The organism is Vibrio sp. V31_P5A7T61 (genome assembly GCF_009904895.1).
Taxonomy (GTDB): domain Bacteria; phylum Pseudomonadota; class Gammaproteobacteria; order Enterobacterales; family Vibrionaceae; genus Vibrio; species Vibrio metschnikovii.
In genome coordinates, this window is record NZ_WXWI01000033.1 from 1 (window position 1) to 115,343 (window position 115,343).

Sequence of the window (115,343 nt, forward strand, 5' to 3'; positions counted from 1 at the left end):
AAACAATTTAATAATTGAAGTCGGTCGCATTGATCAAAAATAGAAAGTGACAAAATAGTTACAATCTATCTCACTAATTTCTTCTTCTAAATTAAGTTATTTTTGGCAATAAAAACCCTTAACCATTGATCAATGGTTAAGGGTTTTGGTTAGCATTTAAAATCGTTAGGTGAGAAGATCCAACAAATCTTGCTCAGAAAATATTTCGATTCCCAGCTCTTGAGCCTTAACTAATTTAGATCCTGCCGCCTCGCCCGCAAACAGCATATCGGTATTTTTTGATACACTACCAGTCACTTTGGCCCCTAAGCTTTGTAAAGCCGCTTTAGCTTCACTGCGTGATAATTGAACCAGAGAGCCCGTCAATACCACTGTTTTTCCAGCCAGTGGCTGTGGCTTTGCAACATCTTGAGGTTCAATATCAGGCCACGTTACGCCTAAGTCTCTTAACTCTTGTACAACACGTTGGTTCTTTTCCTGACTAAAGAAAGCATGCACATGACTCGCCACAATCATTCCTACATCTTGAACTTCAATCAACTGCTCAACAGAGGCTTGGCTAATTGCTTCCAAAGTACAAAAATGTTGAGCCAGATTCATCGCTGTTGCTTCGCCAACTTCACGGATACCTAGGGCATATAAGAATCGGGCTAAGGTCGTATGCTTAGCGTTAATCAGTGCCTGAGTGATATTTTGAGCCGATTTAGGGCCCATTCTATCTAATACGGTTAACTCACCCGCTCGGAGTTTAAATAAGTCGGCTGGCGTTTCGACCATTTCTCGCTCTACGAGCTGCTCAATGACTTTATCGCCTAAACCGTCTACATCCATTGCTTTACGTGATACAAAGTGCTTTAACGCTTCTTTGCGTTGCGCTTGACACACTAAGCCGCCAGTACAGCGAGCAACCGCTTCGCCCTCGACGCGTTCCACATCAGATTGACAAACTGGACAGTGACTCGGGAAAATTATCGGTTGAGCCTCTTGAGGACGACGTTCCAACACCACGGAAACAATTTGTGGGATAACATCACCAGCACGGCGAATAATTACCGTATCGCCAACCATTACGCCTAATCGCTCGATCTCATCCGCGTTATGTAACGTCGCATTGCTGACCGTCACACCACCAACAAATATCGGTTCTAACTTAGCAACAGGCGTAATGGCTCCGGTTCTTCCTACTTGAAATTCAACCTCATTTAAACGAGTCATTTCCTCTTGAGCAGGGAACTTATAAGCAATCGCCCAGCGAGGAGCACGAGCGACAAATCCTAATTTCTCTTGCAGTGCAATATCATCAACTTTAATCACCACACCATCAATTTCGTAAGGCAAGTTAGCTCGTCTTGCCATAATCGTTTGATAGTAATCTTTAACTTGCGCCGCGTTTTCTACCTGCTGCGTCTCAGGGCTAACCGGAAGCCCCCAGCTTTTTAACTGTAAAAAACGTTCATAATGACTGGTCGATAACTCAGCACCTTCGACCACTCCGACACTGTAAGCATAAAACGCTAAAGGACGCTTAGCCGTAATACGAGAGTCGAGTTGACGCAAACTCCCAGCCGCCGCATTACGTGGGTTAACAAACACCTTTTGACCTTTTTTCAGTGCTTGAGCGTTCATCCGCTCAAAACCCTCTTTGGGCATAAACACTTCACCTCGAACTTCAATCCGTGAAGGCCATCCGGTTCCAGAGAGTTTGAGAGGGATCGATTTGATGGTACGTACATTTTCAGTGATATTCTCACCTGTCGTACCATCGCCACGAGTCGCAGCTTGAGTTAATCGACCATCCACATACAATAGACTAACTGCTAACCCATCCAATTTAGGCTCACAACAAAAACGAGCATGCTGAGTGGCAGCAACTCGCTCACCGATACGACGAAAGAAGCTATCCAACTCACTATCAGCAAAGGCATTCTCTAACGATAACATCGGTCTTTCATGAGTAACGGCTTCGAAACTCGATAACGGCGCTCCGCCAACACGTTGACTAGGCGAGTCTTCACTTACCCATTGTGGATATTGCGCTTCAATTTCTAATAACTCCTGCATCAACCGATCGTATTCAGCATCTGGAATGGTTGGGGCGTCTTCCACGTAATAACGTATCGCATGTTCATTCAGGATCTGCCGTAACTCTTGTAATCTTTGCTCTACGTGTTGCATTGGTATTCTCTCGGATCATGAAAAAAGGCTCCGGTCGGAGCCTTGTGAGGTGTTAATTACTGCTGTTTAAGTTTGAACTGTTGAATTTGCTTACGATACTCAGCTAGCCGATTGGGTGTCATCAGGTTACGTGCATCATCCAAAACATTGGCGCCCATATCATCGGCAATTTGTTGAGCCGTTTTAAGCATCAACTTGAAATTCTGCTCAGCGTCACCGTAACAAGGTAAGGTCATAAAGAAAGAGATGCCTTTGGTGGTAAATTCCGCTGGATCATCATGTTTTAATGTTCCCGGCTGTAACATATTAGCCACGCTAAATAACACTTTACCCGTTCCTGATAAATCAGCATGACGATGGTAGATATCCAGCTCACCATACAACAACCCATTTTGCTGAAAGCTGTCAAATAACTTACTACCAACAAAAGGCTCAGCACCTGCACAGTGTACATTAAGCACAATCACCTGCATTTCAGGCTCTTCTTCAGGTGCTTCAGTTTGAGCCGGAGTAATAGATTCAGGTTGCGGTTCAACCATCGACGTTTCGATACGACTTTCTTCTGAAATAGCGTCAGCCTTTAATTTAACGCTCGGTTCTGGCGCTGCTGTATCGAGATCATGTTTAGGAACGATTTGTTGTGTTGCATCGCCACTGTCTTGCAAATCATAATCAGCAATTAAAGGGTCAATATCATGACCAGTTAAACCAAAATCAGGCTCTCGACGATCAGGGCGAGTCACTTCGTCAGTTGACGCCAACTTCGCCTCTTTTGCGACCTTCTTATCTTGATGTTCAACATTGATACGCCCGAGCGGCTTATCGCCGAACTTCGACTTACCTTCTTTTTTACTGGTCCAAAGACCATGAAACAATAAAGCGGCTATCGCTAGCCCGCCAACAATAATGAGTACGAATCGCAATTCCTGCATCTTAAACTCTCAGTGTTTCGGTGTTGATGTTCCGAGCTCTAACGCCTATGTTGAACGTCTGCCAAGGTGGGGTGTATCAAACTATAAGGTTACTTTACCAAAAGTTACCCCTGATTTAGAACAACTTAATGTTAGAAGTTACGTCTACAGGCGCATTTTTATTATTGTAAGCTTCAGTTACACTCTAAATTCTGTTTTTTTGCGTTCATTTCGGAAGAGACCATGCCCACACGCTCTGGATTAGATTATTTTTTTGATGGTGTTCATCTGGCTTTTTCACCAGGCATCCGTCGTTTTACTTTACTTCCTTTGATGATCAACGTGCTGCTGATTGGAACGGCTTTGTATTATCTTTTCACCCATCTTAACGATTGGATAACCCAGTGGCTTGACGCTCTACCTAGTTTTTTATCTTGGCTATATTATCTGCTTTGGCCATTGCTCACTATCACCATCCTCGGTACCTTTTCCTATTTTTTCAGCACGCTAGCTAATTTTATTGCTTCGCCTTTTCATGGCCTATTGGCCGAAAAAGTCGAGCAAAAAATAACCGGAAAAATCGAAAGCGATCTCAGCTTATTCTCTGTACTCAAGGATACGCCACGCATTCTTCTTCGTGAGGGACAAAAGCTTTTTTACGTTATTCCCCGAGCACTAGGATTATTTCTACTGTTACTCATCCCCGGCTTGGGGCAAACACTAGGGCCCATCGTCTGGTTTTTATTCACCGCTTGGATACTCGCCATCCAATATTGTGATTATTCCTTTGATAACCATAAAGTTGACTTTAAAGTGATGCGAAACCAGTTAAAACAAAAACCAGGTAAAACTTACGGCTTTGGCATGATAGTCGCGCTGTTAACCACGATTCCTGTGGTTAATCTTTTTATTATGCCAATTGCAGTATGCGGAGCCACCGCCATGTGGGTTGGTGAGTTTAAATATTCCCACACCAATCACTCGGCATCTGCCAGCAAGACGATGTCCGCTAAGTAGCTCAGCTATCTAGGTAATGAATCACATCAGTCTATAAGCGAAGAGAATAAAGCCATCTAATAAATCGCTAATAAGTTATAACTTTTTAATCCTTTTACTTTTCTATCGAATCTCTATTCTTGACCAGTATCAACCAATTTGTAGCAACGCATCAACGATTGATCTATGCGTAATAAAGGGACAGCACAATGAGTAAAATTTACGAAGACAACTCTCTGACTATCGGTAACACTCCTCTGGTTCGCCTAAACAAAGTCAGTAACGGCCGTGTGTTAGCCAAAATAGAAGCACGTAACCCAAGCTTCAGTGTTAAATGTCGTATTGGCGCTAACATGATTTGGGAAGCAGAAAAGCAAGGCAAGCTAAAAGAAGGGATTGAGCTAGTCGAACCAACCAGTGGCAATACTGGCGTTGCTTTGGCCTTTGTGGCTGCAGCCCGTGGTTATAAACTGACCTTAACTATGCCAGAGTCGATGAGTCTTGAGCGTCGTAAACTACTCAAAGCGCTTGGTGCTAACCTTGAATTGACTGAAGCAGCAAAAGGCATGAAAGGCGCTATTGCCAAAGCAGAAGAAATCGTCGCCAGCAACCCAAGTAAATACTTACTGCTTCAGCAATTCGATAACCCAGCCAACCCTGCTATTCACGAAAAAACCACAGGCCCTGAGATCTGGGAAGCCACCGATAGCCAAATTGATGTCTTCGTTGCTGGGGTGGGCACTGGTGGTACTCTCACCGGAACAAGCCGTTATATTAAGGGTGAAAAAGGTAAAGCGATCATTTCTGTTGCCGTAGAACCAGCAGAATCGCCAGTGATCAGCCAAGCTTTGGCAGGAGAAGAAATAAAACCTGCGCCACACAAAATCCAGGGTATTGGAGCAGGTTTTATTCCAGGCAATCTAGATTTAGAACTGATTGACCGTGTAGAAACCGTGACGTCTGATGAAGCCATCGATATGGCTCGCCGCTTAATGGAAGAAGAAGGGATTTTAGCCGGAATATCTTCAGGTGCTGCGGTTGTCGCCGCTAATCGCCTCGCTGAACTTCCTGAATTTGCTGGAAAAACCATTGTCACTGTGCTGCCAAGCTCAGGTGAACGTTACCTAAGTACAGCGCTCTTTGCCGGTATTTTTACTGAGAAAGAAAACCAACAGTAATAGGTGATTAAATCAAATTTTCGTTTAAAAAAGCCCCATGCAGGGGCTTTTTTGTTGATCCTTGCCCCACCTTTGGTAATATCGGGATGTTTTATTTCTAGCTTCAAAATAAAGAAGCAGGCAAGATTAAAGTCAAGGCTGATTTTTGGTAAAACTCTACCTCAGCCATTGATTGTTTTAAACTGAAATAAGCGCTACCACGAAAATCCCGTTACTCCGCTAGCAGAAATGGGCAGTTAAGGTTAAGCTTATCTAAGTGAACAACTTACAAAAACTACATTAATTGGGGTATAACACATGTACGAGAAGCAAGTAGAAATCACTGCAGAAAACGGTCTTCATACTCGTCCAGCTGCACAGTTTGTTAAAGAAGCAAAAGCGTTCGATGCAGATATTACTGTCACTTCAAACGGTAAAAGCGCCAGTGCTAAAAGCTTATTTAAACTACAAACCCTTGGCCTAGTTAAAGGCACAGTGGTCTCTATCTCGGCTGAAGGCCCTCAAGCGAAAGAAGCCGTTGACCATCTAGTTGCCCTAATGGACCAACTTCACTAATCGACGCTCTCTATTTTAGATAAAGGTCATTTTGTTTAAACGACAAAGTGGCCTTATTTGAAATATGACCAACAATAAGCTAAATGTTATTGTTGGCACATCGTCCATATTCTCCCGTTTACAGTTGACCAATTTAAGGTAAGGCTATGATTTCAGGCATCCTAGCATCTCCAGGTATTGCTATCGGTAAAGCACTACTACTTCAAGAAGATGAAATAGTCCTAAACACAAACACCATCTCAGACGCAGATGTAGCAGCAGAAATTGAGCGTTTTTACGACGCACGCGCAAAATCATCCGCGCAGCTCACTGTCATTAAACAAAAAGCGCTTGAGACCTTTGGTGAAGAGAAAGAGGCCATCTTCGAAGGCCATATCATGCTACTGGAAGATGAAGAGCTAGAAGATGAAATTTTAGCCCTCATCAAAAATGATAAATTATCAGCAGATAACGCGATTTATACAGTGATTGAAGAGCAAGCCGCTGCCCTTGAATCGCTCGATGATGAATATTTGAAAGAGCGTGCAACGGATATTCGTGATATCGGCACCCGCTTTGTAAAAAATGCATTAGGCATTAATATCGTATCACTCAGTGATATTAATCAAAAAGTTATCTTGGTTGCTTACGATCTAACGCCTTCAGAAACGGCACAAATCAACCTTGATTATGTGCTTGGCTTTGCTTGTGACATTGGTGGCCGCACCTCACATACCTCAATCATGGCACGCTCTCTAGAACTGCCTGCGATTGTTGGTACTAATGACATTACCAAACAAGTAAAAAATGGTGACATGCTGGTCATCGACGCAATTAATAACAAAATTTTTGTTAATCCAACCGAAGCTGAACTTGAGCAAGCCAAACAAGTACAGCGCGACTTCTTTGCTGAAAAAGAAGAACTTGCCAAATTAAAAGATCTTCCAGCACAAACCCTTGATGGGCATAGTGTTGAAGTGTGCGGTAACATTGGTACCGTAAAAGATTGCGATGGCATCATTCGTAACGGCGGAGAAGGTGTTGGTCTGTATCGTACCGAGTTCTTATTTATGGACCGTGACGCCCTTCCGACCGAAGAAGAGCAGTATCAAGCTTATAAACAAGTTGCCGAAGCGATGAAAGGCCAATCGGTCATTATCCGTACTATGGATATTGGTGGTGACAAAGATTTACCTTACATGGATTTACCAAAAGAAATGAACCCATTTTTGGGTTGGCGTGCAATCCGTATTAGCTTAGATCGCCGTGATATTCTGCGCGATCAGTTGCGTGGTATTTTACGTGCATCGGCACACGGCACATTGCGCATCATGTTCCCAATGATCATTTCAGTTGAAGAAATTCGTGAACTGAAAAATGCCATTGAAGAGTACAAAGCTGAGCTACGCAGCGAAGGGCTAGCATTCGACGAAAACATCGAAATTGGTGTGATGGTGGAGACACCAGCAGCAGCAGCGATCGCTCATCATTTAGCGAAAGAAGTGGCCTTCTTCTCGATTGGCACCAACGACTTGACCCAATATACCCTAGCGGTAGACCGCGGTAACGAAATGATTTCTCACTTGTACAACCCATTATCACCAGCGGTTTTAACGGTGATTAAACAAGTGATTGATGCTTCTCACGCTGCAGGAAAATGGACCGGAATGTGTGGTGAGCTTGCAGGAGATGAGCGCGCAACACTACTATTACTGGGTATGGGATTAGATGAATTCTCGATGAGTGGTATTTCTATCCCTAAAGTAAAAAAAGTGATTCGTAACACCAATTTTGCAGAAGTCAAAGCCATGGCAGAACATGCGTTGTCATTACCGACCGCCGCTGAAATTGAAGCGTGTGTAGAAAAATTCATCGCAGAGAAGTGCCAATAAGCCATCAGCCCCCTACAATAGGTGACGATCAGCAAACTCCTTGAAGGATATAAAAATAGTCGTCTATTGTTTGGGATTGGTATACTATACTGGTATAGAATAAATTTGAAACGTTAGGAGCATGACACAATGGGTCTGTTTGACAAACTTAAAAAGCTAGTCTCTGATGACAGCGCTGACGCAAGTGCAATTGAAATTATTGCACCGCTTTCTGGTGAAATTGTAAACATTGAAGATGTGCCAGATGTCGTGTTTGCCGAGAAAATCGTTGGTGATGGTATTGCGATTAAACCTACTGGTAACAAAATGGTTGCTCCAGTAAACGGGACTATCGGTAAAATCTTCGAAACGAATCACGCATTCTCTATTGAATCTGACGATGGCGTTGAGCTGTTTGTTCACTTCGGTATTGATACCGTTGAATTGAAAGGCGAAGGCTTTAAGCGTATCGCTCAGGAAGGTCAATCAGTAAAAGTGGGTGACACAATTATTGAATTCGATCTTGCTTTGCTAGAAGAAAAAGCCAAATCAACACTGACTCCGGTTGTTATCTCTAACATGGATGAGATTAAAGAACTGAGCAAGTTGTCAGGTTCTGTAACGGTTGGTGAAACTCCCGTTCTTCGTGTAACTAAATAAGCGATTTATCGCTAACTTACACTCAAGACTTGAAACGAAACGCTGCCATCATGGCAGCGTTTTTGTTTTATCGCTCGCCATCTAACTCACTTACAAACCAAGCGCGTAGCGTAATACCTGCTGCTTAATCGGTCCCGTATAATCCGCCCCTTTCAATAAAGCATTGCGCATTACTTTTAAAGGTAATTTATCGTTACTGAATGTTTTATAAAATACATCCATGCCAGTTTGCATCAATAAGTTATCAGGGCGACGTTGACGCTGATACTGAGCAAAATGCGCTGCAGTGAACAATGAGGCTTCTTTTGTCACCGCTAATAATACTGAGACATCCTTAAAACCGAGATTCACCCCCTGCCCTGCAAGAGGGTTAATCGTGTGCGCGGCATCGCCGACTAAAATACACCCCTGCTTGACATAACACTGAGCATGATGACGAGTTAATGGAAAATGACCATGCTGCAACACCTCAATATCACCAAGCTCTTGTGGAAAATGGTTAAGGATCTCTTCTCTAAGTTGACTTAATGATAAATTCGCCAGTTGCTTAATTCGCTGTGGTGAGTCATACCATACCAATGAAGCCTGATGACCGGTTAACGGTAAAAACGATCGAGGTCCAGAAGGAAAAAACTGTTGCCAAGTAATGTCTTGTTGTGGTTTTTCCGTCACAACATTGATCAACATACAGTGTTGGCGATAATCCCAAGCCGTGATGCCAATTTGCGCCATTTTTCTCACTTGTGACTGAGCGCCATCCGCACCAATAATCCATTGGCTATGCAAAACCTCACCCGATTGCAAAGTGATCGTTTTGAGTTCAGTACTAAAATCAATATGATTGAGTTGATCGGGGCAAAATAGCGTCAGATTTGGATACAGTGCAAACTGCTCCCATAACCCCAATTGAAGGATTCGATTTTCAACCATAAAACCCAGTTGCGCTAATCCTAAAGAGTCACTCGAAAAACGAGTGCGACACTCTGGGTGCTCCCAAGTTTCTAAACGACGATAAGGACAGAGACGCATTTCTGCAATTGCCGACCAAGCGCCTAACGATTGTAATAAATCAACAGAGGTTTGCGAGATGGCCGAAATACGCACATCCATCGGTTGCTCTGGCGAAAATGGCTGCGGAGCATAGCCTTCGACTAGCGCCACTCGTCGCCCTTGTTTTGCAAAGCCTAAAGCAGCGGCAGCACCGACCATTCCACCACCGACCACAACAACATCAAAATTATTCATGCTTGACCCTTTTGGGTTACTCTCTTTCTGGGTCCATTGTACGGAGTGAGTTTTTTTTTGCGAACATATTTGTCCTAAAACCTTGTATAAAACAGGGTGAAAACCCAGTAACAGCAACGGTTATAATTTATTTCTAACCCTAGTCAGTCACAAACGAAAGCAGTACAATACGCCGCTACCGTCGTGATGGCGGATCCTTATTTGAACAAACTATTGAACGAGCGAAAGTGAGATGAGTAAGAAACTGCTAATTAAAACCTGGGGCTGTCAGATGAACGAATACGATTCATCGAAAATGGCCGATTTGCTCAACGCGGCAAATGGTTATGAGCTAACTGAAGAGCCAGAGGAAGCAGACGTACTTCTACTTAATACCTGTTCAATCCGGGAAAAAGCCCAAGAGAAGGTCTTCCATCAACTCGGGCGTTGGAAAAATCTTAAAGACAAAAAACCAGGTGTCGTGATTGGTGTGGGCGGCTGTGTAGCAACCCAAGAAGGCGATCATATTCGTGAGCGCGCCCCGTTTGTTGATGTGATTTTTGGCCCGCAAACCTTGCACCGCTTGCCTGAAATGATCAAGCAATCACAATCGACTGATGCACCAGTGATGGATATCTCTTTTCCTGAAATCGAGAAATTCGATCGCTTACCTGAACCTAAAGCAGAAGGCCCTACCGCTTTTGTCTCCATCATGGAAGGCTGCTCAAAATATTGTACTTACTGCGTCGTACCTTATACGCGTGGTGAGGAAGTGAGCCGTCCAATGGATGATGTGTTATATGAAATAGCACAATTGGCCGATCAAGGCGTGCGTGAAGTCAACCTACTAGGGCAAAACGTCAATGCTTATCGTGGACCAATGCACGATGGGACCATCTGCTCATTTGCTGAATTATTGCGTTTAGTAGCTTCAATCGATGGTATTGACCGTATTCGCTTTACGACCAGTCACCCGCTAGAATTTACTGATGACATCATCGCGGTATACGAAGATACGCCGGAGCTAGTGAGCTTCCTGCATCTTCCTGTACAAAGTGGCAGTGATCGCATCTTAACCATGATGAAGCGCCCACACACGGCGATCGAATATAAATCGATCATCCGTAAGCTGCGTAAAGCTCGTCCGGACATTCAAATCAGCTCTGACTTTATTGTTGGTTTCCCTGGCGAATCGGATAATGATTTCCAAGCCACGATGAAACTGATCAGAGACGTTGATTTTGATATGAGCTTTAGCTTTATTTTCTCACCTCGCCCGGGTACGCCAGCCGCCGATTATCCTTGTGATGTATCGGAAGAGACGAAAAAAGAGCGCCTATATGAACTTCAGCAACAAATTAATAGCCAAGCGATGCGCTATTCTCGTTTGATGCTTGATACTGAACAGCGTATTTTAGTCGAAGGTCCATCAAAGAAAAACTTGATGGAACTGCGCGGACGCACTGAGAATAACCGTGTCGTCAACTTTGAAGGCTCACCCGATCTGATTGGTCAATTCGTTGATGTGAAGATTGTTGATGTCTTCTCCAACTCCCTACGTGGTGAACTGATCCGTACTGAGTCGGAAATGAACCTACGCGTCGTTATTTCACCTTCACAAATGATGGCAAAAACGCGCCGAGAAGATGCCTTAGGCGTTGCTTCTTTCACGCCATAATATGGGGTAAGTCCCCTCATAATGATGTGTGAGGAAGATTGACGCTTTTGGTCACAACATTCCATGAGTAGCCGGTCAACATCGGCTACTTATTCATGATTTATTGAGAGGCCAATTTGAGCAATAAAATCGTTACTTTAGAGATCACTCTCGAACCTTCCGACAACCGCCGCTTAGCCAGCTTATGCGGTCCTTTTGATGATAATATTAAACATATTGAGCGTCGCCTCGGTGTCGAAATCAACCACCGTAGCAATTTCTTTACCATTGTCGGCAAGCCTCATACTGCCGCAGCCGCCTTAGAAATCATCAAAACGTTATATGTAGACACTGCCCCTTTGCAAGGCAATATTACTGATATTGAGCCAGAGCGTATTCATCTTGCGATTAAAGAAGCAGGCGTACTCGAACAAAATCACGAATCTGCCATCGCTTATGGCAAAGAAGTGTTCATTAAAACCAAAAAAGGCGTGATTAAACCGCGGACACCAAACCAAGCTCAGTATTTAGTGAATATGGTCACCCATGACATTACTTTTGGGATTGGTCCAGCGGGTACGGGAAAAACCTATTTGGCGGTTGCCGCCGCAGTTGATGCCCTAGAACGACAAGAAGTGCGACGCATCCTTCTCACCCGTCCAGCGGTAGAAGCGGGGGAAAAACTGGGCTTTTTACCCGGTGATTTAAGTCAAAAAGTTGATCCCTACTTACGTCCACTCTATGACGCTCTGTTTGAAATGCTCGGTTTTGAACGCGTTGAAAAACTCATTGAGCGTAATGTTATCGAAGTCGCGCCACTGGCTTACATGCGTGGACGCACGCTAAATGATGCATTCATCATCCTTGATGAAAGCCAGAATACCACCGTGGAACAGATGAAAATGTTCCTGACCCGCATCGGTTTTAACTCACGCGCAGTGATCACCGGTGACGTAACACAGATAGATTTACCCCGTGGTGCTCGCTCTGGATTACGCCATGCGATTGAAGTACTCAATGAGGTTGATGAAATTAGCTTCAACTTTTTCTTAGCTGAAGATGTGGTTCGTCACCCAGTCGTTGCTCGCATCGTTAATGCTTATGAAAAATGGGAAGCTGAAGATCAAAAACAACGTAAAATCAATGAGCAACGTCGTCGTGAAGAACGTGAACACACGAATATGACGTCGGCAGCAACATCGAACATCGAGGAATCTCATTAGTGATGTCTATCGAACTAGACTTACAAATTGCCGTTGAAGATGAGCAAGGTCTCCCTAGCTTTGATGATTTTTTAACGTGGTTTAGCGCCGCAGTAACCCCTTTTCAATCTCAAGCTGAAGTCACCATTCGTATTGTTGATCAAGCGGAGAGTCATCAGCTAAATTTAAACTACCGTGGCAAAGATAAACCGACGAATGTGCTATCTTTTCCATTTGAAGCCCCAGCGGAAATTGAGCTGGATCTATTGGGTGATTTAGTCATTTGTCGACAAGTCGTTGAGCAAGAAGCGCTTGAACAAGAGAAATCTTTGATGGCTCATTGGGCGCATATGGTTGTACATGGCACTCTTCATCTGCTAGGTTATGACCATATTGATGATCAAGATGCGGACGAGATGGAAGCCCTTGAGACAGAAATCATGCAAAACATGGGCTTTGATGACCCATATTTAGCGGAGAAAAACTAAGCCAATACGCCCCATTAACTCAGCGCTGTAGGTTAACCATTGTTATTAAGGTAACAACCACTACACCGCTTGGTTAGTCAGGAACCGATTGCGTATAAGCTTACATGTGAGCTATCACACATCTGATAGCGTTACCAATAAGAGAAATAATGAACGACGATAACTCGCCCTATTCGACCGAAGGAAAAAAAGAAAAATCTGAAGGTCCGAGTAGAAAGTCCTTCTTTGAACGCCTAGGTCAACTGTTTCAAACGGATCCTAAAGACCGTCAAGACCTGGTTGATGTGATCAGAGACTCAGAAATCAATGACCTTATCGATCACGACACACGCGACATGCTTGAAGGCGTGATGGAAATTGCGGAAATGAGAGTACGGGATATCATGATCCCCCGCTCACAGATGGTGACCGTTGAACGCACCCATGATATGGATACGCTGATTGCGATCATTACCGATGCTCAACACTCCCGCTATCCTGTTATCAGTGAAGATAAAGACCATGTCGAAGGCATACTTCTTGCGAAGGACTTACTCAAATACTTAGGCTCAAGCAGCGCCCCATTTAATATCGAAGAAGTCATTCGACCTGCCGTGGTGGTCCCTGAGAGTAAACGCGTTGATCGCCTATTAAAAGAGTTCCGTGAGGAACGTTATCATATGGCGATTGTCGTAGATGAGTTTGGCGGTGTATCCGGCCTAGTCACGATTGAAGATATTCTCGAAGAAATTGTCGGAGATATCGAGGATGAATTCGATGATGAAGAGCAACTGGATATTCGTAAATTAAGTAAACATACCTACGCCGTGAAAGCGTTAACGACCATAGAATCGTTTAACGAAACGTTTGGTACTTCGTTTAGCGATGAAGAAGTCGATACGGTTGGCGGTTTGGTGATGACGGCCTTTGGCCATTTACCTTCTCGTGGAGAGGTGATTGATATCGGCGGCTATAACTTTAAAGTCACTGCCGCTGACAGTCGAAGAGTCGTCCAACTGCAAGTCACCATCCCTGATTTACAAGCCCTTCCAGAGACTATGGAAGAGTAGCTGGTTATCGAGAACCGCCAGTCACAGTGATTATCGAATCACTACCATTGAACCTTGACGCGAATCATCAACATAACGCTGACGATTCGCGTCAAACTTAAAGGTAACGATGCTGACTCAGGCTATCTCTGCCCGAATCACTTAATGAGAGCATGACTGGATGAAAGATGTTATTTCACGCCGCTTACAGCCTATCTTGGCTGTTTTTTTTGGCGCGCTGACCACATTAGCCTTTGCCCCTTATCAAATCTGGCCGATCGCCATTCTCAGCCCTTTGGCTTTATTACTGCTTATTGAGAAGAAAACGCCCAAACAAGCGGCACTGCTCGGTTATAGCTGGGGACTTGGCCAATTTGGTGTTGGGATCAGTTGGGTATACGTCAGTATTGATACCTTCGGAGGCATGCCGGAAATTGCTGGCTTGCTGCTGATGTTGTTACTTGTTGCCTATCTCGCCCTGTATAACGGCCTATTTGCTTGGGCTCTTAATCGTTTTTTCTCAACCACTCATTGGTCACGTTTTCTCTTCGCCGTTCCCGCCCTGTGGCTGATCAGTGATTGGTTACGCGGCTGGGTAATGACCGGATTCCCCTGGCTATGGCTTGGTTATAGCCAGATCGACGGGCCGTTGGCCTCTTTCGCTCCTCTGGCGGGTGTTGAGCTGTTAACATTATTACTGATGATCTGTGCTGGTTCATGCGCTTATGCTTGGCAAAACAAAGCTTGGCGCTACTTACTGCTGCCTATCAGTATTTTCATCATCGGTGTCGCACTTCGTTCGGTTCAATGGGTGATACCGCAACCAGAACGAGCCACTAGCGTAGCGATTATCCAAGGTAATGTGGAACAATCTTTAAAATGGCATCCCAACCAACGCTGGCCAACTATCATGAAATATACCGATCTGAGCCGTGAAAATTGGGATGCCGATATTATTATTTGGCCAGAGGCCGCCATCCCTGCTTTTGAAGTAGAAATTGGGTCATTTCTCAGCAATTTAGATTCCGCCGCACGAATGAACCAGAGCGCGGTCATCACCGGCATTTTAAACCATGATCAGCAAGGGCATTATTTTAATAGTATTTTAGCGTTAGGTGAGACGGAACATGCAGAGTATCGCTACGATGTGACGCAACGCTATCATAAACATCACTTGTTACCGTTTGGTGAGTTTGTACCCTTTGAAGCGTGGCTAAGACCACTGGCACCCTTGTTTAATCTACCGATGTCTTCGTTTAGTCGGGGAGATTATATTCAACCGAATATCATCGCTAAAGGATTCGCCTTCGCCCCCGCGCTGTGTTACGAAATCATCTTTAATGAACAACTTCGTGTCAATGTCACCGAACAAACCGATTTTTTGCTGACCTTATCGAATGACGCTTGGTTTGGTCACTCGATTGGCCCATTACAGCACATGGAAATTGCCCGTATGCGCGCCTTAGAACTTGGTAAGCCTCTGATTCGTTCAACAAATAACGGAGTCACCGCGATCACCGATCATTATGGCCGAATCACGCATCAAATCCCGCAATTCGAAACGGCAGTGTTGAGAGCCGAGATCATTCCGACTCGCGGACAGACGCCCTATCATCGACTAGGGAGCTGGCCACTCTATTTATGGGTTATTGCTAGCCTTACCATAGGGCTGGTCACGATTCGCCGATCTTAAATCGGCAATAACACTCGATCTATCCTCAAGCGCCATCCATATCGCGCTTGGGGTTCGACCTCTTGATTTTTGCTAAGGCTGCAAAGGCTGACGGCTAAATAATTTATGGCCGCAGCGCAGACAAGGGACAATTTCTGTTGGGTGATTGTACTCAACCTTATGATTGCAACTTTCGCAAACTAAGATCCCCAAGCCAATCATTTCCCCCACTTGATAAACACCTTGGTGCTCAAGATCTTGAAATAGCTCCACCCACTCTACTTTAGTTTTATCCGTAATATCCAACAGCCCTTGCCAGATAGAATTGGCAATCATTAAATAAAATGGCCCAGCTTTACTCTGCTCATACTGTTCAGAAAAGGCTTTTAAATCAGCTTTAACATAAGCTGAAATGAGGGCTAATTCATCTTGAGTCAAGTCATTCGCCGCTGCCACAACCTTACCTGATGTGTCTAAAATATGTTCTAACTCTTCTGGGCTTTGTTTCAACGTTTCGAGCACTTCTTCTACTAACGCCTCATAACCTGCTTTCTGTTTTCGCATAAGTCACCTCGTTCAGTCGGATTGGCTATTGTTGTGCTGTGCTGCTTTAGGTATTCTATGTTGATCTATTAGTACCTGTTCGAACCGAACTCACAAATTCCAAGATAACCGGATGTCATCGATGCAAGATCAATATAACCCGCAAGATATTGAACAGAAAGTTCAACAGCACTGGGACAACAATAAAACCTTTGTTGTAAGTGAAGACCCAAATAAAGAAAAATTCTACTGTCTTTCGATGTTTCCTTATCCAAGCGGTCGACTGCACATGGGCCACGTACGTAACTACACGATTGGTGACGTCGTTTCTCGCTTCCAACGTTTACAAGGTAAAAACGTCATGCAACCGATTGGTTGGGATGCGTTTGGCTTACCGGCCGAGAATGCTGCAGTTAAAAATAAAACAGCGCCAGCACCATGGACTTACGAAAATATCCAATACATGAAAAACCAGCTCAAATTACTGGGCTTTGGTTATGACTGGAGCCGTGAATTCGCTACTTGCCGTCCTGAATACTACCGTTGGGAACAAGAGTTTTTCACCAAACTGTACGAAAAAGGGTTGGTTTATAAGAAAACCTCCTCAGTAAACTGGTGTCCTAATGACCAGACCGTACTCGCTAACGAACAAGTGGAAGATGGCTGCTGCTGGCGTTGTGATACGCCTGTTGAGCAAAAAGAGATCCCACAGTGGTTTATTAAGATCACCGCTTACGCGCAAGAATTGCTTGATGATTTAGATAACCTTGACGGCTGGCCAGAAATGGTTAAAACCATGCAACGCAATTGGATTGGCCGCTCTGAAGGGGTAGAACTGAGCTTCCAAGTTAAAGATCAGGCGCAAGATCTTGAAGTCTATACCACTCGCCCAGACACGCTGATGGGGGTTACCTATGTAGGTATTGCTGCCGCGCACCCGCTCGCGGTTCAAGCCGCTGCCAATAATCCGCAACTGGCGGCCTTTATTGAAGAGTGTAAAAACACCAAAGTTGCCGAAGCCGAACTCGCGACGATGGAGAAAAAAGGCATGGCGACGGGCCTGACGGCTATTCATCCTTTAAATGGCCGAGAAGTGCCTATCTATGTCGCGAACTTCGTGCTAATGCACTACGGGACTGGCGCGGTAATGGCGGTTCCGGCACACGACCAACGCGATTACGAATTTGCCACCAAATACGGCTTAGATATTATTCCGGTGATTAAGCCTGAAGATGGCAGCGAGTTAGATATCAGCCAGCAAGCTTATACAGAAAAAGGCGTACTGTTTGATTCTGGTGAATTCGATGGCCTAACTTTCCAAGCGGCTTTTGATGCCATTTCAGCTAAACTCGAAGCGCTAGGTAAAGGTAAAAAGACCGTTAACTTCCGTCTACGTGACTGGGGCGTTTCTCGTCAGCGCTACTGGGGTGCCCCCATCCCAATGGTCACCACTGAAGATGGTCAAGTTCATCCCGTTCCTGCCGATCAATTACCAGTGATCCTGCCTGAAGATGTCACTATGGATGGTGTAACCAGTCCGATTAAAGCCGATAAAACATGGGCTGAAACGACATTTAATGGTCAACCTGCACTACGTGAAACCGATACTTTTGATACCTTTATGGAATCGTCTTGGTATTACGCACGTTACTGCTCACCACAAGCAGACGATATTTTAGACCCAGCTAAAGCCAACTACTGGCTACCGGTTGATCAATATATCGGTGGTATTGAACACGCTTGTATGCATCTGCTCTACTCACGCTTTTTCCATAAACTATTGCGTGATGCTGGTTATGTCACCTCCGACGAGCCATTCAAACAATTGCTTTGCCAAGGCATGGTATTAGCTGACGCTTTCTATCATAGCAATGAGAAAGGCACTAAAGAGTGGATTTCTCCTACCGACGTTAAAGTGGAACGTGATGGGAAAGGTCGCATTATATCAGCGGTTGATCATCAAGGTCGTCAAGTTGAACACTCAGGCATGATCAAAATGTCTAAGTCAAAAAATAACGGTATTGACCCACAAGAGATGGTTGATAAATACGGTGCGGATACAGTACGTTTATTTATGATGTTCGCTTCGCCTGCCGATATGACATTGGAGTGGCAAGAGTCTGGTGTTGAAGGAGCGAACCGCTTCCTAAGACGGGTATGGAAGCTCGTCGCTGAACATACCGCTAAAGGCGCTGCGGTTGCAGTACAAAGCGATATCTTAAATGCCGACCAAAAAGCGTTGCGTCGCGATGTGCATAAAACCATTGCTAAAGTGACTGATGATATTGCTCGTCGTCAAACCTTTAACACGGCGATTGCTGCGATCATGGAGCTGATGAATAAGCTCACTAAAGCGCCACAAGAGTCTGAACAAGACCGAGCTATTTTGGATGAAGCGGCAAAAGCCATCACCTTAATGCTTTACCCTATCGCGCCACACATCTGTTTTGAAATGTGGCAAGCACTCGGCGAAGTCGATATTGACCAAGCGACGTGGCCGACTTACGACGAAACCGCATTAGTTGAAGATCAGAAACTGGTTGTCTTGCAAGTGAATGGTAAATTACGTGGTAAATTGACTGTTGCCGCTGACGCAACGAAAGAGCAGGTTGAAGCGCTTGGCCTACAAGATGAAAACGTACAGAAATTTACTGATGGTTTAACCATTCGTAAAGTCATTTATGTACCGGGCAAACTGCTCAACATCGTGGCGAACTAATCGCTAAGCTGACTGTCTGTATAGCCAAGCAACGTTAAGTTATCAGCTCATGGTCTGTGGTGGTCATCGATATAAAAACCGATCGAATGACCACCTTATTAGACCGAGCCACAACTTTTCGTTATCAGCACATAAACAGGGCTTACGCCCTGTTTACTTATCTCAGTTTATCGAATGCGGTAAGCTAAGATAAGTAAACTCACTGACGAGAACGAATACCCCATGCGTTTTATATTGCCTGTAACAACTCGACCTTTGTTGATTATTTTATTGATCGCTTCAACTTTTATCGCTGGCTGCGGCTTCCATTTACGTGGAGACTATGACATTCCAGAAGAGTTAAGCATGATGTCTCTGACCAGTAACGATCAATACAGCACCTTAACACGGCTGGTCAAAGGTCAACTGCGCATGAACGAGATCCAACTCGTTGAGCCGGCGAGTAATGTAGCTAATTTGCATCTCAATGGTGAAAGTTTGAGTGAGCGAACCTTATCGCTGTATCAAAATACTCGCGCCGCCGAAAAAGAGCTGACCTTTAATACTTCTTATCGCGTCACTATACCAGAGGTTGGTACAAGAACGTTTTCCACCAGCGTGACTCGCAGTTACTTAGATAACCCACTGACTGCGTTAGCAAAATCTGCTGAACGAGAAATGATTGTCGATGAAATGCGTAAACTCGCGGCCAGCCAAATTATTCGCCAAATGGCACGCCTAAAGGCCAGCATTCCTAATGGGAGTTTTGAAGAGACTGACTCTAACGTCCAAACTCAATCTGAGCTTGATAACTCAAATACCATTAATATGTTATAGGGTTAACCATGCGATTGTACGCCGACAAACTCAGCGAAACCCTCAACCGCTCGCTCTCTGCTGTCTATTTAATCTTGGGTAATGAACCCTTATTGATTCAAGAATCACGTTTAGCGATTGAACGCAAAGCGCGAGAGCAAGGATTTACTGAAAAATACCGCTTTAATGCCGATGCGTCCCTCAATTGGAACGAGGTGTATGATTGTTGCCAATCCATGAGCCTCTTTTCTCAACGCCAGATCGTAGAAATAGAAGTCGCAGAGAATGGCTTTAACGCAGCATTAGGTAAAGAGCTCGCCAGCTTAACAGCAACGCTGAGTCCTGATGTTTTACTGGTGATCATCGGTGGAAAACTGGCTAAAGCGCAAGAAAATACCGCATGGTTTAAAACATTAAGTGCACAGGCTTGCTGGGTTAACTGCTTAACGCCTGAACTTTCTCGTTTACCTCAGTTCGTGGCGGCTCGCTGCCGAGCTCTAGGTTTAAAACCGGATAACGAAGCGATTCAAATGCTCGCTCAATGGCACGAAGGCAATCTACTGGCTTTGGTACAAAGCCTAGAAAAATTAGTGCTCCTTTATCCTGATGGGCAATTAACATTATTACGTTTAGAAGAGTCGCTCAGTCGCCACAACCAGTTTACCGCTTTTCACTGGATCGATGCCTTACTCGAAGGTAAGGCCAACCGAGCGCAACGTATTTTGCGCCAACTGGCTGCCGAGGACACTGAAGTCATTATCTTAATCCGCACCGTACAAAAAGAACTGTTTCAATTGTTGCAGATGCGACAGGCTATAGAGACACAAGCGATAGGTAACGTTTTTAATCAATACCGAATTTGGCAAACCAAACGGCCACTTTACTCTGCCGCTCTACAGCGATTATCCGTGCCGCAACTTCGTCAACTGCTGCAACTACTTGCTCAGTGTGAATTATTGGCTAAGACTCAATATAGCCAACCCATTTGGCCACTGATGCAGCAACTGAGCTTGCAATGCTGCCTACCGCAAGCAAACGTCGCTTTACCGACTTAAAAGCGTGTTATACTACGGCGCTTTTTTAGCAGCAGAATAACCTTTGATGACCATCATCAACGAACCATACTATGAGGATTCACCATTGCAGCAACAACAACTTACCCATTTCCTTGCTGATAAAGCCGATGACATGAAAGCCGTTAATATCGTTACCCTTGATGTCCAAGGTAAATCAAGTGTGACCGACTACATGGTGATTTGTACTGGCACCTCAAAACGCCATGTGGCCTCGATTGCCGATCACATTGCCAACGAGGTAAAGAAAATTGGCTTAGAGCCTCTCGGTATGGATGGCGAGAAAGAAGGTGAATGGGTCGTATTAGATATGGGGTCGACGATGCTTCATGTCATGCAAGAAGAGCATCGCGCTTTATATCAATTAGAAAAACTCTGGGGCTAAGTGTGAAGATTCAACTGATCGCCGTCGGCACCAAAATGCCGAAATGGGTTGAAGAGGGCTTTCAAGAGTACCGTCGACGCTTTCCTCATGATTTACCATTGGAATTAGTCGAAATAGCGGCGGGGAAACGTGGAAAAAATGCTGACATTGCACGTATTTTACAAAAAGAAGGCGAAGCCATGCTCGCCGCCGTACCCAAGGGAAATCGAATTGTTACGCTCGATATCCCCGGAAAACCTTGGAATACTGAGCAGTTGGCAGAGCAATTAGAAAGTTGGAAACTCGATGCACGAGATGTGTCCATTCTCATTGGTGGACCAGAAGGGCTGGCACCAAGCTGCAAGGCGGCCGCTGAACAAAGCTGGTCATTATCACCCTTAACTCTGCCCCATCCACTGGTGCGTGTGGTTATGGCTGAAAGTCTCTATCGAGCATGGAGTATCACGGCCAATCATCCTTACCATCGAGAGTAATGAGCGATGCTGCGTAAGCGAAGTCCAATCAGAGATTACCAAGCGGAAGCCCGACTGTTTCGTCGTCGAGCTATCGTCGCTTTCATGGGAATTGTCGTGGCAATGGGTGTGCTGATCACCAACCTCTATCATATTCAGGTGAAACAGTACCAAGATTACAAAACTCGCTCCAACGATAATCGCATTAAAATTGTCCCGATTGCCCCCAACCGTGGATTAATTTACGATCGCAATGGTCATTTACTGGCGGAAAATCGTCCTGTGTTTAACTTGGAAATTATTCCTGAACAAGTAAACAATATGGACGATACCATCGCTCGTCTGCAGCAAATTTTAACCATTCCAGAAGAACGAATTGCGGCGTTCGAAAGAGATCGCCGCCAAACTCGACGCTTTAATGCCATTCCTCTACTCACACAACTCAGTCATGAAGATGTAGCGAAGTTTTCCGTGCATCAGCATAATTTCCCAGGGGTATCGGTGAGCGCGAATTTAAAGCGTTTTTATCCTTATGGAGAAGTCTTAACTCATGTAATTGGCTACGTATCACGAATTAACGATCGCGATGTAGAACGACTACAACGTGAAGGTAAAGCCGCTAACTATCAAGCAACTCGCGATATTGGTAAGTTAGGTATTGAGCGTTACTACGAAGATCTGTTACACGGCACCGCTGGCTATCAAGAAGTTGAAGTTAATAGCCGTGGACGCATTATTCGGACCTTAAAATACGTGCCGCCGTCTCCCGGTAAAGATATTGTTCTTAACTTGGATATTGACTTACAGCTTTATATCCATCAATTATTGGACGGTCGCCGCGGCTCGGCGATTGTCTTAGATCCAGAAGATAACGGCATACTAGCGATGGTCTCAAGCCCAAGTTATGACCCGAATCCTTTTGTGCATGGCATTTCATCAACCGAATACAATAAGTTACTGAATGACATTAACCGTCCTTTAGTTAACCGAGCGACCTTGGGGATTTATCCACCAGCTTCAACCGTAAAGCCGTTTATTGCTCCAGCAGCATTACACGATGGCATCATTACGCCAAGAACGACACGTAACGATCATGGTTCTTGGCAAATCCCCAATTCCGACACGCGCCCTTTTCGAGACTGGCTGCGCTGGGGGCATGGCCGGGTTGATATCTTAAAAGCGATTGAAGAATCGGTAGATACCTTTTTCTACCAAATTGCTTACGATATGGGAATTGATAACTTATCGACTTGGATGATGCGTTTTGGGTTTGGAGATTTAACTGGCATCGATATTTTCGAAGAAAGTCGAGCCAATATGCCCACTCGTGAATGGAAAATGGCTCGTCATCGTACCCCTTGGTACAAAGGTGACACTATCCCGGTTGGAATTGGTCAAGGTTATTGGACCGCAACACCGATGCAATTGGCGAAAGCGACTTCGGTGGTTGCGAATAAAGGGAAAGTGATTGCCCCGCATTTACTGCGCTCTACGATTAAAAACGGTCAGCCTTTCTCGACTCAAAAAGAGACCGAATACGTAACCTTCCCTCCTATTGATGAAATTGATGACAAGTACTGGGATATTGCGATACAAGGGATGTATCTGGTTAACCACGGTAGTCGAGGCACCGCTCGACGTGCCTTTCAAGGCTTAAAATACAAAAGTGCCGGTAAATCAGGAACCGCGCAGGTCTTTGGTCTAGCAGAAGGTCAAGAGTATGACGCCGACGAACTGGCTGAACATTTACGCAATCATGCACTCTACGTTGGTTTTGCGCCCATCGATCATCCGAAACTGATCGTCAGCTTAGTACTCGAAAACGCAGGTGGTGGTTCCGGTGTTGCGGCTCCCGTCGTGAGACGTATTTTTGATCATGTGATCTTGAGGCCACAAGAGGATAAACCATAATGAAGATGGATCCCGCTACCGGACAAAACCGGGCTTTTTTTGAACGTTTGCATATTGATCTGCCCTTATTACTTGCTCTATTAGTGGTCATGGGATTTGGCTTGGTCGTGATGTACAGTGCTGGTGGACAAAGTTTAGCGATGATGGAGCGCCAAGCCATGCGTATGGTTATGGCGCTGTTAGTGATGGTTGGCTTAGCACAGCTCTCACCGAGAAGCTACGAACGTTTAGCGCCGCTGTTGTTTTTTTGTGGTGTGATATTGTTGCTGGGGGTACTCTTTTTTGGAGAATCCTCCAAAGGAGCACAACGTTGGCTCAATCTCGGTTTCATCCGTTTTCAGCCGTCAGAACTGCTGAAACTGGCTGTACCACTAATGGTGGCACGATATATTGGTCAACGACCTATTCCAGCAGATTTAATGACCCTAGCCGTCGCATTAATAATGGTCTTTTTCCCAGCAATATTGATCGCCAAACAGCCTGACTTAGGGACCTCCATTTTGATTGCAGCTTCCGGTGTTTTTGTTATTTTCTTAGCCGGTATTAGCTGGAAAATCATCTCGGCAGCCGTGATCGCCGTTAGTGCGTTTGTCCCTGTCATGTGGTTTTTCTTTATGCGCGAATATCAAAAAACTCGCGTACGTACCTTGTTTGATCCAGAATCCGATCCACTGGGAGCGGGGTATCACATCATTCAAAGTAAAATCGCGATTGGTTCGGGAGGCTTATCAGGTAAAGGTTGGTTACATGGTACCCAGTCTAACTTAGAGTTTTTACCCGAAAGGCATACTGACTTTATCTTCGCCGTCATTGCTGAGGAATGGGGGTTGATTGGCGTACTTGCTCTGCTCGCAGCCTATTTATTTATTATTGGCCGAGGGCTGTACCTTGCCGGTAGTGCTCAAACCGCTTTTGGTCGGATGATGGCGGGAAGTATAGTTTTAAGTTTCTTTGTCTATGTCTTTGTTAATATCGGCATGGTGAGTGGTATTTTACCCGTTGTTGGCGTCCCGCTGCCCCTGATCAGCTATGGCGGTACATCGATGGTGACACTCATGGCCGGATTTGGCATTTTGATGTCGATTCACACCCATCGTAAAGCGTTTTCTAAGGCGAATTGAACCGTATGAAATCATCTCACTATCCATTGCTCTTAAGCTTACTTTGTAGCGCTTTACTCATCGGTTGCAGCAGTAAACCAACCGGGCGTTACGCTTTATTTAATGACGTAGCGCCTAATACGCCGATTTCTGTCGCACATATTGAAGATGCCTATCCTCAATACGAACCCTACAGCTTAGGAGGAAATCGCGATTACACACTGCGAGGTGAGAGCTACCAGATCATTCGTAACCCCAAGGGGTTCACTGAGCGTGGCCAAGCGTCGTGGTATGGGAAAAAATTTCATGGCCATCTAACGTCTAATGGCGAAATTTATGACATGTATTCAATGACGGCTGCACATAAAACGCTGCCCCTGCCAAGCTATGTCAAAGTCACCAATTTGGATAATGGCCGAGAAGCCATTGTTAGAGTCAATGATCGTGGTCCATTTCATGAAGGGCGGATTATTGATTTAAGTTACGCTGCCGCGTATAAGTTAGGCGTCATTCAAACGGGGACAGCCAATGTTGACATTGCGGTCATTACCGTAGAAAGAAACAGCAATCGTCCTCTTAAAACACCGTTTGCCCAGTATGTTATTCAAGTTGCTGCCTCCCAGCATCAACAGCGAGTAGAGCAGTTATCCGCCGAGATGAGTGACCAACTGACGGTCCCAAGTTTTGTCGAGAGTAACCATCAACAGCATCGGTTATTTCTAGGGCCGTTTACTGACTATGCCCTGACGCAAGAAATACTTGAGCGTGTAAAATCGCTCGGTTACGACACCGCTTTTGTGAGAAAACACCACGCAAAACCGTAACGTCGATGCAAAGCAGATCGGTCTTCTCCTTTATCCGCTCAACGATACATGGAGGAATAAGCGGTCTGATTTGCAAGGTCGTTTCTGTTAAGCTATTCGATAACTAACCAATAGTTTTAATATTATTATGAAAAAAATCTCTCTATTTTCTGTTTTAGCGACATCTTTTGCGCTATCTGCTACGTTTTCAGCATCCTCTTTTGCTGCACCGACTGTCATTCCAGATGCCCCACAAATTGCCGCCAAAGGCTATGTGCTGATGGACTACCATTCAGGGAAAATCCTCGCTGAGAAAGAGATGAACACAAAGCTCTCTCCAGCCAGTCTAACCAAGATGATGACCAGCTATGTTATCGGCCAAGAGCTTAACCGTGGCAATATTTCTCTCGATGACGATGTGGTGATCAGCGAAAATGCGTGGGCGAAAAACTACCCCGATTCATCAAAAATGTTCATCGAGGTAGGCACTTCGGTTAAAGTCCGAGATCTGAATAAAGGGATTATTATTCAATCAGGTAACGATGCCTGTGTTGCGATGGCAGAACATGTCGCAGGTTCAGAAGATGCTTTTGTCGATCTCATGAATGCTTGGGCCAGTTCACTGAACATGACCAACACACATTTTGCCAATGTGCATGGACTCGATCACCCTGAACTCTACTCTACGCCTTATGATATGGCCTTATTAGGTCAAGCATTAATCCGAGACGTGCCAGATGAATACGCTCTCTACGCCGAGCAAAAATTCACCTACAACGGCATAACCCAATACAATCGTAACGGATTACTTTGGGATAAAAGTATGAACGTCGACGGCATTAAAACTGGCCATACGACTAATGCTGGTTACAGTTTGGTCAGCTCAGCGACCGAAGGCAACATGCGCTTGATTGCCGTCGTGATGGGGACTAAAGATATTAATTCTCGTAAAACGGAAAGTAAAAAGCTGCTCAGTTACGGTTTCCGCTTTTTTGAAACAGTCGCTCCGCACAAAGCAGGCGAAACCTTTGTTAACGAAACGATTTGGATGGGCGACAAACCAACCGTTGCACTGGGTGTAAAACAAGATACTTACGTTACGCTGCCACGCGGTCAAACCAAAGATCTGACGGCTAGCTTTGTCTTAGAAAAAGAACTCAAAGCACCAATCAATAAAGGGGATGTCGTGGGTACCCTCTATTACCAAGTACAAGGTAATGAAATTGCTCAATATCCTCTGATGGCGTTAGAAGATGTCAAAGAAGGTGGTCTATTAAGTCGTCTATGGGATTACTTAGTACTACTCTTTAAAAGCTTGTTCTAATTCCGAGTATTAAAGGGGTGGTAGACTCCCCCCTTTAACACTTGCTGCGATGTGGGTACGTCTGCTAGCTCAGCGAAACTCATCGCAGCGTTAGCCTATCGCCAACTTGAGATATCTTTAAATTGACGGTACTATCCGCCACCGCTTAAGCAAATCTTGGAGCTTTCACTATGATGACCATTAACTCTGATGCCAAATTAAAAGATCTTTTAGAGTTTCCTTGTTCTTTTACTTACAAAGTTATGGGCCATGCGAAACCTGAGTTACCAGAACTTGTGTTAGAAGTGATCCAGCGCCATGCTCCTGGTGACTATAGTCCGCGAGTTAAGCCAAGTGGCAAAGGCAACTACCATTCGGTTTCGGTGACCATCACGGCGACATCGATTGAGCAAGTAGAAACACTGTATAAAGAGCTAGGCGATATCGAGATCGTCCGTATGGTTCTATAACACTGAGTTGCAGCGAAACATCAAAAAAATTTTAATTGTTATACATTATTTTTAAAGCAGCATTATGCTGCTTTTTTTTATTTTTCATCACCTTAAATTACTCATAAAAAAAATGAGGTTAAAAAAATCCCCGAGATGAGTAGTTCAAAGCGTCTAAGATGTTTATAATCAAAAAACTTTATATATCACTGGTGGACAACGACAATGGATAATCCGCTTGTTATCAGGCGACTGGGTCGACAAGATTATTTGCCTGTTTGGCAAGCCATGCATCAGTTTACCGATCAACGTGATGAACAAACGGCCGATGAAATATGGCTTGTTGAACACCATCCCGTTTTTACCCAAGGTCAAGCAGGTAAAGCTGAGCATCTTCTCAATCCAGGAAATATCCCGGTCGTACAGAGTGATCGTGGTGGTCAAGTCACTTATCATGGCCCTGGTCAATTAGTGGTCTATGTGTTGATTAATTTAAGACGCAAGAAGCTCGGCGTTCGAGAATTGGTCACTGGTATTGAACAACTCGTGATCGACACTTTAAAAACCTATCATATTAATTCTGCCGCTCGTCCAGATGCTCCAGGTGTCTATGTCGATGGAAAGAAAATATGCTCACTAGGTTTACGTATTCGTAAAGGCTGTTCATTTCACGGTCTTGCCCTTAACGTCAATATGGATCTTTCTCCCTTTCTGCGCATTAACCCTTGTGGTTATCAAGGCATGGAAATGGTGCAAGTCTGCGACTTAGGTGGGCCAGATAACTTAGCAGAAATTGAACAGCAAATGATCCAAGAGCTTGTCCGTTTATTCGGTTATCAACAAGTCGAATTCAGCACAGAAGCACCTTTTATAGGTAAAATAGCATGAGCAAACCAATTCAAATGGAAAAAGGCGTTAAATACCGTGACGCCGATAAAATGGCACTGATTCCGGTGAAAAACATGCCGGTTGAGCAAAAAGAAGTGCTACGTAAGCCATCGTGGATGAAAATAAAACTCCCTGCCGATAGCCAGCGTATACAAGAAATTAAAGCCGCGATGCGTAAAAATAATCTTCACTCTGTCTGTGAAGAAGCGTCTTGCCCTAACTTGGCGGAGTGCTTTAATCATGGCACCGCTACGTTTATGATCCTTGGTGCTATCTGTACTCGACGTTGTCCATTTTGTGATGTAGCCCATGGACGCCCGAATGCCGTTGATGCCGCTGAGCCGAAAAAACTCGCTGAAACCATTCGTGATATGAAGCTCAAGTATGTCGTGATCACTTCCGTCGACCGTGATGACTTACGCGATGGTGGCGCTGAACATTTTGCAGACTGCAACCGCGAAATTCGCGCGCTCAATCCGGGGATCCGTATCGAAACCTTAGTCCCTGATTTTCGTGGTCGCATGGACATTGCGCTAGAAAAACTCAAAGACAATCCGCCAGATGTGCTTAACCATAACCTAGAAACGGCTCCACGCCTGTACCGTAAAGCGCGCCCTGGGGCAAACTATAAATGGTCTTTAGAATTGCTGCGTAAGTTTAAAGAGCAGCATCCTGATGTACCAACAAAATCAGGGATCATGATGGGCTTAGGTGAAACTAAAGAAGAGATCATCCAAGTCTTAAAAGATTTACGAGAGCATGGCGTGACGATGCTAACATTAGGTCAGTATTTGGCACCAAGTCGTCACCATCTACCCGTTGAGCGCTACGTGCCACCTGAAGAATTTGATGAACTAAAAGAGATCGCTCTTGAGCTTGGCTTTACCCATGCTGCGTGTGGACCTTTTGTTCGCTCATCTTATCATGCGGATTTGCAAGCGAAGGGATTAGAAGTCAAATAACCCTATCAAATCTATACGGTTATCAGCCTATCAATCAATATTGCTGATTGATGGTTATCACGTTACAAAAATGGCCCGCTTAGCGGGCCATTTTATCTACTATGACAAAGTATTAAGCGTAAACCGGTAAGCGTTGACAAATCGCTAACACTTTCTGTTTAGTCGCTTCGATAACCGCTTGATCGTTAGCGTTATCTAATACGTCACACATCCAGTTTGCCAAATCTTGTGCATCTTGCTCAGTGAATCCACGACGTGTGATCGCTGGCGTTCCAATACGGATACCCGAGGTTACAAATGGGCTACGCGGATCGTTGGGTACCGAGTTTTTGTTCACGGTGATATTCGCAGCCCCCAGTGCGGCATCGGCTTCTTTACCAGTAATGCCTTTATCGATCAAATCGACTAAGAATAGGTGATTCTCGGTGCTGTTAGAAACAATCTTGTAACCGCGCTCTTGGAATTGAGCCACCATCGCTTTGGCATTTTTTACTACGCGTGCTTGGTACTCTTTAAACTCAGGCTCCATTGCTTCTTTAAATGCTACCGCTTTAGCCGCAATAACATGCATTAATGGACCACCTTGCCCACCCGGGAAAACGGCCGAGTTAAGCTTTTTATACATCTCTTCGCCCGCATTGGACAAAATCAAACCACCACGAGGGCCGGCTAACGTTTTATGGGTCGTCGTGGTCACTACATGCGCATAAGGGAGCGGCGTTGGATAAACCCCAGCAGCAATCAAACCAGCGACGTGTGCCATATCGACAAAAAAGTAAGCGTCAACTTTATCGGCAATTTCGCGCATCCGTTTCCAATCAACGATTTGCGAATAAGCAGAGAAACCACCAATGATCATCTTTGGCTTGTGCTCAAGAGCCAGTGCTTCCATCTCTTCGTAATTGATCTTACCGCTTTCATCAATACCGTATGGGATAATATTGTAGTGCTTACCAGAAAAGTTAACTGGAGAGCCATGAGTTAAATGACCACCATGAGCCAGACTCATGCCTAATACAGTATCGCCTGGGTTAAGCAACGCCATATAAACGGCACTGTTAGCCTGAGAACCAGAGTGTGGCTGAACGTTAGCGTACTCACAACCAAATAGCTGACAAGCGCGATCAATCGCTAATGCTTCAGCTTTATCAACGTATTCACAACCGCCGTAATAACGTTTGCCTGGGTAACCTTCAGCGTATTTGTTGGTGAGCTGAGAGCCTTGTGCTTCCATAACCCGTGGGCTAGTGTAGTTTTCTGAAGCGATAAGCTCGATGTGTTCTTCTTGACGAAGCGTTTCTTCTTGGATTGCTGCGAATAACTCCGCATCGTAATCAGCGATATTCATATCACGCTTAAGCATCTGTATCTCCTGACTCAGATTTATCTGAAATTAGCTATCCCCAAACGACTTAGTATCTTTTGGGCATAAAAACCACACAATGACCCAACGCAAACGTTTTCGTCACCCTAATGGCGCGCATTCTACCTAATTTAACGTGTCTCATAAAGTGTAAATTACATAAAATATCATGCAGTTTTTTCATCATGACTAACGATAATAGTCCGCTTAACGTGAACCTATCGCTTAAGTGTCAATGTTACGCTTTACAGCCTGTAAAACGCCAATGACATAGATCTACCTTAATTTCACCTAGTATGCTACCGGAAATCGCGACTTTTCATTACTATAGCGCGCAACTATTCCCTCTAATCCGATTGATCTTTTGAGCTGTAGCAATGGATAAACACACCCACAAAGAAGATATAATCGCCATGCTGACTGGAACGTTCTTAGTAGCGCAAGGCGTCTTTTTTCTCCAAGCTGGAGAACTACTGACTGGCGGAACCGCTGGATTGGCACTGCTGATGACCCACTTTTTGCCTTGGTCATTTGGCTGGCTGTATTTTATAGCTAATAGTCCATTTTATTTATTAGCTTGGCGTCGTTTCGGTGGTCGATTTGCTATCAATAGCGCCTTATGCGGGGCATTAGTCTCGGTTTTTACTGATCATTTGGCCATGTTCATTACCCTTAGTGAGATAAATCCATTTTACTGTGCGCTGGCGGGCGGACTATTAATGGGCCTCGGCATGCTGATTCTTTTTCGTCATCGCGCGAGTTTAGGCGGTTTTAATGTCCTCTGTTTAGCGATACAAGATAGGCATGCAATACCTGCGGGTCATGTACAGATGGTGATCGACGGATTAATACTGAGTGCTTCTTTGTTCTTTATTAGCCCCAGTACAATGTTGTTATCCATTTTTGGGGCGATTATCTTGAATCTAGTACTGAGTATGAATCACAAACCCACTCGCTATAACGTTACTTATCAACCTTAAATCTAAGTGCTAGTCATGAAAAACGCCTTAAGCCGACATCGGTTTAAGGCGTTTTTCTTTATACGCTAATCAAAACAGCGCTCATTATTGATTAATGGGTTGCACGTGATTTCACATCATGACTGATCGCTTTATCCAATTCAGCAGCCACGTGGCCCGGTGAACGCGTCGTTTGTGAAATCAGTCGATACATCGCTGGAATAACAAATAATGTCACCAATGACGCAAACGCCATCCCAAAGAAAATCACGGTCCCGACCGAAACTCGACTTTCATAGCCCGCTCCTGTCGATAAAATCAGTGGTATCGCTCCAGCCAGAGTGGTAAACGCCGTCATCAGAATCGGCCGTAGACGTCGCGCAGCAGCATCAATGATGGCTTTCTCGAATTCATAGCCTCGATCGCGCAGCTGGTTGGCAAATTCAACAATCAGAATACCATTTTTCGTCACCATACCGATCAGCATGATCATCCCAATTTGGCTATAAATGTTCATCCCCTGCTCCATGACAAATAGCCCGACAAATCCACCGAACACGCCCATAGGCACAGTGAACATCACCACTAACGGATTGATAAAGCTTTCAAATTGCGCCGCCAAGACCAAATAGGCGACTAGCAAAGCTAATGCAAAGACAATCGCAACGCTGGATTGATTTTCTCGAAAATCTTTTGATTCCCCCGAGTAGCTGACGGTGATATCACTCGGTAATATCTCTTGAGCTGTCTTATCCAAAAAGTCGAGCGCTTGGCCTAAGGTATACCCCTCGGCAAGGTTAGCCGTCATAGTGATCGCTTTTTGCTTATTGTAACGCGCTAAACGAATCGAGGATGCAACCTCTTCAATATGGGTCAAAGTGTCTAAGGTCACTAACTCCCCTGATGCTGTTCGCAAGTAGATCTGACTCAAATCTGAAGCGTTATTGAAGCGATTTTCGTCACCACGTAAATACACATCGTATTCTTCTCCTCGCTCGACAAAGGTTGTGACCTTTTGTCCACCAAGCATCACTTCTAGGGTATTAGAAATCTCTTGTACACTGATACCGAGTTCAGCGGCACGCTGACGATCAACCGACACAACCAGTTCTGGCGTTTTCTCTGAATAATTACTGTCAACACCAGTCATCATCTGTGATTCTGTTGCACGCTGTTTAAGCACCTCAGTCCATTGTTGTAGCTCTTCATAATCGGATCCACCAAGAACAAACTGCACTGGTTCACTAGAGCCGCCTCTGAAACCCGGCATAAATGGGAACACACGCACATCAGGAATACCCGCCAGCGCTTGTCGTATATGATTCAAAGCCTGTTGAGCGGTGATATCGCGCTCATTCCAATCATCGAGGATCATGATCACAAAGCCGGTTTGATCGCCAGCGTTACCACCAAACGCTGGCGATTGAATACTGAAAGACTTTAAAAAGCCTTGGCCGAGTAATGGCATTAATCGTGATTCGACCAAATCCATATTAGCTGCCATGCGGTTATAACTGGTCGCATCAGCACCACGTACAAACGCAAAAATCACGCCGCGATCTTCAGAAGGGGTTAACTGAGCGGGAACCTGTTGATTAAGCGCATAGCTGCCCCCAACACAGGCGATGATCACTAACGGCGCGGCCCACTTTGCACGCAAAGCGAGTTGTAAAGCACGGCGATAGTTGGCTTCTAATCGAGCAAACAGTTTATCGACCATGCGATTAAAACGGTTCGGTTTGACATTGGCGCGTAAAATTTTGCTGCTTAGAACCGGGGTCAAGGTTAACGCGATTAAAGAAGAGAAAATCACGGACATCGCTAACAGAACCGAAAACTCAGTGAAGAGTAACCCTACCATGCCATCCATAAACGAGATCGGTAAAAAAACCATCACTAAGACCAGTGTGGTAGCAATCACCGCAAACCCCACTTCCTGCGCCCCTTTATAAGCCGCCAGCAAGGGTTTCTCTCCTTGTTCAATATGATGATAGATATTTTCCATCACCACAATCGCGTCATCCACCACCAATCCGATAGCTAAAATTAACGCCATTAACGTGATCAAGTTAATCGAAAAACCAAAATAATAGGCAGCAATCAACGACGATATTAATGAAACCGGCACGGTAACCGCAGGAATTAAGGTCGCACACGCTTGACCAATAAAAATATACAGCACCAGTACCACCAGCCCACCGGTAATAAAGAGCGTGCTATAGACCTCTTCAATCGAACGCTCAATAAACACCGTTGAGTCGTAATCAATCGCCAATCGAGTTCCTTCTGGTAAAAACGGCTGAACACGATCGACTTCCTGATGAATCCGAGCAGCTACCTCCAGCGGATTGGCGTCAGATTGAGGAATAATCCCCATACTGACATTGACCACTCCATCACTTTTAAAGGTCGAGTTTTCATTTTCCGCACCGATAAAGACATCCGCTACATCGCGCAAATAGATAGGCGTATTATCACTGGCTTGTTTAATCACTAATGACTGAAAATCCTCTTCACTTTGATAGCTTCTCGCCGTGCGTACTGACATCACCGTAGAATCATTACGAACTTGTCCGCCGGGGCTTTCAATATTTTCTCGCCGCAACGCATTGGTAATATCGGTGGTGGTGATACCGCGCCCTGCCATTTGTTCTGGATTAAGACGAACGTACATAACTTTATATAAGCCGCCCGAAATATCCACTGAGCTAACGCCACTGATCAAGCTAAACCTATCAACCAGTACGCGATCGATATAATCGGTAAGCTGAGTACGATCCATCGTGGATGAGCTTAAGTTAATGTATACCGAGGCCTCACCCGAACCATTATTCTTAAACACCTGCGGATCATCGGCTTGCTCTGGTAGTGATCGTTTCGCCCGCGCAACGGCATCACGAATATCGCTCACCCCTTCATTCAAATCGTAACCAAGCTTAAAGGTGACGGTAATTCGGGACATGCCATTACGGGTGGTTGAGCTAATTTCATCAATCCCACTGATCCCGGCCAATTGGTCTTCAAGTACTGAAGTGATTTGACTTTCAATAATGGTCGCAGAAGCACCGCTGTATCGCGTCGAAATTGATACGACAGGGCTTTCAATATCCGGCATTTCACGTACAGAAAGTTTAGAAAAAGAAACCAAACCAAAAACACACAATAGTAAGCTTAACACCACCGCCGCAACGGGGCGTTTTACTGAAATATCTGATAACAACATTATTGTGCGCCTTTCTTAACCGGTTGACCGTCAGCAGTAACTTCCCTTACGCTTAGCCCATCACGCATATTGACAATCCCTTGAACTACAATGCGTTGACCAATCTCTAAGCCTCGTTCAATCACCACTTGATTGTCGATTCGAGTGCCCAATAGCACCTCTGTACGAGTCACCCGATGATCGTCACCAACCACATAGACATAGCGTTTGGTGCCTGAATATTCTAAAGCTTGTACCGGGATGATCGGAGCTGAGATAGGCGGAAAGTCGAGTCGAGCAGAAATAAGCATCCCAGGTTTAAGACGTTGCTGAGGATTCTTAAACTCTATCCGCACGCGTAAATTTAATGTTTCTGGATTAATCCGTGAATCGATCGCAACGACTGTACCGGTGAAGACTTGATCAGGCCAAGCGGTCGTTTGTGCTAATACGGTCATCCCGCGTGATAAACTCGATAAATAACGCTCTGGTACATGCAAGTCTAAACGCATCACTGATAGGTTATCCAATGTCATGAGTTCGTTCCCGATACTCACTAATTGACCACGATTAAAATCAATGAAGCCAATCGTGCCATCAAACGGCGCTGTAATACGAAAATCAGCCAACTGAGCTTGAGCAGCCGCTAGTCTTGCTTGAGCAATATCAACACTCGAGCGTTGAGCGTCCAGCTCGGTTTGTGTAATCGCATTACGTTGCACTAAGCGCTCATATTCCGCGAGTTTACGCTGTTCATCACGCAAATAAGCTTGCGCTTCGCTGACGGCGGCTTGAGCTTTAGCATCGTGTAATGTCATCAGCAATTGATCTTTTTTAACCAACTGATTGCTTTTAACCATGATGCTATCGATTCGTCCAGCCGCCTCGGCCGAAATACTTATCGATTGATCAGCCACTAATTTACCAATTAACGATAAACGTTGAGAAATTTGATGTACTTGTACCGACTCAATCACCACAGGCGTCGCCATGGGGGCAGAAGCCATAGTCGAAAAAGTCGGCAATGAGATGAATAACAAAGCAACAAGTAGCGATATTTTTTTCATGATCAGGTTCAGGTAATAAGTTACTGATTCCATTGTAACCGTTTCTAAGAACAATAAACGTCAAGTAACGTAAAGATACTTTTAAAAACGGTAAGTTTACTCGTGTGAGTAAACTTAGAATAGAGGCGCTAACGTTCGCAATACTTTGATGATTGACGATAAACATCATTAATAAGGGCTTTGAGAGCAAGATGATGGCTTACACCATCACAACATAAGCAAACTAAGCATAATGAAGATAAACCTTAATATCTGCCATGTTCTGCCCAAAAAGCCAGCATTCAATTCAAAATCATCAAAAAAGGGTTTACAGTAAGGCCGAGTTTGATAATATGCGCTCCGCAGCTGAGCGATGCGTTGGGAAAACGTCGATTCAGCCTCGGATTGAATCGAATTAATCCGTAAACCCTTGGAGGGGTTCCCGAGTGGCCAAAGGGAGCAGACTGTAAATCTGCCGGCTCCGCCTTCGATGGTTCGAATCCGTCCCCCTCCACCATATTCTCTCGCAAGAGAAATCCTTGATTGATGCGTTGGGAAAACGTCAGTGACGTGATAACGAATACGTTATCCGTAAACCCCTGGAGGGGTTCCCGAGTGGCCAAAGGGAGCAGACTGTAAATCTGCCGGCTCCGCCTTCGATGGTTCGAATCCGTCCCCCTCCACCATATTCTCTCGTAAGAGAAATCCTTGATTGATGCGTTGGGAAAACGTCAGTTAAGTGACGTGATAACGAATACGTTATCCGTAAACCCCTTGGAGGGGTTCCCGAGTGGCCAAAGGGAGCAGACTGTAAATCTGCCGGCTCCGCCTTCGATGGTTCGAATCCGTCCCCCTCCACCATATTGATTAAGCCTGCTCAGAGAGCAGGCTTTTTTGTATCTTCAATCCATACTATCCCCTCTAGCAGGTAGACTTTCAGATAATAAAAAAGGCTTCACATTATTAAACGTGAAGCCAAACATCGAATCTTAAAACAGACTCAATCAGGATTATCGATCAATCACTATCACTCGCGTTTCGTAAGGACGGAGAACTTGATGTGCTAATACCGATTGCTGCTCAATACCGGCATAATTACCTAATAGATAACGAGCATTTTCTAATGGTAACTCATCCGGTAACACCCACTCTTCTTCTTGATCGTAGTAGTTATTGATACACAACAGGATTTGCTGATCATCTTGGCGTTGATACGCAAAGATAGCCGGATGTGACGGCAAGAGATCTCGATAATCACCATGGGTGATGACTGGTACGGTTTTACGTAATTCAATCAAACGTTGATAAAAGTAAAACACCGAATTTTTATCGGCCAGCGCTTGTTCAGCATTGATCTGTGGATAATTACTCGCCACTTCTAGCCAAGGCTGACCTTGGCTAAACCCAGCGTAGGCTTGACTGTTCCACTGCATCGGCGTGCGAGAATTATCACGAGATTTTTGCGCCAAAATCACCAACATCTCTTGATCACTAACCCCTTGCTGATTAACCATAATGTTATACATATTGGTGCTTTCCACATCGCGATACTGCTCAATGGAAGTGTAACCAGGGTTAGTCATGCCAATCTCTTCCCCTTGATAGACATAAGGAGTCCCTTGCATCATATGAATCGAGGCCGCCAACATTTTCGCTGATTCAACCCGATATTGGCTGTCATTGCCCAAACGGCTAACCACCCGCGGTTGATCGTGGTTACACCAAAATAGCGCTCCCCAGCCTTGACCATTTAACCCCGTCTGCCAATGATTGAAAATTTGCTTCAATTGCAGAAAATCAAACGGCGCTTTAGTCCACTTTTCACCATTGAGATAATCGGCTTTAAGGTGATGGAAATTAAATACCATCGACAGCTCTTTACCGTCTAACGAAGAATATTGCTGGCAATGCTCTAAAGTCGTTGATGACATTTCACCCACCGTTACGCTGCCATAACGCTGGAATACATCGCGGCTGATCTCTTGCAGGTACTCATGAACCCGTGGACCATCGGTATAAAAACGGCGACCATCCCCTTGTTGATCATTAGGAAAATCCTGCTGCTTAGAGATTAAATTAATCACATCTAAGCGAAATCCATCAACGCCTTTTTCAGCCCAGAATGCAATCACATCTTTGACTTCTTGGCGAACCTGAGGGTTTTCCCAGTTTAAATCCGCCTGCTGCTCAGCAAATAGGTGGAGATAATATTGATTGGTCGCTTTATCGAGCGCCCACGCACTGCCGCCAAACTTTGATTGCCAATTATTGGGGACACCACCCTCGACCGGATCATGCCAAATATAGTAATCACGATAAGGACTATTTTTATCACCCAGAGCCGATTGAAACCATGCATGATCCGTGGAGGTATGGTTAACCACGATATCCATAATGATACGAATACCACGCTGATGCGCCTGTTCTAATAGCTGATCAAAGTCAGCCATGGTGCCAAAATCGAGGTTAATGGCGTAATAATCGGCAATATCATAACCATTATCGATCATCGGCGATTGATAAACCGGCGTTAACCAGATGGCATCGATGCCTAATTTCTGCAAATAATCGAGCTTAGAAATAATACCCGGAATATCGCCAGTGCCTTTATTGCCACTATCGCAAAAGCTTTTCGGATAAATTTGATAGATGGTGGCGGTTTTCCACCATAACGGATCTTGATTAACTGCACTCATAACTTACTCACTTACCAAAATAATCAACAGAGTGGCCAATCAGCCACTCTAAAAATGCTAGTTACGCTTTACTGACTTCTAATTCGCCTTTGGCTAACGCACGCTTGTACATCACTAAGGTCAAGGCAGCCGGAACGATAATCGCCACCACCATCGCGACTAAGAAAGTCAGCCAATATTGCGGTTGAATGGAGAGAATACCTGGCAAGCCACCAACGCCGATGCCATTAGCCATAACGCCAGCACTACCACAAATTGCCGCAGCTAGTGCACTACCAATCATCGCGCTCAACATTGGGAATTTATACTTGAGGTTGATACCGTACATCGCAGGTTCAGTCACACCAAGATAAGCGGAAATTGCCGCTGGCACTGAAATATCGCGTTCACCATGTTTCTTACTGATAATGATAATGCCAACCACAGCAGATGCTTGAGCAATATTAGAAAGAGCAATCAGTGGCCAAATCGGTGTACCACCGAGTTGCTGCATAAGTTGTAAATCAACCGCGTTAGTGGTGTGGTGAATCCCGGTGATCACCAGTGGTGCATAGAGGAAGCCAAACACCATTGAGCCTAACACTGCAAAATCGCCCGTCATCGCCGCTTTAGCCGCAAACGCTACCCCATCACCAATCACACGTCCAAATGGGCCAATGAATGCATGTGCTAAAATCACCGCCAGAATAATCGATACAAAAGGAACAACGACTAAATACAAATAAGCAGGAATAATGCGTTTGAGATTGGTTTCAATAAAGGCCAACACCACCCCAGCAAGAATGGCAGGAATAACCTGAGCTTGGTAGCCGACTTTTTCAATCGCAAACCAGCCAAAATCCCACACTTCTGGTACTTGAGTACCGATCAGATAGGCGTTCATCAATTGCGGAGAAACCAAGGTTACCCCAAGGGTAATCCCCAAAATCGGTGTCCCACCGAGTTTCTTGACCGTCGACCAACACACCCCGACCGGTAAGAAGAAGAAAATCGCTTCACCAATTAACCATAAAAAGGCATGGACACTGGCCCAAAACTGGCTAATTTCAGTTAATGTTTGGCCATCAAACATCTTGATGTCGCCAATCACATTGCGGAAACCTAAAATCAAACCACCGGTGATGATCGCTGGTAATAGAGGGACAAAGATTTCAGCTAAATGGGAAATACCACGCTCTAACGCATTCATATTTTTACGCGCGGCAAGTTTGGCATCGTCTTTTGACGCTTCTGATTTACCCGTCAGTTGCAGCAAGATTTTATAAACCTCGTCAACCTCAGTACCAATCACTACTTGAAACTGCCCCGCATTAGTAAAGCAACCTTTGACCATACCAATGGTTTCAATCTGCTTAATGTCGGCTTTTTCAGTATCGTTTAATACAAAACGTAAGCGAGTTAAGCAGTGGCTGACACTGGCAATATTTTCATTACCGCCGATCAGCTCAATAAGACGTACCACGTCTTGTTTGACTATCTTACCCATACCCTTATCCACCCTATTTGGTTTTTACTTATAATAGTTGAACTTACTGTGGGAACAATCCCAAATCTGATTGAATAATGACACAATGAATGAAAAACCAAAATGGGAACAATCCCATTAATTGAAAGCGATCACAAACAATCGAATCATCAATAGTAAAAGAGATACGCAACATCCAAAGAATTTGCAGTGGTCGCTAGGTTAACAAAGGTCGTCGCGTTAAAAGAAAGTGGGGATAAAACACGTTAACTCTGACCATACAGAGTTAACGAAAAATGAAGAATAACCCACTGATAATTAAGAAGAGTTTTCAGATCACCTAGAAAGCCCAACACTCATGGCGTTATCTAAAATAAGCGGGGGGTTGAGTTAAATGTACCGGTTCGGTTAACTCACCAGATAAGTGCTTAATGAGTAGCTCTGCGGCTTGCTTGCCAGCCTGACGATAACCCGGATCAACGCTATAGATGTTAGGAAATAAAAAAGACAGCAGCTCATTACCACCGACACCCGTTACAACAATGTCATCACGCTGCTGCTCTTGTAAGCGCTTAATGACGCCCAAAGCCAAAGTATCACTGGCACAGACAATGGCCTCAGTATGAGCATTTAAAACGTTATCAACCAACTGATAAGCGCTTTCATGGTGTAGCTCACCAGTTTCAAATCTGGCTTCGATACCCTGCTGTTGGCACCAATTCAGATAAGCTTGTAAGCGCATTAAACCGGTTGTTTTATCTTTTGGATTAACGCCAATAAACGCAATATTGGTTAATCCTTTATGCTTAAGATGGGTTAAGGCTGCTTCAATTAAAGCTTGATGGTCGTAATTAATCGAAGAAATGGAATCATGATCCATGGCAACCAACACCGCTTTATCTTGCCACTCTGCTAATGACGCTAAATCAATATCCGTAAAGCCAAAAACAATCACACCATCGACATTACGCTTTTCAAGTACGTTGAGATGCTCACGGGTTTTATCACGATTAAATTGGCTCTCCATGATCACCACATCATAACCGTGCGCATACAGCACCTGTAACATACTGCTGATCGAACGATTTTCTGATGGCGAATCTAAGCGGGAAATAATCACCCCCACCACTTTTTGACTGCCGCCACGCATCGACTGAGCGGACTTCGAAGGTACATAACCGCACTCGGCAATCACCTGCTCGACTCGTTGCCGAGTTTCAGGTTTTACTTTCGGATCATTGGTTAATACCCGAGATACCGTCGATTTACCGACACCTGAAAGGCGAGCAATGTCGGTTATGGTCAGTTTTTTAGCCATTAATCCTTTGCCACCAACGATTGAGCTGCCAAATAAGCAGGCACATCGGCAATACTCTCCAACACAACCTCAGCCAAGGCTTCACCTTGTGGAGTAATCGCTTTACCAGTACGCACTAAAATTTTCCGCCCAACGTCTGCCGCTTGAGCAGCCATCATATCTTCCGCTTTATCACCAATCATCACTGAGTTCGCCATGTCTATTTTTAGAAAGTCGCGTGCAGAAAGCAACATTCCCGGCTTAGGCTTACGACAATCACACTCTTGACGATAAGGCTCAACGCCATGTTCTGGATGATGTGGACAATAATAGATACCATCCAGCTCGACACCATGATCGACAAAGTTCCAATCCATCCATTGCGTTAAAGAGAGAAAGCGATCTTCACTAAACAATCCACGAGCTATCCCTGATTGGTTGGTCACCAGTACCAATAAGTAACCCATCTCTTTTAACTGCTTTGCCGCAGTGAAGACCCCTTCGATGAAATGAAAATCGTGCTCATCGTGCACATAACCATGATCGACATTAATCACACCATCACGATCCAAAAACACAGCAGGTTTCGCCAAAATATTGCTCTCTTAGGATGTATTTGCTAAGAATTATACTCAACTATACTCAAGATGCTACACGCAAAAGTATTGCATCACTGCCAGTAACGTCAGCACTTCAACTATTCCTTCCTTAATGAGTCGTTAAGTTGATTACTTTTATTTCACGGCAATTTAGACGTCTAGACGTAAAAATATCTATTGACTTAAAAAGCGAGAACTCATAGCATCAAATCAAAGGACAGTTCAGGTGTATGCGCCTATCTCGATACGGGTTTCGTTTATGATTCAACTTCATCAAGTTAATAAAGTCTTTCATCAGGGTGATAAAGCTATTCACGCTTTGAAAAACATTGATCTAGAGATTAGCCAAGGAACGATTTTTGGTGTCATCGGCGCATCGGGAGCGGGGAAAAGTACTCTCATCCGTTGCGTTAACCTATTAGAAAAACCGACCAGTGGACGTGTGATTGTTGATGGGATTGATTTAACTCAGTTAACGAATCAGCAATTAGGCCAAGCCAGACGCAATATTGGGATGATTTTCCAGCACTTTAATCTGCTTTCATCCCGCACCGTGTTCGATAATATTGCTCTACCATTAGAGCTGGCTAATCATACCCATGAGCATATTGAGCACAAAGTTAGCGAGCTACTAACACTCGTCGGTTTAGCGGATAAACGTCATACCTATCCTGCCAATTTAAGTGGCGGCCAGAAGCAGCGTGTGGCGATTGCTCGCGCACTGGCTTGCGAACCCAAAGTGCTGTTATGTGATGAAGCCACCAGTGCGCTTGACCCGGCGACAACTCAATCGATTTTAGAGCTGCTGAAAGAAATTAACCGCAAACTGAATATCACAATTTTACTTATTACCCATGAAATGGATGTCGTGAAAAGCATTTGTCACCAAGTGGCGATCATCGGTGATGGCGAATTGGTGGAAAAAGGCACGGTAGGCGATATTTTCGCACATCCTAAAACCCAATTAGCCCATCAATTTATTCGCTCAACGTTAGATCTGTCTATTCCTGAAGATTATCAGGCTCGCTTACAACCGACTCGTGTGGCTGGAAGCTATCCGTTAGTGCGCTTGGAATTCACAGGAGCCACTGTTGACGCGCCATTAATGTCACAAATCGCCCGTAAATTTAATATTGACGTCAGTATCTTAAGTTCTGATCTCGATTACGCTGGCGGGGTGAAATTTGGCATGATGGTCGCAGAAATTTTCGGTGATGATGATAATGCTGCAGCGGCGATAGATTATCTTCGCGACAATAATGTAAAAGTTGAGGTGCTTGGTTATGTCCTTTAATACGATTATCGACTGGATCGCTTTTAATGGTGATTTACTACTCAGCGCCACTTGGCAAACCATTTATATGGTGGCAGTCGCGGGCATTATTGGTTTTGCCATTGGTATCCCACTCGGAGTTATTTTGCATACCACCAAACAAGGCGGATTATTGGAAAATACCAAGCTCAATCGCGTCCTTGGCGCTATCGTCAATATTGGCCGCTCGATTCCGTTTTTGGTGTTGATGGTGGCAATTATTCCTATCACCAAAATGCTGGTCGGCACTTTCATTGGCACCACTGCGGCAATTGTCCCTTTAACCATCGGTGCGATTCCTTTTGTTGCCCGTTTAATTGAAGGAGCATTAATTGAAGTGCCAAGCGGACTGGTTGAAGCGGCGCAAGCCATCGGCGCAACGCCTTTACAAATTATTCGTAAAGTCCTGTTACCAGAGGCGATGCCAACCATTTTAAACTCGGTAACCATCACCTTGGTGACCTTAGTCAGCTACTCAGCCATGGCAGGCACCGTGGGAGGCGGCGGTTTAGGTGATGTGGCGATTCGTTATGGCTTTCATCGCTACGACGTCACCATAATGACCGTCACCGTCATCATGCTCATTATTTTGGTACAAATTACTCAATCGGTTGGTGACCACTTAGTGCGCCGCGTTGATCATAGATAATAATGTTTATATAACAAGGAGATAATAATGAAGTTTTCACTTAAAGGTTTATTGGCGATTGCTGCCGCGGCTATTGTATTAACGGGATGCGGCGAAAAAGCGGTCGACATGAACAAAATCAAAGTTGGCGTGATTGCCGGTGCTGAAGAACAAGTGGCGGAAGTGGCGGCTCGCGTCGCTAAAGAACGCTATAACCTTGAAGTCCAGCTGGTAACGTTTTCTGATTATGTTACCCCAAACGCTGCGCTTAACGATGGTTCGATTGATGCTAACGCATTTCAACATAAACCTTATTTAGATCGTCAAATTGCCGATCGCGGCTATAAGCTAGCGATTGTTGGTAACACTTTTGTTTATCCTATCGCTGGCTATTCAAAACAAATCACCACTCTTGATGAATTAGCTACTGGCTCACGAGTCGCGGTGCCCAATGACCCAACCAATTTAGGTCGCTCTCTATTGCTGCTACAACAACAAGGTTTAATCACCTTACGTGATGATATTGGCCTACTTGCGACCGTGCGTGATATCACTGACAATCCGAAAAACCTGCGCATTATGGAACTGGACGCCGCTCAGCTACCTCGCGCTTTGGATGATGTCGCACTAGCCATCATTAACACCACTTACGCCAGCTCGATTAATCTTACCCCTGAAAAAGACGGTATTTTTGTCGAAGATAAAAACTCACCTTACGTGAACCTACTGGTTGCTCGTCAAGATAATGTTAATGCTGAGAACGTACAAAACTTCCTCAAAGCCTATCAAACTGACGAAGTGTATAAAGCCGCCTCAGAAATTTTCCATGGTGGCGCAGTCAAAGGCTGGTAACTGACCAACACTACTGAAAATGCACGACAAAAAAGAGACCGCCACTGGCTGGTCTCTTTTTTATTAGCGGTCATCAGTCAATGCTCGCCATTAGGATCAAGCGACGGGCTCATTTTTCAAATGATCCCAAGAGAGATTAGAAACGATTTTGCAGTCATCGCATTTAAAATGGAAAATCTCATGGATAGGCTCATCCAGTAACCACGCGCCGCCACACTTAGGACAAGGACGAGTTTGCTCATCGGCTAAGCTCGTTCCACCCACTCGGTACTGATAGTAATAGGTCGGGATCTTGGTTAAATACTCGATACGTCCCCGTAAATCCCAACCACGACGAAACAGATCGCTATCAATATCACACAGCTCATGCAGCGCGGCGTGTTCAGCTTTGCAGCCTCCTGCCATCTGAATTTCATCACAAGCTTGCCATTCCGTTTGCCATTTGATCACCGCTTTATGGTCACCATTAAAGGTAGGCGGATTACGATACAAAGGAATAGGCAATAAGGTATCGCCGCTACGGAGTGGCGAGCAAGTATGCACATAAGTGGTGTATAGCACCTGCCAACTCGGTGGCTCGATATCTGCTGCTTGTTCTGAGTTAATATCACGGCCAAGCAAACGCACTTTAGGCGCCAGTAAACAAGCCTCCGATAAGCGATGCAAACAAGCTTTGACAAAATCTGAATGGTATTTCGGGTGCAAACTATCTTGTTCTGGGCACACGGCGCGCAAGAAAAATTCGCCATCACCAAGCACCAGCGGAAACTCTCTACCCAACACTTGACCGTTATAGCGCAAGGCATCCATCAAACCGTTGACCGCTTTATCTACCGCACTGATGGTCGTGTTATCAAAACATTCAAACTCAAGCTCTACTACATACATCGTTCTACACCGCTGGCTCAAGTTGGTTTAAAAAATCCGCCACATCGGCGCACAAGACTTCCCGCTCGTCGGTACCTAACGTTTCTCTAATCACATTCCCAGTGAGATTACAAATCGACACCACCGCCATTTCATCGTCTGTGGTCGCAATAAAAATGGTTGGCTTTTGTTTTAAACGCCGTTGCATCACCAAGTGGCCAAGAATATTTTCCTGTAAACGAAGATAATCGTCATCACTCCAGACTTGCAATAACGTCAGCGAGTGACCGCGCCACGTTGCGGGTAAATCGCCACTGTATTGGCTGCCATAAAAAGGCACAATATCACTATGCAAACTCAGCTCAATTCCCTGCTCCACCGCCTGTAAATCAGCACTGTGATCACGTTCCACTGGCTGCCAATAAACGCTATTGTTACTTTGCTGCTCAATGCAAGGGGAAGGCATATGGCTTAACTCATCACTGCTAGGCAGATGATGATGTCTCTGTTGATAAGCTTGAAGATAACGTTGCGAGAAATCACGCAACGCGGCGGCGACCAAATGAGCCATAGGGTTCTCCATAACGAAACTGACGACAAACGCTAATGACAGCGTGAGCAGTATTGCGTAAAATTCTGATTATTCTAATCGATTTGATGATAAATGATGAGCAAATATTCTGATGCCAAAGAGCTATCTGGCTTAACCCTTGGCAAAGTCACTGCCTATGCCAGCCAATATGACCCAAGTTTGTTGCAGCCTGTGCCACGTAGCCTCAACCGCAACGATCTCGATCTTGGTGAGACACTCCCTTTTCAAGGCTGTGACATTTGGACTTTATATGAACTCTCTTGGTTAAACAGTAAAGGCCTACCACAAGTGGCGATTGGTGAAGTGCGCATTCCAGCCACCAGCGCTAACTTAATTGAGTCTAAATCGTTCAAACTGTACTTAAACAGCTTCAATCAATCTCGTTTTCAAGACTGGCAAACGGTACAAACTCACTTGATAAACGATCTGTCGGCGTGCGCTGGTGAAAGCGTTGCAGTGCAGTTATTCCCACTCGATCACTATACCAATCAACCGATTGTTTCGATGCAAGGTGAATGTATTGATCAGCAAGATATTGAAATCGATCACTATCAGTTTGATGCTACCTTATTGGAACAAGCGACGGAAGCTGAAATCATCACCGAAACTCTGCACAGCCACTTACTCAAATCAAACTGCTTGATCACCAATCAACCGGATTGGGGCAGTGTTGAAATCACCTATCACGGGCCGAAAATACAACGCGAAGCATTATTGCGTTATATTGTCTCATTCCGTGAGCATAATGAATTTCATGAGCAATGCGTTGAGCGAATTTTCCATGATTTGTGTCGTTACTGCCAGCCTAAACAGCTCACTGTATTGGCGCGTTACACACGTCGAGGCGGCTTAGACATCAATCCATTCCGCTCAACCGAACGACCTTCACCTGAGCATAATTTGCGCATGGCTCGCCAATAAAAGGACGCCCATTATAATGCCCTCTTTCCGCTGGATACCTTACGTTTGCCTACTCCTACTGAGCATTTCTCCTTGGGTAAAAGCCGCCGTCTACGCTTTGCCGCAACTTAACGAAGCACACGGTTTATTGGAGATTTCTCCCATTCAGGCCAAAAATCTCGTCGAAGAGTATTTAGAGCAGCGTAAGCTGGCGGATAAAACCGAAAAAACACCGTCTAATATTAGTCGAGATGAAACCGATAGCCGCATTCGAACGCCAAGCAGTACCATTGATGCGCTAAAAATTTTAGCCACTGCTGAGTTTATCTTGGGTAATACACAAACGGCGTTTGATACGCTCGATGAAGCCAAACAGCTCGCGCAAGAGCATGATCTTCCTTATTTGGCGTTAGAGCTAGATATTATGACGATTCGTTTACAGTGGCGACACAATCACGATGCCGATGCCGCTCGTCAACAACTGCGCGAGATCACCAATCAGCACCCTCTCTTGCTCGAAGAACATCGCCTCTCTAAGCAGATTGATTACCATATCACCATGCTCAGCGCAGAAATTGCGTCACAAAATAACGAGCTAACTTTAGCTAATCAACTGTTTGCAGAAGCCAAACCTTATCTTGAATCATTGCAAGCCAAAAAACCCTTGATTGAATATCACGTGATCGTCGGAAAACATTATCTACACCATAAACTCTACAATTTAGCCTTATCTGAACTACTCACGGCTTATTGGGGGGCGATAGAAACCAATGCCAGCGCAGAATTAGCAAAAACCAATAATCTATTAGCGCAGTTGTTTTATGAACGTCGGGTACTGGATAAAGCTTTAGTTCATCTCTCTCAAGCCGCCGAGTTTTATGGTAACTATGAAAAATCGCCGATCCTTGTTTCTGTGCTTAAACGGATGGGGGATGTTTATTTTCAACAAGGTAAGTACAATTTAGCCTTGGTGCATTATTTTAATGTTATCGATCATGAAAGTAGTGAACTCAATCTAGCCAGTGTGATTGATGTTCGGTTAAGTTTATCCGCGACTTATCGGCAGCTCTATAACTATACGCTAGCCGAACAATATCTCAGCGTGGCGAAGGAACTCCTTCAATACACACCAAACCTACGCTTGCAAGCGCGAGCCGCCTTACTTAGTGCTCAGTTAGCCCTATCTCAGCAAAACAATAGACAAGTGATTGACTACGCCCAAGCGGCAATCAAGTTTAATGAAACGCTACACGACATGGAAATTGAAGAGCAAGCCTATCAACTTCTTTCCTTAGGTTATGAGCAAAAAGAGCAGTATTTACTCGCATTAGAATGGAGTAAAAAAAGCCACCAAATCACTCAACTTCGCCAAGCTCAGCTTAACCAAATTAGTGAAGATGCCTTTCGCCAGCAAAAAGAATTTGTTGAACAAACCCTGCATTTAGTCGGCCAAGAAAAAGCCCTACAAGCAACTCAACGTGAATACAGCAAATTTCAAAAAATCGCTTTTACGCTATTTTTAACCAGCATTGTATTGTTTCTCTACCTGATGCGTCGTGGTTATATTATCCAAAACCAACAAGACGAAATCGATGAGCTGAATAGCCATTTATTCACGCATTCTCGCTCTCGTTTACCCAACCTAAGAATGCTCAATGCGAAGTTACTCTCTTCTCTTCAACGCAGTAGCTATAATTACGAGCAGTGGTTAATTGGTGAATTGATTCATGAACCGTTAAATGATCGTCTGCGCTTCGCGATGATTGATCTCCCTTTCCTGCGCAGTATGTACTTACAACATGGCTATACGGCAGGCGTAGAGCTCGAACATGCTTTTGGGCGTTTTTTAACTGACCATCTTGAGGAGCCAGCCCGGCTCTATCATTTCTCGGATGCAAACTTACTGTACATTGAACCCAATATCGATAGAGATCGGCCACCAGAAGAGCTGTTTAATAAAGTCCAAGACTTAATCAATCAGTTCCAACCAGAGCGGCGTTTAAACCGAACCATTCGCTTAGGAATTGCCGATTATCCTTTTTTACCCAGAGCCTACACCGCCATTAATGATAAAGAATTATTGGATATTTTATTGATGGCTACAGGGGTCGCCAGAGAGCTGAGCCTAAAAGACAACACCAGCCATTGGGTCTATTTTAAGGCGATTGATAACGCCCCTGCGGCCAGTTTCGCCTCAAGTAACATCCGAAAATCGTGTCAACAAGCGATCAATCAAGGACTGATTAAGGTTCACTCATCTTATCGTGATGAAGAGCAGATTAAAAAGTTCTTAAAAGATGGATAAATGCTATGCGGTTAACAGATTGAGCTAATGACCTCCACTAATTATTTGTTATTATCGACAGATTGATAAATAGCGTCTCATCCTTGAGATAGTGTAAATTGGCCATTAAAGACTAGCTCAATTTTCCTGGTTTAGCCGTACTGGAGCGCATGTTGAAATCACAAACGTCGAACGATGAACATCAAACTCACCCTATGGATGTCCGAGTGAAACAGTGTGCAGAGACCCTGTTGTATCTACCGGGATTACCCATCAAACTGAAACGCGATGTTCAGCAATTGTTAAGCACCAATCACACCATCAATCAGCAAGATCAAGCGTTGCGTCTATTACATTTATACCAACGTGCGGTGAAAATTTTTGCTCATAATCCTAATCTCGGGCATCAAGAAGCTCCCCATTACGGCGATAAAGCACTCCTGACTCAGCTCAGTGATGAACTACAGCACCTGATCACCGAGCTGGATTTTGAAGGTGAGGCTGGAGATTTACTGACGGATATCCGCAGCAAGCTGCTGCTTGGGGTTAATAGCCAAGGGTTACTTGAGCTGGCTTTGCAAGTGCTGAAATTAGTCATCGATGGTACTCAATATGAGCGTAAAAACTCGGAGAAATTCCTCGAACAAATCAATAGTTCATTATCGAAAAATCTGCAAAGCACCCGCGTTAATCTTGAGCAAAGCACCCATTATCAACAGCATCGCCAACATATGCATCAAGATCTCCTTCACCTCGTCAACCGCGGCCAGCATGCTTTATCATCTCAAACCAACGAATCCAATAAGCCTGTAAGTGCGGTATTTAGTGAAATTGAAGCCTTATCCGAGCGTTTGATTCATGCTGAACAACGAGAACAAGTGCTGATTGAACGTATGCAATATACCCAGCACCAAATGGAAACCTTGCTAGAACTGACTCAAGATTATCGCCGTCGATTAGAAGATCAAGCGCAGCGACTACTGCAAGATCCACTGACCAAATTGTATAACCGCACTGCGTTTAATGATCGATTAGAATTAGAGTATCGGCGCTGGATTCGCACGCAGCATAATTTGCGTTTGGTGATTTTAGATATTGATGCTTTTAAAGCGATTAATGAAAATTTTGGTTATCTTGCTGGGGATAAAGCGTTAAAAGTGATTGCTCGAACCATTCATAAAGAACTGGAAAAAACCGATACCGCCGCGCGTTTTTCAGGAGAAGAATTCATCTTACTGTTGCCAGAACGCGCCGATAATGAGTGCTATCAGGTTATACAAAAAATACAGCGTAATGTGGCTAGACTGCCTTTTAAATTTCGCGATAAACAGATCACCATCACTCTTAGTGCCGCTTCAACCCACTTTAAAGAAGCCGATACACCAGAAATTGTTCTTGAACGGTTGCATCGTTCCCTACAGGAGATGAAGCCTTATGGTCCTAATCAACTGGCTTGGAAATAAGCCACTAAACGAACAACATTTAACCATTTACCGTAAACTTAGTGACTCATTTCACATCTTGCGCCTAGCGATGTTTTCCAAAACCATGGTTACGCACAAGATTAATAAGCCATTTCAAACTGTTGAACCTAAACGAACTAAAATGGCATCCCGATACGACAGAGTGTTCCCCCTAAGTCACCCATGTAAACTCTATCTCCATCAATAACGACTATGATTGAAAGAGTGCATTAATGACATAGGACCAATAGCACTTCTCCCCCGATTGTTAAGGAGGTCAAGATGATCACTCAAGTTAGCCCAGCCGGCAGTATGGATCTACTGTCGCAACTTGAAGTAGAAAGACTCAAAAAAACCGCATCCAGTGATCTCTATCAGCTGTATCGCAATTGTAGTTTGGCAGTACTCAATTCCGGAAGCCATACCGATAACTCCAAAGAAATGCTCGAACAGTACAAAAACTTCGATATCACCGTACTGCGTCGTGAGCGGGGCATTAAACTCGAGCTCACCAATCCACCAGAGCAAGCGTTTGTCGACGGGCAAATCATCAAAGGGATTCAAGAACACCTGTTTGCTGTGCTGCGTGATATTGTTTACGTCAACATGCACTTATCTGAAAATCAAAGACTGAACCTAACCAATGCCAGCCACATCACTAACTTAGTATTCGGTATCTTACGCAATGCAGGCACTTTGGTGACAGGGGTAGAACCCAACCTTGTCGTCTGCTGGGGCGGACATTCGATCAATGCGACCGAATATCAATATACCCGTGAAGTTGGCCATGAATTAGGGCTAAGAGAGCTCAATATCTGTACCGGATGTGGACCTGGTGCGATGGAAGGGCCAATGAAAGGGGCGGCTATCGGTCATGCTAAACAACGCTATCAGCAACAGCGCTACTTGGGCTTAACTGAGCCATCGATCATTGCTGCCGAGCCACCAAACCCGATCGTCAATCAATTAGTGATTATGCCTGATATCGAAAAGCGCCTTGAAGCTTTTGCCCGAATGGCACACGGAATCATTATTTTCCCTGGAGGTCCAGGAACCGCAGAAGAGCTGCTGTATATTCTCGGGATCATGATGCATCCTGATAATGCAGACCAACCAATACCAATTGTATTGACGGGTCCAAAAGAGAGCGAAGCGTATTTCCGCTCAATCGATCAATTTATTGGTAGTACGCTGGGTGAAGAAGCCCGCAAACACTACACGATTGTGATTGATGATCCGGTTCAAGCGGCAAGAATTATGAAAGATGCCATGCCACTGGTTCGTCAGCATCGAAAAGATCACGACGATGCGTACAGTTATAACTGGTCATTAAAAATTGAACCGGAATTCCAACTGCCCTTTGATCCGACTCATGACAGCATGGCGAGCTTGGATTTACATCTTAATCAACGCCCAGAGGTGCTCGCCTCCAACTTACGCAAAGCTTTTTCTGGGATTGTTGCTGGTAATGTCAAAGCGGAAGGGATCCGCGAGATTGAGCGCAAAGGTCCGTTTACTCTGCATGGTGAACCAGCATTAATGAAAAAAATGGACCGATTACTCAACGATTTTGTCAATCAACACCGGATGAAGCTTCCTGGCTCAACCGCTTATGTGCCTTGCTATCGAATTAGCTCCTAGTGGCGCTCAGCAAGGATAGTAATCTACTTTAATTTCATTACAATAAGGGCCTAACAGCCCTTATTTTTTGGTGATTATGTCTATTCATCTTGTGATTATTGATGCGTTAAACCTGATCCGCAGAGTGCATTCCGCTCAACCCGATGAAAGCGATATCGCCCGCACCGCTAATACCACCTGCCGCACCTTACAGCGTATTATTAATGAATCCGCTCCAACTCACATGATTGCGGTGTTTGATCATGCGTTGCAAGATCGTGGCTGGCGTGCCGAACTATTGCCAAGCTATAAACAAGGACGTAAGCCGATGCCCACTAGCCTACATAATGGCTTGGAGCAAATTCAACAAGCATGGTGGGAACTGGGTATCGATTCACTGCTTTCAGAAGGTGATGAAGCGGATGATTTAGTCGCAACCCTTGCCTGTAAAGTGGCCAGCCATGGTGAAAAAGTAACGATCATTTCCACTGATAAAGGCTATTGTCAGCTGTTGTCTCCGACCTTACAGATTCGTGATTATTTTCAACATCGCTGGCTAGATGCGCCATTTATCGAACAAGAATTTGGGGTAAAACCGAGCCAATTGACCGACTATTGGGGTCTAACGGGCATGAGTTCGAGCCAAGTACCTGGTGTCGCTGGTCTCGGCCCTAAAGCAGCTCAAGCGATCCTCTCTGAATTTACCGATATCGAACACGCTTATGCCAGTGACACCTTAGCCAGTAAATATCGGAAAAAACTCGATCAAGAGATTGAAATAGCAAGGATTTGCAAGCAAGTTGCCACCCTGAAAACTGACATTGAACTCGGTTTTAACTTGCAGGATATCCGTTTTGAGCCCCAAAACTAGGCTCAAAACGAATCAACAAACAACAAACCGATTTAGTAGGGAGAAATGGTCGACAGTGACTGGATATGGACAGTGATCTCTTCTCGATCATGATAGAGATGCTTGGCTTGTAAGCGAAACTTAACTTTATTCTGTTTCAGAAAATCTTTCAGATTCTCAATATCTTGCAATACCTCATCGTAGCGGCCCTTCATCGGTAATTTGAGATTAAAGATCGCCTCTTTAGCCCAACCACTGATGATCCACTCTCCCATCAACTGAGCAACGCGCGCAGGCTTCTCAATCATATCGCAGACAATCCAAGTAACGTTCTTACGCGGCGGTTCAAACTTAAAACCATCTTCCATATGATGTTTAACCTGACCGGTGTCCATTAAGCTTTGTGCCATCATGCCATTATCCACGGCATGAACAAACATCGAACGCTTCACTAACTGATAAGTCCAACCACCAGGGCAAGCACCGAGATCCACCGCCCACATACCCGATGCCAAACGCGTATCCCATTCCGCACGAGGGATAAAGACATGAAAGGCTTCTTCTAATTTTAAGGTCGAGCGACTTGGCGCATCCGCTGGGAATTTTAAACGAGGGATACCCATAAAAAATGGCGAGTTATTATGGCTATACGAATAGCCTAAATAACAGTGTCCAGGAGCGGTAAAACAAACATGCAACACCGGTTTTTTAGTGCTCTCTTTAGCCAATAGTACCCCATGGCTACGCAGCGCTTGACGCAGCGGCACGGTAAATTTACGACAAAACTTAAGCAGTTCTTTTGCTTCGTTAGTGTCTGGTGTTTCAATGCGTAAATCACCACACTGTGGAAATGCTTGTTCCTGTTTAAAATAACTCAAAATCGGTGAGATTCGGTCATCTTTCGGTAACTCAGTAAACTCAGCGGTCACTGCAAACATTTGTCGAGCAAAAATAAGCGTTTGAAAATCAATACTTTTAATGAGTTTATCGGCATCTTCCGCTTGATAACACTCAAACAACACGTAGCCCGTATTATTTTTAAGGCGAGGAAAACCATACACTTCAAGCTGTGTCGCTTTATCCTGAATTTCACCGGCGCACTCTTTTTCAAAGCCCGCACGACAGTACAGCATGACTTGTTTCACACTCTTACCTCTTTGATATTAATCGCGGCTAGAACGAACATGCACCAGCCTAATAAAAACAGCAGTCCACCAATGGGCGTTACGAAGCCTAACCACGACACTCCGGTCAACGCTAATAGGTAAAGACTACCGCTAAAACAAAAGATGCCGATGATAAAGCAAATCGCCGCACGACCAAAATAATTTCGCGACTTTTCCATTAACGGTAAACCAAGAGCTAAACCGCAAGCAATCATCGCCAGACCATGCATAAATTGATAATGAGCAGCAGTTTGAAAAATCGTTAAGGCATATTCCGTCAGTTGAGCTTTTAAACCATGAGCGGCAAACGCTCCTAAGGCGACCGAAATACCACAGACGAGCCCCCCCACAATCAGTGTCAGTGATTGACTACTTTTCATCATAAACCTCACCAATAAACTGCGCCAAAGATTCAATTGCCCAAGCAAGGTTATCTTCTAAGCGGTAACCCGAGGATTTTCTTGGTGCAAAACTATGATCGCTATCCGGAAGATACTGCACTGAAACCGAACGACTTAGTGGAAACTGTTCGACTTCCGCCTGTGAGCCGAAAGTATCACGCTGCCCTTGTAATATCAGGCATGGCTTGCTCAGTGAGGCTAAATGCTCCCCTTTGTAGCGCTCGTGTTTACCCGGTGGATGAAAAGGAAAACCGAGACAGGCGATAGCGCGGACCTGTGGGTTTTCAGCCAATAAAGACGCCATACGCCCCCCCATCGATTTACCACCAATCACCAGTGGTTGATTGGCGAACTGTTCAATCACTTGCGTGTAAGCTTCGAGTAACTTAGGCGCGCGATCCGGCGGACGACGTTTGCCATCTTGCTGACGTTTAACCATATAAGGAAAATCAAAACGCACCACGCGAATCCCTTTAGCGGCCAAACCCTTAGCAATCGTCTGCATGAATGGATGGGTTTTATCCGCTCCTGCCCCATGGGCAAAAATAAATGTCGCCGCTAAAGCCGATGATTGACCACAGCTCGGCTCATCGATAATCACTGATTCATAAGGAGTTATGGCTTGCATCATCCAATATTACCTCTTGTTCTTTACGCGCTTTTTTCAACATCCAATCTCGAAAAGTCGCAATTCGTCCCATGTCCGCTTGCTTCTCATGACAAACAACATAAAACGCATTTTTGGTCATCAACACTTCATCAAATGGGGCCACCAAGCGTCCAGCATCTAATTCCGGTTGTGCTAACACGTTATTGCCTAACGCGACGCCTTGTCCATGAGCGGCAGCCTGCAACACCATGGTTGAATGACTAAAAATAGGCCCTTGATTAACATTCAACGAATCTAAACCATTTTCTTTAGCAAACTGCTTCCAATCCTTGCGTGACGTATCATGCAATAATGTATGTCGTGCTAAATCACTTAAGGTGACTAAAGGCTTCGGACCGACTAACAGCGCAGGTGAGCAAAGCGGGATCAAAAACTCTTGGTACAATTTATCCGCCCGCAGGCCAGGCCAATTACCTCGACCATAGTAAATCGCCACATCAACATCATCGGTGAGTGATCCTTCTTCCATATCCACCGCTTTGATACGCACATCAATGTCAGGTTGTTGCTGATTAAAATCCGCCAGGCGAGGCACCAACCATTGAATAGCAAAACTGGGCGGCAGACTGATGGTCAATGCGCCTTTTTCACTTCGCTCAAGTAATTTGTCAGTAGCTTCCGCCAACGCACTAAAAATATCCTTAATATCGAGAAAATAGCCTTGTCCTTCTTCCGTCAGTAACAATGAACGATTACGGCGACGAAATAACTTAAGGCCAAGGAATTCTTCTAACGCCTTGATTTGGTGGCTAACCGCCGCTTGAGTCACAAATAACTCTTCCGCCGCTCGGGTAAAACTTAAATGACGTGCAGCCGCTTCAAAGACTTTTAATGAATTGAGCGGTGGTAATCTTCTGGACATAGGGACACTCTAAAACCGATTAGTTTTTTTTATGTGAAACATTATAAATTGTCCGTTGCTAACCAGCCAGAGAAAATCTATATTGCACCCCGTAACGCAAGCCTGAACGGCTTGATTCTTTTTGAATCAATTGGTTTGCTGTTGCGATGTTGTGTTTGCAAACTCGTTTTTCGAGTTCGGTAGTTTCTACCACCCTGTTTTGTACAGTTATCCCCTGTAACAAAACAAATACTTCCTGTATTTATTTTTTGACCTGTCTGTCAAATATTTAGCACCGCCTTTTGGCGGTGTTTTTTTATCTATTCGCCACTCACTTCCTACTTGAAGCCGCCGCAGTGTTGACTCCAACTTGTTTGGCTATAATAAAAAGCCCAGTATCATCAACTGGGCAAACGTAGTTTAACAACCGATTAAAGTTAACTAAGGGCGGTAAACCTTAACATTATCAAAACCTTGCTCTTTTAAGTATAAGGCTTGTAAACGACTCATCACACCTCGTTGACAATAGAGCAAATAGGTTTTGGACTGATCAAGATCGCCGAACTTGGTGGCTAACTTATAGAATGGAATGGTCATCACTTCAATACCGTCAAGTTCTAATGGTGCATCATCTTCCTCTTCAGGACTACGAATATCGAGCACGATAGCATGCTCTTGTACTGCATCGACCTGTTCCACTTCCGGTGCTTGCTGCTGACTCTCTTTTTCGATATCACGAATATCCATCAAACGAGCGTCATAAATCACTTTATCTAAGATAGTAAAATCGAATTTCGCTTCTTGTTCTTCTAATAGAGCTTTGACCGCTTTTACAGTCGGATTTTTAGAAATCACACCACAATATTCTGGCATGGTTTTCGCGAAATCTTCTGTGCCAATATCACGGGCAAGATCCATGATATCGCCTTTATCCCAGTTGATCAGCGGACGAAGAATAAGACGATCGGTCACGCCATCAATATGGCGCAAGTTGGTCAAGGTCTGACTGGAGACTTGGCCAATCGCTTCGCCAGTCACCAACGCCTGAATACCAAACTTCTCTGCGATACGGCCAGCAACCCGCATAAACATACGTTTGAGCACGACGCCCATCTGACCATCGTCAATTTTTTCTAAAATCTCGGCAACAACCGGCTCAAAATCAACAGAGATAAAACGTACCTTAGCTGACGAGCCGTACTTGTTCCATAAATAATGCGCGACTTGCTTAACACCGATTTCATGCGCAGGCCCGCCCAGATTGAAAAAGCAATAATGGACTTTAGAACCGCGTTTAATGTGCAAATAACTCGATACACCAGAATCGTAACCACCCGAAATCAAGCTGAGTACATCCTCTTGTGTGCCGAGAGGAAAACCGCCTAACCCTTTGTAACGAGCAATCACCTGATTGAGTAATTCATCCGTCACTTCAATATGAACAATAATATCAGGACGAGTTAATTTCACTTTTGCTGAAGGAACCGCTTGATTCAGTCCACCACCAATATAACGCTCTAATTCAAGCGATGAAAAATCATGCTTACCACGACGTTTGGCACGTACAGCAAAAGTTTTATTTTCAATCAGTTCACGACTGGTCTCTAACACTTGCAGATAAATGTCATGCATGTCGGTAAACGTCGATTGCTTAACTTGTAATACCTGTTGGATACCCGGCGTAGTGGTTAAAATCTCTAATGTTTGTTGAAAAAACTGATCACTATTGGCACTGACTTCAATATGATCACGGCGGTTAAAAACCGCAACGCCAGTGGTCCGCTTTTTAATAATATTGCGAATATTCGATTCAAGAATCTTGGTAAAACGCTTACGTACTGATTCACTTTTAACAAAAATTTCTGGATGGGGCTTAACAATAAATTTCATGGGGCTATTCGCAAATTAGGTTCAAAACAAGCATTGAGCTTCATGCTAAGCAGTGACGCTCAGGATAGAGATCAGCAAAGGGGCAGGATTATACACGATCTACTCAATTAGGAAAATCATCATAAAAGGCAAGGTTTATGACGACTCTTCGCTTAAAAGCGAATGGCATGATAAGTGGGGAGATTTGGGTTCTAGGTTCTGGTTTCCAGAACCTAGAACGACGATTGATACTATTGTAGTGAAGGGATCTCCTCACTTAACAGCGGTTTTCCTTGCATGATACCGATCTCGACTCGTCGATTACGAGAGCGTTGCGCTTCGGTATCGTTCGGGCCAACCGGCGCGGTATCAGCCAATCCTCTGACTTCTAAACGTCGGTGGTCAAAACCGGTCACTCTTTCCATTTCTTGCGCAACCGACACTGCTCGCTGCGCTGAAAGATCCCAATTTGAGCGATAAAGCTCAGAATCCAATCGTTGATTATCAGTATGCCCAGTCACCTGAACAATACCGGGAACGTCTTTAACTAATTCGGCAATCTGCCGAACCAAGGGTCGAAATTGAGGTTGTAAAAAGGCGGAACCTTCAGGAAAAGCCCCCCGCTCACGAATACGGATCAGAATTTGCTGGCCTAAGTTTTCCACCTCAACGGCCCCTTGCTCAATTTCTCGATCTAAGGCTTTTTTGATGTTCTCTAAAACAATTTCCATCTCTTCAGAGAGGGCTTCAGATTGCTCTTGCTCCTGCTCAGCGTCTTCATTATCTTGACTATCTTCAGTCGAGGTTTCAGGAGACTCCCCGCCTGTTAGCTGACCATCATCGCGCTGATTACCGCCGGCTCTATCAGAATCACCTTCATGAAACTCTAACGTTTGCTGAGTAATATCAATTGTTTGCTGCATGATCACGTCAATAGGAGTCGGCTCAGGACGACCTGGACGAAACTCTTGAGCAATCACACTGGTCCCTTTAGGTATATCTTTGACTTCTAAACGGTTTTGTACCCCAAACGCAAACTTCATCGAACCCGCGATCTGTTTGAATTTAAGAACGTCCATCTCTGAAAAAGACAGCAGCAGTACAAAAAAGCACATCAGCAATGCCATTAAATCGGCAAAGGTTCCCATATAAGCAGGCAGGCCCGGCGGTGGGCATTTGCGTTTTAGATCCTCCATGATGGCCCCCCGCTATTCATTATCGACATCAAGTACTCGCTTACCTTCATTAAGATAATTTTTCAAATAGCCATCGATCACTCGCGGGTTTTGTCCATCTTGAATCGCTAAGACACCATCCATAATTAAACGACGATTTAAGGTTTCTTGTCCTCGGCGTAGCGCCAATTTATCGGCAATCGGGAAGAAGATCATGTTTGCCATGATCGCCCCATACAACGTCGTCAATAACGCCACCGCCATTGCTGGGCCGATAGCTTTCGGGTCATCCATATTTGATAACATGGCCACTAAGCCTATCAACGTACCAATCATCCCCATCGCAGGGGCTACATCACCAAAGGCTCGAAAAACACCCGTCCCTAATTCATGGCGCTCATCGGTTAAAACGATGTCTTTTTGTAATGCGGTGCGAACGACATCAGCATCGTGCCCATCAACCAATAAATCGATGCCTTTTTGCATAAATGAATTAGAGATTTCCATCTCTTCTAACGCTAAGAAACCACCTTTACGCGCTGCATCGGCCATCTCAACGATTTTGGCAATTAAGTCTTCAGGCTCTTCCGCTTTAAACATAAACGCTTTAGCGGCAATTTTGGCCGCACCAAAAAACTGCCCCATGGTAAATTTGACTAACACAACGAAGGTTGAACCACCGACGACGATCAGAACCGATGTGACATCGACAAACATCACAAGGCTACCACCAACGACCATTGCCATCAAAACGAAAGCCAGACCACCAATTAGGCCTACTAGCGTTGCTAAATCCACGAAGCGCTCCTCATGCTTGTCATCTGCATTATTGAGATTACTCTTCTTATCGGCACAAGAGCAAAATCTTTAACTTATATTATGGTTAAGTTTATACGCAAAACCCACTATCCCCAAGTGCCGCTCTTTGACTCGTTATCGCAAAAAAACATTTTGCTTTCAATAAACTTCAGATTATTAGCGCAGCATAAGTGACCTTATCACTGAGTTAAACAACGCTACAGCAGCAACACGTTCCCCTGAGGTCTTGACCATCATAGCCCTCCTAAAATTAATGGTTATGTTTGACTATTTTTAGATAAGCTTAGCGGTCTGATAAAAAAGCGCCTTATTTATAACAAATTTGCTTGGTTAAATTTGACCATCTGTACGCCCTAAGGTAACTTTCGTGCATCTTTTTTGAGGCAAAATGATTATGGCGAGCAAAAAACCGGAGAATATGTCCTTCGAAGCGACAATCGAAGAGCTAGATAACTTAGTTGAACAATTAGAAAGCGGCGATATTGCACTCGATGAAGCATTAAAAAAATTTGAACGGGGTATCGCCTTAGCTCGCAGCGGGCAAGCCAAACTCGATGAAGCCGAACAACGAGTGCGCATTCTTCTTGATAACTCGGACGATGCACCGTTAGCTGAATTCACCGCTGTTCCCGAATAACCAGAGAGTAATACAGATCCTATGATTGAGGCGCTTTCCTCTTTTCAACAGAGAAATAATCAGCAACTAGACGAGTGGTTACATCGTTTACCTTATCAGCATCTTCCTTTGATTGAAGCTATGCGTTACGGTTTATTGCTTGGTGGTAAACGAGCTCGCCCTTACTTGGTCTACATCACCGGACAAATGCTCGGCTGCCAACTGACTGATCTCGATACTCCAGCTTGCGCTGTCGAGTGTGTCCACGCTTATTCATTGATTCATGATGATTTGCCCGCCATGGACGACGACGACTTACGTCGTGGAAAACCAACCTGTCATATTAAATTTGATGAAGCAACGGCGATTTTAACCGGGGATGCTCTGCAAACTCTGGCGTTTACTATTTTGGCAGAAGGTCAACTCTCCACTCATGGTGAAACGAATCGGATCAAAATGATTCAAGCTTTAGCCGAAGCGTCTGGTGCTCAGGGAATGTGTTTAGGTCAAGCGTTAGATCTGGCCGCGGAAAATCGTCGTATAACATTAGACGAATTAGAAACCATTCATCACAATAAAACCGGTGCACTGATGCGTTGTGCCATCCGATTGGGTGCCATGGCTGCAGGCCAAAAGGGCTTGGCTATTTTACCGCAACTGGATCGCTATGCGGCAGCGGTAGGCCTCGCCTTTCAAGTACAAGATGATATTTTAGACATCATCAGCGATACTGAAACATTAGGTAAACCGCAAGGTTCAGACCAACAACTGCATAAAAGCACTTATCCAGCCCTACTCGGCTTAGAAGGTGCCATGAATAAAGCTCAAGTTCTGCTTGCAGAAGCGCTCGAAGCATTACAAGCGATTCCGTATAATACTGAGCATCTCGAAGAGTTCGCCCGATACGTCATCGAGCGCAAAAACTAACACGATAAGCGCGCATAACTATGACTCTTGATATTTCGAAATATCCAACACTGGCCCTAGCAAATACCCCAGACGAACTGCGTAGCATGCCCAAAGAAATGCTACCTAAGCTTTGTGATGAGTTACGTACCTATTTACTGAATTCCGTCAGTCGCTCTAGCGGTCACTTGGCCTCTGGATTAGGCACAGTAGAACTAACCGTCGCATTGCATTACGTCTACCAAACCCCTTTTGATAAACTGATTTGGGATGTCGGCCATCAAGCTTACCCTCACAAAATCCTCACTGGTCGCCGCGAGCAGATGTCGACCATTCGTCAAAAAGATGGACTGCATCCTTTTCCTTGGCGAGAAGAGAGCGAGTATGACACCCTCTCTGTTGGTCACTCATCAACCTCAATCAGTGCTGCGCTCGGCGTCGCTATTTGCGCCGCGAAAGAAGCCAAAGGACGTAAAGTCGTCAGTGTGATTGGTGATGGTGCCATAACCGCGGGAATGGCATTTGAAGCCATGAACCACGCAGGCGATGTCGACAGCGATATGCTGGTTATCTTAAATGATAATGAAATGTCGATTTCAGAAAATGTCGGCGCACTCAATAACCATTTGGCGCAATTACTGTCTGGCAGTTTATACACTTCGATACGTGAAGGCGGCAAAAAAGTTTTATCGGGCATTCCACCGATTAAAGAGCTGGTACGTCGTACCGAAGAGCATTTAAAAGGTATGGTCGTACCGGGGACGCTATTTGAAGAATTCGGCTTTAATTATATCGGTCCGATTGACGGCCATGATGTCTTAGAACTGATTAAAACCATCAAAAACATGCGTGAACTCAAAGGTCCGCAGTTTTTGCATGTCATGACCAAAAAAGGCAAAGGCTACGCGCCCGCAGAGAAAGATCCTATCGGTTATCATGGCGTACCCAAATTTGACTTAAGCCATACCAGCCTACCGAAGAGTGCTGAAAGTAAGCCTACTTACTCAAAAATCTTTGGTGATTTTTTATGTGATATGGCCGCGCAAGATCCTAAATTAATGGCCATCACCCCTGCAATGCGTGAAGGTTCGGGGATGGTGCGTTTCTCCAAAGAGTACCCTAGTCAGTATTTTGATGTCGCGATTGCTGAGCAACATGCCGTCACCCTCGCAACAGGAATGGCAATCAGCGGTTATCACCCGATTGTGGCGATTTACTCAACCTTTTTACAGCGCGGTTATGACCAATTGATCCACGATGTGGCAATTATGAATCTACCCGTGATGTTTGCGATTGACCGCGCGGGATTAGTGGGTGCCGATGGTCAAACTCATCAAGGCGCGTTTGATTTAAGCTTCTTGCGTTGTATTCCCAATTTATTGATCATGGCTCCGGCAGATGAAAATGAATGCCGACAAATGCTCTATACTGGTCATCAGCATCAAGGGCCAAGTGCCGTGCGCTACCCTCGTGGTACCGGCATGGGCGTGAAAATTGAAACCGATTTTACCCCACTGACGATTGGCAAAGGCCGTCTGATCCGTCAAGGTGATAAAGTGGCGATCCTCAGTTTTGGCACCTTGTTACCTAATGCCTTACAAGCCGCCGAAGCGCTTAATGCCACCGTCGCGGATATGCGCTTTGTGAAACCGCTTGATGAAGCATTGATCACTGAGTTAGCCAATAGCCATGACGTACTGGTCACGTTGGAAGAAAACGTTATTGCTGGCGGTGCTGGCGCGGCTGTGGTTGAGTATTTGATGGCGCAAAAACTCCTCAAACCGACCTTAAATCTTGGCTTGCCGGATCAATTTATTGCTCAAGGGACGCAAGAAGAGATGCATGCTGAATTAGGTTTAGATGGCGCAGGCATTGAAGCTGCGATTCGTGATTACTTAGCCAAGTAATCAAAGATAAAAGGAAAGCCTTCTCAATCGAGAAGGCTTTTTTGTTGTGGGTCTGGCCATGAAAAAGCGCTAAACAAGCGTTGCCAATCGTCATCAAACCCTGCGTTTAAGGTGACCATTTGCTCTGTATAAGGATGAATAAAGCTTAATTGGCTAGCGTGAAGCATCAAACGCTGCACTTGATACTGCTCACGGTACAAGCGATTATGTTTACCATCACCATGAGTGGTATCGCCAACAATCGGGTGACGCAAATGTGCCATATGACGCCGCAGTTGATGTTTACGACCAGTCTTCGGTTTCAATTCCATCAAACTGTAGCGGGTGGTGGCAAACTTGCTGGTAGAAAAAGGCACTTCAACTTTGGCCAGCGGTCGATAAGCAGTCATTGCTGATTGCGGCTCTTTATCTTCTTGAGCAAACTTATCGGCGATTTTATCTAACTCAACCTTCAATGGATAATCCAAAACATCCGCTTGCTCAATCCAGCCTCGCACTACAGCATGGTAAGTTTTTTCCATTTGTTGACTAGCAAACATGGGCATCAGTGTTGAGGCGACTTCGCTGGATAATGCAAACACAAGTACGCCAGATGTCGGTCGATCTAAGCGGTGCAAAGGGAAGACATGTTGACCAATTTGATCACGTAAGGTTTGCATCACAAATTGAGTTTCATGCTTATCCAACCAAGAGCGATGAACGAGCATTCCCGCTGGCTTATTGACTGCAACCAGATACGGGTCTTGATAAATAATCTCTAACATTGTTGCGCCACTCTATCTATCTCTATTAATACCTCAATCAACGGCTGATAGCCGGATTGCCCTTTCCACGCTTCAACAAAATAAGGGGTTAACAAAAACCCTCTAGGCAAAGGTTGTTTCGTGTCGAGTAATTGCCACATTCGAGGTAAAAAAATCCATTGTAGCCATTCGTGTGGGTGTAGCGTATCAATAGCAAACGGCTCTCGACTGAGGAGCTTATCTTCCGTTGGGCGATGTGCTTGCCATAAAGCCGCCGCTTTGAGTTCTGTGGTTAATTGTTGCAGCAAAACCGGTAAAGGTGTCGGATTGATCATCAATGTTTATTTGTTGGGCCTTGAATTTGCGACAAATGATACCATTTATTAAACAAAGAAAGTTAGGAACAAATAATCCCTTATGCAGCCGATTCATACCCTCACTGATTTACTCCAACAGAGTGAAGTACACTATCAGATTTTTGATCTGGGACGGCGAATCCAACCCGTCGATGCACAACAATTTCACCATGTTGAACAAGCAAGACAGCCGTACCCTTACCCGTTGCAACGTCAGGCTCATCTAGCGATTGTTTATTGGCATCAACACCAACAACCGTGGATATGGTTTGTAAAATTTAACCTTGATGAACGCGGGTTACTGGCCCAAGCGGAAATAGGCCAGTTTCTTAGCTATGTTCTCGAAGCAATGGGCTCGCGCCTCACCGGCGAATTAACCGAAGCTCAACAACAAAAGCTTGCTAATAATCCTTATACCTTTAAGCCAAGCGAAGAAAAAATGGCGGTCATTCATAGTCAAATTCGCCGACAGCTCTCATTGCCAAGTAGCCAATATTATGAACATGCCCAGCATTACTTAACGGGTGATTTAGGATGGGATAACTGGCAAAGTGTTGGCCTGCAAGGTATTAGCGATATCTGTGCACGCCTTAACGACGCTAATAATAGCCAGTTAATCATCAATGCGTTACCCCATTTACCTTCGCCAGTGCTCTACGCTCTGCTCGGAGCCCTTGAACACAGCTCATTACCTAATGATCTAGCACAGGCTCTCGATGAGAAATTACGAGTTTGCATCACGCAACCTGAAGGTGATCTATTTTTATTGGCCGCGTTGATCCGAGCACTCTCTGGAGGGACGCCAGAGCAGCTAGCTCAATGGATTGATCAAGTGTTGGATGACTCTTCTTTTTGTCACCCAGAAGTGCTGATTGCTATTGCCGGTCGTTGCTGGTCTGCGCTAAAACAAAGCGGACGTGCTCAACGATTTTTACTGCGCCTAGCGCAAAGTGGCGATCAAACGCTATTTAATCAAATTTTTGCTGATTTAGTCATGTTACCAGAGCTGCGAGTCGTGCTATTACCGCTACTCCATAGCAGCCCTTCACCAGAACTCTCTCAAGCGCTGGTCAATTTACAGCGTGCCACCAAACCTTCATCGCCATAAAGGAAAGCGAATGATTGATAACCTTATTGGCATCATTCTACTGAGCTTAATCTGTTACCTATTTTGGCAGCAGCGTCGTCAATCAGAAATAGCCAAACAGTGTATAGCACGTAAATGTGCAGCATTAGATTTACAGTTACTCAGTGTCTCTTTTGGGCAGCATAAATGGAAAACGCCAGCTCATCGCTGGCGTTGGCATACGGTTTACTATTTTGAATTCTCTGCACTCGGCGATGATTGTTATCAAGGGCAACTGGTGATGGTCGGCTTTACCCCCTCGGGCTTTCATCTGCCGCCGCACCGAATGCTTTAAGCTTAACGCCGTTACTGCTCAGAGAGAGTAACTGGCAAATGAGGATAACTCGGTTTGGCGTTGCCATTGATACTCATAAAACACGCCAAAAATGTCGTCTTCCGTTCTTATCGAAACAAAACCTAATTTATCCAAAATAGATTGAGCCGCCGCATGCTGAGCGTTGACCCTAGCCATCACCTTCTCAAGGTGTAATCGTTGACAAATTTTAGGGAAAAAAGCCTGCAATGCCTCATTAGCGATCCCTTGTCCCCAATAACTTTTATCGAACACAAAGCCCAACTCAGCACTCTGCTCGTCGACTTCAACGTACAAATGCCCCATGTATTCACGATTATAATTATCCAGCACAGCCATCGCATGTAAGTGAGGGTCATGTAAAATACGTTGAAATTGCTGTCTCGCCGCAGCCACGGTTTTCGGGCCATTCATTTGGGCACGATTTTTAGCACAACAATTAAGCATCAAAAAATCAGATTCAAACGTCTCGGTATAAGGCACTATTAACGTTCTACGTGTTACTATCGTCACGGGCCATCCTTGTTCTCAACAATATCAATTCTCTCAATACCTAAAACGAGTAAAGAAACAAATCGTCGTACTCCGTAGCCATCATAATGATAGCGCGGGTATCACGACAACCTTGCCACTTCACCGTCTCGCGATATAAACAGCGCTAAGCCACTGCGGAGTTTTCTTGAAGAAGTAGGCGAAAGTAAACCAATCCCAACGATGACGTATTGATCTTGATGTCATTTGCTCAACATCACATTATTATAATTATCATTATACTCAAACCGTTCGACATTACCGGCAGCAACATCATGTTTTCACTGCCCTATCCGAACTAAGAAAAGCCCCGACACACATGGTATCGGGGCTTAAGTCTTACTTATAGCAATCCAGCTACTTGTTCGTGCTCCCTGCATCGTCCCTAATAGTAGCGGTACAATCCAGTGACCTTATCCTATGCATCGCCACCTTGGCGGTGTCCCTATTCATCCATGACACTAACCGATCCTGGTTAGTTTCCTTCACTTGTTCCTTGAGCGGTGTCCTACCCTCATCCTGAAGGGGTCCCGACCTATTCCATAGGGTCCAGCTTTCCTTGCCCATCAACCTCATGTCAATGGTCATATCCTTAATGAGTCCTAATCCTTGCGGCGATGTTCCGATTCACCGTCTCATCCTTGAAGCAACACTCCTTGTGTCATTCCTATTCCTTGTCACTTCCGCTGCGACAGCTACTAATCTACTCACTTCTGGCCACGATTCAATCCCAAGTTCAAGTTTCATATCACTCAAATAGTTCAACATTAAATTTAATCACTTATAAAACAATCTATTAGAATTTTCATATCTTAAGACTTCAATAACGTAGCGCTTTTCTCGCACATCACAGGTAAGCGATCTCTTACACGCAACGCCCTCTTTTGCTACCAAAAGAACAAAGACTGAGAGAAGAGAAAACTCAACACGAAGCCATCATTTATGGGTAAGATAGGCACTATCCATGACACAAGGACAGAATATGCTCAGTAAAGATCTATCGCATGAATTACAGGCTATTTTCACGCAATTACAACAACAGGGAAAAGCGCCAACGGTGGCTCTGGTGAAATCTCGCCTTAGCACCTCGCTGCCAATCCCCGTCCTTATTGCAGCAATAACAAGTTGGAAACAAGCCCAACGAGTCCCAAAGGTTGAGGCCAATAGCGTTACTCCACTGACGGATCAACAACGTATTACCCAACTTGAACAGCAACTCGCGATGCTCAGTACTAGAGTCGAACAGTTAGCCGCCGAACTGACCAATCAGAAGGAATCAAGATGAAAATTTGGGTCGATGCCGACGCGTGTCCGAAGGTGATCAGAGAAACCCTGATCAGAGCCGCTGAACGTACGGGAGTAGAATGTACGTTTGTTGCTAACCATCAAATCCCACTCCCTAAACGCAGTAATATCATTGCATTGCAAGTTCCTGCTGGGTTTGATATTGCCGACAATGAAATTGTTAAGCGAGTCGAAAAGGGAGATTTAGTTATCACCTCAGACATCCCATTAGCCGACGAAGTGATCACGAAAGGTGCATTAGCACTGAGTTCACGAGGAGAGCTGTTTACCACTGAAACCATTAAAGCTCGGCTGAACATACGAGATTTTCTCGATACCATGCGCTCAAGCGGTATTCAAACGGGTGGTCCCAATGCGTTATCTCAAACCGAGCGACGTGAATTCGCTAACCATCTCGATCGCTGGTTGACTCGCCGACGCTAAACGTTGTCAGATAATCTTGGTCATATCGAGATGCCCCTGTTTACGATCAAAAAACGCCGCTGCCATTTTCATCATCGCAGCGGCGTTAAGCCTGTTTTTACTCTTTCGTTAAAGTGAAAAGATTAAGGAATATAATAGGTTGCAGCGCCCGGCCCGACAGGCATACCCAGCACAAACACCCATACAAAGAACAGTAGACTCCAACCTAATGTAAAGACAATCGTATAAGGGATCATGACCGCAATCAGCGTACCAATGCCTAGATTTTTAATGTATCGACTCGCAATCGCTAATATCAAACCAAAATAACTCATCATGGGGGTAATGATATTGGTCACAGAGTCACCAATACGGTACGCCGCTTGAATGGTCTCCGGTGCATAGCCAACAAGCATCAACATAGGCACAAAAATAGGTGCCGTGACCGCCCATTGTGCTGAAGCCGAGCCGATCATCAGGTTAATAAAGCCACACATCAGAATAAAAGCAAAAAACAGCATTGGACCAGTCAAACCAATGGTTTGCAAGAAGGAAGCACCACCGACAGCAAACACTTGACCAAAGTTAGTCCAGCTAAAAAATGCTACAAACTGAGCGGCAAAAAATACCAACACAATATACATGCCCATTGAGGACATGGATTTTGCCATCGCATCAATCACATCGCGGTCATTTTTCATCGTACCAACGACTTTACCGTAGACAAAGCCAGGAACAGCAAAGAACACAAAGATGAAAGCAACGATACTGCGTAAGAACGGGGAACCCGCAACCAGCCCGGTTTCAGGGTGACGCAATACGCCATTTTCCGGCACAATCGTCCAAGCTAATAGTCCGCAGACAACGACGGTGGCAAATCCAGCGTATTTTAAGCCTTTCTTTTCCACATCGGTCAAAAAGCCCATTTTATCTTGTGATAAATCATCACCCGCTTCAGCCACATTGTACTTACCCAATTTAGGCTCAACAATTTTTTCCGTAACCCAAGCACCAGCAATTGCAATAAAGAAGGTGGAAACGGCCATAAAGTACCAGTTTACTTCTGGGCCTACGATGTATTCTGGGTCCAAAATTCGCGCCGCCGTTTCCGTAATCCCAGAAAGCAGCGGATCGACCGTACCAATGAGTAGGTTGGCAGAATAACCACCAGAAACACCCGCAAACGCAGCCGCTAAGCCAGCTAAAGGATGACGCCCTAATGAATGGAACAGCATGGCGGCAAGTGGAATAAGCACCACATAACCCAGTTCACCCGCCGTGTTAGACATAATACCGGCAAAAATAACCGTAAACGTAACCATGCGTTTTGAAGCGCCCATCACCATGCCACGGATCGCAGCAGACAGCAGGCCAGAATGCTCAGCAATCGAGACACCCAGCATGGCAACTAACACCGTGCCCAAAGGAGCAAAACCGGTAAAGTTAGTAACAAGATTGGTCACAATGCGCTGTAAACCATCGCCATTCAGTAAGCTGACCACATGGATCATACCATCGGAAGCACGACCTCTTGCACCTTCAGGTCGGGGATCGACAACCGATACTTCAAAATAACCAGCAATACCTGAGGCGACTAAAATTGCCACGCAAAAAATGGCAAACAGTGTGATGGGATGAGGTAATAAATTCCCTAAATATTCCACAGCATCTAAAAACCGTGTAAAGCGCGGTTTTTTCGGTGCTGGTTGATTAATCGAAGCAGATGAACTCATCTGTTCCCTCCTTGTTATTATTCCTACTCATATGTGACAAAAATGTCAAAATCGAGCGCAGATTACTTGAGGAAACGAATAAGTAAAAATTGAACATGTTACAAAGTGTAAATTTCAGTCTTATTTTTAACCAATTTTAAACAAAAAATCAGATGATTAATCGGTAAATCAATCATCTGATGAGTCATTACTGTTTAACGTGTTTTGTGATCGAACCTAAACCGCCTTCCTTTCGCTGTTCATGATCCTGTCCAATTTTTAACGCTGCACGGCTTTAAAGCGCGGATTGGTTTTACAAATCACGTACAAACGGCCCCGTCTTTTGACAATTTGGCAATCTGGATGGCGTAATTTTGCGCTTTTTAACGAACTTAAGACTTTCATGGTTTATTCCTTGGTAAATTGAGCAAAGCGACGATTAAAGTTAGCCACACGTCCCTCTTTTTGAATCACACGCTGCTTACCCGTGTAGTAAGGGTGCGATTCTGCTGAAACTTCGACCGTAAAATAAGGGTAAGTTTTGCCATCTTGCCACTCGATCGTGCGATCGGTTTTTAATGTCGAACCAATCATAAAATATTTATCAACACTGGTATCATGGAACACCACTGGTCGATATTCAGGATGAATTCCTACTTTCATAGCCCCTCCGAAAATTGATATATTATAACATATCAATTAATAATCATTATCAACTGAAAATGCAAGTAAAAAATGTGCTATGTTGGCATGTCTCATTCTTATTATTCAGCGTTCGGTTATGTATACAATTGATCCTATTGGTATTATTGAAAGCCCCTATCAAGAAAAATTTGCGGTTCCTCGTCAACCTCGCTTAGTGCCCGCCGCAACCGCACGTTTAAAACTCCTCGGGACGGCGAATACCCCGGAAGCCGTGCGTGGCATTGAACAATTTTCTCATCTCTGGTTACTGTTCTTATTTGATCAAAATTTGGCCGCAGGCTGGAAGCCAACGGTAAGACCACCTCGCCTTGGTGGCAATGAACGGGTTGGAGTCTTTGCTTCCCGCTCAACCTTTCGCCCGAATGGCATCGGTATGTCTGCCGTTGAACTAAAAGGGATAACCAAACAAGGTGAGCAATTGTTTCTTGAGTTAGGCAGTGTCGATTTGGTCAATCACACACCAGTGATTGATATTAAGCCTTATATTCCATACTCGGATGCAATTCCTCAAGCGACCGGAGGCTATGCCGACCATGAACCAGAGCGGTTGCCTGTGGTTTTCTCCCCTCAATCACAAACACAACTCAATAGACTTACGGGACATCACCATGAACAACAAGTGATTGAGCAGGTTTTAGCGCAAGATCCACGTCCCGCCTACAAGAAAAACCAACTGGACAATAAGGAATATGCGGTCAATTTGTTCAATTTGAATGTGAAATTTACCGTTCTCGATAAGTTAGTGACAGTAACGAGCATTGAACGCTTTTGACAAAGCCGATTGGCTGATATTATACAAGGCTTAATTTTACGCCCTCATAATGATGAGGGGCTTTTCAATCATGATGAAACGGATACCATAGAATGCGTACCAGTCAATATCTTCTTTCTACTCTGAAGGAGACTCCAAACGACGCTGAAGTCGTGAGCCACCAGCTCATGTTACGTGCAGGTATGATCCGTAAGCTGGCTTCAGGTCTTTATACTTGGCTACCTACTGGTCTGCGTGTACTGCGTAAAGTCGAAAACATCGTTCGTCAAGAGATCGATAACGCCGGTGCGATTGAAACCTTGATGCCCGTTGTCCAGCCGTTTGAACTGTGGGAAGAGACCGGCCGCTCAGAAAAAATGGGCCCGGAACTACTTCGCTTTACTGACCGCCATACTCGTCCGTTTGTTCTTAGCCCAACGGCTGAAGAAGTAATAACCAGCCTCGTTCGTAACGAGGTCAGCTCTTACAAGCAACTGCCGTTGAACCTGTACCAAATTCAAACCAAATTCCGTGATGAACGCCGCCCTCGTTTTGGTGTGATGCGTGCCCGTGAATTTTGTATGATGGATGCTTACAGCTTTGATATCGACAAAGATGGTCTAGAAAAATCGTACCAAGCGATGCACGACGCTTACTGTAAAGCCTTCGATCGTATGGGGCTGGATTACCGTCCCGTATTAGCCGATACCGGTGCGATTGGTGGTAACGGTTCGCATGAATTCCACGTGCTGGCTGAAAGTGGTGAGGACATTATTGCTTTCTCTACTGAGTCAGATTACGCAGCCAACATTGAAAAAGCGGAAGCGGTAGCGCCAGCAATCGAGCGCCCAGCTCCAACCCAAGAAATGACGCTGGTTGATACACCAAACGCAAAAACCATCGCTGAATTGGTTGAGCAGCACGGTCTACCGATCGAGAAAACCGTTAAAACACTGTTTGTCAAAGCCTCTGATGAGATCGATGCCCCTATCGTGGCACTGATCATCCGTGGTGATCATGAACTCAATGAAATCAAAGCAGAGAAACTCGCTGAAGTTGCCGCTCCATTAGAAATGGCCAGCGAAGAAGAAATTCGCGCGCTGATTGGTGCAGGTCCTGGTTCTCTTGGACCAGTCGGCCTTCAGCTACCATTTATCGTTGATCGCACTGTAGCGGTGATGAGTGACTTTGGCGCGGGTGCCAATATTGACGGCAAACACTACTTCGGTATTAACTGGGGCCGTGATGTTGAGCTAGCGAAAGTGGAAGATCTGCGTAACGTCGTTGAAGGCGACCCAAGCCCATGCGGTAAAGGAACCTTGATGCTGAAACGCGGTATCGAAGTGGGTCATATCTTCCAGCTAGGGACTAACTACTCGGAAAAGATGAACTGTGGCGTACTCGATTCCAATGGTAAACACACTATTTTAGAAATGGGTTGTTATGGGATTGGGGTTTCTCGTGTTGTGGCTTCAGCCATCGAGCAAAACCATGATAAGTACGGCATTATCTGGCCAGATGCACTCGCCCCTTTCCAAGTCGCGATTGTACCAATGAACATGCACAAATCTGAGCGAGTTCAACAAGCGGCGGAAACACTCTATGCGGAATTAACCGCAGCCGGTATTGAAGTCTTGTTTGACGATCGTAAAGAGCGCCCAGGCGTGATGTTCTCGGATATGGAACTGATCGGTATTCCGTATACGATCATCATCGGTGATCGCAGCATGGATGAAGGCAACTTTGAGTATAAACATCGTCGCAGTGGTGAAAAATCTGCCGTCCCCATGGCCAATATGGTGAGCTTTATTCACGAGCAATTGGGCGATAGATAAGCGATGTGAGTGGATGATCATCCATCACTCATTCTCAATGAAGGCTGCTGAATGGCAGCCTTTTTTATCGATGCTGCTTAAAAGCTCCACCTTAAAAACGGCAAAAATCAGTTCTATCCCATGTGGGTTCCAAGACTATCTATTCACCATTAATGTATAGAGCCCTTATCGCTTCAAGTCGGAAACGAGAGAATGATTTTGTTTTCTGAACATACCCTGTGTATCATTGCGAGCCGTTATCATCTATCAATAGGAAACCCAGATGCGAGTTTACGATTGTTGTGATTTAGTCCGCGAGCTGTACGCACAAATTGGCAGTGGCGATCAAGGCTATATCCCTAAAGCTATCTCCTGCGCAGTAAAAACCTTAAATGATATTGCTGCCGATCCGACTCTGCCTAAAGACACTCAAGAAAAAGCCGCTTTCGCTGCTGCCAATTTGCTCATTTCTGATTTTGAGGACTAAGCATGATGCTCGACAATTTTGCGAATATGGATCCCATCATGCTGATGAGTATCGTTAATATGAAGCTGCGCGATGAGTTTGCTGGTGACCTTGATAAGTTGAGTGATCATTTTGCTATCGATCGTCAGGCATTAGAAGCACGCTTGGCCAATGCGGGGTTTGAGTTTTTACCTGAGGTTGGTCAGTTTCGCTAATACGCATAGCTCGACTTGATAGACAAGATGGTATGGGCCATAAATGTAAAAAACCCACAAATTGAAGTGGGTTTTTTATCATCCAACAAGTCGACGAAACGAAACGCGTTAGTCTTGTTTCTCTTGTTTCTCTTGTTTTTCTTTTCTTGCAACGGCTTTGCGCTCATTACGCTTAGCTTGGCTTTCAATAAAACCAATCAACTCTTTTTCAGCCCAAGCTTGTGCCTGTGCTTCGCTCTCAAAACCCATTTCGCGCTTTGAAACGACGGTGCGACGGGAGGTAACTTGACGAACAATTTCTGCCGCCCAACCATTATTCTTTTCGGTCACTTTAATCGTGAATTTTTTACTGTCTGACATTTTCATTTTCCTAAGGGAAGAAGAAGGGATTACTCATCAACGTTAATCGCGCTTAGAGCCGACTGGCTTAGCCGCTGAATATGTTGAACACCATCCCTTGGTAAGCGCGGCATTAGAGCACAAATTTCACTATTTTTCCGCTTTTTTTGCAAAATTTTACGCTCAACCGATAGCATCAAGCCGCAGACGAACCGCGGCTTGATGGGGTATTAGAGCGCGAGCATCGCTCCATTAAAAAGTAAACTTAACCGAGGTTTTTACGCGCATTTTGGAACATACGCATCCAAGGACCATTTTCTCCCCAATGATCAGGATGCCATGAGTTGGCAACCGTACGGAATACTCGCTCAGGATGCGGCATCATGATCGTCACTCGGCCATCTTGGGTCGTTAAGCCAGTAATCGCATTTGGCGAGCCATTCGGGTTGTTCGGGTATTGTTGAGTCGCTTGACCATGGTTATCCACAAAACGCAGCGCCACCGTACCAGATTGCTCTATCGCGTCTAAATGACGGCTATCACGCACTTCCACTCGGCCTTCACCGTGAGAAACGGCAATCGGCATCCGTGAACCAGCCATCTGATTAAAAAACAGTGACGGCGACGGTTGAATTTCCACCAAACTAAAGCGCGCTTCAAAACGCTCAGATTCATTGCGCACAAACCGTGGCCATAACTCAGCACCCGGGATCAAGCTTTTTAAATTAGACAGCATTTGACAACCGTTACATACCCCTAATGAAAAGGTATCTTGGCGTTGGAAAAAGCGCTCAAATTGCTCACGAGCTTGGGGGTTAAATAAGACCGATTTCGCCCATCCCTCACCAGCACCGAGCACATCTCCGTAAGAGAAACCGCCACAAGCGACCAAACCATGGTACTCATCAAGAGCGACTTGCCCCGTTAAAATATCACTCATGTGAATATCGACGGCATTAAAGCCAGCGCGATCGAAGGCAGCAGCCATTTCCACGTGTGAGTTGACCCCTTGCTCACGCAAGATAGCCATATTGGGTTTGCTTCCCTTAGCAATATACGGCGCGGCAATATCTTGCTGGACATCAAACGTTAACTGAGCATTCAAGCCCGGATCAAGGTTATCTTGCTTAGCCGCAAACTCTTGATCAGCGCAGCGTGGGTTATCGCGCAATGCCTGCATTTTATGGGTCATTTCTGCCCAAATAGTGCGTAGCTGGGTGCGGTTACGTTCAACCACAACTTGCTGATTTGAAGTAATACGTAACGTATCCGAGTTCGTTACAGTACCAATCACATGGCAACAGGCTTGTAATCCATGATTCGCTAAGGTAGCCAGTACTGAAGTCAGCGCCTCGTTGCGCACCTGCAATACAGCGCCAAGCTCTTCATTAAACAGAATCGCTAAGTGGTCATCGCCCAATGGTGCAATATTAGCGTCAATCCCACAATGCCCAGCAAAGGCCATTTCTGCTAACGTAACCAGTAAACCACCATCACCCTTATCGTGATAAGCGAGCACTTGTTGCTGGGCGACCAGCGTTTGAACCGCGTTATAAAAACCTTTTAACTGCGCAGCGTTATCAACATCTGCTGGCTTATCGCCTAACTGTTTATAAACTTGAGCCAGCGCTGTTGCACCAAGGCGATTTTTACCATTACCCAAATCAATCAGAACTAAGCTTGTTTCACCTTTATCGGTTCTCAACTGAGGAGTGATGGTTTTGCGCACATCTTCCACCCGAGCAAAAGCGGTAATCACCAGTGATAATGGTGACGTCACCGATTGAGATTGCCCTTGATCATCTTGCCATTGGGTTTTCATTGACATGGAGTCTTTACCGACGGGAATGGTTAACCCTAATGCCGGACAAAGCTCTTCACCAACTGCTTTCACTGCAGCATAAAGCCCGGCATCTTCACCGGGGTGCCCTGCTGGCGACATCCAGTTGGCAGACAGCTTGATATGTTTAATATCACCAATATGCGTGGCGGCAATGTTGGTGATCGCTTCACCAACCGCCAAGCGTGCTGAAGCAGCAAAATCGAGCAACGCAACTGGCGTACGCTCGCCCATTGACATCGCTTCGCCATGATAAGTGTCGTAACTGGCCGCGGTTACCGCACAGTTCGCTACTGGCACCTGCCAAGGCCCAACCATCTGATCACGTGCCACTAATCCAGTTACCGAGCGGTCACCAATGGTAATTAAGAAGGTTTTTTCGGCCACGGCTGGCAAGCGTAGGACGCGATCAATAGCGTCATTCATCTCAATATTAGAGCGGTCTAACGCCGGACTTTGTACTTGTTGCGTAGTGGCTTGACGATGCATTTTCGGTGGCTTACCCAGCAAAATATCCATCGGCATATCAATCGGCGTATTATCGAAATGGCTATCTTCAAGGGTTAAATGGCGCTCTTGAGTCGCTTCGCCAACCACCGCATAAGGGGCGCGTTCACGTTTACAAATCGCTTCAAACACTGGCATGTTTTCTGGAGCAACCGCTAGCACATAACGTTCTTGAGATTCATTACACCAGATTTCTAGTGGACTCATGTCCGGTTCATCGTTGGGCACATCACGGAGTTGGAATTTACCGCCGCGATCACCATCATTGACTAACTCAGGAAGGGCATTAGAAATACCACCCGCCCCAACATCATGAATAAAGGCAATCGGGTTAGCGTCACCCATTTGCCAACAGCGGTCGATAACCTCTTGGCAGCGACGTTCCATTTCCGGATTTTCACGTTGTACAGAAGCAAAATCCAAATCTTCTGCTGATTGACCCGATGCCATCGACGATGCCGCACCACCACCAAGTCCAATATTCATCGCTGGGCCACCCAGCACAATTAACTGCGCACCAACAGGGATCACTTTTTTCTGCACATGATCTGCGCGAATATTGCCCATCCCACCAGCGATCATAATCGGTTTATGATAGCCGCGAACCTCTTCTCCCGCATGAGAGATCACTTGCTCTTCATAGGTTCGGAAATAACCCAATAAGTTAGGACGACCAAACTCATTATTAAACGCCGCGCCGCCTAGTGGACCTTCGAGCATAATGTCTAACGCGGTGACAATCCGACTTGGCTTACCAAAATCACTTTCCCACGGTTGAACAAACCCAGGAATACGTAGGTTAGACACGCTGAAACCGACTAATCCAGCCTTCGGTTTACCACCGATACCGGTTGCGCCTTCATCACGGATCTCACCGCCCGAACCCGTTGCCGCACCGGGCCATGGTGAAATAGCCGTTGGGTGATTATGCGTTTCTACCTTCATTAAGATATGGGCATCTTCATGATGATAAGTGTATTGACGAGAATCGGGATCCGGGAAGAAACGGCCGACTTTAGAACCGGTCATAACGGCAGCGTTATCTTTATAAGCAGAAAGGACGTGATCAGGGGTAACTTCAAAGGTATTTTTGATCATCTTAAACAGCGATTTTTTCTGCTCTACGCCATCAATCGTCCAATCGGCATTAAAGATTTTATGGCGACAATGCTCAGAGTTAGCTTGCGCAAACATCATTAACTCAATGTCATTAGGGTTACGACCTAAACGAGTAAAACTCTCGACTAAGTAGTCAATTTCATCGTCGGCTAATGCCAAACCAAGGGAAACGTTTGCTTGTTCAAGCGCAGCGCGGCCGCCGGTGAGGATATCAACTGGTAACAATGGTGCAGGTTCGGCGACAGTAAACAAGGCACTCGCCGACTCTAAATCACTGAATACCACTTCCATCATCCGATCATGAAGTAATTGACTTAGTTCGGTTTTTTGAGCCTCAGTCAGTGGGCTCTGACTATCAATATAATAAGCCGTGCCACGCTCTAAGCGCTTAATTTTGCCTAAGCCGCAATTATGAGCAATGTCACTGGCTTTAGAAGACCAAGGAGAGATGGTGCCGGGACGCGGCGTGACTAGCAACAGTAAACCTTGTGGTTGGTGCTCTTGAATCGTTGGGCCGTAAGTGAGTAATTGTTGCAATTTACTCTGTTCAGCGCTGTCGAGCTCAGCATTAAGATCAGCAAAATGCATAAACTCAGCATAGATACCAGTAACTGGTAGGTCTTGTTGACGACACGTTTCGAGCAGTTTTTGAATGCGAAATTCAGAAAGCGCTGGGGAGCCACGCAAAATTCTCATGAGCTTAGGTCTCTATATACAAGTGATTAAGATGAAATTGGAATAAGTTCATTACATTACAAATAGTTATGTATGAATTAATAAACAAATACCAATGTCGACTCATTATTGCGAGGGCATTATAGAGGATTTCTTTTTGTGACGTAACACTAAAAGCAACCGTTTGCGCCATTTTTTCGTATATTTTGCACCAGCCCTCATTGCTCGCTCGACAAGGTTGTTCAAGAAGCTCAGAAAAATAAGGTCGCTAAGTTCCTATTCCTGAGCGATGGTGTATAAACTTTGCCTTCAACGCCTCGGGTTTGGTATAAAGACATACCGGATGTAAGAGATCGCTAATCAATGACCCCATTTTCTTTCACGTTTTTCTATCGTGCGCTATGGCTAGCATTAACCCTGCTCGTTCTCAGCGGCTGCCAAATTGACTCTGAGCCGAAAAGTGAGCTAGAAAAAATCCGCGAGAGAGGCGTATTACGAGTCGGTACGTTGAATAATCAGCTGTCCTATTTCATTGGCCCAGATGGTCCCGCGGGTCTTGATTATGAATTAGCAAGAGAGTTTGCTCGTGAACTAGGGGTACGGTTAGAAATGAAACCGGCCTATCGTACATCGAGTCTCTTTCCAGCGTTAAAAAATGGCGAGATAGATATTATTGCTGCTGGGTTAAGTCAATCAGAACAGCGCTTAAAAGAGTATCGCGCTGGGCCAGCCTATTACTATGTATCGCAACAGGTGGTGTATAAACCTGGCCAATGGCGACCTCGTAACATTAATCAGTTAATCGCCAGACAAGATGAACTGTTGGCAAATAATGATCAGCAGCCTATTTTTAAAATCGTCAACGACTCTCATTTTACTACGACATTAGCCAGCGTTGCCGAGCGTTATCCTGATTTTCAATACGTGATTGATAATGATAGTGATGTGAGTGAGCTATTGAAACAGGTCTCTAAAGGTGAGCTGCTGTTTACCATGGCAGACTCAGTAGAAATTTCACTCTCACAACGTATTTATCCAGATATCGCGATGGCCTTTGAAATGACCGAAGACCAGCCTATTTCGTGGTTTATGCGGCGTTCAGATGATGAAAGCTTATATGCGTTAATGATTGAGTTTTTCGGTAATCTCAAACAATCTGGAAGCTTAGCCTCTTTAGAAGAGAAATACATTGGTCATGTTGGTAACTTTGACTATGTGGATACTCGCGCCTTTATCCGTGCTTTGGAAACTCGCTTACCTAAATGGGCACCGCTGTTTCAAAAATATTCAGAAGAATTTGACTGGCGTTTAATTGCTGCGGTGGCTTATCAAGAGTCACACTGGAATCCGATTGCTCGCTCGCCAACCGGCGTTCGCGGAATGATGATGCTCACCTTACCAACGGCGCGCAGTGTCGGAGTGACCAATCGACTCGATGCAGAGCAATCGATTCAAGGTGGTGTCGAGTATCTACGCAGAATGGTTGCACGCATTCCAGACAGTGTTCCGCAGCATGAAAAAATCTGGTTTGCATTGGCTTCGTATAATATTGGCTATGGGCATATGATGGATGCTCGCCGCCTAACTCGCCAACAAGGTGGGTCGCCGGATGCTTGGGCCGATGTTAAAGATCGTCTTCCTCTTTTGCGTCAACAACGCTATTTCTCGCAAACGCGTTATGGTTATGCTCGTGGAGATGAAGCTCGCGCTTATGTTGAAAACATCCGTCGCTATTATCAAAGTATTATCGGCCATATGGATCCACATCACAGCAACGATACCGATCTCGGAATCGATGACTTGTTAGTGATTACTATCGAGCCAGAAGAGAGCGCGGATGAGAGTAATGACCATCACGTCGACGTCGAGTAAATCCTGATTAGCGAACAGCGACCGGTCTCATCATCTACCCAACAAAATTCGGTGTTCGCTAATAAAATATCTTGATTTTTATACTTAAAAATCATAAATATCTAGTGTGAAATTTAACGGTAATAAAGTATTGATACACTTTACTTCTACCTTGCTATACCCAAACGACTTGAGGTTGCAGGTAGGCGGAAAGTGAGTGAATCCCCCCTAACTATTTCTAGTTACAGCCTCCATGAAAAAGTCCATCCGCATGGCTGCAACTTCCAGTGGTAAGGGATCGATAAGTTTAATTATTTTTTATAATAATAGGAGGGTGTTTATGTTGAAACGAAAACGTCAATCAAAACTCCTGAACAAAGCAGTATCAGCCAATCGTCGCCGTCGCATGCTGGCGAACACAAAGAAGAAAGTGCTCGCACGTCATCGTGCCTTCGTGCAACTGATAGACTGATCGGATATCAGCAAACATCTACACAAAGACTCAATCAGGCTGTAGATGTTTGCCAGCCTCCTTCTCAGAAACACATCCCATCACTATTTTTATCTTACCTTTGTTTTTGTTGCTCTTTTTGAGCTTTAATTTCTTGCCGACGACGTTTGAAAAAAGCTTGCAGTTGAGTACGGCATTGCTCTTCTAATAACCCCTTTTCAATGATCGCGTAATGGTAAGCCGCTTGACTCGCAAACAAATTCAGCACCGTTCCTGCGGCTCCCGCTTTGAGATCTGGCGCGCCGTAAACAATCCGTGCAACTCGGCTGTGTAACAAAGCGCCAGCACACATTGGACATGGTTCTAAGGTGACATATAAAGTGGTATCTAATAGACGATAGTTTTGTAACGCTTGTCCAGCTTGACGCAACACTTGGATCTCAGCATGAGCCGTCGCATCATGCCCACCAATCGAGCGATTCCAACCCTCAGCGATCACTTGACCATCTTTGACTAATACCGCCCCAACGGGTACCTCGCCTTCCGCTTCGGCCTTGGCAGCAAGCGCTATCGCACGACGCATAAAGACTTCATCTTGTTGGGAAAACAAAGAAGGACTGTCGCTCATAAAAACCTCTTACACAAATGATATACCTCAACAACCTGGCGTTAGGGTACGTGAGTCGCCATCCATATAGATAAACGATGTGAGAACGTGGCCACCACCGCTGTCGCTTCAAGTCGCGGGGGATAGAAAGTATATCGTTAACCGCTTTATCCGGTAAGCTTAAAGCGATAAATGCTGAGTTAGATGGTCAACCAACAGACGAACCTTAGTCGATAAGTGGCGATTTTGTGGATACAGCGCCCATACTCCTTCACGATCATCTCGAAAAGTCGCTAACACCTCGACTAAACGGCCCTGAGCTAAAGGTTCCGTGACATAATAATCGGGTAACTGTGCCAGCCCCATACCTTTCAAGGCAGCATCCAGCAGTACCATGCCACTACTACAGCGGATCCGCCCACTCACTTTGATGCTTCTGGATTGTTGATGTTCCTTAAAACGCCAATGATCGTGAGTACCAATCAAACAAGAGTGACGCGTTAATTCAGATAACGCATAGGGGGTACCGTATTGCGCTAAATAGTCCTCACTGGCACAGACATATAAACGACGATCACTGAGTTTACGAGCGATAAAACTGGAATCCTCCAATTGCCCTAAACGTATCGCTAAATCAATCCCTTGATCAATCAAATCTAATTTCTGATTGGTTAACACCAACTCCAACTCAAGCTGCGGATAAAGCAGTAAAAAATCATGCAATAGTGGTGCTATTTTTTGCTCCCCATACGTCACCGGAGCCGTCACTTTAATTTTGCCACTTGGGGTATGTTGGATCTGCGTTATCGCTTGCTCAGCCTGAAGTAAACCATCAACCAACACTTTACATTGTTGGTAATACAGCATTCCCGCTTCCGTTAACGAGACTTTACGTGTCGTCCTGAGCAAGAGTTTTATCCCTAACCTCTCCTCAAGTTGTAATACCCGCCGACTGATGTTAGCGACTGAGGTGTGCAAACGCTCAGCCGCCTGAGTAAAACTGCCAACCTCTGCCACCGCCACAAATTCATTCACGCCTTCCCAACTTGCCATACCACTCCATTATTACTTATTTGTAAAAGTCATTCATATTTTGAGCTAATTATAGCAATAAAATAAAGCACTATACTGACCTTGTTGTGAGCTGCAAGGCTCCCCTAACGGCTTAAGTTCGTGGTGACCACTTGAATCCCTATCTCACCATTGAGCTTTTTCTCTATAACCAAACGACTTGAAGTTGCAGGTAGGCGGCAAGTGAGTGAATCCCCATGAGCATAGGCAAACTATGTGATTGGGGTGAACGAACGTAGCCAACACCGCTGACGCTTCAAGTAGGAAGGGTATATCGCAAGGAATAGATTATGTCACAAGATAAATTTATCAAATCACGCGCCGCCATTGCTTGGGGCCCGAATCAACCACTGAGCATCGAAGAAGTCGATGTGATGCTGCCTCGTAAAGGCGAAGTATTGGTACGAATTGTTGCCACTGGTGTTTGTCATACCGATGCTTTTACCCTTTCCGGTGAAGACCCAGAAGGGGTTTTTCCGACTATTCTTGGCCATGAAGGAGGCGGAATTGTCGAAATGGTCGGTGAAGGTGTGACTAGCGTAGAAGTCGGTGATCACGTGATCCCGCTCTACACTGCCGAATGTGGCGAATGCAAATTCTGTACTTCAGGGAAAACCAACTTATGCCAAGCGGTACGCGCAACACAAGGTAAAGGATTAATGCCCGATGGGACGACTCGCTTTTATAAAGATGGGCAACCGATTTACCACTATATGGGCTGCTCTACCTTTTCTGAATACACCGTACTGCCTGAAATCTCGCTTGCCAAAGTCAATAAACAAGCACCATTGGAAGAAGTGTGTCTACTCGGCTGCGGTGTAACAACCGGTATGGGCGCGGTATTGAATACGGCTAAAGTTCAACAAGGAGATACCGTCGCTATTTTTGGCCTTGGCGGGATCGGATTATCCGCGATTATTGGCGCTCGAATGGCAGGAGCCAGTCGAATCATTGGTATTGATATTAATGAGAAAAAGTTTGCCTTAGCACAGCAATTGGGTGCGACCGACTGCATTAATCCGCAACAGTTTTCCAAACCGATTCAGGAAGTGATCGTCGAAATGACTGATGGCGGGGTTGATTTCTCATTTGAGTGTATTGGTAATGTCAATGTCATGCGTCAAGCTTTAGAGTGCTGCCATAAAGGTTGGGGAGAATCAGTGATCATTGGCGTGGCGGGTGCAGGGCAAGAGATCGCAACACGTCCGTTTCAGTTAGTAACAGGTCGAGTATGGCGAGGCAGTGCGTTTGGCGGCGTCAAAGGACGCTCACAATTACCGGCTATCGTCGAACAATACTTAGCCGGAGAATTTGGCTTACAAGAATTTATTACCCATACCATGCCATTAGATAAGATCAACGAAGCTTTTGAATTAATGCATTCCGGAGAAAGCATTCGTTCCGTGGTGCATTTTCACTCTCAACCGTCCGCTTAATCTTAGTCGTCGCCATTCCGTTGGCGACATTAAGTCATCGCTAATTAGGAGCCGTATTCATGAGCCTTACCCCTCTCAGTCAATCCAAAGTATTTTCTGGTTGGCATAAACAGTATCAACATACCTCATCGGTACTAAATTGTGAGATGCGTTTTGCGATTTACCTGCCGCCACAAGCTTCACCTCAAACTCCGGTTCCGGTGTTGTACTGGCTTTCAGGGCTAACGTGCAGTGATGAAAACTTTATGCAAAAAGCCGCCGCTTTTCGTAAAGCGGCTGAACTTGGTATTGCTATTGTTGCGGCAGATACTAGTCCGCGAGGTGAGTCTGTCGCGGATGATCCACAAGGTGCTTACGATTTAGGACTGGGGGCTGGGTTTTACGTTAATGCCACTCAAGAACCGTGGAAGCAGCATTATCAAATGTACAGCTATATTGTTGATGAGCTACCAGCACTGATCGAGCAGCACTTTCCGGTGAATCAACGTCGATCTATCGCCGGACATAGCATGGGAGGGCATGGCGCTTTAACCATCGGCATTAAAAATCCGCAGCGCTATTGCTCTATTTCGGCATTGAGTCCGATTTGTCATCCCAGTGATTGTCCTTGGGGACAAAAAGCGTTTCGACACTACCTTGGCGAGGATCAACTAACGTGGCAAGACTATGATGCCGTTGCGTTACTTAAGCGTCAAAGCACTTCATTGCCTATCTTAGTTGATCAAGGGGAAGCGGATCCCTTTTTAAAAGAACAATTAAAACCAGAAACCTTACAAGCCGTAGCCATTAATAATGAGTTAAATTTTACCCTTCGCCTGCATGCTGGTTACGATCATAGCTACTACTTTATTCAGAGTTTTATCAACGATCATCTTGAGTTTCACGAACAGTATCTTAAAGGCTAGTTAACGACTGAACGGGTATCCATGACTGATACTCATCTCCCATCCCTGCTTAAACAATAGTAAAAAAGCCTGCTATATCAGCAGGCTTTAATTATCATTTACTCTTATTCATGGCCGAAACAGCAAACCTTCAGCTATCAATTGACTTATAAAGAGTAGGTATAAGGCGCTTGAATACCCAGAGGAATACCCAGTGCCCAATAGGCTAAAAGGAAAACCGTCCAGCCAATCAACATGGCAATGGAGTACGGTATCATTAATGACGCCAGAGTACCAATACCCGCCCCCTTCACATAGCGCTGGCAATACACCACCACCAATGGGAAGAAGACCATCAAAGGTGAAATGATATTCGACACCGAATCCCCCACCCGATACGCCGCTTGCGACAGTTCAGGGGAAATGCCAACCGCCATCAACATCGGCACTAAAATTGGACCAATTAATGCCCATTTTGCAGACGCGGAGCCTATCAACAAGTTAACCATCGCAGTCAATAAAATCATCCCGACAATGGTTGCTTGTCCGGGTAAGTTCATCGCTTTTAGCCCTTCCGCGCCATACAGCGCCAGCATAGTACCGATGTTTGATTGGCTAAAGGCCGCCAAAAATTGCGCACAAAAAAACGCCATCACGATGTACGCCCCCATGGTCGACATAGTGGCGGACATGGCTTTAATCACATCATTATTGGTTTTAAACGTTCCTGAAACTCGTCCGTAAACAATGCCGGGAATAATAAATAAGATGAAAATCAAAGGGACAATAGAGCGCATCACGGGCGCAGAAAAAGCGGTCAATTCTCCTTCAGGGGAACGTAGCACCGATGTTTCTGGCCATAGTGCGGCAACCAGTAAACCAATACCAAGCAGCATTGCGCCACCAGCATAACGAAACGCTTTAGACTCAATGGCGGAAAATGAACCTAAATCAGGGGCAGTTTCTGCATCTTCGTCAATCGGTATACTATTGAGGCGAGGTTCGATGATTTTTTCCGTGACATACCAACCAATACCGACAATCAGCATTGACGATAATCCGGTAAAGAATATATTTGAAAGCGGGTTCACTTGATAAGTTGGATCCAGCACTTGAGCCGCGGTTTGGGTAAAGCCCGCGAGTAGCGGATCAATTCCTGAAGGCACGAAGTTCGCGGCAAAACCACCTGATACCCCAGCAAAGGCCGCCGCAATACCAGCCAGTGGATGACGCCCCGCCGCATGAAAAATAATGCCGCCTAATGGAATAACCAGCACATAACCAGCATCCGCCGCAGTATGAGAGACGATTGCCACCAGAATTAACATCGGCGTTAATAACTGCGCCGGAGTAAAATTGAGCATTTTTTTCAAGCCAGTGGTGATAAAACCGGAAGAATCAGCAACACCGACACCAAGCATCGCTACAAGTACAATGCCTAATGGAGCAAAACTGGTGAAAGTGGTGACCATATTGGCCAAAAAGTTAGCTAGCTCGGTGCCCGTTAATAAATTATTCACTTGCAGCGCTTCGCCAGTACGAGGATTGATTAAATCGAAGCTTGCCTGCGATAGTAAAGCTGAAGCGACCCAAACGATAATGAGAGCCCAGAAAAAAAGTATCGCAGGATCTGGGATTTTATTGCCCACCCGCTCAATTAAATTTAAAAAACGATCCATACGACTCAATGGTTGCGTAGGTGCTGAGTTTACCGCTTGATTACTCATCCGTAGTTCCTAGTTCATGTTGTGCCTATCCCCTTCCTGACTAATGACGAGGTAAAACTCTTTCCAATCCTATTCATGGATCTTCGTTCGTCACTAACTGGGCACACCAAAGTGTTTAGGGAGATAGCTTATTAATTAGAGTCACAGTGTGCATTTTGATAGATTGATCTTATTGACGTCATCCTATCGATATCTGCGCTCAATTATTGTGAGTCATAGCCCATGATGAGATTCTATAAAACAAGCCAAGGCGAAGCACAAAATTCCAAACCAACTGAAACATCCAGAGACACTTTGCCCAACCTTGCTATATAAAAGCAACATTGCATCAACAAACTACCCACAACACTCTTTACAATTGAGTGATCAACCTATAAAGCTAGCGATAAATCGTAACGTCGATACCCAAACGACTTGGAGTTACAGGTAGGCGGCAAGTGAGTGAATCCCCATGAGGATAGGCAAACTATGCAATTGGGGTGAAAAAACGTAGTAGCCAACACCGCTGCAGCTTCAAATAAGAAGGGTAGATAATGCAGAGATATCTTGATTGGATCTGTATAAACCCGAAGCAATAAAACCTCTAATCAAACTCGCTGTGTTGGGAAATCATCGTTTTGAGTTGGACGGATTGATCTTTTCCATATCTGTCTTTCCAAGTGGCTTGAACAACGATGGTTTTTAATGCACCGGACAACTGGGTTGAGGGTACGCTCCATTGCAACAGGTAGAGAGGATGACGACTATCCTCACCATCAACAAAGTCATGAGGATAACTCGCAACTAAACTCGCCGTCGCGGCTGAAGCACCGCGGGTGCGAAACCATTCTAATTTTTGCTCAGCAAGGTTGAGTGCAGTAATGCTGTGCTGCGCAAAATCTGCACGCTGCTCAACAAAGATTTGCAACTTAACCAAACTTAACGCACCAACGCCGATGAGCACAAAAGCAATCATCACTTCAATCAGGCTAAAGCCTCTTTGTTTAATAACCATGCCAGCTCCCCTGTTGTAATGAAATGGTTTGCGAACGCTGATGTGATTCCTTATTCGATTGGAACTGCAAATTAAGCGCCCCATGAATCACCACATCCATGCCGTCAGCATCAAACACGATTCCGCCATCCGGTCGAAAAGCACCACGATCAACGTACACCGTGTTATCCGTTAACAAGTGCTTTATCTCATTGTAAAACGGTGCTTGTTGCCAATCATTCGATAAAACCTCTGGATTCTTGATCATATGGAAAAATGCGCCACCATATACATGGGATCCATTGGTAGCAAATAAACCGTTTTCTACCACTAAAGAGCGACCATCGGGTGCTAAAAAAGAACCGTGAATAAAGCAGTCTCCTACTACCCAAACGTCTTTATAAGTAGCAAATGCTTGATGCAACTTCGTGATACAGTCTTTAGATTCTGCGCCATTGAGTGTAATAACATGATGCTGACTTTTTACTTTGTGATAATTTTCTGTGCTATAGGTCAGGCCGAAATACGACTCAAACGGTTTAAATTTAGTATCTTGCACAAAATCGGCTTTAAATTCTGATGAGTCTTGAGTGTTAAAATCTTTACCTTGACCACGGGCTATTGAGGTTTTGCTCTCTGCTTTACACTTCATCAGCGGGTTATTCTTAGATTGAGCATCTGATACTCTTAAGCCATTTTCTGATTTAGGTTTATTCTTTTCTGATTCAGTTTCCGTTGATTGTTGGGAACTCGCTTCAGAATGAAATACAACTTGATACTTATAACGCACCGCAACACAGTCATAAAAGCCGTTTTCATCAGCCTCTCCTACCGCTTCTGGTCGAATATCAAAATCCCCCACTAGGCGCAGATTAGCATTGGTTTGAATTGCGCCAGTGCCTATCGTGTATGAATAAATCTGCTTATTCACCTGTGCGTATCCTTGACGTGCATGGATACGATAAACGCCATTTTCTAATGGTATGAGTTGCAATTCATCGAGCTGAAGTTGCTGTTTACAATTATTGGCTTCACCGGGAACTTGTTTTAATAAACCAGTAGTTCTAGTCGGGTCTTGTGCGATATAAGCATACAAACATTCAACGCCGCCTTCGGCTAACCAATAACTTTGCCGAGCACTCACTTCATTTTGCGCTCGCTTAATTTGATAAAACAAATTTTTATACGAGCCAAGGGTTATCACTAAGGTAATTGAGAGCAAGACCGCCGTGATCAGTAATGTCGCGATGCCTTGTTGATGACGCTTCATGATTGCCAATTCCTTTGCGTAATGTGCAATTGCATCGAATGGGCCACCTCAGGGTTAGCAACTAAAGAGGCACTAACATCAATCGAAATGACTGCACTTTGTACCGCCTGACCGTTAATAGGGAAACGCTTGACTGAAAATTGGGTCACTCGCACCTGCTTAGGATCAAATAAGTTAAAACAACGAGTCATACTCGCCGTAGACTGTGGGATCAGATAATTAGCCTGACAATACTTCAAACTACTCGAATCTAAGCGATATAGAATATGGCTAAATTTTTCTGCTGAATGATTGTGGATATAATAGACATAACCTATCGAGTGATCTGTCACCGATATGAGATCGGGCTTATCGATAAACTGCAATGAATAACTGTCTAAATAATTATATCCAGCACGCAGCACATCGCGTTTCAATTGGTGCATCACCATGCTCATTTGTTGCTGAAGCATAATTTCCTGACTACGCTGCAACGCTACGCGCTGATTAGAGATAAAGACACTACCTATAATCGCTAAAGCCATCACACCAACTAAACTGGCAATCATAAACTCAATCAAGCTCGCTCCAATTTGCTGGTGTTTAGCAACTGGAAAAGCCATATTGGTCTCCTTCTATGGTGCACACTTTTATTCGTCCGGCACGATTGTGCAAAATGACCCTAATCCCTTGGCTATCTTCAACGTGTGCTTTGATGGTGATACTGCCATTTTGAGTCGGATTACCCATGACATGATCAAATCTCACCGAGTTAATGGAGCTGGTATGGTTTACCGATAAATTACGGTATCGGGCGCCACTAAAAACTGAAATGTTCGATTCTTCATTGCTTGGCAATAAAGCGTCTGAAGAAAGCCGCAATTGCCACTCTCCCGTACTTGATGGCATTCCTTCAATATGAACCCAAAGCCCTTGATTACGAAACACCGCCTCAGATTTGGCTTGCATAAAAAAGCCATGTAAATCATTGGCCAGTGCCGTCATTTTAATTTGCTGATTTACCTGACGATAACTCGGCGCAGCAAAGGCAAGCATCAGCGTCACAATACTGACCGTAATTAACAGTTCTAAAAGAGTAAAGCCGCGAACCATTTCCCAAAATCCTTTGCAAACATAGAGATAGTCGTAAATCAACTTGCCTCGATATTAACAGTAATCAACACTAGGCAAGGATTGGTTAACAGAACGAATGGACATGATTCGAATAAATAAATGCAATGAATTGCACAAAAAGATGAGCGGCATGACACTGATCGAATTAATGATTGCCGTGGTGATCGTCGGTGTGCTGGCAAGTATTGCTTACCCAACTTACAGCCACTATGTGAAAGAGGGGCATCGTCGCCAAGTAATGGCTGATATGGCCAAAATACAACTCTATTTAGAAGAGAATTATCGCCATAGTGAGGGCTATCCTATAGACGAAATATTTGACAACAATAGCGTATGTTCATTTTGTGACTACGATAATGAACGATTTGAACTTACCATTAAATCTATTAATGATAACAGGCAATACACCATCATCGCTAAGCCACTGCTACAAAGAGGACAAAACACTGATACCTGTCGCGGAGAACAATATGATCAATTAGAACTGAAAAGTAATGGTGAAGCGCTGCCTCGGGCATGCTGGTAAATGAGACGAGCCAAGCGTAGATCAGCTATAGCAAAGATTACCCCAACAAAAGCCAGACTGCGACTGCGAGCATTAGCGTTGCCGAAATCCGGTTCATCAAGCGAACGTTATTGGTATGACCTAACGCATGTTTCAAGCCTTTACCGCCCGTTGCGTAAATCGTCATACAGACAAACTCCGAAATCATGATGATTGAAATCAACCAGAACAATTGCGGTGCAATCGGAGCTTGGCTATTAATAAAAGGCGGCAATAGCGCAATCATAAATGCCCACCCTTTGGGGTTAGCAATCGCAGTGACAAAGCCTTGGACAATCAAATCCCAATCTTTACGAACAATAGGGGTTTCAACATTTTGATTCAACGCTAATTTACCTTTTGAGCGCCACATTTGAACCCCGATATAACCAAGATATGCCGCACCCAATGTTTTAAATACCGCAAATAACCAAGGATAATTGAGCATAACGGATGCCATCCCCAATACTGCCGCCATCGCCACCACAGCAACACCAATCAGTTCACCGAACATCATCCATAAAGTACGTCGATAACCAATGCTCATCCCCAAGCTCAGTGCTAATGTCATACACATACCAGGGGTGATAGAGACAAAAAAGAACGTCGGCACAAAGGCCAAAAGTAGCGCACTCGTCATGATCGATCCAAATGAAAAAGAGAGAGTTAGAAAAGAGAAACCACAGCGTGGTATTGACCCCTTAATCTACCGCAGTTGTCTTGCGTATTTCAAGTAACAAAAAAGCTACCTAAAGTAGCTTTTTTATCAATCATGGTACGATTACTTGTTGCGGTTTTTTAAACGGTTCATCATTGATAAACGACGTTCAGCAGAAGCTTGATCTGGCTTGTCTTCATTAGGGTTGTTACGACGGCCTTGACGATCTTTAAAAGCCGCTTTCGTGTGCAATTTTTCAAGGTAAGCATCGCGTTTTTTCGGCTCATACCCAGGCTGTTCGACACGGCGAATGCGTTGCTGGATAAGATTCTCAACCTGAATTAACGTTAACTCTTCTTCACGACTGACAAACGATACTGCATGACCTTGCTTACCCGCTCGGCCAGTACGACCGATGCGATGCACGTAATCCTCTGCTAAAAAAGGCATATCATAGTTAATGACATGAGGCAGATCGACAATATCGAGCCCACGCGCAGCAACATCCGTAGCGACCATCACACGGGCTTTGCCCTCTTTAAATTCATCCAATGCACGGCGACGGGCACTTTGTCCTTTATCACCATGACAGATCACGGCTTTAATGCCATCTAATTTGAGCTCTTTAACCACTTGATTGGCGGTTTCTTTGTAATTCACAAACACCAAAACTTGCTGCCAGTTTTTACGGCCTATTAACTCAGAAAGTAATTCGGTTTTACGTTCTTGATCAACAGGGTAAACCACATGCGCAACCGTACTTGCTGTCGTATTAACACGATCGGCATTAATCCGTTTAGGCTTGCGTAAAATATCACCCGCTAATTGATTGAGCTGAGCAGACGTCGTCGCTGAGAACATCATGATTTGTGGTGACGTTTCAACTTCCAGCATGATCTTACGTACCGGATTAATAAATCCCATGTCTAAAATACGATCCGCTTCATCAAAAACTAAAAACTCTAAATTGGCCAGCGAGACATTACCTTCACTTAAATGCTCTTCTAAACGGCCTGGTGTTGCCACTAAAATATCAACCCCACTCTCGAGCTGACGCACTTGCGAAGACATTTTATTGCCACCGTAAACGGCGGTAACACTCAGCGAAGTATATTTAACGTAGTCTTTAATATTTTGGGCAATTTGAGCGGCTAATTCACGAGTTGGCGCTAAGATCAACGCTCGCGCGGTATGCGGAGAAGGTTTTTTACCACTATCTAATAAGCGTTGGATAACCGGTAATGAAAACGCGGCTGTTTTGCCTGTTCCGGTTTGTGCCGTTGCAAAAATATCATGCCCTTTGCGAGCCTCGGGGATCGCTTGTTGCTGAATCGGGGTTAATTTTTCATAACCACATTCTGTTAGCGCTTTAACCAATTCAGGGGCAAAACCTTGAGATAAAAATGACATTTAACGGGTTCCTTAAACAGACAGCCGATGATTCTTAATATTAGCCGAGCACTATAGCGGATTTAGGGTGATTTATCTCACATTTATCGTAACTACGGATAAATTCTCTTCTTGTTACCAACAAGCATAGTCTCTATGTCTAAAGTAATAGGTTGGAAAACTGAAGTGAACGAATCCCGATAACGATAGAGGACCGTGTGACATAGCTCAGAAAGGGAGTTAAGGCTGGAAATCCATCTTTCCAGCCTTATTACATAAAATAGCGCTAGTTAACTGGTCAAATCGTCAAAAAACTTTTTAACACCGTTGAAAAAGCCCTCTGATTTCGGTTTATGCTTATTTGCCGCATCTCCACCACAAGAGTCTTCAAGCTCACGGAGTAACTCTTTTTGACGAGCACTGAGTTTAACCGGCGTTTCCACCACCAATTTGACAATTAAATCACCGATGGCACCACCACGAACACTCTTTACACCTTTACCACGCATGCGGAACATACGTCCGGTTTGAGTTTCTTCTGGTACTTTAAGATTCACTCGCCCATCGAGTGTCGGCACTTCAACTTCACCACCTAAAGCAGCCATAGCAAAACTCACCGGGACTTCACAGTACAAGTTATTACCATCACGCTCAAAAATGTGATGTTCTTTAACATGAACTTGTACGTATAAATCCCCGGCTGGTGCGCCCATATCTCCCGCTTCACCTTCGTTAGCTAAACGGATGCGATCCCCAGTGTCCACTCCCGCAGGAATTTTGACGTTAAGGGTTTTGGTCTTCTGCTTGCGACCTTGACCATGACACACATTACAAGGATCTTTAATGATTTTGCCTTTACCATGACAGGTAGGACAGGTCTGCTGAACAGCAAAGAAGCCTTGACGCATCTGCACTTGTCCGTGACCATGACACGTTCCACAGGTTTGAGCTGAGGTTCCTTTCTTGGCACCGGATCCATCACATGAGTCACAATGAACCAGAGTTGGGATCTCAATCTCTTTACTGCAGCCACGAACCGCTTCTTCTAAGGTCAACTCCATATTGTAACGCAGATCTGCGCCACGCTGTGGACGAGGAGCACCACCGCCACGGCGACCACCGCCAAAAATATCACCGAAGACATCGCCGAAGATATCTCCAAAATCGGCACCGCCACCACTAAAACCGCCGCCGCCAAAGCCACCAGCGCCTTGTTCAAAAGCTCGATGACCATATTGATCATAGGCCGCTTTCTTTTGCGGATCAGTTAGAATTTCGTACGCTTCTTTTACTTCTTTAAACTTATCCGCAGCACTGGCATCACCCGGATTGCGATCGGGGTGGAATTTCATTGCTAGGCGCTTATAGGCCTTTTTAATATCGCGCTCTGAGGCATCACGGCTAACGCCTAATACTTCGTAAAAATCACGTTTTGACATGTTTTAAATCACCAATTATTACTACCAACGGGTTCACCGCTCGGTGTTTGTATCAATATAGATAAAGGTGCTAAGGGTATCATTGATGGTTCCCTTATCTTTATAGACACGGATATCACCACAAATTTACGGGCGTTAGAGTTCCCCCAAACGCCCGCAATCAGACCGTTTCAGACTCTCGGTAGACAAGGCTACCGAGTCAAGAACGCTTATTTCTTGTCGTCTTTCACTTCTTCAAACTCAGCATCCACAACATCGTCTTGTGTAGATTGCTGTTCAGCGCCCGCATTTTGTGCTTGAGCCTGTTGCTGAGCAATTTCCATCAGTTTTTGAGCAGCAGCCATCAGCGCTTGAACTTTCGCATCGATCTCGGCTTTATCTTCGCCTTTCTTCGCTGTTTCTAGCTCATTAATTGCCGCTTCAATTTTCTCTTTTTCATCAGCAGGTAGCGCATCACCCGCTTCTTCCACTTGCTTACGCGTTGCGTGGATCATTTGGTCAGCTTGGTTACGAGTGGTTGCCAACTCTTCAAACTTCTTATCTGCTTCTTTGTTTGCTTCCGCTTCTTGAACCATTTTCTCGATTTCAGCTTCGCTCAAACCACCAGACGCTTGGATAGTGATGTTTTGCTCTTTACCGGTTTGCTTATCTTTAGCAGAGACATGCAAGATACCGTCAGCATCCAAATCGAAAGTCACTTCAATTTGTGGCATACCACGTGGCGCAGCATTAATGCCTTCTAGGTTGAATTGACCTAGCGACTTGTTATACATCGCTTGCTTACGCTCACCTTGTAGAACATGAATCGTTACTGCACTTTGGTTATCTTCTGCTGTTGAGAATACTTGATTCGCTTTAGTTGGAATGGTCGTATTTTTCTCAATCAACTTAGTCATTACGCCACCCATAGTCTCAATACCAAGAGACAGAGGGGTTACGTCAAGCAGTAGAACGTCTTTCACTTCACCAGCAAGAACACCGCCTTGAACTGCAGCGCCAACGGCTACCGCTTCATCTGGGTTAACGTCTTTACGAGCTTCTTTACCAAAAAATTCAGCGACTTTCTTCTGAACCATTGGCATACGTGTTTGACCACCTACTAAGATAACATCGGTAATGTCTTTTACTGACAAATCCGCATCCGCTAGTGCAACTTTTAATGGCTCAAGAGAGCGTTGTACCAAGTCTTCCACTAATGACTCAAGTTTCGCACGAGTCACTTTAATGTTCATGTGTTTAGGACCTGTCGCATCAGCCGTAATGTAAGGCAGATTAACGTCAGTTTGTTGAGCAGAAGACAGTTCGATTTTCGCTTTTTCTGCCGCTTCTTTCAAACGCTGCATCGCGAGTGGATCACTTTTCAGGTTGATGCCTTGCTCTTTCTTGAACTCATCCACCAAGTAGTTGATCATACGGTTATCGAAGTCTTCACCACCAAGGTGGGTATCACCGTTGGTTGCTAATACTTCAAAGGTTTTCTCGCCTTCAACTTCGTCAATTTCGATGATAGAAATATCGAAAGTACCACCACCGAGGTCATAAACCGCGATAACGCGATCGCCACCTTGCTTATCTAGACCATACGCGAGAGCGGCTGCGGTTGGTTCGTTAATGATACGTTTAACTTCTAGACCCGCAATACGGCCAGCGTCTTTAGTCGCTTGACGTTGTGCATCGTTAAAATAAGCAGGTACAGTAATGACAGCGCCAGTGACTTTCTCACCAAGAAAGTCTTCCGCCGTTTTCTTCATTTTTTTCAGAACTTCAGCAGAGACTTGTGGTGCCGCCATTTTTTGGCCACGAGCTTCAACCCACGCATCGCCATTGTCAGCACGGACAATTTTATAAGGCATGATTTCAATATCACGCTGAACTTCTTCATCTTCAAAACGGCGACCGATCAGACGCTTGATTGCAAATAGCGTATTTTCAGGGTTGGTTACCGCTTGACGTTTGGCTGGCTGACCAACCAAGGTTTCACCATCTGTGTAAGCAATAACAGAAGGGGTTGTACGCTCGCCCTCTGCGTTTTCAATCACACGAGGTTTGTTACCGTCTAATACAGCAACACATGAGTTTGTCGTACCTAAGTCAATACCAATGATTCTACCCATCAGGCTATCTCCAAAATAATTCTATGTTCGTTTTTTGCTATACCCCTTATGTGGGGGTGGAGAATCGGGATTCAACCCCGATCACAAACAAAAACGTGAATGTTTGCTTCTCTTATGCCCCATAGATAAGGGCGAGCCCATGCATTTCAAGGGGGAATAGTAAAAAAATCTAATTTTTAATGACGATATACCGAGTTATCTGCCATAGCGTCGATAACTGGGTATAACCCCACACTCTAAAAACAAGAAGCGAAGCCTAACTGACTTCGCTTCAACAACAATAACCCGTTGTTAATCAACGACGTTATTTAGCAACCATCACCATCGCCGGACGAACAACGCGACCGTTGAGTTCATAACCTTTCTGCATCACAAACATCACGGTATTCGATGCATGATCAGCGCTCTCTTGAATCGACATCGCTTGATGGAACTCAGGATTAAAGGTTTCACCTTCAGGATTAATGACCGACACGCCAAATTTCGTCACCGCATCGACAAAACTCTTATGCGTTAGCTCAACCCCTTCAAGGAAAGGTTTAATCACCTCGTTTTCACAATCTGCCGCGTCAATCGCGCGCTCAATATTATCCAGCACCGGCAGTAACTCTTCGACAAAACGGCCAAGAGCATACTTGCGCGCTTTATCGACTTCTTGCTCGGAGCGACGGCGCATGTTCTCGACATCAGCCAAGGCACGCAGCATCGCTTCATGATTTTCCTTAGCGCGAGCTTCACTGGCCAGTAACGCCGCTTCTAATTGAGCAATTTTCGTTTCTTGGCCTTCTTCTGAGTCAACCTCGTGGTTCCAATCAATATCGGCATCGGTTCCCACAACGTCAGCTTCGGTTTCTACTGCTTGTTGCAGTTCTTCTTCTTGGATTTTTTTCTCTTCTTGGCTCATGATCTCTCCAGAATTCCTATCAAGATTGTGCAAAAGAACCACATTATCTTGGTTTCTTGACACAAACATTCGCATAAAAGCGTCACTTGCCCTTATTATGGGGATGAAGAATTCTGATTCAAGCCCAATTCAGTTGGAAAACGTATGAAAAATCCATTTACAGTGATCGCGATCATAGGTAAACCAAGAAATAAACAAGCAATTCAGACACATAACGAACTGTACTCTTGGCTCACCTCGATGGGAAAGTCAGTACTGATTGATGATCGTTTGCGTGAAATTTTAACCGATATCCCTAGCGAGCATTTTGCCAGCTTAGTCGAACTTGGTAAGGTGGCTGATTTAGCCATCGTGGTCGGAGGAGATGGCAACATGCTTGGTGCCGCGCGCGTGCTATCACGTTTTGATATATCGGTGATTGGGGTCAACCGTGGCAACCTTGGTTTTTTAACCGATCTCAATCCGGATGACTTTGAAGAGCAATTAACGGCCGTATTAGCTGGCGATTATATTGAAGAAACCCGTTTTCTACTCGAAGCAGAAATTCATCGTCACGGCCAAGTAAAAAGCCATAATGCAGCGCTCAATGAAGCGGTCCTGCACCCTGGGAAAATCGCACATATGATCGAGTTTGAGGTGTATATCGATGATAACTTCGCCTTTTCACAGCGTTCTGATGGCTTAATTGTCTCAACGCCCACTGGGTCAACCGCTTATTCATTATCAGGGGGCGGACCGATTTTATCACCCAGTTTAAATGCGATTACTTTAGTCCCCATGTTTCCACATACCTTATCCTGTCGCCCTTTGGTGGTTGATGGCAATCGACGCATTAAGTTAGTCGTATCACCAGATAACCGAGGGATTCAAGAAGTCAGCTGCGACGGGCAGGTTTCGTTGCCTGTTTCACCCGGTGATGAAGTCCATATTTACCAAAGCCCAAATGTACTCAGGCTGATTCACCCCAAAGATTACAGCTATTATCGTGTATTACGTAATAAATTAGGCTGGTCAAGTAAGTTGTTTTAATGTTTACCATTGACCAGCCGTGATCTGAGTTAAATTTTTCCTCCTGGACAACTTTACTGTATAAAGAAACAGTATATACTGTTGCTATATACAGTATTGTTTAATTATACAGGTGCACAAATGCTGGCTCATCTTAGTGTAAATAATTTTGCGATTGTAAAATCACTGCAACTTGAACTGTCTAAAGGTATGACCACCATCACCGGTGAAACGGGTGCGGGTAAATCCATTGCGATTGATGCTCTCAGTTTATGCCTAGGAGGGCGAGCCGAAGCCAGCATGGTGCGTCAAGATGAAGAAAAGACGGAAGTCAGCGCCGCTTTTATTCTTGATAACAATTTGCACGCCACACGATGGTTAGAAGACAATGATTTACTGGATGGTAAAGAGTGCATTTTGCGTAGAATCATCAGTAAAGATGGGCGTTCAAGGGCCTTTATTAACGGCAGTCCAGTCCCTCTTTCGCAACTAAAATCGCTAGGCCAACTGCTGATCAATATTCACGGTCAACACGCCCATCAGCAACTGATGAAACCCGAATTGCAACTGGCTATGCTCGATCAATATGCCGGACATCTTGATCTACTCAAGCAAACTCGACTGGCCTATCAACAGTGGCGTCAAGTTAACCACCATTTAAAACAGTTACGTGAAAACAGCCAACAGAACCAAGCTCAATTACAGCTTCTTGAATATCAAATCAAAGAACTCAATGAACTGGCGCTAGGTGAAGAAGAATTCATCGAATTAGAACAAGAGCATAAACGATTATCCAACAGTGGCGATCTGGCTATTAACTGCCAAAAAGCGATTAACTTACTGTATGAAAGTGAAGAAGTGAATGCGTTGAACTTATTGCAGACCGTCAGCCATACCTTGATTGAACTGGCCGAAATGGACGCTCAGTTGAACACGCTGCCGACTATGCTCAACGAAGCCATGATTCAACTTGAAGAAACCAACAACGAATTACGCGCCTATTTGGATCACATTGATGTTGACCCAGAACGCATGTCTTACGTTGAGGAGCGTTACTCTCGGGTGCTCTCGCTCGCCCGTAAGCACCATGTTCTGCCAGAAGAGTTATATCAGCATCATCAGGCACTTTTACAGCAAATTGCCTTACTTGATTGCTCAGAAGAAAAAATCCAAGAACTGGAAAATGACGTCGCTGTCCACTACCAAACCTTTGCAAGCTGCGCAGAAAAGCTCCATAAATCACGCAGTCGTTATGCCAAGGAGTTAGATAAGCTGATCAGTCTTAGTATGCATGAACTGAGTATGGAAAAAGCGCAATTCAAAATTGATGTGGTTCAGCATCAAGGGCAACCCTCTCCGCTTGGGTTTGATCATGTAACGTTTTTAGTCTCAACCAATCCAGGACAACCATTACAACCGATTGCCAAAGTTGCCTCTGGAGGTGAGTTATCACGTATCTCGCTAGCGATTCAAGTCATTACCGCTCAAAAAATTGATACTCCGAGCTTAATATTTGATGAAGTCGATGTCGGTATTTCTGGGCCAACCGCTGCGGTGGTTGGAAAAATGCTGCGTAAGTTAGGCGAATCGACCCAAGTCCTTTGTGTTACTCACCTACCTCAGGTCGCTGGTTGTGGTCATCATCAACTGTTTGTTGCCAAGCAGACCAAAGGCGGCAAGACCGAAACGCAAATGGTCAAACTCAGTGAAGAACAAAGAATCGCTGAACTCGCTCGCTTACTCGGTGGAAGTCAAATCACACCATCGACTTTAGCGAATGCCAAAGAATTACTGATTGCAGCTTAATAAAAACATTTTTTCTGCTAAGGTTTGCAACCTAATTCAAAATTTGTAGTCTGAACAAGCTCAGAGTGGCGTGAAGTTTTTACTTCTGCTCTGGGCTTGTTTATTATCACCCTAGTTTTGACACTTACCAGTAGTAGAATATTACCTATGCAGTTAACCAAATGGCTTGTTGCCATCCCTCTTGCCGTGACGATGTTATCCGGCTGCTCTGTTTTAGAACGTTTGGTGTATCGTATTGATATAAACCAAGGAAATTACGTTGAGCAACAAGCTGTTGAACAACTCAAATTTGGCATGACCAAAGAACAAGTCCGTTTTGTTTTAGGTTCACCGATGCTGATCGAAAATGGCTTTCCTAATACTTGGTACTACATCTACCATCATACTCCCGGTCACAATCCATCAGTGCAAAAAAACCTAATCGTAAACTTTAATGATGCAGGTCAACTGATTGAACTGTCTGGTGATTTTCAGCCTAGCGACACCTTTTTTGAAACCCTCAATTAAAGCAACTCACTGATGTTCTGAAACAGACTGATTACTATACAAAAAGCCCATCCAGTTGTTCATAATCTGGATGGGCTTTTTAGTCGTTAAGGCGAACAATCACTCACCGAGCGATCACAAACCCAACCTCAAACCACGACTAGGCTTTCTTAGTCGCGCTTGAACTGGCTAATTTGGCTTGCTCAGCACGCTTACGGCGAATGTCTTTAGGATCGGCTAACAAAGGACGGTAAATTTCAATTCGGTCATGATCTCGTACCGTCGCATCCAGTTTTACATTACGGCTAAAGACGCCAACTTTGTTTTTACTAAGATCGATCTCTGGGTAAAGACTTAAAATGCCCGATGTTTGAATGATTTCTTCTACCGTCATATGGCGATTGACAACTAACGTCATCACCCGCTGTTCATGAGGCAATGCATAAACCACTTCCACATGAATCCTATCTGACTCAATACTCATAAGGCGTACACCTGCTTCGCTCGTTGGGTAAACGCATTAACCATATTACTGGTCAACTCTGTAAAAATTTTCCCAAAGGCGAGTTCAATCATTTTGCTGGAAAATTCAAACTCTAACTTCAACTCAACCTTACAGGCATGCTCATCCAATGGGGTAAAATACCAACCTCCCCGCAAAGTTTGAAAAGGGCCATCAACCAAATGCATGATGATCGACTCAGCAGGACGCAGCTCATTGGCTGTAGTGAACGTTTTGCTGATCCCCGCTTTAGATACATCGACCGAGGCGATCATTTTATCTGCTGAAGACTCTAAAATGCGTGAGCCAGAACAGCCCGGCAAAAATTCGGGATAGCTCGCCACATCATTGACTAAATGAAACATCTGCTCAGCACTAAACGATACTAAAGCCGAGCGACAGACTTGCTTCATTATTTCCTCTTTTATCTCAGCGATTACGATAGTCCGAATTGTACGTTTATCCCTAGCTCACCTCAAGCTCAGTGCGCTTTCTGACCAAAGTTAACATTTAGCACCGTCTAAACATGAGCCACAGCCAATCAATGGGGTCAATAAAGCGCAAAATACCGCTCACGACTCGCTTTACTGACAGATTGCACCTTGAACTGCTTGAAGTTACTTAGGGATATCCTTATGCTACAGCAAGAAAAAACATTCCTTAACTTTTAACCAATCCGTAAAATGCATCCACTATGGTAAAGAAAAAATCAACGAAGAAAGCGGGTAGTAGCACTATCGCGCTCAATAAAAAAGCTCGCCATGAATACTTTATCGAAGATGAAGTGGAAGCAGGTTTAGAGCTTCAAGGCTGGGAAGTAAAATCCCTCCGTCAAGGTAAAGCGAATATTGCTGAAAGCTATGTTTTCTTGCGAGACGGCGAAGCCTTTATCTCGGGTATGACGATTACTCCATTACAACAAGCCTCAACTCACGTGGTTGCCAACCCAACTCGCGTTCGAAAATTACTGCTTTCCCGCCGTGAACTCGATAACCTGTTTGGCCGCATTAATCGCGAAGGGATGACGTTAACGGCACTGTCGTTATACTGGTCACGCTCTTGGGTCAAAATCAAAGTCGGCGTTTCAAAAGGTAAAAAACTGCACGATAAACGTGATGATCTCAAAGAAAAAGACTGGGCAAGAGAAAAAGCACGTGTGATGAAGAGTTCATTGCGCTAATTGTAACCACTTAACCATTTGATGCTAGACAGAATCTTTGATTCTGGTACTATGCACCAACTACCTCTGGGGCTGATTCTGGATTCGACGGGAATTTTGAAGTCTGAGGTGCATGCCGAGGTGCGGTAGGCCTCGTTAACAAACCGCAAAAAAATAGTCGCAAACGACGAAAACTACGCACTAGCAGCTTAATACCCTGCTGAGAGCCTTTCTGCCCTAGCTTCCGCTCGTAAGACGGGGAATAACAGAGAGTCAAAACCAAACAAGCTCGTGCCGCGTCTCCCGCCTGAGAGACAAAGCATTAAAATGAATTCAGGATAGCCATTAGATAGCGTGTCGGTTCGCAGTTTGACGGTGAAATTAAAGATCGACTAAGCATGTAGTACCAATGATGAATGATTTTCGGACGCGGGTTCAAATCCCGCCAGCTCCACCAATTCATAGTTTAAAGACGTCCTAGGGCGTCTTTTTTCTTGCCTGCAACAACGTAAAATCAACAACTTAGCATCCACCAGCGTCCAATGCGATTTCATAACAGCTTTGATTTTTAGGTACACTACAAGGTACACTGATTTTATCGTGTTAATTTGGTGTACCCATCATGGTAAAAAACACAGTAAAGCGACAGATAAAGAGATCAAAGCCTCCAAACCTAGAGAAAAAGAATATAATCTTTTCGATGGTGATGGCTTGCGACTTAGAATCAAACCTAACGGGTCAAAGCAGTGGATCTTCAACTACTATCGTCCCACAAACGGTAAACGAGCTAACTTAAGCTTTGGGATGTACCCAGAGATATCCCTTTTACAAGCAAGAAAAAGCTTACTTTCTGCCAAAGAGCTGATCGCACAAGGCATCGATCCTCAAGATGCTCGAAAACGCCAGCAGCAAGCCCATAAAGAAATCCATGAACATACCTTTGCCAATGTTGCGAAAGACTGGTTTGCCATCAAACAGCACGATGTCACTCTCGATTACGCGATCGATATCTGGCGTTCATTGGAGCTGCATATCTTCCCAAGCATCGCCAATAAACCGAAACGAGCGATCGCAATCACCGAAATACGTAATAACTGAACAAACAATTAACGCCCCACTCCCTATCGCAGCTTTCATAACTAAAACCACCCATTTTGCTCATCAACAATGTGACTTGCAATTTATGAATAACAATTTACTCATAACAAAGCCAGCCAAACATTAGTGAGTAATTATTTACTCAAAACTTGAAAAGAAAGGGCTTTAAGAGTAATGTTTTACTCATTGCTAAGTAAAGGTATTGTCGATGGAAGAAATCACTGTACAGGCTTTTATCAAAGATGAATGGATAGATATTGGTATCATCTCATTCCCTAAAAGTAACCAACATAATTTCCGAGTGACTGAACTCAACTACCTCAGCGACTATGCGCTAGAACATCACGATAAAGATGACTTTCACGCTGTTTCACTAAACCACCCTGTCTCATTCTTTTTTGATGACATGGGTAAACCTGGATGGTTAAAGTTTCTAGACGATATTATGCCTAGTGGCGCTAGTAGACGATACTGGGTCAAACACCTAGATATTGAAGACCTTAGTTCTGATGAACAAGACTATGTTTTGCTCAAGTTTGGCACAATGTCGCCTATTGGTAACTTAAGAGTAAAAGACTCTCTTCCTGAGCGCTACGAAGTAGCAGACAACCTCTACTTCTCTGTTGATGATATTAAAAATCGAGCAGGTGATTTCCTCGACTACGCACAGCAAAGAGGGGCAGCCGCAGGTGGTGCAACTGGGGCTGGAGGTGAAGCGCCAAAACTGATCCTCAGATGTGGTTTCGATCATGGATCTGGCAGCGAAAAAATATGGATTGATCCATACCAAGATGACAATAGCAATCACGACTTACATTACTTAGTAAAGTACCCTAGAGGCTCAAGAAGCACCATCGACTGCAATATTCTAAGAGCTGAGTTCTACTTCTACCACGAGCTAACCGAAATGGGAGTCGAAACGATCGCCACCGAAGGCATGCGGTTGGAGGAAGGATTAAACTACCCTTCCTTATGGCTGCCTCGATTTGATGTTCAAATTATTAATCAACAAATAAAGAGATTTGGCATGGAATCTGTGTATTCCATTTTGAAAAAAGGCGCAGGAGTCACTCTTGACCACGAAACAACAATCCGAACTCTCATAGAAAAAATTACTGAAAGCCATATGGTTAAACACCAAGGATATAGGTTTGATACCCAAGCTTTCGTCATTGAATGGGTGAAGAGAGATCTACTCAACATCTTATTTGGTAATAGTGATAACCATGGCAGAAACACTTCATTCTTAAAGGGTGATGGAGTCATAAAGCTTGCTCCCGTTTACGACTTCGCACCAATGAAAGCTGATCCTGAAGGCATTCCAAGAACAACAAAATGGAAAGCCCCACTAGAGGTTGGCGGAACTTACGACTTCGTCGGAATAGCGGACACCTTATCTGATCTCGTGCCAAAAGAAGTGTTATTACAAGAGCTAGAGGTTACTGCAAGTAAATGCATTGACTTAAAGCAGAGACTAGCGTTACGAGGAGTACCAGAACAAATCTTGGAGATGCCAGCCGTTGGACTTAATCATATATCAGAAAAGCTCACTAAATGGGGGCTACTATGAATAAGCCAAGCAATAAAGAGTCCGTACAAGATACGGTGGCTCGTCTAAGAGCAAACCGAAATCAACATCAGCCCAAGACTGGGACGAATGCAACTCATTCGACCAAAGAACGATCGCAACTTAATACTCCGACTAGATCGAAAACCTCAAAAAACGCCAAAGCAGTAAGTGCAGCAGAACGCAAAACCGAGGCAAACAAAATCATCAAACACTTATTGCTTGGAGAGCTAACACAAGGCCAAGCGTTGAAAAGTTTACGCATTAATATACTGGGACTCAAACAGGATGTGTTCGCAAGACTTGTAAATGTCTCAAGAAAAACACTCTCAGATATAGAGAATGATCGGGGCAGCTACAATACAGAGATTCTCAACAAGGTATTCAAACCATTTGGCTTAAAAGTCGGAATGCTACCGTCTTCTCCCGATGTGTTAAAATCGCTACTAATAGATAGTGAGGCTGGGTAAAATACTCAGTATCAGCGCTATTGCTTTAGATCAAATTGCTATAACAAGCTAGCATTTTTAAATGATTTAGTAATACATCGACGCGGGTTCAGTTCCTTTTGAAGTAGGAAATTGATGTAACATTTGATGCAACACCAAATTGGCAACATCGATATAAGTTACTGAATTTATGAAAAGTGAGAAACCATTTCAACTCCCGCCAGCCCACCAATTCATAGTTTAAAGACGTCTCAGGACGTCTTTTTTCTTGCCTGCAATAATTTAAAATCAATAGCTTAGCATCTAATGACGTTATCTATTCGCTTTCTCTACTTCATCGAGCTAAGTATTACGCTCATTAGGTAAATCACTTAAATAGTGTACAAATTCCACTTCAAACCCATCGGGATCGATAAAGTAAACATTACGACGAAAAGCCTCATTAGTTCCATTATCAGCAATCTCAAAACCCGCTTGCTCTAAACGTGCGATCACTGCATCAAGGTTTTGAGTTTCAAAAGCAAAATGCGCTAAGCCAACGCTGTGCCCAGTACGATCTCTGTTCCTCCCTTCGCCAAACTCATTGAGCGCAAGGTAATGATTTTCATCGCCAAAATGCACCCAAGTTCTGGCTTTGCCATACCACTCGCCACCACCTTTCGCGCGTATTTTCCAATGAGGAAAAGCGGCTCGGTAAAAGCGTAATGATTGTTCTAAATCTTTTATGACTAGATTAATGTGTTCAATTTTCATCGTTCTTCTCCTTGTGCTTGATGAAGACACAGGCTAAAACCTTAACCTTGGTTGAGGTAAAGTGTTTTTTTGCTTTTTTATAGAAAAATGAACAAAAGATGAGGCTGAGCACAATATGTCAAACGATTGGACAGTGGGGAAAGTCGCACAGCGCAGTGGGATAAGTATTAGTACACTGCATTTTTATGAACGTCAGGGACTGATTAAGAGTGACCGCAACGCAGGTAATCAACGCCGTTACCGAAAAGATATTTTACGTCGTGTTTCCGTGATAAAAGCAGCTCAGAAGCTAGGGATTTCTCTGGCAGAAATACAGCAAGCATTAGCAACATTACCTGATAGTCGAACGCCAACTCAAAAAGACTGGCAAGCACTATCAGCACAGTGGAAACAGCGTTTAGATGAACGAATTGCTGGATTGGAAAAGTTGCGCGATACGCTTGACGGTTGTATCGGTTGCGGCTGTTTATCGATGCAAACTTGCCCACTGTATAATCCAGAAGACAAACTGGCCAAACTAGGAACTGGACCCGTACTTTTAGAGCAGTGCCATATAAAATAAGGAAGACAGCAGCAAGCCATAGAGTAGTAGAGGTCATCCATAGTGGCAATGAGCCTAGATAGACTCTAGGCTTTAGGGAAAACGAACGTAACCAATATCGCTGCCGCTGTAAATAAGAAGGGGTTAGTCTTATCGCTTCCTATTCAAAAACTTAAAACAGGTATCTAATAAGCAGGCTCAATCGTACCGTTAAACGTTTCGGCAATAAATTCACTCACCGCGGCCGACTGAAAAATCTGTACAAATTGCTGATACACCGCGTTGTCTCGCTCGTTTTCACGAGTGGCAATAACCATTACCGCCAATGGTGCTTGATTGGATTCAAGAAAAATCCCCTGTTTTTTAGGATCAATACCAGCTGACATCACATAGTTCATCGTAATCGCTGCCGCATCAACTTCATCTAAAGTTCGCGGTAACTGAGCGGCATCGACTTCAAGAAACCGCAAATTTTTCGGGTTTTCAACAATATCCCTTGGAGTTGCATTGAAACCGACACCATCACGAAGCGTAATTAAATTCGCATCAGCTAACAGCAGTAAACCACGTCCACCGTTAGTTGGATCATTGGGAATCGCAATCCGTGCATTATCAGGTAAGTCTTGTAATGATCCATGACGATTCGAATAAATCCCCATCCGCATTAAAATCGAGTGACCAATCGATACTAACTTTGCCCCATGATGACGATTGTAGTTGTCTAAAAACGGTTGATGTTGATAACTATTAATATCGATACTGCCATCGGCCAGTGCGGCATTGGGAGTAATAAAATCAGAGAATTCAACAACTTTTACCGTTAAACCGTGTTTAGCCGCTTCTTTAGCGACGGCCTCAACCACTTGAGCATGTGGCCCAACGGTTGCTCCGACCTTAATTTCAGAGCGTTCTTTTTGACCACATGCCGTCAGCCCCAGCAGTAATGTTATCGCTAACGCGCAACGAATCGTACTTTTCATTTTCAGCATCCTTTCTACTCACAAAAAACAAAGACTTCTAGACGTCCATAATAAACGCAATAGAATAATTCGCAACTCGATTTGCTTTTTATTATGTTGCACTTTATATTAGATTAAACTTATTTAGCAAGAACTAACAAAGAGGTTGTATGAAATCTTATTCTCAATTACTCAAAGACAACAATACCTTAGGTAAATCTTATAAACAGCAAAGCCCTGATACCTTATCTGCGTTTATGCAATTACATAAAGCCGCTATGGCTCCTGGTGAGCTGGATCTGAAAACCAAAGAGATGATTGCACTCGGTATTGGTATCGCTGCACGTTGTGATGGTTGTATCGCCGCTCACGTTTTTGCAGCGTTAAAAGCTGGGGCGACACAAGCCGAGCTGGTTGAAGTGATCGATGTTGCTGTACTGATGGGAGGAGGCCCTTCCTTAACTTATGGTATTCAAGCACTGGGAGCAATTGAAGAGTTTGCCGCTGAATCACAATAAATAACGCCTGAAGCTAAAATAGGTTGGGGAGATAAGCGTAAACACTTTCCAGCAACAATCCCCAACCACTTATGGCAATATCATTTTTATCAATCAACGTATTATCAACGACGAGTGATTTGATCGAATGTTGCGCCTTGTGCAAAATGAGTTTGATGTGCCTGCTGCCAACCGCCAAAAACCTCATCGATAGTAAATAGTGTTAAATGAGGAAACACTTCCGTATATTTCTCAGCGATATCAGGATCTCTTGGTCGATAAAAATTTTGCGCGGCAATCTCTTGGCCGACTGGAGAATATAAATACGCCAAATACGCTTGTGCGACCTCACGAGTTCCTTTTCTATCGACTACTCGATCAACCAAACTCACGGTAGGCTCAGCAAGAATAGAGCGACTCGGAACTACGATTTGTAAGCCATGATGATTTAATTTGTTCACCGCGAGCAGAGCTTCATTTTCCCAAGCAATCAACACATCACCTATTTTCCGCTCAACAAACGTGTTCGAAGCGCCACGTGCCCCCGTATCTAAAACGCTGACATTTTCATAAATCGACTGAACAAATTGCTGCGCTTTTTCTTCGTCACCTTGATACTGATCTAAAGCGTATCCCCATGCGGCAAGATAATTCCAGCGAGCGCCACCCGAGGTTTTCGGATTAGGTGTAATGATTTCCACATCAGGTTTGATGAGATCATCCCAATCTCGAATATTTTTAGGGTTCCCCTCTCGGACCAAAAAAACAATCGTCGATGTATAAGGCGCTGAATTATAAGGTAAGCGATGAATCCAATTGGGAGCGATTCTTCCCCCCTCGGCAATGGCATCAATGTCATAAGCGAGTGCTAAAGTCACGACATCGGATTCAATACCATTCATCACGGAAACTGCTTGTCGACCTGATCCGCCGTGGGATTGCCTAACCGTGACATTATGTCCGTTTTCTGCTTGCCAATAAGTGGCGAATGCGGCGTTATATTGTTGATAAAGCTCTCTGGTCGGATCGTAAGAAACATTCAATAACACGGCATCTTTTGCCAAGGTATGTTGAGAAACACTGAATAGAGATAGAGCGAGTAGCCATGTACGCATGAGTCATCTTCCTTAGTTAATATGCGACAAGCAAATTAGCACAACATTTATAACCAAGTTAGAAATACAAATCGATTGCATATTCACTTTTGGAATATTCTACTTTTCCGGCGCTCACTCAGCCCCGCAGAGAAGATCAAGGCGACTATGGTACGCGATCAGAATTTAACTCTATAACTAGATAGCTTTTAGCACTTTTCATCTTTCATTTCGCAGACTTTCTATATAAATAACACAAAACCCCACAAACAATAATGACAACACTTCGCGTTATCATTATTATCCTTGGCCTTAAATAGAACTCGATACTAACCTCGGAATGAGTGATGAAAAGAAATAGATTAAAATCGATAACCTCTTGCTTAGTGGTAGCGCTGACCTTTCCGGTGAATGCCCAGAACCATGAAACAGGGACAGAAAACACAACCGTGGAGACTATAGTCGTTACTGCTAACGCAGGCCAAGGGATAGCCTTAATTGACGCTCCTGCGACAATTAGCGTAATAGATGTGCAAGAACAAAGTCAGTACCAAATGAATGCGGATATTGGTGACCTGATCGCCGATATTCCCGGCGTGAACGTTTCTAGTCAAGCTAATGGCTCACGTGCTGTACGCATCCGTGGTTTGAGCAACGACTACACTCAAGTGCTATTAAATGGTCAGCGTAATTACAGTCGTGAGGCTCTATGGCGCGGCAGTGATAACGCATTAAGTATTACACCAAGTGTTGCAGTGGAAAGCATTGAAGTAATCCGAGGCCCAATGTCAACCCTGTATGGCGCAGATACAATGGGCGGTGTGGTCAATGTTATCACACGCAAAAACAGCGGTAATCCAGAAGGCAGCTTCAGCGCAGAGGGCCAGAGACATCAGGGAGATAAAGGTGGTAATGGTCAGATCTATGGTTTGTACTACTCGATGCCAATTAATGATGCCATCAGCTACACCGTTTACGGTAGCTACCTCGATATAAAAGAATCGTTTTACCCACAAGCGACTGATTTCACTAAGCGTCGTGCCCAAGAGAACTACAACTTAGTCAATACTTTTGATTTTGCTATCAATGATACCCACTCACTCAGTCTCGAAGCACAACTCTCTAATGAACAACAATTAGGTAGCGCAATGTGGGGAGGTCGTCGCTTTGAACAAGAGCGTAAAATGCAGCGTTACAACTTGGGTTATGGATACCACAACTACGATGTCAGTGTCGAAGCCAACCTACATTACAGTGATTTTGATGTCGCATACGATGTTGCGTCATCCGATATTCGCGAAAAAAATTATGGCGTCGATGGCAAAACCGTGATTGCACTCGGTCAACACGATCTGGCGATTGGTGCCGAGTCTCGTAAAGCCGAAGTAGAAAATGACCGTTTTTCTGGTGGTCTGGCAAATCGAACCACATCTGCAGGTTTCATTGAGACTGATTTAGAAGTAGCACAAAATACACATTTTATCCTTGGCGCTCGTTACGATCACGACTCTCTTTTTGATGGTGAACTTACTTACCGTGGTTATCTAAACCATCACTTTACCAATAGCTGGAGCATGAAAGCAGGCGTAGGGACAGCATTTAAAGCCCCAACCATAGCACAAATCTCTCCGTCTTATACTGCACCAGGTTGTGGTGGTAAGTGTGTGGTCTATGGCAACCCAGATTTAAAAGCAGAAACGGGTACTTTTAGCGAATTAGGGGCTTACTTTAATCACCATGCCACCAGCGCGAATATTACCGTGTTCTACAACCATGTGGATAACATCATCCAGCAAGTGCGTCAGAGTAGTGGTGACTTTACTTTCGTCAATGTAGACAAAGCCGCCCTTAAGGGCCTTGAGCTGTATGCGCAACACCAATTTGATCATGTAGGCTTTGATATCTCTTATACCTATCTTGATGCCAAAGATGACATCAGTGGTGAGCGACTTGTCGGTACTTCTAAACATGAAGCGACGGTAAAAACGACGTGGTTTATGACAGATTCAACTGATCTCTTTGCTCGTTTACACTACCGCAGTGAAGTCCGTGGTGAGCTTGGTAATAATGATATTGCGGGAGTATACACCACCTTGGATCTTGGCCTGCGTTACCGTCACAATAACGATATTGATATTAAATTTGGTATCAATAACTTAACCGATAAAGATATCTCTAGCCCAGAGACCTACACTGAGGTTATCCAAGGGCGTACGGTTTATGCTGGATTAACATACCAGTTCTGATCGATGCTAACGTTGTTGTTCGATAGCATTGAGCGGTGGGGAGGTCCTCTCCTCACCCTATTTTCATCTTCGTTTGGGTATTGTTACGCCTCTCATCGGGTGATAATTCTGCCACTCAATGGCTAAAGCTCTTTATTAGATCATGAAAAGCTTTACTCACCTAAGCTCGCCCAGCAGCATCGTGAGTTATCTGAATATGGTCTCGACGGCCTCAGTTACTCTCAGCTAGGGGCGAAACCCTCTAAAACCAGAGCATAAAAATGTCTCGACAGTGATAAACATGCCTGTTTTTCGACCAGCAAAACGGATGCATTCTCAATCTATTCTGTGTTAGCATGACCAGCTTTTATGATGGACATCACAATTTTCTATTATTGTGACAACCATACCTCCTAAATTTGTTAGGTAAAAAGCGAGTTTTTATGTCTAAAGTTTCTTTGAGTGTTGATGCGTCTTGCATGACGGCATCCGATTACTCCGCCACACACCCCCCGCAGAATAACAACGCCTCACTATCACAAAAACTTGAGCTTAATAATCCCGTATTATGGCTTAGTGGTAGCTTCCTCTCCTTATTCGTATTATTAGCGGTTACCTCTCCTGAGCTGCTCACTTCTCTGATTGATTCTGGTTTTCGTTATGCCACTCAAGGTTTTGGTGCCTTTTGGCAACTGCTGTTATTGGCTAATTTTGTGATTGGTTTGGCGCTGGCTTTAACCCAAACCGGATCGGTGCGTTTAGGTGGTTTAACATCGCCAGAAATCGATAATATGAAATGGTTATCAATCATTCTTTGCACTTTACTGGCTGGTGGCGGTGTTTTTTGGGCCGCCGCCGAACCTATTGCTCATTTTGTTAACGCTCCACCGATTTTTGCTGACGCCGATTTATCGACAATGGCCATCAACGCACTCTCACAATCTTTTATGCATTGGGGATTTTTAGCTTGGGCCATTTTAGGTTGCCTTTCTTCCATCGTACTGATGCATTTACATTACGATAAAGGACTCCCTCTAAAACCTCGTACTCTGCTTTATCCGATTTTAGGTCAACGGGCCGTTACCGGCTGGGTCGCTAACTTAATTGATGCTCTGAGTATTATCGCGGTTGCCGCAGGGACTATTGGCCCGATTGGTTTTTTAGGTTTGCAAATTAGCTACGCACTGCATGCCCTATGGGGTATACCCGATACTTTCACGACACAAATCATCGTTATTTTGTTTGCGCTGGCAATGTATACCTTTTCTGCGTTAAGTGGCTTAAGTAAAGGCATTCAAGTGATCAGTCGCTATAACATTATTTTGGCGGTGATTTTAGTTCTGTTTATCCTAACTTTTGGCCCAACGGGATTTATTATTGATGGCTACTTACAAGGTGTCGCCTTGATGGTTGATAACTTTGTTCCTATGGCGCTCTATCGTGCTGACACAGATTGGCTCAGTTGGTGGACAGTCTTTTTCTGGGGCTGGTTTATTGGTTACGGACCGATGATGGCGATCTTCATTGCACGCATTTCACGTGGACGCACAGTACGCCAATTGATTCTTGCGATTAGTATCGCCGCTCCGCTGATCACCTGTTTTTGGTTTAGTATTGTTGGCGGCAGTGGATTGGCTTTTGAATTGACTAACCCAGGCGTTATTGCTCAAGGTTTTGAAGGGTTTAACTTACCTGGTGCATTATTGGCAATCACCGCTCAACTGCCCTTCCCGACCTTAATGGCTTTGCTATTTCTGGTGTTAACCACCACCTTTATTGTCACTACTGGGGATTCAATGACCTACACGATTAGCGTCGTGATCAGTGGCGAGGCTAATCCTAATGCTGCGATTCGGACCTTTTGGGGCGTAGTGATGGGAGCGATGGCGATCGTTCTGATATCAATGGGAGAAGGGAGCATTTCAGCGCTACAATCTTTCATTGTCATCACCGCCGTACCCGCTTCACTGATTTTACTGCCTTCACTATGGCAAGCGCCTAAAATGGCGACTCAAATGGCCAAAGACCAAGGCATATTGATGAAATAACAAAGGGGCTAAAAGCCTAATGCCGATCAGTTAAGAGATAAATGATCGGTTGAACGATCCTACAGATGGCTTATAAAGGCTCTAAGTTCCTAAAACTTTCAGCCTTTTATTTTGCAATTAACTACAGCCCTAACACTCGCCAAGCGTTACGCCCCCAATACTGAACAACTTGGAAAACTCAGTGACATTCTTTGTCCTGATTTCATCAACCAATGCTTAGAAGCTTCCGGTGTGGCCACTATTCGTAAACGTCGTATCCCTCTCGACATGGCCGTTTGGGCGGTCGTTGCTATGTCGCTTTACCGACAAGAGCCTTTGTGGTCAATTGTCTCCAAAGCACAATTAATGTTGCCCGGGAAACGAAGTCTGGTTGCCCCTAGCGCTATCGTTCAAGCGAGACAACGGCTCGGGGCTGATGCAATGAAAGAAGTATTCCATCAAAGCCAGAGCTTATGGAATAAAACAGCTGACCATCCGACTTGGTGTGGATTAAAACTCCTCGCTGTCGATGGTGTGGTATGGCGAACGCCAGACACCAAGGAAAACCGTGATGCGTTTCAATCTGCATCAAATCAGAATGGTGAAGGTAGCTTTCCTCAGGTGCGTATGGTTTGCCAGATGGAGTTGACCAGTCACATGCTGGTCGCCAGTGCTTTCGCGAGTTACAAAACCAATGAGATGATATTGGCGGAACAGTTGATTGAAACAACACCAGACTACAGTCTCACAATGTTCGACAGAGGGTTTTACTCTCTTAGTCTTCTTCATCGCTGGGCAAATACAGGTACTGAAAGGCATTGGCTAATGCCAATGCGCAAGAATACTCAATTTACCGAAGTCAGAAAGCTGGGTCGCAATGATCGGATTGTCGAAATCAAGACAACACCTCAAGCGAGAAAGAAGTCCCCGTCACTACCTGAAACCATCGAAGTTCGCCTGATAAAGAAAACTATCAAAGGGAAAGAAGTGAGTATCTTGACCTCGATGACTGATCATCGTCGTTATCCGCCAGCGGAAATAGCAGAGCTTTACAGTCATAGATGGGAAATCGAAGTGGGATATCGGGAAATGAAGTCTTCACTTCTGAACAACGAGTTCACACTGAGAAGTAAGAAGCCAGAGATGGTAAAACAAGAACTATGGGGCTTATTGCTTAGCTATAACATTATTAGATATCAGATGGTTAACATGGCTAAAGCTGTGCCTGGCATCTACCCCAACCAACTGAGCTTCACAACGTGTGCTCACTCTATTANGATAAAGAAAACTATCAAAGGGAAAGAAGTGAGTATCTTGACCTCGATGACTGATCATCGTCGTTATCCGCCAGCGGAAATAGCAGAGCTTTACAGTCATAGATGGGAAATCGAAGTGGGATATCGGGAAATGAAGTCTTCACTTCTGAACAACGAGTTCACACTGAGAAGTAAGAAGCCAGAGATGGTAAAACAAGAACTATGGGGCTTATTGCTTAGCTATAACATTATTAGATATCAGATGGTTAACATGGCTAAAGCTGTGCCTGGCATCTACCCCAACCAACTGAGCTTCACAACGTGTGCTCACTCTATTATTCACGTAATTTTGGGGTTCTGGTTGGAGTCGGCGGGAACAATCCCTAAGCGCATTACTCACTTGCAGGAAGAGGCGATACACCATGTCTTGCCCATTAAACGAGAAGAGCGGATATATCCGAGAGCAATAAAACCAAAGGCAAAGAAATACCCCAATAAAAAGAAAGCCAGTCAGCTTAACTGACTGGCATTAGCCTAAATTGAGCGCTCTTTTTTATAGTCAAATCTGATATAGCTCTAGAGCACCATCGCCGCTAACCAACCGAAGGCAATCAGGGGCAGGTTATAGTGAATAAAGGTCGGTACGACCGTTTCCCAAATATGTTCGTGTTGGCCATCAGCATTCAAACCAGAAGTTGGACCTAAAGTTGAATCAGAGGCTGGAGAGCCAGCATCACCTAGCGCAGCAGCGGTACCAACTAAAGCGATAGTCGCCATGGGGGAAAAACCAAAAGCCAAGCAGAGTGGTACATAAATCGTCGCAATAATCGGAATAGTAGAGAAAGACGATCCTATCCCCATGGTGACAAGGAGACCGACGACCAACATCAATAGAGCTGCGAGTGGTTTATTATCGCCAATGCTGGTTGAAAGAGCGCTAACCAGTGACTCAACACCACCAGTGGCTTTCATCACGGCAGCAAAGCCTGCAGCAGAGATCATGATAAAACCAATCATCGCCATCATGTGCACTCCTTTGGTAAACACATCATGGGTTTCTTTCCAAGCAATCACTCCGCCAAAGGTAAAAATCATAAAGCCAGCTAAAGCACCGATGATCATTGACCCAGTAGCGAGTTGCACCGCCAATGCCGCCACAATACCCAGTGTTGCGGTAAGTAAGTGCTTACGATTGATATGACTGTTTTCTTGGTGCTGAATG

General features: G+C 44.7%; 103 protein-coding genes, 3 tRNA genes, 1 other RNA gene and 3 pseudogenes (1 of these 110 running past the window's edge). 64 read left to right on the forward strand and 46 right to left on the reverse strand.

The window, feature by feature from the left end:
* Positions 1–165 precede the first annotated feature (165 nt).
* The gene (ligA, locus tag CAG58_RS07550; protein ID WP_161426114.1) at positions 166–2,175 is read right to left on the reverse strand and encodes an NAD-dependent DNA ligase LigA; all 2,010 of its coding nucleotides are present in this window, start codon (positions 2,173–2,175) and stop codon (positions 166–168) included.
* A 56-nt stretch (positions 2,176–2,231) separates the two neighbouring features.
* Positions 2,232–3,107 carry a cell division protein ZipA gene (gene zipA, locus CAG58_RS07555; protein ID WP_161426115.1) on the reverse strand — a complete coding sequence of 292 codons (876 nt, stop codon included), beginning with the start codon at positions 3,105–3,107 and terminating at the stop codon, positions 2,232–2,234.
* Positions 3,108–3,329: 222 nt separating this feature from the next.
* Between zipA and cysZ the strand changes: the two genes are divergently transcribed.
* The 5 genes from cysZ to crr all read left to right on the forward strand — a co-directional run bounded on the left by cysZ (position 3,330) and on the right by crr (position 8,325).
* Positions 3,330–4,103 (forward strand): sulfate transporter CysZ, encoded by a 774-nt coding sequence (gene cysZ, locus CAG58_RS07560; RefSeq protein WP_004395707.1) that lies wholly within the window; start codon positions 3,330–3,332, stop codon positions 4,101–4,103.
* Positions 4,104–4,291: 188 nt separating this feature from the next.
* Positions 4,292–5,260: a cysteine synthase A gene (gene cysK / locus CAG58_RS07565; RefSeq protein ID WP_161425612.1), complete on the forward strand. Its 969-nt coding sequence runs from the start codon at positions 4,292–4,294 to the stop codon at positions 5,258–5,260.
* A gap of 297 nt (positions 5,261–5,557) precedes the next feature.
* The gene (locus CAG58_RS07570; protein ID WP_004395710.1) at positions 5,558–5,815 is read left to right on the forward strand and encodes an HPr family phosphocarrier protein; all 258 of its coding nucleotides are present in this window, start codon (positions 5,558–5,560) and stop codon (positions 5,813–5,815) included.
* A gap of 146 nt (positions 5,816–5,961) precedes the next feature.
* On the forward strand, positions 5,962–7,686 hold the full coding sequence (gene ptsI, locus CAG58_RS07575; RefSeq protein ID WP_004395711.1) for a phosphoenolpyruvate-protein phosphotransferase PtsI: 1,725 nt from the start codon (positions 5,962–5,964) through the stop codon (positions 7,684–7,686).
* A 129-nt stretch (positions 7,687–7,815) separates the two neighbouring features.
* On the forward strand, positions 7,816–8,325 hold the full coding sequence (gene crr, locus CAG58_RS07580) for a PTS glucose transporter subunit IIA (protein WP_004395712.1): 510 nt from the start codon (positions 7,816–7,818) through the stop codon (positions 8,323–8,325).
* A gap of 90 nt (positions 8,326–8,415) precedes the next feature.
* On the opposite strand, the gene CAG58_RS07585 is transcribed toward crr, so the two are convergent.
* Complete coding sequence (locus CAG58_RS07585; RefSeq protein ID WP_161425611.1) at positions 8,416–9,570, reverse strand: 2-octaprenyl-3-methyl-6-methoxy-1,4-benzoquinol hydroxylase; 1,155 nt, start codon at positions 9,568–9,570, stop codon at positions 8,416–8,418.
* A 232-nt stretch (positions 9,571–9,802) separates the two neighbouring features.
* Here CAG58_RS07585 and miaB point away from each other — a divergent pair, with 232 nt between their 5' ends.
* From miaB to lnt, 5 genes are all read left to right on the forward strand, one after another.
* Positions 9,803–11,227 (forward strand): tRNA (N6-isopentenyl adenosine(37)-C2)-methylthiotransferase MiaB, encoded by a 1,425-nt coding sequence (miaB, locus tag CAG58_RS07590; RefSeq protein WP_154168748.1) that lies wholly within the window; start codon positions 9,803–9,805, stop codon positions 11,225–11,227.
* A 116-nt stretch (positions 11,228–11,343) separates the two neighbouring features.
* Positions 11,344–12,429, forward strand: coding sequence for a PhoH family protein (locus tag CAG58_RS07595; protein WP_161425610.1), 1,086 nt, complete (start codon positions 11,344–11,346; stop codon positions 12,427–12,429).
* 2 nt (positions 12,430–12,431) lie between these two features.
* Positions 12,432–12,896, forward strand: a complete 465-nt coding sequence (ybeY, locus tag CAG58_RS07600; protein ID WP_154168752.1) for an rRNA maturation RNase YbeY — start codon at positions 12,432–12,434, stop codon at positions 12,894–12,896.
* A gap of 149 nt (positions 12,897–13,045) precedes the next feature.
* Positions 13,046–13,945 (forward strand): CNNM family magnesium/cobalt transport protein CorC, encoded by a 900-nt coding sequence (gene corC, locus CAG58_RS07605; RefSeq protein WP_004395717.1) that lies wholly within the window; start codon positions 13,046–13,048, stop codon positions 13,943–13,945.
* 160 nt (positions 13,946–14,105) lie between these two features.
* Positions 14,106–15,617 carry an apolipoprotein N-acyltransferase gene (gene lnt / locus CAG58_RS07610; protein WP_161425609.1) on the forward strand — a complete coding sequence of 504 codons (1,512 nt, stop codon included), beginning with the start codon at positions 14,106–14,108 and terminating at the stop codon, positions 15,615–15,617.
* A gap of 72 nt (positions 15,618–15,689) precedes the next feature.
* On the opposite strand, the gene CAG58_RS07615 is transcribed toward lnt, so the two are convergent.
* Positions 15,690–16,160, reverse strand: a complete 471-nt coding sequence (locus CAG58_RS07615; RefSeq protein WP_161425608.1) for a zinc ribbon-containing protein — start codon at positions 16,158–16,160, stop codon at positions 15,690–15,692.
* Between the two features lie 121 nt (positions 16,161–16,281).
* On the opposite strand from CAG58_RS07615, the gene leuS reads away from it, so the two are divergent.
* The 12 genes from leuS to lipA all read left to right on the forward strand — a co-directional run bounded on the left by leuS (position 16,282) and on the right by lipA (position 28,979).
* Positions 16,282–18,858, forward strand: a complete 2,577-nt coding sequence (leuS, locus tag CAG58_RS07620; RefSeq protein WP_161425613.1) for a leucine--tRNA ligase — start codon at positions 16,282–16,284, stop codon at positions 18,856–18,858.
* Positions 18,859–19,080: 222 nt separating this feature from the next.
* Positions 19,081–19,674, forward strand: a complete 594-nt coding sequence (locus tag CAG58_RS07625; protein ID WP_158138084.1) for an LPS-assembly lipoprotein LptE — start codon at positions 19,081–19,083, stop codon at positions 19,672–19,674.
* Positions 19,675–19,682: 8 nt separating this feature from the next.
* Positions 19,683–20,708 carry a DNA polymerase III subunit delta gene (gene holA, locus CAG58_RS07630; RefSeq protein WP_158144129.1) on the forward strand — a complete coding sequence of 342 codons (1,026 nt, stop codon included), beginning with the start codon at positions 19,683–19,685 and terminating at the stop codon, positions 20,706–20,708.
* 46 nt (positions 20,709–20,754) lie between these two features.
* Complete coding sequence (gene rsfS / locus CAG58_RS07635) at positions 20,755–21,111, forward strand: ribosome silencing factor (protein WP_372447417.1); 357 nt, start codon at positions 20,755–20,757, stop codon at positions 21,109–21,111.
* 2 nt (positions 21,112–21,113) lie between these two features.
* Positions 21,114–21,584, forward strand: coding sequence for a 23S rRNA (pseudouridine(1915)-N(3))-methyltransferase RlmH (rlmH, locus tag CAG58_RS07640; RefSeq protein ID WP_040904558.1), 471 nt, complete (start codon positions 21,114–21,116; stop codon positions 21,582–21,584).
* Between the two features lie 6 nt (positions 21,585–21,590).
* Positions 21,591–23,474, forward strand: a complete 1,884-nt coding sequence (mrdA, locus tag CAG58_RS07645; RefSeq protein ID WP_161425607.1) for a penicillin-binding protein 2 — start codon at positions 21,591–21,593, stop codon at positions 23,472–23,474.
* Positions 23,474–24,595, forward strand: a complete 1,122-nt coding sequence (gene rodA, locus CAG58_RS07650; RefSeq protein ID WP_161425606.1) for a rod shape-determining protein RodA — start codon at positions 23,474–23,476, stop codon at positions 24,593–24,595. The genes mrdA and rodA overlap by 1 nt, the downstream gene beginning before the upstream one ends.
* Before the next feature lie 5 nt (positions 24,596–24,600).
* A complete protein-coding gene (locus CAG58_RS07655; protein ID WP_004395726.1) occupies positions 24,601–25,398 on the forward strand; it encodes a septal ring lytic transglycosylase RlpA family protein in 798 nt (265 codons plus the stop codon).
* Positions 25,399–25,525: 127 nt separating this feature from the next.
* Positions 25,526–26,701 carry a serine hydrolase gene (locus CAG58_RS07660; RefSeq protein WP_040904560.1) on the forward strand — a complete coding sequence of 392 codons (1,176 nt, stop codon included), beginning with the start codon at positions 25,526–25,528 and terminating at the stop codon, positions 26,699–26,701.
* 170 nt (positions 26,702–26,871) lie between these two features.
* Complete coding sequence (gene ybeD, locus CAG58_RS07665) at positions 26,872–27,150, forward strand: DUF493 family protein YbeD (RefSeq protein WP_072668655.1); 279 nt, start codon at positions 26,872–26,874, stop codon at positions 27,148–27,150.
* A 204-nt stretch (positions 27,151–27,354) separates the two neighbouring features.
* Positions 27,355–28,017, forward strand: coding sequence for a lipoyl(octanoyl) transferase LipB (gene lipB, locus CAG58_RS07670; protein WP_004395729.1), 663 nt, complete (start codon positions 27,355–27,357; stop codon positions 28,015–28,017).
* Positions 28,014–28,979 (forward strand): lipoyl synthase, encoded by a 966-nt coding sequence (lipA, locus tag CAG58_RS07675; protein ID WP_004395730.1) that lies wholly within the window; start codon positions 28,014–28,016, stop codon positions 28,977–28,979. Before lipB ends, lipA begins: the two co-directional genes overlap by 4 nt.
* Before the next feature lie 112 nt (positions 28,980–29,091).
* Here the strand turns inward: lipA and glyA are convergent, their stop codons facing one another.
* On the reverse strand, positions 29,092–30,342 hold the full coding sequence (glyA, locus tag CAG58_RS07680; protein WP_154168768.1) for a serine hydroxymethyltransferase: 1,251 nt from the start codon (positions 30,340–30,342) through the stop codon (positions 29,092–29,094).
* 377 nt (positions 30,343–30,719) lie between these two features.
* On the opposite strand from glyA, the gene CAG58_RS07685 reads away from it, so the two are divergent.
* Positions 30,720–31,322, forward strand: coding sequence for a YitT family protein (locus CAG58_RS07685; RefSeq protein ID WP_154168770.1), 603 nt, complete (start codon positions 30,720–30,722; stop codon positions 31,320–31,322).
* Positions 31,323–31,413: 91 nt separating this feature from the next.
* Here CAG58_RS07685 and vexH read toward each other — a convergent pair whose 3' ends face one another.
* Entirely contained in the window at positions 31,414–34,524 is a 3,111-nt protein-coding gene (vexH, locus tag CAG58_RS07690; protein WP_161425517.1) for a vibriobactin export RND transporter permease subunit VexH, read from the reverse strand.
* The gene (locus CAG58_RS07695; protein WP_161425518.1) at positions 34,524–35,570 is read right to left on the reverse strand and encodes an efflux RND transporter periplasmic adaptor subunit; all 1,047 of its coding nucleotides are present in this window, start codon (positions 35,568–35,570) and stop codon (positions 34,524–34,526) included. Before CAG58_RS07695 ends, vexH begins: the two co-directional genes overlap by 1 nt.
* Positions 35,571–35,981: 411 nt before the next feature.
* On the opposite strand from CAG58_RS07695, the gene CAG58_RS07700 reads away from it, so the two are divergent.
* The 3 genes from CAG58_RS07700 to CAG58_RS07710 all read left to right on the forward strand — a co-directional run bounded on the left by CAG58_RS07700 (position 35,982) and on the right by CAG58_RS07710 (position 36,410).
* Positions 35,982–36,066: transfer RNA gene (locus CAG58_RS07700), tRNA-Tyr, on the forward strand.
* Positions 36,067–36,150: 84 nt separating this feature from the next.
* A tRNA-Tyr gene (locus tag CAG58_RS07705) sits at positions 36,151–36,235 on the forward strand.
* A gap of 90 nt (positions 36,236–36,325) precedes the next feature.
* Positions 36,326–36,410 (forward strand) — tRNA-Tyr (locus tag CAG58_RS07710).
* 149 nt (positions 36,411–36,559) lie between these two features.
* Here CAG58_RS07710 and treC read toward each other — a convergent pair.
* From treC to gmhB, 4 genes are all read right to left on the reverse strand, one after another.
* Positions 36,560–38,245 carry an alpha,alpha-phosphotrehalase gene (treC, locus tag CAG58_RS07715; RefSeq protein ID WP_161426456.1) on the reverse strand — a complete coding sequence of 562 codons (1,686 nt, stop codon included), beginning with the start codon at positions 38,243–38,245 and terminating at the stop codon, positions 36,560–36,562.
* 61 nt (positions 38,246–38,306) lie between these two features.
* On the reverse strand, positions 38,307–39,731 hold the full coding sequence (gene treB, locus CAG58_RS07720; RefSeq protein WP_154168774.1) for a PTS trehalose transporter subunit IIBC: 1,425 nt from the start codon (positions 39,729–39,731) through the stop codon (positions 38,307–38,309).
* A 343-nt stretch (positions 39,732–40,074) separates the two neighbouring features.
* A complete protein-coding gene (gene treR / locus CAG58_RS07725; protein WP_161426457.1) occupies positions 40,075–41,028 on the reverse strand; it encodes a trehalose operon repressor TreR in 954 nt (317 codons plus the stop codon).
* Positions 41,028–41,600, reverse strand: coding sequence for a D-glycero-beta-D-manno-heptose 1,7-bisphosphate 7-phosphatase (gmhB, locus tag CAG58_RS07730; RefSeq protein WP_158138067.1), 573 nt, complete (start codon positions 41,598–41,600; stop codon positions 41,028–41,030). The genes treR and gmhB overlap by 1 nt, the downstream gene beginning before the upstream one ends.
* A 265-nt stretch (positions 41,601–41,865) precedes the next feature.
* Here gmhB and metN point away from each other — a divergent pair, with 265 nt between their 5' ends.
* Genes metN through CAG58_RS07745 form a run of 3 tightly spaced genes read left to right on the forward strand, consistent with a single transcriptional unit; the run spans position 41,866 to position 44,398 of the window.
* The gene (metN, locus tag CAG58_RS07735) at positions 41,866–42,900 is read left to right on the forward strand and encodes a methionine ABC transporter ATP-binding protein MetN (protein ID WP_040904568.1); all 1,035 of its coding nucleotides are present in this window, start codon (positions 41,866–41,868) and stop codon (positions 42,898–42,900) included.
* Positions 42,890–43,567 carry a methionine ABC transporter permease gene (locus tag CAG58_RS07740; protein ID WP_161426458.1) on the forward strand — a complete coding sequence of 226 codons (678 nt, stop codon included), beginning with the start codon at positions 42,890–42,892 and terminating at the stop codon, positions 43,565–43,567. The genes metN and CAG58_RS07740 overlap by 11 nt, the downstream gene beginning before the upstream one ends.
* Before the next feature lie 27 nt (positions 43,568–43,594).
* The gene (locus tag CAG58_RS07745; RefSeq protein ID WP_158138065.1) at positions 43,595–44,398 is read left to right on the forward strand and encodes a MetQ/NlpA family lipoprotein; all 804 of its coding nucleotides are present in this window, start codon (positions 43,595–43,597) and stop codon (positions 44,396–44,398) included.
* A 96-nt stretch (positions 44,399–44,494) separates the two neighbouring features.
* Here the strand turns inward: CAG58_RS07745 and CAG58_RS07750 are convergent, their stop codons facing one another.
* Positions 44,495–45,286, reverse strand: coding sequence for a Zn-ribbon-containing protein (locus CAG58_RS07750; protein ID WP_161426459.1), 792 nt, complete (start codon positions 45,284–45,286; stop codon positions 44,495–44,497).
* Between the two features lie 4 nt (positions 45,287–45,290).
* Complete coding sequence (gene syd, locus CAG58_RS07755; RefSeq protein ID WP_161426460.1) at positions 45,291–45,836, reverse strand: SecY-interacting protein; 546 nt, start codon at positions 45,834–45,836, stop codon at positions 45,291–45,293.
* A gap of 96 nt (positions 45,837–45,932) precedes the next feature.
* Between syd and queF the strand changes: the two genes are divergently transcribed.
* From queF to xni, 5 genes and pseudogenes are all read left to right on the forward strand, one after another.
* A complete protein-coding gene (gene queF, locus CAG58_RS07760; protein WP_161426461.1) occupies positions 45,933–46,778 on the forward strand; it encodes an NADPH-dependent 7-cyano-7-deazaguanine reductase QueF in 846 nt (281 codons plus the stop codon).
* Between the two features lie 16 nt (positions 46,779–46,794).
* Positions 46,795–49,062, forward strand: coding sequence for a tetratricopeptide repeat protein (locus CAG58_RS07765; protein WP_161426462.1), 2,268 nt, complete (start codon positions 46,795–46,797; stop codon positions 49,060–49,062).
* A 125-nt stretch (positions 49,063–49,187) separates the two neighbouring features.
* Positions 49,188–50,504, forward strand: a pseudogene (locus CAG58_RS07770) (diguanylate cyclase domain-containing protein); the annotation flags it as partial.
* Positions 50,505–50,786: 282 nt separating this feature from the next.
* Positions 50,787–52,145: a nucleotide 5'-monophosphate nucleosidase PpnN gene (gene ppnN / locus CAG58_RS07775; RefSeq protein ID WP_161426464.1), complete on the forward strand. Its 1,359-nt coding sequence runs from the start codon at positions 50,787–50,789 to the stop codon at positions 52,143–52,145.
* Between the two features lie 76 nt (positions 52,146–52,221).
* The gene (gene xni, locus CAG58_RS07780) at positions 52,222–52,995 is read left to right on the forward strand and encodes a flap endonuclease Xni (RefSeq protein ID WP_154168788.1); all 774 of its coding nucleotides are present in this window, start codon (positions 52,222–52,224) and stop codon (positions 52,993–52,995) included.
* A gap of 32 nt (positions 52,996–53,027) precedes the next feature.
* On the opposite strand, the gene rlmM is transcribed toward xni, so the two are convergent.
* The 7 genes from rlmM to pomA all read right to left on the reverse strand — a co-directional run bounded on the left by rlmM (position 53,028) and on the right by pomA (position 59,894).
* Positions 53,028–54,119: a 23S rRNA (cytidine(2498)-2'-O)-methyltransferase RlmM gene (gene rlmM / locus CAG58_RS07785; protein WP_161426465.1), complete on the reverse strand. Its 1,092-nt coding sequence runs from the start codon at positions 54,117–54,119 to the stop codon at positions 53,028–53,030.
* Positions 54,116–54,520, reverse strand: a complete 405-nt coding sequence (locus CAG58_RS07790) for a DUF423 domain-containing protein (RefSeq protein WP_154170687.1) — start codon at positions 54,518–54,520, stop codon at positions 54,116–54,118. Before CAG58_RS07790 ends, rlmM begins: the two co-directional genes overlap by 4 nt.
* Entirely contained in the window at positions 54,510–55,172 is a 663-nt protein-coding gene (locus tag CAG58_RS07795) for an alpha/beta fold hydrolase (RefSeq protein ID WP_161426466.1), read from the reverse strand. Before CAG58_RS07795 ends, CAG58_RS07790 begins: the two co-directional genes overlap by 11 nt.
* Positions 55,147–56,073 carry a transcriptional regulator GcvA gene (locus CAG58_RS07800; RefSeq protein WP_161426467.1) on the reverse strand — a complete coding sequence of 309 codons (927 nt, stop codon included), beginning with the start codon at positions 56,071–56,073 and terminating at the stop codon, positions 55,147–55,149. The genes CAG58_RS07795 and CAG58_RS07800 overlap by 26 nt, the downstream gene beginning before the upstream one ends.
* A gap of 420 nt (positions 56,074–56,493) precedes the next feature.
* Positions 56,494–57,942: a tRNA uracil 4-sulfurtransferase ThiI gene (thiI, locus tag CAG58_RS07805; protein ID WP_154168796.1), complete on the reverse strand. Its 1,449-nt coding sequence runs from the start codon at positions 57,940–57,942 to the stop codon at positions 56,494–56,496.
* Positions 57,943–58,172: 230 nt separating this feature from the next.
* Positions 58,173–59,117 carry a flagellar motor protein MotB gene (locus CAG58_RS07810; RefSeq protein WP_004395751.1) on the reverse strand — a complete coding sequence of 315 codons (945 nt, stop codon included), beginning with the start codon at positions 59,115–59,117 and terminating at the stop codon, positions 58,173–58,175.
* 12 nt (positions 59,118–59,129) lie between these two features.
* The gene (pomA, locus tag CAG58_RS07815) at positions 59,130–59,894 is read right to left on the reverse strand and encodes a flagellar motor protein PomA (RefSeq protein ID WP_004395752.1); all 765 of its coding nucleotides are present in this window, start codon (positions 59,892–59,894) and stop codon (positions 59,130–59,132) included.
* Positions 59,895–60,309: 415 nt separating this feature from the next.
* On the opposite strand from pomA, the gene xseB reads away from it, so the two are divergent.
* From xseB to dxs, 3 genes are read left to right on the forward strand one after another with little or no spacing between them, the layout of a single operon-like run.
* Complete coding sequence (gene xseB, locus CAG58_RS07820) at positions 60,310–60,552, forward strand: exodeoxyribonuclease VII small subunit (RefSeq protein WP_004395753.1); 243 nt, start codon at positions 60,310–60,312, stop codon at positions 60,550–60,552.
* Between the two features lie 21 nt (positions 60,553–60,573).
* Positions 60,574–61,458, forward strand: a complete 885-nt coding sequence (ispA, locus tag CAG58_RS07825) for a (2E,6E)-farnesyl diphosphate synthase (RefSeq protein WP_158138053.1) — start codon at positions 60,574–60,576, stop codon at positions 61,456–61,458.
* A gap of 20 nt (positions 61,459–61,478) precedes the next feature.
* Positions 61,479–63,344, forward strand: a complete 1,866-nt coding sequence (gene dxs / locus CAG58_RS07830) for a 1-deoxy-D-xylulose-5-phosphate synthase (RefSeq protein WP_158144144.1) — start codon at positions 61,479–61,481, stop codon at positions 63,342–63,344.
* A 23-nt stretch (positions 63,345–63,367) separates the two neighbouring features.
* On the opposite strand, the gene truC is transcribed toward dxs, so the two are convergent.
* Both truC and CAG58_RS07840 read right to left on the reverse strand, forming a co-directional pair.
* A complete protein-coding gene (gene truC / locus CAG58_RS07835) occupies positions 63,368–64,108 on the reverse strand; it encodes a tRNA pseudouridine(65) synthase TruC (RefSeq protein ID WP_161426468.1) in 741 nt (246 codons plus the stop codon).
* Positions 64,102–64,422, reverse strand: coding sequence for a YqcC family protein (locus CAG58_RS07840; RefSeq protein WP_161426469.1), 321 nt, complete (start codon positions 64,420–64,422; stop codon positions 64,102–64,104). Before CAG58_RS07840 ends, truC begins: the two co-directional genes overlap by 7 nt.
* 82 nt (positions 64,423–64,504) lie before the next feature.
* Between CAG58_RS07840 and CAG58_RS07845 the strand changes: the two genes are divergently transcribed.
* Together CAG58_RS07845 and CAG58_RS07850 are read left to right on the forward strand one after the other, a co-directional pair.
* Positions 64,505–65,551, forward strand: a complete 1,047-nt coding sequence (locus CAG58_RS07845) for a DUF3549 family protein (protein ID WP_154168806.1) — start codon at positions 64,505–64,507, stop codon at positions 65,549–65,551.
* 10 nt (positions 65,552–65,561) lie between these two features.
* Entirely contained in the window at positions 65,562–65,864 is a 303-nt protein-coding gene (locus CAG58_RS07850; protein ID WP_154168808.1) for a DUF3301 domain-containing protein, read from the forward strand.
* Positions 65,865–65,882: 18 nt separating this feature from the next.
* On the opposite strand, the gene CAG58_RS07855 is transcribed toward CAG58_RS07850, so the two are convergent.
* A complete protein-coding gene (locus CAG58_RS07855) occupies positions 65,883–66,395 on the reverse strand; it encodes a GNAT family N-acetyltransferase (RefSeq protein WP_154168810.1) in 513 nt (170 codons plus the stop codon).
* Between the two features lie 1,000 nt (positions 66,396–67,395).
* On the opposite strand from CAG58_RS07855, the gene CAG58_RS07860 reads away from it, so the two are divergent.
* Together CAG58_RS07860 and CAG58_RS07865 are read left to right on the forward strand one after the other, a co-directional pair.
* Complete coding sequence (locus CAG58_RS07860) at positions 67,396–67,698, forward strand: hypothetical protein (RefSeq protein WP_158139018.1); 303 nt, start codon at positions 67,396–67,398, stop codon at positions 67,696–67,698.
* On the forward strand, positions 67,695–68,141 hold the full coding sequence (locus CAG58_RS07865) for a YaiI/YqxD family protein (protein WP_154168812.1): 447 nt from the start codon (positions 67,695–67,697) through the stop codon (positions 68,139–68,141). The genes CAG58_RS07860 and CAG58_RS07865 overlap by 4 nt, the downstream gene beginning before the upstream one ends.
* A 122-nt stretch (positions 68,142–68,263) precedes the next feature.
* Here CAG58_RS07865 and CAG58_RS07870 read toward each other — a convergent pair whose 3' ends face one another.
* The 3 genes from CAG58_RS07870 to CAG58_RS07880 all read right to left on the reverse strand — a co-directional run bounded on the left by CAG58_RS07870 (position 68,264) and on the right by CAG58_RS07880 (position 70,495).
* A complete protein-coding gene (locus tag CAG58_RS07870; RefSeq protein WP_161426470.1) occupies positions 68,264–69,853 on the reverse strand; it encodes an AbgT family transporter in 1,590 nt (529 codons plus the stop codon).
* Positions 69,854–70,111: 258 nt separating this feature from the next.
* The gene (ykgO, locus tag CAG58_RS07875; protein WP_040904587.1) at positions 70,112–70,237 is read right to left on the reverse strand and encodes a type B 50S ribosomal protein L36; all 126 of its coding nucleotides are present in this window, start codon (positions 70,235–70,237) and stop codon (positions 70,112–70,114) included.
* A 3-nt stretch (positions 70,238–70,240) separates the two neighbouring features.
* Positions 70,241–70,495, reverse strand: a complete 255-nt coding sequence (locus tag CAG58_RS07880; RefSeq protein ID WP_154168816.1) for a type B 50S ribosomal protein L31 — start codon at positions 70,493–70,495, stop codon at positions 70,241–70,243.
* A 118-nt stretch (positions 70,496–70,613) separates the two neighbouring features.
* Between CAG58_RS07880 and tsaA the strand changes: the two genes are divergently transcribed.
* The 4 genes from tsaA (at position 70,614) to CAG58_RS07900 (ending at position 73,783) form a co-directional block, all read left to right on the forward strand.
* Entirely contained in the window at positions 70,614–71,309 is a 696-nt protein-coding gene (gene tsaA / locus CAG58_RS07885; protein ID WP_154168818.1) for a tRNA (N6-threonylcarbamoyladenosine(37)-N6)-methyltransferase TrmO, read from the forward strand.
* 92 nt (positions 71,310–71,401) lie between these two features.
* The gene (locus tag CAG58_RS07890; protein ID WP_161426471.1) at positions 71,402–73,123 is read left to right on the forward strand and encodes a proline--tRNA ligase; all 1,722 of its coding nucleotides are present in this window, start codon (positions 71,402–71,404) and stop codon (positions 73,121–73,123) included.
* Between the two features lie 262 nt (positions 73,124–73,385).
* Positions 73,386–73,589, forward strand: a complete 204-nt coding sequence (locus CAG58_RS07895; RefSeq protein WP_004395765.1) for a YaeP family protein — start codon at positions 73,386–73,388, stop codon at positions 73,587–73,589.
* 2 nt (positions 73,590–73,591) lie between these two features.
* Entirely contained in the window at positions 73,592–73,783 is a 192-nt protein-coding gene (locus tag CAG58_RS07900; protein WP_040904594.1) for a DUF4250 domain-containing protein, read from the forward strand.
* 108 nt (positions 73,784–73,891) lie between these two features.
* On the opposite strand, the gene CAG58_RS07905 is transcribed toward CAG58_RS07900, so the two are convergent.
* Positions 73,892–74,143 carry a DUF3622 domain-containing protein gene (locus tag CAG58_RS07905; RefSeq protein ID WP_158144151.1) on the reverse strand — a complete coding sequence of 84 codons (252 nt, stop codon included), beginning with the start codon at positions 74,141–74,143 and terminating at the stop codon, positions 73,892–73,894.
* Between the two features lie 244 nt (positions 74,144–74,387).
* Positions 74,388–78,284, reverse strand: a complete 3,897-nt coding sequence (gene purL / locus CAG58_RS07910; RefSeq protein ID WP_161426472.1) for a phosphoribosylformylglycinamidine synthase — start codon at positions 78,282–78,284, stop codon at positions 74,388–74,390.
* A gap of 342 nt (positions 78,285–78,626) precedes the next feature.
* Here purL and mltF point away from each other — a divergent pair, with 342 nt between their 5' ends.
* On the forward strand, positions 78,627–80,135 hold the full coding sequence (gene mltF, locus CAG58_RS07915) for a membrane-bound lytic murein transglycosylase MltF (protein WP_161429746.1): 1,509 nt from the start codon (positions 78,627–78,629) through the stop codon (positions 80,133–80,135).
* 319 nt (positions 80,136–80,454) lie between these two features.
* On the forward strand, positions 80,455–80,586 hold the full coding sequence (locus CAG58_RS17060; protein WP_004395771.1) for a hypothetical protein: 132 nt from the start codon (positions 80,455–80,457) through the stop codon (positions 80,584–80,586).
* Positions 80,587–80,680: 94 nt separating this feature from the next.
* Here the strand turns inward: CAG58_RS17060 and tadA are convergent, their stop codons facing one another.
* The gene (gene tadA / locus CAG58_RS07920) at positions 80,681–81,193 is read right to left on the reverse strand and encodes a tRNA adenosine(34) deaminase TadA (RefSeq protein WP_161425926.1); all 513 of its coding nucleotides are present in this window, start codon (positions 81,191–81,193) and stop codon (positions 80,681–80,683) included.
* A gap of 159 nt (positions 81,194–81,352) precedes the next feature.
* Positions 81,353–82,225 carry a LysR family transcriptional regulator gene (locus tag CAG58_RS07925; RefSeq protein ID WP_158138036.1) on the reverse strand — a complete coding sequence of 291 codons (873 nt, stop codon included), beginning with the start codon at positions 82,223–82,225 and terminating at the stop codon, positions 81,353–81,355.
* 308 nt (positions 82,226–82,533) lie between these two features.
* Between CAG58_RS07925 and CAG58_RS07930 the strand changes: the two genes are divergently transcribed.
* Both CAG58_RS07930 and fghA read left to right on the forward strand, forming a co-directional pair.
* Entirely contained in the window at positions 82,534–83,679 is a 1,146-nt protein-coding gene (locus CAG58_RS07930; protein ID WP_161425927.1) for an S-(hydroxymethyl)glutathione dehydrogenase/class III alcohol dehydrogenase, read from the forward strand.
* A gap of 59 nt (positions 83,680–83,738) precedes the next feature.
* A complete protein-coding gene (gene fghA / locus CAG58_RS07935; protein ID WP_154168832.1) occupies positions 83,739–84,584 on the forward strand; it encodes an S-formylglutathione hydrolase in 846 nt (281 codons plus the stop codon).
* A gap of 146 nt (positions 84,585–84,730) precedes the next feature.
* Here fghA and CAG58_RS07940 read toward each other — a convergent pair whose 3' ends face one another.
* The 5 genes from CAG58_RS07940 to CAG58_RS07960 all read right to left on the reverse strand — a co-directional run bounded on the left by CAG58_RS07940 (position 84,731) and on the right by CAG58_RS07960 (position 89,625).
* Positions 84,731–86,290 carry an AbgT family transporter gene (locus CAG58_RS07940; protein ID WP_161425928.1) on the reverse strand — a complete coding sequence of 520 codons (1,560 nt, stop codon included), beginning with the start codon at positions 86,288–86,290 and terminating at the stop codon, positions 84,731–84,733.
* Positions 86,291–86,873: 583 nt separating this feature from the next.
* Positions 86,874–87,284: a type IV pilus modification PilV family protein gene (locus CAG58_RS07945; protein ID WP_161425929.1), complete on the reverse strand. Its 411-nt coding sequence runs from the start codon at positions 87,282–87,284 to the stop codon at positions 86,874–86,876.
* Positions 87,274–88,533, reverse strand: a complete 1,260-nt coding sequence (locus tag CAG58_RS07950) for a hypothetical protein (RefSeq protein ID WP_161425930.1) — start codon at positions 88,531–88,533, stop codon at positions 87,274–87,276. The genes CAG58_RS07945 and CAG58_RS07950 overlap by 11 nt, the downstream gene beginning before the upstream one ends.
* Complete coding sequence (locus CAG58_RS07955; protein ID WP_161425931.1) at positions 88,530–89,135, reverse strand: pilus assembly protein PilW; 606 nt, start codon at positions 89,133–89,135, stop codon at positions 88,530–88,532. Before CAG58_RS07955 ends, CAG58_RS07950 begins: the two co-directional genes overlap by 4 nt.
* A complete protein-coding gene (locus CAG58_RS07960) occupies positions 89,116–89,625 on the reverse strand; it encodes a GspH/FimT family pseudopilin (RefSeq protein ID WP_040904604.1) in 510 nt (169 codons plus the stop codon). Before CAG58_RS07960 ends, CAG58_RS07955 begins: the two co-directional genes overlap by 20 nt.
* Before the next feature lie 97 nt (positions 89,626–89,722).
* Between CAG58_RS07960 and CAG58_RS07965 the strand changes: the two genes are divergently transcribed.
* A complete protein-coding gene (locus CAG58_RS07965; RefSeq protein WP_161425932.1) occupies positions 89,723–90,172 on the forward strand; it encodes a type IV pilin protein in 450 nt (149 codons plus the stop codon).
* Between the two features lie 37 nt (positions 90,173–90,209).
* Here CAG58_RS07965 and CAG58_RS07970 read toward each other — a convergent pair whose 3' ends face one another.
* The 5 genes from CAG58_RS07970 to grpE form a co-directional block, all read right to left on the reverse strand.
* Entirely contained in the window at positions 90,210–90,830 is a 621-nt protein-coding gene (locus tag CAG58_RS07970) for a LysE family translocator (protein WP_158138022.1), read from the reverse strand.
* Between the two features lie 141 nt (positions 90,831–90,971).
* Positions 90,972–92,258, reverse strand: a complete 1,287-nt coding sequence (locus CAG58_RS07975; protein WP_158138020.1) for a DEAD/DEAH box helicase — start codon at positions 92,256–92,258, stop codon at positions 90,972–90,974.
* Between the two features lie 269 nt (positions 92,259–92,527).
* The gene (gene dnaJ, locus CAG58_RS07980) at positions 92,528–93,676 is read right to left on the reverse strand and encodes a molecular chaperone DnaJ (protein ID WP_154168842.1); all 1,149 of its coding nucleotides are present in this window, start codon (positions 93,674–93,676) and stop codon (positions 92,528–92,530) included.
* 209 nt (positions 93,677–93,885) lie between these two features.
* Positions 93,886–95,790, reverse strand: a complete 1,905-nt coding sequence (dnaK, locus tag CAG58_RS07985; protein WP_004395783.1) for a molecular chaperone DnaK — start codon at positions 95,788–95,790, stop codon at positions 93,886–93,888.
* A gap of 304 nt (positions 95,791–96,094) precedes the next feature.
* Positions 96,095–96,694: a nucleotide exchange factor GrpE gene (gene grpE, locus CAG58_RS07990; RefSeq protein WP_004395784.1), complete on the reverse strand. Its 600-nt coding sequence runs from the start codon at positions 96,692–96,694 to the stop codon at positions 96,095–96,097.
* A 144-nt stretch (positions 96,695–96,838) separates the two neighbouring features.
* On the opposite strand from grpE, the gene nadK reads away from it, so the two are divergent.
* The 3 genes from nadK (at position 96,839) to bamE (ending at position 100,015) form a co-directional block, all read left to right on the forward strand.
* Positions 96,839–97,723 (forward strand): NAD(+) kinase, encoded by an 885-nt coding sequence (gene nadK / locus CAG58_RS07995; protein ID WP_004395785.1) that lies wholly within the window; start codon positions 96,839–96,841, stop codon positions 97,721–97,723.
* 120 nt (positions 97,724–97,843) lie between these two features.
* Complete coding sequence (gene recN, locus CAG58_RS08000; RefSeq protein WP_004395786.1) at positions 97,844–99,508, forward strand: DNA repair protein RecN; 1,665 nt, start codon at positions 97,844–97,846, stop codon at positions 99,506–99,508.
* Between the two features lie 147 nt (positions 99,509–99,655).
* Positions 99,656–100,015 carry an outer membrane protein assembly factor BamE gene (gene bamE / locus CAG58_RS08005; protein ID WP_040904610.1) on the forward strand — a complete coding sequence of 120 codons (360 nt, stop codon included), beginning with the start codon at positions 99,656–99,658 and terminating at the stop codon, positions 100,013–100,015.
* Between the two features lie 139 nt (positions 100,016–100,154).
* Here bamE and CAG58_RS08010 read toward each other — a convergent pair whose 3' ends face one another.
* A complete protein-coding gene (locus tag CAG58_RS08010; RefSeq protein ID WP_040904612.1) occupies positions 100,155–100,478 on the reverse strand; it encodes an RnfH family protein in 324 nt (107 codons plus the stop codon).
* Positions 100,475–100,909 carry an SRPBCC family protein gene (locus tag CAG58_RS08015; RefSeq protein WP_004395789.1) on the reverse strand — a complete coding sequence of 145 codons (435 nt, stop codon included), beginning with the start codon at positions 100,907–100,909 and terminating at the stop codon, positions 100,475–100,477. The genes CAG58_RS08010 and CAG58_RS08015 overlap by 4 nt, the downstream gene beginning before the upstream one ends.
* A 281-nt stretch (positions 100,910–101,190) precedes the next feature.
* Between CAG58_RS08015 and smpB the strand changes: the two genes are divergently transcribed.
* From smpB to CAG58_RS08040, 5 genes and pseudogenes are all read left to right on the forward strand, one after another.
* Positions 101,191–101,676: an SsrA-binding protein SmpB gene (smpB, locus tag CAG58_RS08020; RefSeq protein WP_004395790.1), complete on the forward strand. Its 486-nt coding sequence runs from the start codon at positions 101,191–101,193 to the stop codon at positions 101,674–101,676.
* A gap of 68 nt (positions 101,677–101,744) precedes the next feature.
* Positions 101,745–102,112: a transfer-messenger RNA gene (gene ssrA / locus CAG58_RS08025) on the forward strand.
* 165 nt (positions 102,113–102,277) lie between these two features.
* Positions 102,278–102,741 (forward strand): annotated as a pseudogene (locus CAG58_RS08030) (integrase arm-type DNA-binding domain-containing protein); the annotation flags it as partial.
* Between the two features lie 220 nt (positions 102,742–102,961).
* Entirely contained in the window at positions 102,962–104,323 is a 1,362-nt protein-coding gene (locus CAG58_RS08035; RefSeq protein ID WP_161426146.1) for a type II toxin-antitoxin system HipA family toxin, read from the forward strand.
* A complete protein-coding gene (locus tag CAG58_RS08040; RefSeq protein WP_161426147.1) occupies positions 104,308–104,790 on the forward strand; it encodes a helix-turn-helix transcriptional regulator in 483 nt (160 codons plus the stop codon). The genes CAG58_RS08035 and CAG58_RS08040 overlap by 16 nt, the downstream gene beginning before the upstream one ends.
* A 321-nt stretch (positions 104,791–105,111) precedes the next feature.
* Here the strand turns inward: CAG58_RS08040 and CAG58_RS08045 are convergent, their stop codons facing one another.
* Positions 105,112–105,522: a VOC family protein gene (locus CAG58_RS08045; protein ID WP_004395791.1), complete on the reverse strand. Its 411-nt coding sequence runs from the start codon at positions 105,520–105,522 to the stop codon at positions 105,112–105,114.
* Positions 105,523–105,637: 115 nt separating this feature from the next.
* Between CAG58_RS08045 and soxR the strand changes: the two genes are divergently transcribed.
* On the forward strand, positions 105,638–106,084 hold the full coding sequence (soxR, locus tag CAG58_RS08050) for a redox-sensitive transcriptional activator SoxR (protein WP_158144165.1): 447 nt from the start codon (positions 105,638–105,640) through the stop codon (positions 106,082–106,084).
* A gap of 164 nt (positions 106,085–106,248) precedes the next feature.
* Here soxR and CAG58_RS08055 read toward each other — a convergent pair whose 3' ends face one another.
* Positions 106,249–107,043 (reverse strand): MetQ/NlpA family ABC transporter substrate-binding protein, encoded by a 795-nt coding sequence (locus CAG58_RS08055; RefSeq protein ID WP_158144166.1) that lies wholly within the window; start codon positions 107,041–107,043, stop codon positions 106,249–106,251.
* A gap of 149 nt (positions 107,044–107,192) precedes the next feature.
* On the opposite strand from CAG58_RS08055, the gene CAG58_RS08060 reads away from it, so the two are divergent.
* Positions 107,193–107,540 carry a carboxymuconolactone decarboxylase family protein gene (locus CAG58_RS08060; RefSeq protein WP_154168894.1) on the forward strand — a complete coding sequence of 116 codons (348 nt, stop codon included), beginning with the start codon at positions 107,193–107,195 and terminating at the stop codon, positions 107,538–107,540.
* Positions 107,541–107,644: 104 nt separating this feature from the next.
* Here CAG58_RS08060 and CAG58_RS08065 read toward each other — a convergent pair whose 3' ends face one another.
* Positions 107,645–108,634, reverse strand: coding sequence for a sulfate ABC transporter substrate-binding protein (locus tag CAG58_RS08065; RefSeq protein WP_161429747.1), 990 nt, complete (start codon positions 108,632–108,634; stop codon positions 107,645–107,647).
* A gap of 326 nt (positions 108,635–108,960) precedes the next feature.
* Here CAG58_RS08065 and CAG58_RS08070 point away from each other — a divergent pair, with 326 nt between their 5' ends.
* The 4 genes and pseudogenes from CAG58_RS08070 to CAG58_RS08085 all read left to right on the forward strand — a co-directional run bounded on the left by CAG58_RS08070 (position 108,961) and on the right by CAG58_RS08085 (position 114,644).
* Positions 108,961–110,859 carry a TonB-dependent receptor plug domain-containing protein gene (locus CAG58_RS08070; RefSeq protein ID WP_161426304.1) on the forward strand — a complete coding sequence of 633 codons (1,899 nt, stop codon included), beginning with the start codon at positions 108,961–108,963 and terminating at the stop codon, positions 110,857–110,859.
* Between the two features lie 422 nt (positions 110,860–111,281).
* Positions 111,282–112,886, forward strand: a complete 1,605-nt coding sequence (locus tag CAG58_RS08075; protein ID WP_161426305.1) for a BCCT family transporter — start codon at positions 111,282–111,284, stop codon at positions 112,884–112,886.
* 111 nt (positions 112,887–112,997) lie between these two features.
* Positions 112,998–114,140: pseudogene (locus tag CAG58_RS08080) on the forward strand (IS4-like element ISVvu2 family transposase); the annotation flags it as partial.
* Between the two features lie 30 nt (positions 114,141–114,170).
* Positions 114,171–114,644: a transposase gene (locus CAG58_RS08085; protein ID WP_337247296.1), complete on the forward strand. Its 474-nt coding sequence runs from the start codon at positions 114,171–114,173 to the stop codon at positions 114,642–114,644.
* Between the two features lie 53 nt (positions 114,645–114,697).
* Here the strand turns inward: CAG58_RS08085 and CAG58_RS08090 are convergent, their stop codons facing one another.
* A protein-coding gene (locus CAG58_RS08090) for a Na+/H+ antiporter family protein (protein WP_161425715.1) crosses the window boundary here: on the reverse strand, positions 114,698–115,343 show its final stretch. The gene runs 683 nt beyond the window's last position; only the last 646 of its 1,329 coding nucleotides appear in the window; its start codon lies off the right edge, out of view — the gene reads right to left on this strand; it ends in the stop codon at positions 114,698–114,700.

Coding starts and splice junctions, on each gene's coding strand:
- ligA (WP_161426114.1), bottom strand. CDS start 2,175: ATGCAACACGTAGAGCAAAGATTACAAGAGTTACGGCAGATCCTGAAT.
- zipA (WP_161426115.1), bottom strand. CDS start 3,107: ATGCAGGAATTGCGATTCGTACTCATTATTGTTGGCGGGCTAGCGATA.
- cysZ (WP_004395707.1), top strand. CDS start 3,330: ATGCCCACACGCTCTGGATTAGATTATTTTTTTGATGGTGTTCATCTG.
- cysK (WP_161425612.1), top strand. CDS start 4,292: ATGAGTAAAATTTACGAAGACAACTCTCTGACTATCGGTAACACTCCT.
- CAG58_RS07570 (WP_004395710.1), top strand. CDS start 5,558: ATGTACGAGAAGCAAGTAGAAATCACTGCAGAAAACGGTCTTCATACT.
- ptsI (WP_004395711.1), top strand. CDS start 5,962: ATGATTTCAGGCATCCTAGCATCTCCAGGTATTGCTATCGGTAAAGCA.
- crr (WP_004395712.1), top strand. CDS start 7,816: ATGGGTCTGTTTGACAAACTTAAAAAGCTAGTCTCTGATGACAGCGCT.
- CAG58_RS07585 (WP_161425611.1), bottom strand. CDS start 9,570: ATGAATAATTTTGATGTTGTTGTGGTCGGTGGTGGAATGGTCGGTGCT.
- miaB (WP_154168748.1), top strand. CDS start 9,803: ATGAGTAAGAAACTGCTAATTAAAACCTGGGGCTGTCAGATGAACGAA.
- ybeY (WP_154168752.1), top strand. CDS start 12,432: ATGTCTATCGAACTAGACTTACAAATTGCCGTTGAAGATGAGCAAGGT.
- corC (WP_004395717.1), top strand. CDS start 13,046: ATGAACGACGATAACTCGCCCTATTCGACCGAAGGAAAAAAAGAAAAA.
- lnt (WP_161425609.1), top strand. CDS start 14,106: ATGAAAGATGTTATTTCACGCCGCTTACAGCCTATCTTGGCTGTTTTT.
- CAG58_RS07615 (WP_161425608.1), bottom strand. CDS start 16,160: ATGCGAAAACAGAAAGCAGGTTATGAGGCGTTAGTAGAAGAAGTGCTC.
- leuS (WP_161425613.1), top strand. CDS start 16,282: ATGCAAGATCAATATAACCCGCAAGATATTGAACAGAAAGTTCAACAG.
- CAG58_RS07625 (WP_158138084.1), top strand. CDS start 19,081: ATGCGTTTTATATTGCCTGTAACAACTCGACCTTTGTTGATTATTTTA.
- holA (WP_158144129.1), top strand. CDS start 19,683: ATGCGATTGTACGCCGACAAACTCAGCGAAACCCTCAACCGCTCGCTC.
- rsfS (WP_372447417.1), top strand. CDS start 20,755: ATGACCATCATCAACGAACCATACTATGAGGATTCACCATTGCAGCAA.
- mrdA (WP_161425607.1), top strand. CDS start 21,591: ATGCTGCGTAAGCGAAGTCCAATCAGAGATTACCAAGCGGAAGCCCGA.
- rodA (WP_161425606.1), top strand. CDS start 23,474: ATGAAGATGGATCCCGCTACCGGACAAAACCGGGCTTTTTTTGAACGT.
- CAG58_RS07655 (WP_004395726.1), top strand. CDS start 24,601: ATGAAATCATCTCACTATCCATTGCTCTTAAGCTTACTTTGTAGCGCT.
- CAG58_RS07660 (WP_040904560.1), top strand. CDS start 25,526: ATGAAAAAAATCTCTCTATTTTCTGTTTTAGCGACATCTTTTGCGCTA.
- ybeD (WP_072668655.1), top strand. CDS start 26,872: ATGATGACCATTAACTCTGATGCCAAATTAAAAGATCTTTTAGAGTTT.
- lipB (WP_004395729.1), top strand. CDS start 27,355: ATGGATAATCCGCTTGTTATCAGGCGACTGGGTCGACAAGATTATTTG.
- lipA (WP_004395730.1), top strand. CDS start 28,014: ATGAGCAAACCAATTCAAATGGAAAAAGGCGTTAAATACCGTGACGCC.
- glyA (WP_154168768.1), bottom strand. CDS start 30,342: ATGCTTAAGCGTGATATGAATATCGCTGATTACGATGCGGAGTTATTC.
- CAG58_RS07685 (WP_154168770.1), top strand. CDS start 30,720: ATGGATAAACACACCCACAAAGAAGATATAATCGCCATGCTGACTGGA.
- vexH (WP_161425517.1), bottom strand. CDS start 34,524: ATGTTGTTATCAGATATTTCAGTAAAACGCCCCGTTGCGGCGGTGGTG.
- CAG58_RS07695 (WP_161425518.1), bottom strand. CDS start 35,570: ATGAAAAAAATATCGCTACTTGTTGCTTTGTTATTCATCTCATTGCCG.
- treC (WP_161426456.1), bottom strand. CDS start 38,245: ATGAGTGCAGTTAATCAAGATCCGTTATGGTGGAAAACCGCCACCATC.
- treB (WP_154168774.1), bottom strand. CDS start 39,731: ATGGGTAAGATAGTCAAACAAGACGTGGTACGTCTTATTGAGCTGATC.
- treR (WP_161426457.1), bottom strand. CDS start 41,028: ATGGCTAAAAAACTGACCATAACCGACATTGCTCGCCTTTCAGGTGTC.
- metN (WP_040904568.1), top strand. CDS start 41,866: ATGATTCAACTTCATCAAGTTAATAAAGTCTTTCATCAGGGTGATAAA.
- CAG58_RS07740 (WP_161426458.1), top strand. CDS start 42,890: ATGTCCTTTAATACGATTATCGACTGGATCGCTTTTAATGGTGATTTA.
- CAG58_RS07745 (WP_158138065.1), top strand. CDS start 43,595: ATGAAGTTTTCACTTAAAGGTTTATTGGCGATTGCTGCCGCGGCTATT.
- CAG58_RS07750 (WP_161426459.1), bottom strand. CDS start 45,286: ATGTATGTAGTAGAGCTTGAGTTTGAATGTTTTGATAACACGACCATC.
- syd (WP_161426460.1), bottom strand. CDS start 45,836: ATGGCTCATTTGGTCGCCGCCGCGTTGCGTGATTTCTCGCAACGTTAT.
- queF (WP_161426461.1), top strand. CDS start 45,933: ATGAGCAAATATTCTGATGCCAAAGAGCTATCTGGCTTAACCCTTGGC.
- CAG58_RS07765 (WP_161426462.1), top strand. CDS start 46,795: ATGCCCTCTTTCCGCTGGATACCTTACGTTTGCCTACTCCTACTGAGC.
- ppnN (WP_161426464.1), top strand. CDS start 50,787: ATGATCACTCAAGTTAGCCCAGCCGGCAGTATGGATCTACTGTCGCAA.
- xni (WP_154168788.1), top strand. CDS start 52,222: ATGTCTATTCATCTTGTGATTATTGATGCGTTAAACCTGATCCGCAGA.
- CAG58_RS07790 (WP_154170687.1), bottom strand. CDS start 54,520: ATGAAAAGTAGTCAATCACTGACACTGATTGTGGGGGGGCTCGTCTGT.
- CAG58_RS07795 (WP_161426466.1), bottom strand. CDS start 55,172: ATGATGCAAGCCATAACTCCTTATGAATCAGTGATTATCGATGAGCCG.
- CAG58_RS07800 (WP_161426467.1), bottom strand. CDS start 56,073: ATGTCCAGAAGATTACCACCGCTCAATTCATTAAAAGTCTTTGAAGCG.
- thiI (WP_154168796.1), bottom strand. CDS start 57,942: ATGAAATTTATTGTTAAGCCCCATCCAGAAATTTTTGTTAAAAGTGAA.
- CAG58_RS07810 (WP_004395751.1), bottom strand. CDS start 59,117: ATGGAGGATCTAAAACGCAAATGCCCACCGCCGGGCCTGCCTGCTTAT.
- xseB (WP_004395753.1), top strand. CDS start 60,310: ATGGCGAGCAAAAAACCGGAGAATATGTCCTTCGAAGCGACAATCGAA.
- ispA (WP_158138053.1), top strand. CDS start 60,574: ATGATTGAGGCGCTTTCCTCTTTTCAACAGAGAAATAATCAGCAACTA.
- dxs (WP_158144144.1), top strand. CDS start 61,479: ATGACTCTTGATATTTCGAAATATCCAACACTGGCCCTAGCAAATACC.
- truC (WP_161426468.1), bottom strand. CDS start 64,108: ATGTTAGAGATTATTTATCAAGACCCGTATCTGGTTGCAGTCAATAAG.
- CAG58_RS07840 (WP_161426469.1), bottom strand. CDS start 64,422: ATGATCAATCCGACACCTTTACCGGTTTTGCTGCAACAATTAACCACA.
- CAG58_RS07845 (WP_154168806.1), top strand. CDS start 64,505: ATGCAGCCGATTCATACCCTCACTGATTTACTCCAACAGAGTGAAGTA.
- CAG58_RS07850 (WP_154168808.1), top strand. CDS start 65,562: ATGATTGATAACCTTATTGGCATCATTCTACTGAGCTTAATCTGTTAC.
- CAG58_RS07860 (WP_158139018.1), top strand. CDS start 67,396: ATGCTCAGTAAAGATCTATCGCATGAATTACAGGCTATTTTCACGCAA.
- CAG58_RS07865 (WP_154168812.1), top strand. CDS start 67,695: ATGAAAATTTGGGTCGATGCCGACGCGTGTCCGAAGGTGATCAGAGAA.
- CAG58_RS07870 (WP_161426470.1), bottom strand. CDS start 69,853: ATGAGTTCATCTGCTTCGATTAATCAACCAGCACCGAAAAAACCGCGC.
- ykgO (WP_040904587.1), bottom strand. CDS start 70,237: ATGAAAGTCTTAAGTTCGTTAAAAAGCGCAAAATTACGCCATCCAGAT.
- CAG58_RS07880 (WP_154168816.1), bottom strand. CDS start 70,495: ATGAAAGTAGGAATTCATCCTGAATATCGACCAGTGGTGTTCCATGAT.
- tsaA (WP_154168818.1), top strand. CDS start 70,614: ATGTATACAATTGATCCTATTGGTATTATTGAAAGCCCCTATCAAGAA.
- CAG58_RS07890 (WP_161426471.1), top strand. CDS start 71,402: ATGCGTACCAGTCAATATCTTCTTTCTACTCTGAAGGAGACTCCAAAC.
- CAG58_RS07895 (WP_004395765.1), top strand. CDS start 73,386: ATGCGAGTTTACGATTGTTGTGATTTAGTCCGCGAGCTGTACGCACAA.
- CAG58_RS07900 (WP_040904594.1), top strand. CDS start 73,592: ATGATGCTCGACAATTTTGCGAATATGGATCCCATCATGCTGATGAGT.
- CAG58_RS07905 (WP_158144151.1), bottom strand. CDS start 74,143: ATGTCAGACAGTAAAAAATTCACGATTAAAGTGACCGAAAAGAATAAT.
- purL (WP_161426472.1), bottom strand. CDS start 78,284: ATGAGAATTTTGCGTGGCTCCCCAGCGCTTTCTGAATTTCGCATTCAA.
- mltF (WP_161429746.1), top strand. CDS start 78,627: ATGACCCCATTTTCTTTCACGTTTTTCTATCGTGCGCTATGGCTAGCA.
- CAG58_RS17060 (WP_004395771.1), top strand. CDS start 80,455: ATGTTGAAACGAAAACGTCAATCAAAACTCCTGAACAAAGCAGTATCA.
- tadA (WP_161425926.1), bottom strand. CDS start 81,193: ATGAGCGACAGTCCTTCTTTGTTTTCCCAACAAGATGAAGTCTTTATG.
- CAG58_RS07925 (WP_158138036.1), bottom strand. CDS start 82,225: ATGGCAAGTTGGGAAGGCGTGAATGAATTTGTGGCGGTGGCAGAGGTT.
- CAG58_RS07930 (WP_161425927.1), top strand. CDS start 82,534: ATGTCACAAGATAAATTTATCAAATCACGCGCCGCCATTGCTTGGGGC.
- fghA (WP_154168832.1), top strand. CDS start 83,739: ATGAGCCTTACCCCTCTCAGTCAATCCAAAGTATTTTCTGGTTGGCAT.
- CAG58_RS07940 (WP_161425928.1), bottom strand. CDS start 86,290: ATGAGTAATCAAGCGGTAAACTCAGCACCTACGCAACCATTGAGTCGT.
- CAG58_RS07945 (WP_161425929.1), bottom strand. CDS start 87,284: ATGGTTATTAAACAAAGAGGCTTTAGCCTGATTGAAGTGATGATTGCT.
- CAG58_RS07950 (WP_161425930.1), bottom strand. CDS start 88,533: ATGAAGCGTCATCAACAAGGCATCGCGACATTACTGATCACGGCGGTC.
- CAG58_RS07955 (WP_161425931.1), bottom strand. CDS start 89,135: ATGGCTTTTCCAGTTGCTAAACACCAGCAAATTGGAGCGAGCTTGATT.
- CAG58_RS07960 (WP_040904604.1), bottom strand. CDS start 89,625: ATGGTTCGCGGCTTTACTCTTTTAGAACTGTTAATTACGGTCAGTATT.
- CAG58_RS07965 (WP_161425932.1), top strand. CDS start 89,723: ATGGACATGATTCGAATAAATAAATGCAATGAATTGCACAAAAAGATG.
- CAG58_RS07970 (WP_158138022.1), bottom strand. CDS start 90,830: ATGACGAGTGCGCTACTTTTGGCCTTTGTGCCGACGTTCTTTTTTGTC.
- CAG58_RS07975 (WP_158138020.1), bottom strand. CDS start 92,258: ATGTCATTTTTATCTCAAGGTTTTGCCCCTGAATTGGTTAAAGCGCTA.
- dnaJ (WP_154168842.1), bottom strand. CDS start 93,676: ATGTCAAAACGTGATTTTTACGAAGTATTAGGCGTTAGCCGTGATGCC.
- dnaK (WP_004395783.1), bottom strand. CDS start 95,790: ATGGGTAGAATCATTGGTATTGACTTAGGTACGACAAACTCATGTGTT.
- grpE (WP_004395784.1), bottom strand. CDS start 96,694: ATGAGCCAAGAAGAGAAAAAAATCCAAGAAGAAGAACTGCAACAAGCA.
- nadK (WP_004395785.1), top strand. CDS start 96,839: ATGAAAAATCCATTTACAGTGATCGCGATCATAGGTAAACCAAGAAAT.
- recN (WP_004395786.1), top strand. CDS start 97,844: ATGCTGGCTCATCTTAGTGTAAATAATTTTGCGATTGTAAAATCACTG.
- bamE (WP_040904610.1), top strand. CDS start 99,656: ATGCAGTTAACCAAATGGCTTGTTGCCATCCCTCTTGCCGTGACGATG.
- CAG58_RS08010 (WP_040904612.1), bottom strand. CDS start 100,478: ATGAGTATTGAGTCAGATAGGATTCATGTGGAAGTGGTTTATGCATTG.
- CAG58_RS08015 (WP_004395789.1), bottom strand. CDS start 100,909: ATGAAGCAAGTCTGTCGCTCGGCTTTAGTATCGTTTAGTGCTGAGCAG.
- smpB (WP_004395790.1), top strand. CDS start 101,191: ATGGTAAAGAAAAAATCAACGAAGAAAGCGGGTAGTAGCACTATCGCG.
- CAG58_RS08035 (WP_161426146.1), top strand. CDS start 102,962: ATGGAAGAAATCACTGTACAGGCTTTTATCAAAGATGAATGGATAGAT.
- CAG58_RS08040 (WP_161426147.1), top strand. CDS start 104,308: ATGGGGGCTACTATGAATAAGCCAAGCAATAAAGAGTCCGTACAAGAT.
- CAG58_RS08045 (WP_004395791.1), bottom strand. CDS start 105,522: ATGAAAATTGAACACATTAATCTAGTCATAAAAGATTTAGAACAATCA.
- soxR (WP_158144165.1), top strand. CDS start 105,638: ATGTCAAACGATTGGACAGTGGGGAAAGTCGCACAGCGCAGTGGGATA.
- CAG58_RS08055 (WP_158144166.1), bottom strand. CDS start 107,043: ATGAAAAGTACGATTCGTTGCGCGTTAGCGATAACATTACTGCTGGGG.
- CAG58_RS08060 (WP_154168894.1), top strand. CDS start 107,193: ATGAAATCTTATTCTCAATTACTCAAAGACAACAATACCTTAGGTAAA.
- CAG58_RS08065 (WP_161429747.1), bottom strand. CDS start 108,634: ATGCGTACATGGCTACTCGCTCTATCTCTATTCAGTGTTTCTCAACAT.
- CAG58_RS08070 (WP_161426304.1), top strand. CDS start 108,961: ATGAAAAGAAATAGATTAAAATCGATAACCTCTTGCTTAGTGGTAGCG.
- CAG58_RS08075 (WP_161426305.1), top strand. CDS start 111,282: ATGTCTAAAGTTTCTTTGAGTGTTGATGCGTCTTGCATGACGGCATCC.